The following is a 110,034-nucleotide window of genomic DNA, read 5'->3' as shown; positions in this document are numbered from 1 at the left end:
ACCTGGCCCTCGACCGGAACGACATCGGTATGGCCGGAGAGCACGACCCCGCCATTGGTGGCGGGACCGATGGTCGCGAACAGATTGGCCCTGGTGCCGTCCGGGCTCTCGACGAGATCCCAGCCGATGCCGGCGCCATCGAGCAGGCTGGTGACATAGCCGATCAGCTCGCGGTTCGATTGCCGGCTGATGGTCGCAAAACCGATCAGGCGCTCGAGAATGTCCAGGGTCGTCGGTTCGGTTGCCATGCTGTCATCGCCACATGAAGGGGCCCGGTCCTGCGGACCGAGCCCGCTGAAGCAAAGCGCGTTTTGGCTCGAACGCCCATTTGCTCCAGCTTCGTGTTTCAACGCGTCTTTGCGATTCATGGTGAGACCGTAAAATCGCAAAACGCTTTGTTGTCATAGCCGGTCAGAGATCGCCCGGTACGCCATAGCTCGGCGCCTGGCTCGGGTCGAGGGCCCGCGAGACATAGGCTTCCATCTCACCCTTCCAGCGCTGCCAGAGCTGGTCGAGGTCATCGATCGGATCGCCCTCGCTCCAGTCGACCCTGAGATCGGCGACGGGCCAGGCGACATCCCGCACCAGCAGCATGCCGATGGAATGGACGGGGCCTTCCTCGCCCCCCGCCTTCACCGCGGCCCGCATCGCGCCGACCAGGCGATCGCCGAGCGATTGTGCCGCCGCTGCCTCGAAGGCCGCGACCATGGCGACAGGCACTTCCGGCGACGACAGGAGATTGCCGGCCGCGACCACGCCGGCGCCCTCGACCACCCGATGGGTGCCGAGCGTCCGGCTGCCCGAGAAGCTGGCGGTGCGGCCCTCGCTGTCGACCAGAGCGAGCTGACGGAAATCGAGATGCGGCGCCTCGGCCTTGAGGCGTTCGAGGGCTTCCGATGCCGACAGTCCCCCGGCCATCAGATCGAGGCCCTTCGGCCCGAGCCGGGGATCGGTGATGTTCTGCGTGGCGACGACGCCGACACCGGCGCGCGCATGGGCGCAGCGGGCGGCGACGCAGGGCGAGGACGAGGATACGGCGATGCCGAACATGCCGGTCCGGGCGCAGCGCGCCGAGATCGAGAAGGTCATCGGGCTCTCCCTCAGGCCGCGTCGGGGATGACGGCCGTCACCTCGATCTCGACCACCCATTCGGGCCGGGCCAAGGCAGGCACCACCAGGCCGGTGGAGCAGGGATGGACGCCCTTGAACCACTCGCCCATCTCCAGATAGACCGCCTCGCGATAGCGGATATCGGTCAGATAGACCACAATGCGGCAGATATGGGCCATTTCACTGCCGGCTTCCTCCAGCAGCATCTTGATGTTCTCCAGGGATTTGCGGGCCTGGGCCCGGGGATCGCCGACATGCAGGCTCTCTCGGGTATCGAGGTCCTGGGAGACCTGGCCGCGCAGGAACACCATGGTGCCGCGGGCGACCACGCCCTGGCTGAGATCGGTGTTGAGCTTCTGCTCGGGATAGGTGTCCTTGGTGTTGAAGGGGCGAAGACGCTTGTGGATCATGATCGGGTACTCCGGGTGGTGGCTTGAAGCGTTTCCAGGAAAGGTTGGTCGGTCGTTGCTCAGTCCTCCACCGCCGAGGTCACGCTGCCCCTCACCCTTACCCTCTCCCCGTAAGAACGGGGCGAGGGGGCACCGGCGTCGCGAATGATCCTCGGACCTGTCGCCTCGCCCGACGGTTGGGCGAGACGAAGCGTTTTCGGCCTGAAACGCTGCGGTCGTGGTCCCCTCGCCCCATTCTTACGGGGAGAGGTCCGCACTTGCTTTGCAAGTGCGAGGGGTGAGGGGCAGCGCCCCCCGGAGCAGATCGAGCCGTCGACTTTCCGACTGAGAAATCGCGTTAGAACAAAGAGCTAGAAAGATTGCCTTCGCCTAGCGCTGGGCGGTGAGGATGCGGTCCGACAGGCCGGCGGATTTCTTGGTGAAGCGCAGGGCGTCGTTCCAGTCGAAATTGCGGTAGACGGCACCGAGATGGGCGAAGGGTGGTGACTGGGCAAAGAGCTGGAAGGTGAGCCGGTGGCCGGCATAGTCGGAGTTGAGTAGATCGCGGGCGAAGGCGAGCAGCTTGCGCCGGTCGTTGCTGTCCCAGTTCTCGTTGAGCGTGTAGTACTTCTTCAGCCAGACTCCGGCTTCCTCGTCGGCGAAACTGGCAGCGTCGGGGGTGACGCAGATCTGGCCGCCGCAGAGCTCGCGGGCAATGTGCATCATGTGGTGGAGCTGCGAGCAGGCATGCACGCGCCCGGTCATCAAGAGGGACTGGTTCGGCATCAGCAGGCCGCCCGGGCTCTTTTCGGCATTGGTGATCGCGGCGGTCAGATGCGCGTTGATGCCCTCGCGGTAGCAGGCGAGCGTCGCCAGCTTTTCCTGGACTGCCTGCTGGTTTTCCAGGCCGGTCTGGCGCACGTTCCACAGGGCCGCGCCGATCAGCATGTCGGCGAGCTTGAGGTTGCGCTGCACGAAGGCGAAGGCCGAATAGCGGTGCAGCGTGGCGCGGATGAAAGCGGCGGCCTTGGTGTGCTGGTAGAACAGCACGTTCTCCCAGGGGATCAGCACATCGTCGTAGATGACGAGGCAGTCGACCTCGTCGAAGCGGTTGGCGAGCGGATAGTCCTCGGCCGGGGCGCGGCCGGCAAAGCCGGTGCGGGCGATGAAGCGCAGATTCGGCGAGGAGAAGTCGCACACGAAGCCGACGGCATAGTCGGACAGTTCCGAATTGCCCCAATTGGCGATGGTCGGCTTGGTGAAGGCCTGGTTGGCATAGGCTGCGGCGGTCTCGTATTTGGCCCCGCGCACCACGATGCCGGCATCGGTCTCCTTGACGACATGCAGGAGCATGTCCGGATCCTGGTCCTGCGGCCGCTTGGAACGGTCGCCCTTGGGATCGGTGTTGGCCGAGACGTGGAAGGGGTCCCGGTCGACGACACGCTGGATGTGGTTGCGGATGTTGACCGAGAAGCGCGGGTCGACCTCGTTCAGGATGTCCTGGCCGTCATAGAGCGACCACATCTCGCCGGCCGTCTCGTCGCCGACGCGGGTGACGACGCCGCCGACATCCTCCAGGATGGTGTCGGTGGCCAGGCGCTTGGCGTGCCAGTCGTCCTGGCTGTGGGGCAGCTTGAGGCCGACGGAATAGCGCTCGCCATTTTCCTCATAGCTGAGGATGTCGCGGGTGGCGTCCTCATGCGCGAGGTCGTAGATGCGCGCGCGGATGTCGACCAGCGGCTTGAATTGGGGGTGGACGGTGACGTCCTTGACGCGCTCGCCATTGATCCAGATGCGCCGGCCGTCCCGGATCGAATCCCTGTATTGCTGCCCTGTTCTGAGCATCGTCTTTCCTTCGAAGTTTTCAGCGACATGAAGGCATGTCGCGAGGTGTGCGGCGGGTGAGGCCCGCTTTGCTTGTGTGCCCGGTTGAAGGCGCCAAGCGTTTGATGATGTCAGGGGCGCGTAGCCCCTCACCTCCATCCTCTCCCCGTAAACGGGGCGAGGGGGCGCAATCGTCGCGCCATGTCCTGTAGTCCGGTGTCTCGCTCAACCGGTTGGGCGAGACGGTCCGATTTCGGGTTCGAGCACTACGCCGATGTCCCCTCGCCCCGTTTACGGGGAGAGGGTAAGGGTGAGGGGCAGCGCACCCATCAAACAAAGGTTGTGGAACCTTCAGTTCGTCTTGGTGGTCCAGGCGCCGTCCTTGACGACCTTGATCTCGATCTCGACCGGGATCTGGGTCTGGCCGTGATCGTCGAACGAGGTGGTGCCGAGCACGCCGTCATGCTTGATCGAGCGGATGGCCTGGGCGAGCTTGGCCTTGTCCTCGATGCCGTTGTCGGCGATCACCTTCAGGAGGATCTGCGTCGCCTCATAGGCATATTTGGTATAGGGGCTGGGCGCCTCGGCATAGTTCTGGGCCTTGTAGTCGGCCTCCATCTTGGTCAAAGCCGGGTTGGACTGGGAAGCCGGATAGCTGACCATGGTGCCTTCGGCGGCCTTGCCCGCGACCGAGATGAATTCCGGATCGTAGAAACCGGAAATGCCGATCATCGGCATGGTCAGGCCGAGCTCGGCCATCTGCTTGCGCAGGATGCCGGCCTCGGTGATGACGCCGCCGAAATAGATCGCGTCGGGCGCCTCGCCCTTGATGCGGGTCAGGATGGTGCGAAAATCGGTGGTGCCGACCGGGAGCAGGTCGGTCGAGGAGGTCTGGCCGCCGGCCTCGCCGAAGAACTTCTTGAAGAAGTCAGCGTTGGAGACGCCATAGTCGGAGGTGTCGGCGACGATGGCGACCTTCTTGGCACCCAGCGTTTTGAAGGCCCAGCCGGCCAGAGGCTGGTTTTCGGCCACCAGAGTCGGAGTAACGCGGGTGATCTCGGGCAGGTTCTGCTCGGTGATCTTCGGGCCGATGGCGCCCCAGACGATCATCGGCATCTCGAAGCGATGGAAGACCGGAATGGTGGCGAGCGCCACCGGGCTGTTCCAATGGCCCGTCGCCGCCACCACGGCTGAATCATTGGCCAGCTTCATGGCCGCCGAGACGCCGGTCTGCGGGTCGGACGCGTCATCGAGCGCCACGCCTTCGATCGTATAGGGATAATTGCCCTCATTGGCCTGCTTGATGGCGAGCAGGAAGCCGTTGCGGGCACCCAGGCCCTGGGGGGCGTTGCCGCCGCTGAGCGGGCCGAGGAAGCCGAGCTTGATGGTGTCCTTGGCCAAGGCCAGAGTCGGCAGCGAGGCCATGGCGGTCGCCAGCAGCACACTGCCGAGGAGGCGGCGCCGGCGTGCGTTGAAGATGGTCATGTCTATTCCCTTGCTCGATGGTGCGCCGGACCACGGCAGGATGGCTGGACTTGTCTTCTTGTTTGGGAGCCTGTGGCCGGTCGGCTTGTCCGAAGACGAGAGCAAGGGTGCGAAGTTTTTGCGAAAGCGAGAAGTCGCAATTTTTGAAGCACTGCCTCAGAAATGCCTAAGCAGCGCCGGCTTTCATCACTGCCCCGCCTATGCCTAGAAAAGAAGACCGGACACTCGGCAAACGAGGCGGGAGGGGAATTCTATGGATGCGCTGCTCGCGCAATATCTGCTCAACTGGCTTGTCCTGGCCAGCATCTATGCCTTGGTGGCCTTGGGGTTCAGCCTGCTGTTCGGCGTGCTCAACGTCATCCATTTCTCGCATGGCGACGTCTCGATCACGGCGCCCTTCGTCGCCCTGGCGATGATCCAGATCCTGACCGGCGGCATGCTCGGCTTCGATACCGTGCCGGCCGCCCTGATCGCCTGCCTGATCGCGATCGCTTTTGTCGGCCTGCTCGGCGTGCTGCTCGACTGGCTGGTGATCCGTCGCTTCCGCAATGCCCCGGCCATGATGGCCCTGGTCGCCACGGTGGCGCTCGGCACCGTGGTGCGCGAGCTGATCCGCAGCTTCTATCCGCAGGGCAGCAATCCCAAGCCCTTCCCAGCCCTGGTGACGGGCGAGGTCTCCCTGTTCGGCCTGACCATCCCGGCCTTCAGCCTCACGGTCATCGTGCTCTGCATCGCCATGGTGGCGGCCCTGTTTGCCCTGATGCGGCACACGCCGCTCGGCATGCGCATCCGGGCCGTCGCCGAAGACCGCAATACGGCGCGCCTGATGGCGATCAATCCGAGCCGGATGTTCGCCGCGACCTTCCTGCTGGCCTCGGCGGTGGGGGCGATCGGCGGCCTGTTCTATGCCAGCCATGCCGGCGTGGTGCGCTTCGATTTCGGCATCCAGCTCGGCCTGATCGGCTTTTCGGCCGCCGTGATCGGCGGCCTCGGCTCGATGCAGGGCGCCATACTCGGCAGCTTGCTGATCGCCGGCATCGAGATGCTGGCGCAGGCTTTGCTGGCGGATGGCGCCTCCTATCGCCTGGTCTGCATCTTCGTGCTGGTGATCTGCGTGCTGGTCTTCAAACCCTCGGGCCTGCTCGGCAAGCCTGTCTTCGAGAAGGTGTGAGCGATGGCCGCCACCACGCATAATCTGTCGCAGGCCCGTGCCGGCGCGTCGCTCGGTGCCCTGGCCATCGTCCTCGGCGTCGAGCTCGTCGGAGCCGTCCTGCTCGGAGCCCTGCTCCTGGCCGAACAGACCTTGATCATCGTCGCTTTGCTGGCCCTGCTCGGGGCCGGTTTCGCTGCCCTGCAGCTCAGGCCGCAGATCGAAGAACAGATCGTCGCCGCCTTCCGGCGGCACCGCGGCGTCGCCACCCTCCTCGGCATCGCCATCGTCCTGGCGTTTCCCTTCTTCATGCAGGGCAGCAGCTATGCGCTGCATCTGCTCATCGTGGCCCAGCTCTATTCGGTGCTGGCGCTCGCCCTCAATTTCCAGCTCGGCAGCGCGAACATTCCGAACTTCGCGACGGGCGCCTCCTATGGCATCGGCGCCTACACCTCGGCGCTGCTGGCGATCAATTTCGGCATTTCCTTCTGGCTGACCCTGCCGATCTCTGCGGTGGTGGCGACCCTGTTCGGCTTTGCGCTCGGCTTTCCCTCCATGCGCACCAAGGAGAGCTACCTTGCCCTGGTGACCATCGCCTTCGGCATCGTCATCCAGCAATTGCTCAACAACCTGTCCTGGACGGGCGGACCCAACGGCCTGGTCGGCATTCCCGCGCCGACCTTCTTCGGGCATTCCTTCATCAAGCCGCTCTACATCTTCGGCTACAAGCTGCCGAGCCAGGCCAATTTCTATTATCTCTCGGCGGCGCTGGTGGGGCTTGCCATCCTCTCGGCCGGGCGCCTGCATCACAGCCGGGTGGGCCTGGCCTGGAATGCCTTGAGGGCCGATCCGCTCGCGGCGCGCTGCCAGGGCATCAACGTGGTCTGGTACAAGATCCTGGCCTTCGGCGTCGATGCCTTCCTCGCCGCCTTCGCCGGCACCATCTACGCCTTCTATGTCAGCTACATCTCGCCGGACAATTTCACCTTCGTGGTGTCGGTCACCATCATGACCATGGTGATCGTGGGCGGCATGGACAACACGCTCGGCGTGATCATCGGTGCCTTCCTGCTGACACTGCTGCCGGAAAAGCTGAGGGTGTTCTCCGACTACCGCCTGCTCTTCGTCAGCGTCATCGTGATCGCCTTCCTGATCCTGCGGCCCCAGGGGCTCTTCCCGCAGCGCGCGCGCAATTATGGGGGCCAGCCATGAGGGAGCCGGTCATGAGCCAGGCGCTTCTGGAGACCCGCGGCCTGACCATCCGCTTCGGCGGGCTGACGGCGGTCGATGGTGTGGACCTCAGCCTCGGGCGCTCCGAGATCCTGTGCATCATCGGGCCGAACGGGGCGGGCAAGTCCACGCTGTTCAACGTCATCACCGGCATCTACCGGCCCTCCAAGGGCACGGTGGCGCTGGAGGGGCGGGACATTACCGGCAATCCTGCCCATCGCATCGCGGCCGCCGGCATCACCCGTACCTTCCAGTCGAGCCGGCTGTTCAACGACCTTACCTTGGTCGACAATGTGGTGATCGGCATGCATTGCCGGACCCACACCGGCGTGCTCACGGCGCTGCTGCGTCCGGGCAAGGCCCGCGCCGAGCTCGATGAGGCGGCGGAGCGCGCGGGCGAATTGATCCGCTCCATCTCGCCCGACCTCTATGAGCGGCGCCATACCCTGGCAGGCACGCTGCCCCAGGCCGACCGCCGGCGCCTGGAGATTGCCCGGGCGCTTGCCTCCGACCCGAAGGTGATCCTGCTCGACGAGCCGTCCTCAGGCATGGACGACCGCGACACCGATGCCCTGATGGCCAGCATCCGCTCCGTCATGGCCCGGTGTGCCGGGCTGTCCTTCCTGATCATCGAACACGACATGCGCCTGGTCAGGGCGCTGCCCGACAGGGTTGCCGTCATCGATTACGGCCGGAAGATCGCCGACGGCGATTTCCAGGAGGTGCGGCAGCTGCCGCGCGTCCAGCAGGCTTATCTCGGACACAAGGCCGGCCATGCTTGAACTCAAATCCGTCTCGACCAGCTATGGGCCGGTGCCTATGCTCCGCAACGTCTCGCTCGAAGTGAACAGGGGCGAACTCGTCTGCCTGCTCGGGCCGAACGGGGCCGGCAAGAGCACGACCTTCAATGCCATTTGCGGCCTGATCAGGCTCGATGCCGGTTCGATCGGCATTGCCGGCAAAGACGTGGCTGCGGTGGGAACCGAGCGCCTGTCGGCGCTCGGCGTCGGCTTCGTGCCCGAAGGGCGCCGGCTCTTTCCGACCCTGAACGTGCGCGAGAATCTCAAGCTTGCCTTCGATGCCTCCAGATGCCGGGTGCCGTTCGAGGACCGGCTGGAGGCGATGGCTGGCCTGTTTCCGCGCATTCGCGAGAGGCTGACGCAGGGGGCGGGGACGATGTCGGGCGGCGAGCAGGCCATGGTGGCGCTGGCCCGCGCCCTGATCGGCAACCCGCAGCTGGTGGTGATGGACGAGCCCTCGCTCGGCCTCTCCCCCAAGTTGATCGACGAATATTTCGACATCGTCGGGCGCATCCGCGACGAGGGCAAGACCGTGCTGCTGATCGAGCAGAATGCCGAGACGGCGCTGTCGATCGCCGATCGCGGCTATCTCCTGGTGCGCGGCCAGATCGCGGCGAGCGGCACCAGCAAGGACCTGCTCGCCAACGACACGGTGCACCACCTCTATCTTTAGGCGACCCTGCGGATGTCGGGCGTGCTGCGGCTTTTCCGAACCCGTGCCGCGGAAATCCATATTTTCCAGCGCCGACGAATTCCGGAAGGATCGTCGGCCTGAACGGCCGGGGTGACACCGGCTTCAAGACGAGTGGGAGAGAACGGATGGGCGTGGGGATCGATCCGAAGGTGCGCGAGAAATTTCTCGGCGGCATGAGCCAGGCCGCCTGCACCGTGAATGTGGTCTCCACCGACGGCCCGGCCGGCCGGGCAGGGGTGACCGTCTCGGCCATGGCCTCGGTCTCGGCGGATACGGAGCTGCCGACCATGCTGGTCTGCGTCCATCATCTCAGCCCGGCGGCGGCCAAGATCGTCGAGAACGGTGTCTTGTGCGTCAACGTTCTGCGGGACGACCAGTCCTACATCTCCGATGTCTTCGCCGGGCGTTTCCGCGACGAGATCGGCGACAAGTTCGAATGCACCGAATGGGTGACGGCCTCGACCGGCGCACCGCGCATCGCCGATCCCCTGGTGGCGTTCGACTGCAAGCTGCTGTCGAGCGAGAAGGTGGGCACGCATCACATCTTCCTGTGCGAGGTGCGCGACATCCATCTCTCCCGCCACGGTTCGCCGCTGATCTATGCCAATCGGTCGTATGGCTCGTCGAACCGGATCGAGGGGGCGAGTTCGCTGCGCGCGGCGCTGGCGGGCGAGACCGCCAGGCTGGTGATCGGCTGCTTCCACACCTTCGGGCCCTATCTCATGCCCTCGCTTATCCGCGAGATGGGCGGCATCGGCGTCAAGCTGATCGAGGGCGATCATCGCCGCCTGCGCGAGAGCCTGCTGGCGGGCGAGAGCGAACTGGCGCTGCTCTATGATTTCGACCTCGGCGAGGAATTCGAGAAACTGTCCCTGGGCGAGTTGACGCCCTATGTGCTGCTCGCCGCCGACCATCCGCTCTGCCACCAGAGCGAGGTGGCGCCCGAGGACCTCGCCGCCGAGCCGATGATCCTGCTCGACGCCCCGCCCAGCCGCGACTATTTCACCGGCATTCTCGAAGACGCCGGCATCAAGCCCTTGATCGCCTATCGCTCGATCTCCTTCGAGATGGTGCGCGGCATGGTGGCCCATGGCCTGGGCTATTCGATCCTGGCGACCAAGCCGGCTTCGGACATGAGCTATGACGGGCTCAACCTGGTGACCCGCCCCCTGACCGGCAGGCACCGCGAAAACCGCATCGTGCTCGCCCATCGCGCCGAACGCGAACTCTCGCCCGCGGCCCGGCATTTCGCCGATCTATGTGCCAGGCGTTTTGCAAAGCAGTGAGCTCGTCTCGTAGTGGCTGAATTTTACTAGCGAAGTTGCATAGCCCCTCACCTTACCTCTCCCCGTAAGAACGGGGCGAGGGGACTTCGACCGAGCGCTTCGTGTCGAAGAGATACCGTCTCGCCCAACGGTTGGGCGAGACGAGAGATCTGGGGATGGGTTGCGGCGTCTGCGCCTCCTCGCCCCGTTCTTACGGGGAGAGGTAAGGTGAGGGGCAGCAGCATTCGTGCAAGAAATGGCCGAATGCCCCAAGCGCCCCCCTCTTACGGCGTGATCAGGATGGCGCCGACGGTCTGGCGGGCCTCGGCGGCCTCGTGCGCCTTGGCGATCTCGTCGAGCGAGAAGCGCTGCCCGATGTCGACGCTCACATGCCCCTTGGCGACCGCGTCGAAGAAATCGGCGGCGTTGGCGCGGAAGCTGACGCTATCGGCATTGTGGGCGAAGATCGATGGGCGGGTGATGAACAGGCCGCCCTTCTTGTTGAGAAGGTCGAGGTCGATAGCCGGCGCCGGGCCGGATGCCGCGCCATAGGACACGACCAGCCCGAAGGGCGCGGCGCAGTCGAGCGACTTGATCAGCGTATCCTTGCCGACGGCATCATAGACCACGCGGGCCTTGCGGCCGCCGGTCGCGGCCAGGAAGGCTTCGGGCCAGGCGGGATCGTTGAGATCGATCACGGCCTTGCATCCGGCGGCGAGGGCGGCCTCGCGCTTCTGCGGCGAGCCCGTGGTGCCGATGACGGTCGCCCCCAATGCCGTTGCCCAGCGGCTGAGGATCTGGCCGACACCCCCGGCGGCGGAATGGACCAGCAGCAGATCGCCCGGCTGGACCGCATGGGTCTTGCGCAGCAGATATTGCGCCGTCATGCCCTTGAAGAACAAGGTTGCGGCCGCCTCGTCGCTGACGGAGGCGGGCAGGACGGCAAGCTTGTCGGCGGGGACATTGCGCCTGTCGGCATAGGCGCCCAGGCCCGCATTGATGTAGGCTACCCTGTCGCCGACCTTCAGTTCATCGACGCCTGCACCGACCGCTTCGACCACGCCGGCGGCCTCGAAGCCGAGCCCGCTCGGCAATTGCAGCGGGTAGATGCCCTTGCGCTGGTAAATGTCGATGAAATTGAAGCCGATCGCCGTGTGCCTGACATGGACGTCGCCGGCGCCGGGCGCGGGCAGGTCCCGCGTCTCGAGCTTCATCACGGTGGGGGCGCCGTATTCACTGACGACGACTCTGCGTTGGACGGACATGAAGCGTTTCTCCCGGGTGAACCGTATTTCGGTGTCACCCTCGTTATGATCTCTCTACATTTCGTGATAAATGGGGAGGTCGTTGCAACACTTGAAACAATTCATTTCAAATTAATGGACAGATTCACCAGCATGGGCGTGTTCGCCAAGGCCGTGGAAGCGGGGTCCTTCTCGGCCGCCGGCAATGCGCTCTCGATGTCCTCGCAGATGGTGGGCAAGCATGTGCGCCTGCTAGAGGATCACCTCGGCGTCAAGCTGATCAACCGCACCACGCGGCGCCAGAGCGTCACAGAGATCGGGCGCAGCTATTACGAGCGGGTTCGCACCATCCTGGCCGAGGTCGAGGCGGCCGAAGTGCTGGCCGCCGAGACACGGGCGATCCCGCGCGGCCAGATCCGGGTCAATGCGCCGGTGACCTTCGGCGCGCATGAACTGGCCCCAATCCTGCCGGACTATCTGGCCGCGCATCGCCAGGTCGATGTTGAGCTCACTTTGTCCGATCGCGTCGTCGACCTCGTCGACGAGGGCTATGACGCCGTCTTCCGCGTCGGCCCCTTGGCCGATTCCAGCCTGATCGCCCGGCCGTTGCGGCCGATGACCTTCACCGTTTGCGCGTCGCCGGTCTATCTTGCGGCGCATGGCCATCCTGAAAAGCCGGCCGACCTCAAGAACCATGAAAGCCTCGGCTTCATGCACGGCAATACGCGCGACCAATGGCGCTTTGCCGGTCCCGACGGTCTGGAGACGGTCGAGCTCTCCTATCGCTTCCTGGCCAATAATGGCCAGGCCCTGCTTACGGCGGCCCTGGCCGGCCTCGGCATCATGCTCCAGCCGAGTTCGCTGGTGCAGAGCGAGATCGAGGCCGGACAGCTGGTCCGGCTGCTGCCGGGCTATGAAGTCCCGCCACGGGTCATGCACATCCTCTATGCGCCGGATCGCCGGATCACGCCGAAGCTGCGCTCCTTCGTCGACTTTGCCGTCGCCCGTTTCGGCTGATCATGGCTGGGACTGGTTTTCCGCTGCATGGTCATGGACCTTGCCGGAACCGCCGACGGCCACGACGTTGAAGGGCCTGCCGTCGACCTTGATCTCCCCGGCCGCGGTGAAATCGGCGGCATTGACGAGGTGGAGGGTCGAGGCGAGCGGATCGGTCACCACGATCCTGTCGCCGGCGACGGCCACGCGCGGGCGCGGATCGCTCCAATGCCCATCCATCGAATAGGGCTGCGTCAGTTTCAGCGATTTGACGATCTCGCCCTTCAGTACGTCGACCTGATGCAACTGGCCGTCCTCGGTGACGACATAGGCGAATTTCGCCCGGATGGGGTCGACGGCAAATTGGACGCGCCGTGTCGGAAGCTGGACGAGGCGGAAGCCACCGGCTTCGGAGGGGTCGACGATCAGGATGCGGTCGGCGCCGTAATTGCCGATGAAATATTGCAGGCCCCTGCCGCCGATCAGGGTCGAGGAACTGCCCTTGGGCAGGGAGGCGGCATAGGGAAGGTGCCTGATCACCGGAACGCCGGTGCCCTGCCCGATCAGCAGCAGCCCGGTGTCGCACGCCAAAGCATAGAGGCTTCCCGAGCCGGCCGAGCCATGCAGGCCGGGGCAGGGGATGTCGGGGCCGACAGGCTTGCCGTCGAAACCGACAATCCTGGCGCCGATCGGGCGCTTGGAGGCATCTTGCGGATCGGGGATGGTGATCACGGCGCCGTTGTCATAGGGCACGGCCACGCCGTGATGGGGCGCGACGACATCGACACTGCGCGGATTTGCCTTGTCGTCGAGGACATCCTGTTCGGTGAAGAGGCGCGTCCTGTCCTCGCCGTCGAACCATTGCGCCACCAGGCCCTGGTGCTCGACGAAATGGCCGGGCTTGCTGCCGGTCATGCCGAGACCGAGCAGTTTGGGATCATCGATGTCGATATCGCCATGGTCGCCGTGATCGTGAAAGGCAATGCCGGTCGAGATCGCCGACACCGTTCCGGCCGAGCCCTGCACCGCGAACACCGTGCGGCCGCTTTCGCTGCGGTAGAGCGATGCGGGACCCTTGATGCTGAAGCGGGCGAGCATGCCGCCGTTCAGAGCATCGATGACATGCACCACCGGGGCCGCGTGATCGGACACGAACAGCCGCCAGGCGGTGACGTCGTCTTCTTCGGCAAGAGCGACGTTGCCCGCGGGACCGAGGGCAAGGCCGAGGCCCAGGGCCCAGGCAAGATATGGCAATGGCTTCATGGTTTTCTCCATGGATCGAGATTTGAGGGGTTGGCGAATGAAAGGCAGGCCGGTCGCGGCCTGTCGGGAGCAGCTAGCGGCGAGTGATTGCGCCTGCGAGCGTCCGGGCGTTGTGACGCATCATCTCGACATAGGAGGCGGCGGGGCCGTCCGGTTCCGACAGCGCATCCGAATAGAGCGTGCCGCCCAGCGGCAGGCCGGCCTCGCGGGCGATCTGCTCGACCAGGCGGCTATCGGCGATGTTCTCGGCAAAGACGGCGCTGGCACGCTTGAGGCGGATCTGCCGGATGATGCCGGCGACATCGGTGGCCGACGCCTCCGCCTCGGTCGAGACGCCCTGCGGTGCCAGGAAGGCAAGGCCATAGGCCGATTCGAAATAGCGGAAGGCATTGTGCGCCACGACCACGACGCGTTTTCCGGGGGGGATGGCGGCGATCATGGCCCGGATCTCCCGGTCGAGACCGGAAAGCACCTGCAGATAGGTGTGGGCATTGGTCTTGTAGAGTTCGCAGCCCTCGGCGTCGGCGCTGCAGAAGGCCCGGGCGATGGCTTCGACATAGAGGCTGGCATTCGCCACGTCCTGCCAGGCATGCGGGTCGAACGGTGCCGGGTGAAAAACGGCCTTGCCGTCATGATGATGAAAATGCCCGCCGGCCGGATCCTCGAGGGCTTCGATGCCGCCCGAAAGCTCCACGACGGTGGCGGTGCTGCCGCTGGCTTCCAGGAGGCGCTTGAGGAAGCCCTCGAACTGCAGCCCGTTGACGAGGATGACATCCGCCTTGGCCATGGCGATCGCATCGGCCGGCTTGGGCTCATAGACATGGGCGTCGCCGTTCGAGCCGACCAGGACGCGCAGCCTCACCCGGTCGCCGCCGACCTGCCTGGCGAAATCACCGATGATCGAGAAGCTGGCGACGACATCGAGGGGTTTTGCCACCGCGGCCGTCGCGGAACCCAGCAAAGCGGCGAGAACGGCGAAGACGGGCAGGAACTTGATGGGAAGCATGCGGGCAGGTCCGTGTGGTCAGATGGCGCGGCGGCGCGGTGAGGCGTACAGCGAGAGCCGCAGCCCGCGTGGGCCGAGCAGCAGCGAGCCGAGATAGAGCGAGCCGGCCGACAGGATGATGGCGGGGCCGGAGGGCAAGGCGGCGTGATAGGAGAGCAGCAGGCCGGCGAGGGAGGCGGCCAGCCCGAAGGCGATCGCCGTGAGGCACAGGTTGGCGGCCCGATCGGCCCAGAACCGGGCGGCAGCCGCGGGCAGGATCATCAGGCCGACGCAGAGCAGCGTGCCCAGAGCCTGGAAGCCGGCGATCAGATTGAGCACCAGCAGCACCAGGAAGGCGAAATGGAGCGCCGGGCCGAGCTTGGACACCGAGCGCAGATAGAGCGGGTCGAGGCATTCGGCGACAAGGCCGCGCCAGAGCAGCAGGACCGTCGTGCTGGTCACCGCCGCGATCAGGCCGATCAGGGCGAGGGCCTGATCATCGAGGGCGAGGACGGTGCCGAACAGGATGTGGAGCAGATCGAGGCCCGAGCCGCGCGTAGAGACCATCACCACGCCGGCGGCGAGTGAAATCAGGTAGAAGGCCGCCATGGCGGCGTCCTCCCTGAGGATGGTGAACCGCGACACTGCCCCGGCGCCGAGCGCCACCACGCCGCCGGCGATGAGGCCGCCGAGTGTCATCGGCACCAGCTTCAGCCCGAACAAGGCAAAGCCTGCCGCCGCGCCCGGCAGGATGGCATGCGCCATGGCATCGCCGGCCAGGCTCATGCGGCGCAGCATCAGGAAGACACCGACCGGACAGGCGCTGACGCAGATGAGGAACGTGCCGAGCAGGGCTCGGCGCATGAAGGCGAACTCCGCGAAGGGAGCGAGGAGCACCTGTTGCACCATCTCCATCACGCCGGCCTCCCGGCCGCGAGGCGAAGTGCTTGCCTGCCCCGGTCCGCGGCCGCAGGTTCGACTTCGGCGATGCCGGCGAGGCGCAGGATTTCGGGAAAGTGGCTTTGGGCCAGGTCGAGATCGTGCAGCACCGTCATGATCGTGCGCCCCTCGGCATGCCAATGCCGGATCAGGCCGAGCAGGACGGCGACGGTCTGGCTGTCGATGGCATTGAAGGGCTCGTCGAGCAGGATCAGGTCGGCATCCTGCACCAGCACCCGCGCGAACAAGGCCCTCTGCATCTGGCCTCCCGAGAGGCGGTCGAGGGGGATGTTCGCAAAGCCTTCGAGGCCGACCGCGGCGAGCGCCGCTCGTACGGCGCGCCGGTCGCCGGCGCGATGGCGCCCGAGCAATCCGCGTCGGGGCCAGAGGCCGAGGCCGACGAGGTCGATGGTTCGGGCCGGGAAGGAGCGGTCGAGTTCGGATTGCTGCGGCAGATAAGCGAGCCGGAGATTCGGGCCGATGGCGCAGCACCCCGCAATCGGCCGCAGAATGCCGGCGATGGTGCGCATCAGCGTGGACTTGCCCGACCCGTTGGCGCCGACCACGGCGGTGAGCGAGCCCCGGCGCACGACGTGGTCGAGCCCCGTCAGCACGGCCTGGCGGCCGTAACCAAGGCTGAGATCGGCGAAAGTGACGGCTCTGTCGGGCATGACCGCTGCAGTTCTCTCAATATGATATGTTATAACATAACTATCGAGATCGAGGCGCTGATGCAAGCGCGCCGCCGCCGGTGCGACGAATGCTGCCGTGGATGACCTGTGGCGTTCGATGCTTTGGCGAAGTCACGTCACGATGCAGAGGCGTGACGTGACTTCGCCAAAGCATCGTGCCGAAAAGTGGACGCCGATTCTCGGCAATAACGATGCCGTAGGGCGAAGTGGGGTTCGGAGGAACCGTACATTGCCCCCGGGAGTAGGCAGGAGCCGGCGACCCGCTTGCCTTGTCAGGAGGCGACCGGGAAGTGGCAGGCGACCTTGCGGCCGGGGCCATAGTCCCGCATCTGCGGGCGCTCTGTACGGCAGCGATCCTGGGCGACCGGACAGCGCGGGTGGAAGCGGCAGCCCGATGGCGGCTTGAGCGGGCTTGGCACGTCACCCGTGAGGATGATGCGCTTGCGCCTGCCGCTCGGCGTGGTCTCCACGATGGGAACCGCCGAGATCAGGGCCTGGCTGTAGGGATGCGCCGGGGTGGAGAACACCTCTTCGGCCGGCCCTTCCTCGACGATGGAGCCGAGATACATCACCGCGATCCGGGTCGAGACCTGGCGCACGACCGACAGATCGTGGGCGATGAAGACATAGGTGAGGTTCAGCTTCTCCTGGAGATCGGCGAGCAGGTTGACGATCTGCGCCTGCACGGAGACGTCGAGCGCCGAGACCGGTTCATCCAGCACGACCAGGTCCGGATTGAGCGCGATGGCGCGGGCGATGCCGACGCGCTGGCGCTGGCCGCCGGAGAACTCGTGCGGATAGCGCATGACGTGATCCGGCAGCAGCCCGACGAGATCGAACAGCTCAGCCACGCGCCTGGCGATCTCGGCGGAGGAGAGCCTGGTGTGGATACGCAGCGGCTCCGCCACCAGGTCGCCGACGCGCCGGCGCGGGTTGAGCGAGGCCGACGGATCCTGGAACACCATCTGCAGCCGGCGCCTCAGCGGCCTGAGCTCGGCCAGCGACCTGCCGGTGATGTCGTCGCCCTCGAAGATGAGCTGGCCATCGGAGATGTCGTAGAGCCGGACCAGGCAACGGGCCAAGGTGGACTTGCCGCAGCCCGATTCACCGACGAGCCCGACGGTCTCGCCGCGCCGCACCGTGAGGGAGACGTTGTCGACCGCGTGAACGGTGCGCTTGCCTTCCGAAGAAAAGCGGCTGCCGATCGAGAAGCGCTTGCCGAGCGCGCGCGTTTCGAGGATCGGCTGGTTGCTGTCTGTCATTTCACCGCTCATGCTTGCGCCACCCGGAAGCAGGCGGCGGCATGCGTGCCGCGGCCGAGGTCCGGCTTGTCGGCCTGGCAGGGCTCGTAGCGTACCGGACAGCGCGGGCCGAAGGCGCAGCCCTGCGGCAATCGTAGCAGCGAGGGCGGCGAGCCGGGAATAGCCGGCAGGCGACGCGGTTTCTCGCCGGTCAGGGGAGGGATCGAACCCAGGAGCGCCTGCGTATAGGGGTGCCTGGGGTCGGAGAACAATTCCGCCCGGCTGCCGCGCTCGACCACACGGCCCGCATACATGACCATGACCCGGTCGGCGAGCTCGGAGACCACGCCCATGTCGTGGGTGATGAAGACCACGGCCGAATTGTGGGTCGCGCGCAGCTTGCGCACGAGGTCGAGGATGCCGGCCTGCACGGTGACGTCGAGCGCCGTGGTGGGTTCATCGGCCACCAGCAAAGCCGGGTCGCAGGACAGCGCCATGGCGATCACCGCCCGCTGGCGCATGCCGCCGGAAAGCTGGTGGGGATAGCGCGACATCGCCTCGCGCGGATTGGGGAAGTTCACCTCCGCCAGCAGTTCCTCCACCCGTTCCAGCGCCTTGGCTTTGCCGATCTTGCGATGGGCCTGGATCTGCTCGGCGATCTGCCAGCCGATGGTGTAGACCGGCGTCAGCGCCGTCATCGGATCCTGGAAGATCATGGCGATCTCGTTGCCGCGCAGGCGCCGGAGCTCCCGGGCGGGCAGGCCCACCAGTTCGCGGCCCTTGTAGCGGATCGAACCCTCGATCCTGGCATTGGGATCGGTGATCAGGCCCATCACGGCCAGCAGCGACACGGTCTTGCCGGAACCGGATTCGCCGACGACGCCGAGGATCTCGCCTTCGGCGAGATCGAAGGAAACGCCGTCGATGGCGCGCACCAGGCCGTCATCGGTGCGGAAGGAAACCCGAAGGTCGCGTACGGACAGCATCATGACGTCCTCACGCGCGGATCGAGGAGAATATAGACGAAGTCGACCACCGCATTGGCGAGGACCACGAACATGGAGGCATACATCACGGTTGCCATGATCATCGGCAGATCGAGGTTCTGCAGGGCGTCATAGGTGAGCTTGCCGATGCCGTGCAGGCCGAACACTACTTCGGTCAGCAAGGCGGACCCGCCGACCAGCGCCCCGAAATCGAGGCCGAACAAGGTGACGAAGGCGATCAGCGAGGTCCTGAGCGCATGGCGCAGCAGGATGCGCGTCTCCGACAGGCCCTTGGCTCGCGCCGTGCGGATGTAGTCCTCCTGCAGGGATTCGATGATCGCCGCCCGCAGCACGCGCCCGTAGATGCCGATATAGAGCACGGCGAGCGTGACCCAGGGGATGACCAGGGTGAGGAACCAGCCCTTGGGATCGTCGAGGAGGTTCTTGTAGCCGAGCGGCGGTACCCAGCCGAACAGCCAGGTGTCGTGATAGCGGCTTTGGGTGATGAGATTCATCACCTCGCCCAGCCAGTAGACCGGCATGGAAATGCCGATCAGCCCGGCCGCCATCAGGAGCCGGTCGATCCAGCTGTTGCGCGTGGCGGCGGCGACCATGCCGATGATCACGGAGACCACCACCCACAGCACCGCCGCCCCGAACACCAGCGAGAGCGTGACCGGGATGGCGTCGAGCACCGCCGGCACCACCTTCCAGCCGCGATTGACGAAGGAGGTGAGGTCACCGGTGATGAAGATCTTCTTCATCATCAGGCCGTACTGGACGTAGAGCGGCTGGTCGAAACCGAAATTGTGACGTACCGCCGCCAGCACCTCGGGCGAGGCGTTGCGGCCGGCGATGCGTGCCGCCGGATCGGCGCCCGGCGTGGCGAAGAAGATCAGGAAGACGATGACCGAGATGCCGAACATCACGAACAGCATCTGGCCGAAGCGGCGCAGGATGGCGTAGATCATCAGTCGCGCCCCAGTTGCACTTTGGAGCGCGGATCGAGCGCATCGCGCAGGCCGTCACCGAAGACGTTGAGCGCCATCACCGACAGGGCAATGATGATGCCCGGCGCCAATGCGACCGCGGGGCGCGTATAGAGCAACGCCTGCCCGTCCTGGATGATGGTACCCCAGCTCGCCGCCGGTGGCTGCACGCCGATCGACAGGAAGGAGAGCGCCGATTCCGTCAACATGTTCAGCGCCATCATCAGCGGCACGAAGACGATCAGGGTGGTGGTGATGTTGGGCAGGATATCGCGCCAGAGGATGCGTGGTCCCGGCACCCCCAGATTGATGGCGGCGAGCACGAATTCGCTCTTGCGCAGCGACAGCACCTGCCCGCGGATAGGCCGCGCCACATAGGGCACGTAGACGATGCCGATGATGATGATCGGCAGCCACAGGCTCCCGGATTCGATCACGATCGGCCCGATCGAAATGCCTTGGGCGATGGTGACGATCGAAAGCGATATCGCCAGCAGATAGATCGGGAACGCCCACAACACGTCGAGGAAGCGCGACAGCACGGTGTCGACGATGCCGCCGAAATAGCCGGCCACCAGCCCCGCGGCCGTGCCGAAGATCAGCGTGAAGATGGTGGCGGCCCCCGCGATCATCAGCGAGTTGAGGCCGCCATAGAGAAGCCTTGCCATGACGTCGCGGCCCTGGCTGTCGGCGCCGAGGAAGTAGTTGCCGAGCCGCCAGGTCGGGCCGATCGGCGTGTAGCCGAGCCCGAGCCCCTCCGTCGATTGCTCCATCACCGGGACCTCGGCGCCGTCGATCTGGATGACGGCGTCGAGTGTCGAGGCGAAGGGGTCCACGCCCGCCCAGCGCGCATAGAGCGGTGCGCTGAGGCAGGCGGCGACGATCAGGAGGAAGAGGATAAGGGAGGCCATTGCCGCCCGGTTGCGCCTGAGCTTCACGAAAGCGAGGGCCCAGGGCCCTCGCGTCTTGTACGGTATGGCAATGGCTTGGTTCGCCATGGGCGTGCCCTCGCAGTGCGTCACTGGACCCAGGCCTGGGTGACCATCCAGTTGAACTGCGGGTTGAACTTGAAGTTGCCGACGCGCTTGCTGACGAAATCGAGGCGCTTGGGCGTGAACAGCCCGACGGCGGGCGCCTTGTCGGTGATCTGCCTGTCGATCTCGGCCCACATCTTGTCGGCGGCCTTCTGGTCGGTGACGCCGAGGTCGAGTGCCTTCTGCATCTTGGCGTCGATCTCCTTGTCGCAGAAGCCGGAGATATTGATCGAGGCGTCCGAGCCCTCACGGAAGGAGGCGCAGCCGAACAGGATGTTCAGGAAGTCCGAAGCCGCCGGATAGTCCTTGTACCACTGGCTGACCGACATCTGCACCTTGTTGTTGGTGTTCTGGATGTAGGTGAACTGGATGTTGGTCGAGATCGGCTTGACGTCGGCGACATAGCCGATGCTGGTCAAGACGCTCTGCAGATAGACGCCGATGGAGCGCGAGACCGCGGTATCCTCGACGATGATGGTGACCTTCTGGCCCTTGGTGCCGGATTCCTCGACGAGCTGCTTGGCCTTGTCGAGATCGGGGGCCGACCATTTGGCGCCCGGATTCTTGGTGAAGGGGCAATAATCCTCATGGCCGGGGAAATCGGGCGGCAGCACCTGGCAGACCGGGGAGGCCAGCACCTTGCCGCCGAACAGCTTGACCAGCGTGTTGCGATCGATGGCGAAGGCCACGGCCTGGCGGGCCTTCTCGTTGTCGAAGGGGGCGAGGCGCGTGTTCAGCGGGGCATACCACCACGCCGACAGCGGCGAGATGTGGAGCTGGTCCTTGAACTTGGTGCCGAGTTCGGCGAGGCGGTCGCTCGGCAGCGGGTCGAACATCCAGTCGGCCTCGCCGTTCTGGATCGCGGTGACGGCGGCTTCCTCGGACAGGCCGAAATCATACTGGACCACGTCGGGATAGCCCTCGGGCTGGGCCTCTTCGCTCCACTGCTTGAAGTTGGGATTGCGCGAGAGCGTCATGCCCTTGTTGGGATCGAAGGCCGAGATCATGTAGGGCCCGGTGCTGGGAATGGGGCGCGAGCCCATATCCTCGGCCGGCGTGTCGGCGGGCAGGATCACCGCATGCGGCAGAGCCAGCTTGTAGAGCAGTTCGGCATCCGGCTTGGTCAGGTTGAGGGTGATGGTGCCGGCCGCCTCGTCGGCGACGACGCCGCCTTCCAGCGTGCAGCTCTTGGTGTCGGCCAGGCATTTGTCGGCGCCGACGAGGCCGGCATAGAAGGTGCCGGAGGTCGGGCCGGAAATCTTGAAGATGCGCTGGAAGGAGGCGACGACGTCCTTCACGCCGAGATCCTGTCCGTTCGAGAACTTGATGCCCTTGCGCAGCTTGAAGGTGAAGGTCTTGCCGTCATTGCTGACGGTGGGCAGCGCCTCGGCGAGGTCGGGCACCACGGAAAAGCCGTCCTTGCCTTCCGCCTTGCGGAAGATGACCAGCCCGTCATAGACCGGCTGGTACATCTGCCAGCCCTGGTCGGTGTAGTTGATGTGGGGATCGAGTGTTCCGGCCGCCGAGCGGGCCAGCAGGCGTATGGTGCCGCCGCGATGCTCCTTGAGGTATTCGGCCTGGGCGGGTGCCAGGCCGGTGCCGGCCAGCAGGGCCGTGGCTGCAGCAGCCAAAAGCAGTTTCTTCATCGTCGATCCCCTCTTCTGATTTGTTTACCGGTCGTGCTGATCCAGGAAGTCGCCGGCCACCCGCATGCATTTTTCCTGTTCTTCCACATGCGGCATGTGGCTGGAATGCTCGAAGATCTCCCAGCGCGATCCCTCAATGCCGTCCTTGTAGGGCTGCACGGTCGCAGGGGTGGCTTCGTCATGGCGTCCCGACAGGATCAGCGTGGGCACCTCGACGGCCGCCAGGCGGTCGATGATGCTCCAGCTCCTCAGCGTGCCGATGACGTGGAACTCGTTGGGGCCGTTCATCACATTGTAGACGGTGGGATTGCGCGCGACCTGGGCAAAGCTCGCCGCCACTTCCGGCGGGAAGGGCACGACGCGGCAGACATGGCGCTCATAGAACACCATGGTCGCCTCCTGATACTCGGCATCATCTGTGGTGCCGGCCTGTTCGTGACGGGTCAGCGTGTCCTGGACCTCGCGGGGCAGGTCGGCGCGCAGGCGATTGGCTTCCTCCACCCACAGCTTCATCGAGGCCGGGGAGTTGGCGATGGTCAGCGATTTCAGGCCATCAGGCCGGGTCACGGCATATTCGGCGCCCAGCATGCCGCCCCAGCTCTGGCCGAGCACATGGAAGCCGGCGCGGATGCCGAGATGGTCGACGAGGTTCTCGAGCTCTTCGATGAAGAGTTGCGGCGTCCAGAAATCGGCACCCTTCTCGGGCAGCAAGGTGGAGTTGCCGCAGCCGAGCTGGTCGTAGTGGATGACGGCCCGCCCGTCATGGGCGAGCAGCTTGTAGGCATCGACATAATTATGGGCGACGCCGGGGCCGCCATGCAGGATCACCACCGGCGCCTTGTCGCCACCGAGTTCGCCGCTGATGCGATACCAGGTCTCGTAGTTCCGGAAGGCAGCGCGGCCTTCCCGGCTGATGATCTCAAGCGACATTGTGCTTCCCATTGAGGTTATGGACCCATTCTTCCAGCATCTGCACACCGAAGGCCGTAGCGCCCTGCCGGCCCAGGGGCCGGTCGCTGTCGGCCAGTTCCTTGCCGGCGATATCGAGATGGACCCAGGGGCGACCTTGCGTGAAATGGCGCAGGAAGGCGGCGGCATAGGGCGCGTCGCCGTCTTCCATGTCCTTGGCGTGGTGCCTGAGATCGGCGAGGGGTGAATAGAGGCCTTCGTCATAGGCGCGGTCGAGCGGCAATTGCCAGAAGCGCTCGCCGACTGTTTCGCCGGCCGCGATCATCTGTGCGGCGACGGCATTGTCGGTGCTGAACAGGCCGGCGAAGACCGATCCGAGGCCCCGCATCACCGAATAGGTCAGGGTAGCCAGATCGACGATCGCCGAGGGCTCGAAGCGCGAGGCGGCGTAGTAGAGGCAGTCGGCCAGGAGCAGGCGTCCCTCGGCATCGGTGTCGAAGATCTCCACGGTCTGGCCCGAAGCCGTCGTGATGATCTCGCGCGGCTTGAGCGCGGTGCCCGAAGGCAGGTTCTCGGCGATGCCGAGCACGCCCACCGCGTGGACGGGGCTGCCCTGCCGGGCCAGGGCCAGCAGGAGGCCGACCACAGCGGCCGCACCGCCCATGTCGGCCTTCATGTCGAACATCTGGGCGCCACCCTTGATGCACAGGCCGCCTGAATCGAAGCAGACGCCCTTGCCGACGAAGGCGAGCGGCTGCTCGCCCGAGCCCTTGCCGCGATAGCGCAGCACGGCCACCCTCGGGGCGCGGGCCGAGCCGGAACCGACGGCGAGCAGAGCATTCATGCCGAGCTCTTTCAGGCGCGCCGCATCGAGGATCTCGACCTCGATGCCGGCTTCGCGCAGGGCGTCGAGGTGATCTGGGAAACTGTCGGGATGAAGATGGTTCGGCGGCAGATTGACCAGGGTGCGGGCATAGTCGACGCCGTCGGCGATGGCATTGGTGCGTGCCAGCGCCGCGGCGAGCTCGGCCTTGCCGGCACCGACCAGCGCCAGCCGCCAGGCTTGATCCGCCTCAGCCACCGGACGCTTGTTGCGCAGGTCGAAGCGGTAGCGGCGCAAGCGGATGCCGAGCGCGACGCGTGCCAGGATCTCCGCCCCGGACAGGCTGGCGCCGGCAATGGGATCAAGGACGAGCGTCGCCTCGCCGATGCCCTTGCTTTCCAGATGCGCGGCGAGCGCGCCGCCGGCACGTGCCAGCGACAAGGCATCGAGCGTCTCGGGCGCGCCCAGGGCCAGTACGATCACCCGCCGGACCGATGCCGCCGGCGGTGCGAAGATGTCGGTGCAGGTGCCGGAGGCTGCAAGGGTGACAGGGTCGGCGCAGACCCGGGACAGAAGGCCCCCCATTTCGGCGTCCAGGACGGCCGCCCGGGGGCCGAGTGCCGGCCCGGCCGGCTTCAGGACCACGATGGTGGTGGCTGTGGGGGAGACGTCGTCTGCCGGCTCGAACACGGGTACTGGAGATTGCGGCATCGGACGGCGGGCTCCTTCATTGCAGCGCGACGCGCGGGTAGCCAGCCGGCGCATAGGCTCGCTCCAGCGCCCGGCTTTGCCGTTCGATCCGAAGTTCCCGCGCATGCGCAGAGCCGCGACCGCTTCTGGCAGCGGTGCGGTGCCGATGTCCCCTGTGGTCGCTTTGTCGTGACGACTTGGTCCTTCTTCGGTATCCCCGAAGCCGGCAGGCGATCAAACGCCAATTTCGTCCACGTCGATTGACAAAAACTCATCCGACAATTCATCATCGGCGCATGGCACTCCCCTCACTCAATGGCATGCGCGCTTTCGAGGCCGCCGCGCGCCTGGGCAGCATCAAGGAAGCGGCGGAAGAGCTGCATCTGACGGCCTCCGCCGTCAGCCGCCATATCCGCACGCTCGAGACGACGCTGGGCCAGGATCTGTTCGAGCGCGGCTTTCGCCAGGTCACACTGACGACGCGGGGCTCCTATTATGCGCGTAGCCTGTCGGAGGCCTTCGAGGCGATCTGGCGTGCGACGGACGATGTCAGCTTTCACGACGGCCCACGGCAGGCCAAGGCGCACCGTGTCCGGGTGCTGTGCGTGCCCCCCGTGCTCAATCTATGGCTGGCCGACCGGCTGCCGGGCTTTCGCCGCCAGCATCCCTCCGTCGACCTGGAGGTGATGACCTCGGGCAAACGCGCCAATTTCGATTTGGCCATCGTCGACGAGTTCGACTACAAGGCCGGCCCGGCCCTGACGCTGCTGATCCCGCTGGTGCTGACACCGGTCTGCGCCCCTTCGCTGCTGGAAGGCCCCTTGCCGTTGCGTTCGCCGGCGGATCTCATTCATCATCACCTGATCCATGAATGCGAAACCACGCGATGGAAGCGCTGGCTCGAGCAGGAAGGCATTGTGGACAGCCCGTCGAAGTCGGGCACGATCATGGATGATTGCACGGCGATCATGCGGGAAACCATCAATGGCGTCGGCATCGCGCTGGCCGATACGATGATGGCGCAGGACCTGCTCGAGCAGGGGCGCTTGGTCGCCCCTTTCGGTGCCCGCCATACCTATCCCGCCGGTATCTATCTCTATCAGCGCCGCAGCATCGGCAACAAGCAGGGCGCCAGCCTGTTCCAGGACTGGCTGCTGGCCGAGGTCGCCGAGCACAAGCGGGCGATGGCGATCGGCTGAGATCATACCAACGGGTTTGATGCTCGACCGATCAAACATCGATGGCGTCGGTATTACAGGCCTTCCTCAAAGGCTATGGCCGAGCGCAGGCGCAGGACGAGGGCGCGTGCCTTTCTGCCGCCATCCGATGCGAGGAGCGCTGCCGCCTCTTGCCTCAGTACCACCGTGTCGCGCTCCGCCAGGCGAAGGGCACCCCGGGTGGTGGTGTCGAGGTTCCAGCTGCCGCTGATGGCGAAGATGACGACGAGATCGCCGGGCGGGACCGCATGGCTGTCGGAGCCGGCCAGCACCTGCTGCCCGACATGGTGCCAGTGCCGGCGGCTGGCCATGACGTTGAAGACCCGTACCGGCCCCTTGACCGGCCGGCCAACGGGGGCGAGGCCGGTATCGAAGCGGAACGGCGCGAAGGGCAGAAGGCGGTGCTTGGATTGCCCGAAATCGAGCTCCAGCTCCTCGCCCTCGATCAGGGTGATCACCCGCTCGGCGCCGGGAAAGCTGGAGAAGGCGCCGTCCTCGAGGATCGGCGCGCTGCTGATCCTCACCTCGAAATCCTCGCGCGAGCCGCCTTGCGGCGAAAGATAGATCTCGTCGGTTTCCCCGCGCCCGTTCTTCCAGGGCAATGTCGCGTAGGCGGTGCGGGCAAGATGTTCGATGGCCATGATGGTCCGGTTGTCGGTGCTGCGTGGGTCTCGGCGGCCGGGCCGATCAGGCCAGCCGGTCGAGAAAGCGAAGGAGGCCCGGAACAGGCGCTGTTCCCCGCTCCGGGGTGATCACGCCGTCGGCGCCCAGGTGGAGGTGTCGGGTGCCCTTGTCGATCCAGCACAGATAGAGACCGGCGGGCGGGCGGCAGAGCATCGGCGCAAGGGCGAGCTGGCCACGGGAAGCGACGGTTTCCGCCGTCCAGGCAGAACCGAGCATGGCGTTGGCGGCCTGGATGTCGCCGGCGCGCAGAAAGGCCCGGACCTGGCTGGAGGAGCAGCGCCGGGCGTTGGCACGGACTTCGGGGACGCGAGTCACGCCGAAGCCGAGGGAGCGGCCGAGCTGCGTGAGCAGATCAGCGTCGCCCGCCCGCGAACGGCCGAAGCGGAAATCGTCGCCGGTGACGACGTGGCCGACGCCGAGGCCTTGCTTGAGGATGTCATGGGCAAATTCCGTCGGCGTCAGCGAGGCGAAGGCGGCATCGAAGGTCGGTGAGAAGACATAATCGAGCCCCAGCGCGCCGAAGCGATGAGCCTTGGTGGCCGGCGTGGTCAGGCGGAAAGGCGAATCCGCCACACAGAAGAAGCTGCGCGGGTGAGGCTCGCAGGACATCACGGCCAAGGGCAGGTCCTCGCCCGCGATGATCCCGGCAGCATCGAGCAGGGCCTGGTGGCCGCGATGGAAGCCGTCGAAATTGCCCAGCAGCAGGACCGCGCCGCGATCGGGGTCGCCGGCCGGCAGGCCCTCGGCGACATGGCGCAGGCCGCCTTGGCCGGCAGGCTGCCATTGCTCATGCTGGATAGGCTGTGTCCATGCCATTGGGCAAATCCCCGGAAGCGGCTCTGCTGCGATGTTCGAAGCCTAGCGACACGCCGCATGGACGGGAATTCGCATTTTCCGAAACGCTGCTTTGGGAAAACCGTGGCGTGCCGGCAGCCCGGCATGATCCGCCGTTCTGGCCCGGCCTTCTTGATGATATGGGTTATCATGCTATATAGATAACCATGATCATTTCAAATTTTGGAGGGCGTGACATGACGGCGTCCCAGGCGCTCAAGACATTGTCGGGGGTCACCACCATCACCGGGACCCCGGAAGAGGTGCGCGATGGCCTCGGCCATCTCGGTGCCAAGGGCACGCAGGTCATCGCCGTGACGCTGGACCAGGTCAGCTCTCCGGCGGCGAAGGTGCTCGCCCACACGTTCGAGGCGATTGCTCCCCTGGTCGGGGCGATCGTGGCCCGGCGCGAGAAGGCTGCGCTGCAGTCGATCATCGAGGCCCTGGTGCCCCAGGTGCCCTTGCCCCAGCATATGCTCGCCGAAGCCCGGATGACGGCCGAGGCCCGCAAGGCCGTGCTGGAAGAGGGCGAGTGGCTCACCGCCGCCCAGGTCGCCGAGGTGGCTGGGTTCAGCGCGACCAATCCAAGCGCCCAGCCCAACAAGTGGAAGAAGGACGGGCAGATCTTCGCCATCCGCCACCAGGGTGTCGACTATTTCCCCGGCTACGGCCTGGATCCTTCGACCGGATATCGTCCGGCCAAGCCGCTGGGCGAGGTTCTGAAGATCTTCGGCCAGGCCAAGGATGGCTGGGGCGCGGCCTATTGGTTCGCCTCCGACAACAGCTATCTGGGCGGAGAGCGTCCCCTGGACCTGCTGCTGCGCGAACCCGATCGGGTCATCGCCGCGGCCCGCGACGAAATGGAGGGCGTGCTGCATGGTTAGGGGCGCGCTGAGGCTTGCCAAGGCACGCCCTGCGACACCCGCGCCACCATCCCAGCTCGCCGCCAAGACGGCCATGATGACCTGGCCCAAGGGCCAGGTCATCCACCGTATCCATCTCGACAGATATGGGGCCGCCCAGTTCAATCCGGGCCTTGCCGGCAATGCCCGCTTCAGCCCGATCAAGGATAGGGAGGGCGGGCCGATCCCCACCCTCTATGGCGGTACCTCCTTCGAATGCGCCGCCATGGAAACCGTCTTTCACGACGTGCCCTTCACCGCGCGCCTGAAGACTCTCGACAAGGCCAGGCTGGCCGGCCAGGTGCATTCCCGGCTCGAGCCCCGGCAGGATCTCCTGCTCGTCGATCTCAGCGCCACGGCCCTGCGCCGCCTCGGCCTGCGCCGGACCCAGCTCATCGATACGGAAAAGGACCGCTATCCCGGCACGCGCGCCTGGGCCGCAGCCTTCCATGCGGCGTTGCCGGACGTGCAGGGCCTGTGCTGGGTTTCCCGGCAGGACGATCGGGCGCTCGCCCTCGTCCTGTTCGGCGACCGCCTTCCCGGCGATGTCCTGGCTCCGGCGGGCGAGCCGCGTGCCGTTCTGGGCTCGGCTGATGCCCTCACCGAGCTGACCGTGCTCGCCGACCGCATCGGTGTGAAGCTGGTTGCGGGCAGGGCCTGATAGCCGTGCGATCGTGAGGGGTATGGAGAGTTCGGCCCGAAGCGTCTCGGTCATTCCCTTCCCACCCCCTCCGGCGGTGCCGGGAATGACGGCTTCCGAGCGACGTGTTTCACTCTTTGAAGGTTTCAAGGGGGCACCGCGTCCATCGGGGTCGGGGGAACGAAGCTCCCGATGGACGCGAGATCGGGCTACCAGATGGTGTAGCCGCAATCGACGACGACGACCGCGCCCGTCATGGCGCTCGCCGCATCGCTGGCCAGGAACAGGATGGCCGAGGCGATTTCGTCGGCGCGGGCCACGCGCTTCATCGGCGTCATCTCCATCCACACCGGAAACAGTTCCGGCTTGTCGAAGCCGCCGCGCGACATCGGCGTGTCGACATAGGTCGGCGCCACCGCATTGACGCGCACGCCGTGGGGCGCCCATTCGCCGGCCAGCGACTTGGTCATGTGGTGCACGCCGGCCTTGGCGGCGTTGTAGTGGACCTGGCGCTGGGGCTTGTTGGAAATGAGGCCGGACATCGAGCCCAGCGTGACGATCGAGCCCTTGCCACGCTGCAGCATGGCCCGGCCGAATTCGCGGCAGCTCCAGTAGCAGCCATTGAGGTCGACATCGATCACCTTGCGCCAGACCTCGTCGGTCATGTCCTCGCCGCCGGTGTCGGGCCAGGCGATGCCGGCATTGGCGATCAGGATGTCGACGCCGCCATGGCGTTCATTGGCCTCGCGCGCGGCCCGGCCGACGGCATCGGCATCGGTGACGTCGAGCGCGACGGCATCGACGGTCCAGCCCTTGGCGGCGAGGGCCTCCCGGCCGCCGGCGAGCACGGCCGGGTCGAGATCGGAGATCACCACCTCGGCGCCGGCCTCCAGCAGCGCCTCGGCGCTGGCGAGCCCGATGCCGCGGCCGCCGCCGGTGATGAAGGCCGTCTGGCCGGACAGGTCGAATTTCTTCAAATACATCGCTGCAATATCCTCCAGGTGGATTGTCGCGCCGTCACTTGACGGCGCCGAAGGTGAGACCTCGGACGAGCTGGCGCTGCGTCAGCCAGCCGAAGATCAGGATGGGGCCGATTGCCATCAGCGAGGCGGCGGAAAGCTTGGCCCAGAACAGGCCCTCGGGGCTGGAGAAACGGGCGATGAAGGCGGTGAGGGGTGTCGCCTGCGTCACCGTGAGGTTGATGCTCCAGAACGCCTCGTTCCAGGACAGGATGATGGCGAGCAGGGCGGTGGAGGCGATGCCGGGCATGGTCATCGGCAAGAGCATCCACACGAACTGCTTGAGGGGACCGGCGCCGTCCATGCGTGCGGCCTCCAGGATCTCCTTGGGCACGTCGCGGAAGAAGGTGAAGAGCATCCACACGATGATCGGCAGATTGATCAGCATGTAGAGGCAGGTCAGCCCCAGGAGCGAATCCAGCAGTCCCGCCCATTGGAACAGCAGATAGATCGGCACGAGCACGCCCACGGCCGGCATCATCTTGGTGGAGAGCATCCACATCATCAGGTCCTTGGCGCGCCGCCCGGGGAAGAAGGCGAGCGCATAGGCCGCCGGCAGGCCGACGACGATGCCGAGCACCGTCGAGCCGACCGAGACGATCACGCTGTTGGCGAAGAAGTGGAGGTAGTCGGCGCTCTCCAGGATCTCCTCGAAATTGTGCAGGCTGGGCTGGAAGAACAGGATCGGGGGCGTGGCAATCGCCTGCTGCTCGGTCTTGAAGGCCGTGATCATCATCCACAGGATGGGGAAGAACAGCACCAGCGTCATGAGCCAGCATAGCAGGCTGACGACGATGCGGCGGGTGAGCGAGACGGCCATCGGTCAGTCCTCCAGCGTGTGGGAAATCGTGCGCATGAGGAAGACGGCGACGAGATTGGCGAGAACCACGGCGAGCATGCCGCCGGCCGAGGCACCCCCGATGTCGGAATCGAGGAGGGCGGTCTTGTAGATGAGGTAGGGCAGGGTGGTGGAAGCATCGCCCGGGCCACCGGCCGTGGTGACCAGGATCTCGGCGAAGATCGAGAGCAGGAAGATCGTCTCGATCATCACCACGATGGTGATGGCCCTGTAGAGGTGCGGCAGCATGATGTGCGCGAAAAGCCGCAGGCCGTTGGCGCCGTCCATGCGGGCGGCCTCGATCTGCTCGCGGTCGAGCGATTGCAGCGAGGTCAGCAGGATCAGGAGCGCGAAGGGGATCCACTGCCAGGCCACGATGATGATCACCGATGCGAGCGGGTAGTCCGAGAACCAGTCGATGACGGGCAGCCCGAGGGAGCGCGAGATCCAGGCGAACAGCCCGTTCACCGGATGCATCAGCAGGTTCTTCCACACCAGGGCGCTGACCGTGGGCATGATGAAGAAGGGCGCAATGCACAAGAGCCGGGCGAGCCCGCGTCCGAATACCGGCTGGTCGAGCAGGATGGCACCGATGATGCCGACCACGACCGTGATCGCCAGCACGCTCACCACCAGGATGACCGTGTTGAGGATGGCGTTGGTCAGCCCGGGATCCTCGATGAGATAGCGGTAATTGTCGAAGCCGGCAAAGCCGGTCTGGTCGAGATAGTTCAGATTGTAGCGCTGGAACGACAAGTAGATCGTGAGGGCCAGCGGCACGATCATCCAGACGAACAGCAACAGAACGGACGGCGCCAGCAGGGGACGCGTGTCAACTCCGACGCCGCGATGGCGGGCGAACAAGGCGACGGCCATGGAGCTCCTTTCGGATCGATCCCAGGGCGTTCTGCGATCTGCCGGCATCGGCGGCAGCGCAAGGACGCGTCGAAACAGGGGAGAGCGGGCAAGCGTTTCGGCTCGAACAAGCCGCTTTCCGGGAGTAGGCGGCGCGATCTCGATCAGGCAGGATCGGGATCGCGCCGCCGAAGATGCGTTCCGGGAGAGAAAACGCATCTTGGCACGGAGCGGGGCGGGATCGCCCCGGCAAGCCTGTGTGTTGCGCCAATGCGGTTCACTTGGGGACCGTTCAAGAATAAGCGCACCGTCATTCCTGGCCGAGCTTCTCGCGAGCGAAGCGAGAGAGGGCGAGGTATCCTCACAAGCTTTGCTTGTGAGTGGAATCCAAGGGCCGAAGATCGTATTTACGGTCCCTGGATCCCCTTCCCGCCGCCTGCGGCGGCGCCGGGGATGACAAGCATCGTGCAACCTTGAAGATACTTAAGTGAACCGCATCAGCGTCTTGCTGTTGCCCTATTTCTTGGGGTAGCCGGCCTGGCGCATGGCGCGCTGGGTCAGCGACTGGGCGGCTGCAAGGCCCTGGTCGACCGTCTTCTTGCCGGCGATGACGGCGGCGAATTCCTGGCCGACGGCAGTGCCGATGCTCTGGAACTCGGGAATGCCGACGAAGGAGATGCCGCGATAGGGCACCTTCTCCTGGGTGGCGTCCGTCATGTTGGCGGTCTGGATCGTATCCAGCGTCAGCTTGGCGAAGGGCGCGGCCTTGATGTAGTCGGCATTGTCATAGGTCGACTGGCGGGTCCCCGGCGGCACGGTGACGATGCCCGAATAATCGGCGACCAGCTTGATGTAGTCGGGCGAGGTCGCCCAGTAGATGAACTTCTTGGCTGCGTCCGGTGCCTTGGAGGAAGCCGGCACCGCCAGGGCCCAGGACCACAGATAGTGGTTGCCCTTGTTGAACTTGCCATAGGGCGGATGGGCGTAGCCGAGCTTGCCGACGACGCTGCTCTGCTTGGGATCGTTGAGGAAGCCGGCCGAGACGGTGGCATCCACCCACATGCCGCATTTGCCGCTGGCGAACAGAGCGAGATTCTCGTTGTAGCCGTTGGAGGCGGCGCCGGGCGGGCCGTATTTCTTCAGGAGGTCGACATAGACGGTCAGGCCTTCCTTCCAGGCCGGCGTGTCGAATTGCGGCTTCCATTCCATGTCGAACCAGCGTGCGCCATAGGAATTGGCGACCGGGGTGATCTGGCCGATATTCTCGCCCCAGCCGGGCTTGCCGCGCAGGCAGATGCCATAGACCCCATGGTCGGGATCATGGATCTTGGCGGCAAAGCCGTCGATGTCCTTCCAGGTCGGCTGCTCGGGCATGGTCAGGCCGGCCTTGTCGAACAGGTCCTTGCGATAGAAGGTCATCTGGCTTTCGGCATAGAAGGGCAGGGCATAGAGTTTGCCATTATAGGAAAGTCCGTCCCGTACCGATTTGAGCACGTCGTCGAGCTTGTAGTCGGCCGGTACGTTGTCGAACGCCGTCAGCCAGTTACGCTCGCCCCACATCGGTGCCTCGAACAGGCCGATGGTCATGATGTCGTATTGGCCGCCCTTGGTGGCGATGTCGGTGGTCAGGCGCTGGCGCAGCGTATTTTCCTCCAGCACCACCCAGTTCAGCTTGATGTCGGGGTTCTTGGCCTCGAAATCCTTCGACAGCTTCTGCATCACCACCATGTCGTTGTTGTTGACGGTGGCGATGGTCAGCTTGGTTTCGGCCTGCGCCGGCAGGCCGGCGATAAACGCCGCCGCTGCGCCGAGGCACAGTGTTTTGAGAGCTCGCATGGTTTCCTCCTCCTTGTGGTGTCGTGTTCGACATCTCGATGGGCTGCAAATCGATGGCCTGGCCCGGCTGTCGCGAGGGCAAGCACCCCCCGCGCCGCAGCATTGGTGAAATGCGCAAGCTTCATCCAAATTCAGGCAAGGCGAGTGGGCTTTGGCAGCGATTGCTAGCAGATCAGGCTGTTTCCTCCGGCCGTTGGTATTTTTCTTTCATATGTTTTCATAACATTCCAAAAGCTATCATGGAGATTGTTTAAGTCAACAACGAAGCTGCCCGAGCAGGCGCGATCTGTCGGATCACGCCTGAAGTCGGGTTTCCGGGGGCATGACCCCAGCGGCCTTCCCCTTTCGGGAGGTTTCGCACAGCCTTGACGAAGAGCGGTTTGCCTCCCGGCTTCAGAGCGGCGATGCTAGAAGCGATCGTTTTGTGAAAGGACCGCGCCCGGCGCGGAAGGGGAGATGATGTCCGGTTCCGACGACGGTGCTCTCGTCATGGACTTGTTGAGGGTACTAGCCGTCTTTGCTCTCGTGGCCGCCAACGGCTTTTTCGTGGCCGCCGAGTTCTCGCTCGTTGCCGTCCGCCGCAGCAGGGTGGCCGAGCTTGCCGCGGCGGGGCGGATGAATGCCCGCCCGCTCTTGCGCGCCATCGACAATCTCGACGCCAATTTGGCGGCGACCCAGCTCGGCATCACCATCTCGTCCCTGGCGCTGGGCTGGATCGGCGAGCCGGCGCTCGCCCATCTCATCGAACCGCTGCTCGGCTGGCTGCCGGCGGGGATCGCTACCATCGGCTCGCATGCCATTGCCGTCGCCCTTGCCTTCGTGATCATCACGGCCCTTCACATCGTCCTCGGCGAGCTCGCGCCCAAGAGCCTGGCCCTGCAGCGCAGCGAGGGCACGGCGCTATGGATCGTCCGGCCGCTGGGCCTGTTCCTGTTCCTGCTGCGGCCGGCCATCCTGATGCTGAACGGTCTCGGCAATCTGGTGCTGCGGGCATTCGGCCTGCGGCCCGGCTCAGGGGAGGAATCGCTGCATTCGCCCGAGGAACTCAAATTGCTGGTCCGGGCCAGCCAGGATGCCGGCATCCTGCAGGATGCGCAGGAAGAGGTGATGGTGCGCGTGCTCAGCATCGGCGGGCGCCGCATCAGCGATATCATGACGCCGCGACGCGAGATCGACTGGGTCGATATCGATGACGATCCGAAGGAGACGCTGCGCATTATCCGCGAATGCCGGCACGACCACATCCTGGTCGGGCGCGGCAATATCGACGAGCCGCTCGGCATGATCGTCAAGCAGGATCTGCTCGACCGGGTACTGGACGGGGAGAGGCTCGATCCGCTCGCCGTCATGCGCCAGCCGCTGATCGTGCACGAGGCGATGCCGATCTTCCGGGTGCTCGACCAGTTCAAGCGGACCCCGATCCGGTTGGCCCTCATCATCGACGAATATGGCGGCCTCGAAGGCATCGTCACCCAGACGGACCTGCTCGAAGCCATGGCCGGCGACCTGCCCGAGGTCGAGGGCGAGGAGCCCGATATCGTCGAGCGCCAGGACGGTTCGCTGCTGATCGACGGCATGATGCCGGCCTATGCCGCCTTCGACCGGCTCCAGCTGCAGACAAGGCCGCAGGATCGGGATTTCCACACCATCGCCGGCTTCGCGCTCTCGCAGCTCGGCCACCTGCCCGAGGTCGGCGAGCAGTTCGACTATGGCGGCTGGGTGTTCGAGATCATCGACATGGACGATCGACGCATCGACAAGCTCCTGGCACGCAGGGTGGATGGCGCCGAGGCGTGAGGCTCTTTCCGGGATCGCAGACATCCTTGCCTATAGGCGTTAACTCAGGGTGAGAGGCGCGACGCCAGCCGCCCCTTCGCCCCGTTCTTACGGGGAGAAGGTAAGGATGAGGGGCGGCGCGGACCTCGAAAACCAAGTATTCCGTAGCCCCTCACCTCAATCCTCTTCCCGTAAGAACGGGGCGAGGGGGCTCATATGTGGAGCCATACCTTCAGCTCGATCATCTCGCCCGACCCTTAGGTTAGCACCTATGGGCATCCTTACCTGCAATCTCAGAAAACACTGGCAGATTTCAGCCTCGATCGACCGCGATCACGGCCTTGGTGCCGAGCGATTTCAGCTCGTCGATCGAGGCCACGCCCATCAGCGCCAGCGTGATCGAGACCTCGCGGGTGAGGATGTCGATCACGTCGGCGACCCCGGCCTCGCCCGCGGCGGCCAGGCCATAGATATAGGCCCGGCCCAGCATGACGCCGTCGGCGCCGAGTCCGATGGCCTTGATGATATCGGCTCCGCGGCGAATGCCGCCGTCGAGCATCAGGCAGAAGTCGGGCCCGACTGCCTGACGGATGGCGGGCAGGGCCGCGATGGTGCTCGAGGCGCTGTCGAGCTGCCGCCCGCCATGGTTTGAGATCACCACGCCGTCCATGCCGATCGACTTCGCCTTCAGCGCATCCTCGGGGGCGAGGACGCCCTTGACCACCAGCCGGCCCTGCCAGCGCTCGCGCAGCCAGGCCATGTCCTTCCACGACACGGTCTTGTCGATATGGCGCGACAGATTGGCGGCCTGTTCGAGCGCGCCGCGCCCGAAATCGCGCCGGTGCTCGATCGCTCGCACGCTGGGCATGCCGCGCGCCGCCACGTCGAGGAGCCAGCCCGGCTTGCGGGCGAGGCCGAGGAAGAGGCCCGGCGTCACCCGCGTCAGCGAGCGGAAGCCATTGCGGACGTCCCGCTCGCGGATACCGGTGATCGCAGTGTCGACGGTCACGAACAGCGTATCCGCGCCAGCCAGCCGGGCGCCTTCCAGGAACTCGTCGCAAAGGGAGCGATCGTCGAGCACATAGAGCTGGAAATGCAGCGGCCCCTTGGTCGCCTGCCGCACATCCGCCAACGAGGCGATGGAGAAGTTGGAAAGGCAGAGCGCGATCCCCGCCTCATGCGCGGCCCTGGCGGCCTTTTGCTCGCCTTTGCCGGCATAGAGCCCGAGAAAGCCGACCGGCCCCAGCATGAAGGGCAGGGGATGGCGCGTGCCGAGATAGTGCGTGCCAAGGTCCTGCTCGCGCGGCTCCACCAGCACGTTCTGGCGCAGGGTCAGCCGGGCGTAGTCGCTTCGATTGGCCCGGAGGGTTTCCTCCTCGAAGGATCCGCCATCGATATAGTCGAAGAAGATCTTGGGCAGGCGACGGCGGGCCGCCTCGCGATAGTCGTGCACGTTCACAAATTGCATGGAAGTATGCCGGCTTTCGAAAATTTTAGCCTGTCATTCCCGCCGCCTTCGGCGGCGCCGGGAATGACAGGTCGATGTTGTTGGGTGCGGAGCAGGCGGGCGTTCGGTCATCAACGCGCCGTATGAAGATAGCGGCTGCCCAGTGAATAGCGGCTGCCGACATAGGTGAAGGTGTTCACCGTCGCGACAACAGGTCCGGTGAAGGTCTTGCGGTGCAGGACGAGGCAGCTGTCGCCGGGGCGGATGTGGAGCAGGCGTGCGGTTTCCACTCCCGCCGGCAAGGCGCTGATCAGCTGTTCGACCTCGGTCAGGGGCGTGGATTGCTGCAGATATTCATAGGTCGCCGCATTGGTGTAGTCCTGGTCGAGATAGCCGCTGACCAGGTCGGTGTTGACGTAGCGCTCCTCGAGCTGCACCGGCACGTCGTTTTCGAAATGGATGACGATGGAATGGTCGACCGGCTTGATCGCCTCGAATTCGAAGGCGATCATCAGTTCCGGCGTGGGCTGGGCTATGCGTTCGAGCATGACCACCTCGGCGCGATGGCGGCTGCCGCGGGCCTTGATCTCGGTGGCGATGTTGCTGATCTCGATGAGCGTCGATTGCGGCTTTGGTGGCGCCACGAAGGTGCCGACGCCCGGGATGCGGCGCAGATGCCCCTGTGCCGTCAGTTCGCGCAGGGCCCGATGCACGGTCATGCGCGAGACGCCGAGCGTGGCGACGAGATCGTGCTCGGAAGGAAGGCGCGCATGGCGCCCCCATTTGCCGCTGGCGATGTTGCCGAGGACGAAGTCCTTGACCTTCTCGTAGAGGGGAGAGGCGGAGTCGGAAAGAACGTCCATGGTCCTGTCTCCTGCGTGGGGGGTCGAGAAAGTCAGGCCCCGGAAAGCCTGGTTCAATCGGATGGAATACGGCTATTCCGTGAGCTGGACGATGGTTTTCAGCTTCTCACCCTGACCGGCCAGCAGGCGTTCATAGGCAGCGGGAATCTCGTCCAGGGCGGGCAGGATTTCGCAGAACTGTTCGAGGGCGCCTTGCAGTTCCACCAGCAGCGCGGTGGCCTGCACGAGTTCGTCATCGGTGAAGGCATGGCAGCCGATCAAGGCGATCTCGCGTTCGACCAGCTCAGTGGGGTCGAGGTCGAGCTTGCCATGGCCGATGCCGACCAGGCAGAGCGCACCCGCGCCGGCAAGGAGGCCGAGCGTCGCGGCGATGGCCCCGACATGGCCCGTCGCATCGATGGCATGGCGCAGGCGCCGCCCTGCAAGGGTAGCGGCAATGTCCTCGGCCACGAGGCCAACCCGACTGCCACCGCTCACCGCAGACACCAATCCGGCGCGCGCGGCATTGGGGTCGCTGAGCAGGATGGGGCCGTCGTGGAGATGGGCGAGCAGCAGGGCGCATAGGCCTCCGATCGTGCCGCAACCGACCACGAGCACCGGCTCTCCGCGCGGCGCGGCGAGTCGCCGTACTACGTGCAGCGCCACCGCCAGCGGCTCGGCCATGGCGGCGATGCGAGGCGGCAGCGAAGGCGCATGTGGCACCAGCAGCCGGGCCGGCAATTGCACGGCATCGGCGAAACCGCCGTCGCAAGCCTCGCCGACAAAGCCGAGATTCTCGCAGACATTGTGCCGTCCTCCGGCACAGGCGGGGCAATTGCCGCACCAGAATCTGGAATCGGCGACGACGACATCACCGACCGCAAACCCGCTCACTCCCTCGCCGATCGCCGTCACGCGGCCGCAGAACTCGTGGCCCGCCACCGAGGGACGGCGCGTGATCCACTGGCCGGTCCGGTAGTTGTGCAGGTCCGAGCCGCAGATGCCGGCGGCCCTGACCGCGAGGTTCACGTGACCAGGCGGCGGGGCTGAGGGGGCCTCGACCGCTTCCACGCGCAGATCCCTGACATCATGCAGCCGGACGGCCTTCATCACTCAGTTGCCCTTCTTCAGATAGGCCTCGCGGATCGGCGAGACGGCATTGGCGTGGGATGAGAAGCCCTCATAGAGCGCCAGCTTGTGGGAATGGCGGGCAAATTCGGCGTAGGCCGGGGCGGTGACATAGCCGATCGAGGAACGCTTGACGAAATCGGTGACCGAAAGCGGACCGTAGGTCCGGGCCCAGCGGCTGGTCGGCAGCACGGCATTCGGGCCCAGCGAGAAATTGGCGATGCTGACGGGCGTGTGGGGCCCCATCAGGATCTCCGAGGCCTCGGTGATGTGGCCGAGATGGATGAAAGGCTCCTCGGACAGGATCTCCAGATGCTCGGGCGCATAGGCGTTGACGAACGCGTAGCTCTCCTCGATCGAGGAGGTCAGCACCACGCCGCCGGTGCTGCCCGTCAGCACGGCCTTGGAGAAGGCGACGCGCTGCTCGGTCATGCGGGCCCAATGCTCGGGCAAAGCGGCGAGCGCCTCTTCGGCGACCCGGCGGCTATGGGTGACCAGATAGGCCGAGGAATCCGGCCCGTGCTCGGCCTCGATCAACAGGTCCAGCGCGGCGAGGCCGCCATGCACGCTGTCGTCGGCCAGGATCATCACCTCGGAGGGGCCTGCCGGCAGGCCGGTATCGATGACGCCGGAGAGCAGGCGCTTGGCGGCGACCACCCAGGGACTGCCGGGGCCGACGATCTTGAGGGCGGGCTTGACGGTCTGCGTGCCATAGGCGACGGCCGCGACCGCCTGCGCGCCGCCGACCTTGTAGACGGTCTCCACGCCCGCCAGCCTGGCGGCGACCAGCGTGGCTGCGTCGACGCCGCCGTCGGGCGCCGGCGGGGTGACGATGGCAAGATTGGGCACGCCGGCGACCACGGCCGGAACCGAGGTCATCATGGTCACGGACGGGAAGGAGCCCTTGCCGCGCGGCACGTAGAGGGCGACCGACTGGATCGGGGTGAAGCGGTCGCCGGCATAGGCGCCCGGCCGGATCTCCTTCAGCCACATCGCCTCGGGTTTCTGCTCCTCGTGGAAGCGGCGGATATTGTCGATGCCGAAGGTGATCGCCTCGATGACGTCGCCATCGACCTCGCGGAAGGCGGCGTCGAACTCGGCCGGCGTGACCTTGAGGTTGGCCTCGGTCACTTCGGCCTTGTCGAGCTCCCGGCCGAAGCGGGCCAGCGCGGTATCGCCCTCGGTCCTGACCGCCTCCAGGATCGGCGCGACCTTCTCGATGAATTTGGAAATGTCCGTTTCCGAACGGCGCAGCAGGGCGGCCTTCTCCTCCGCGCTGAGGCTGGCATAGTCGTAGAAGCGGGCTGAGGTCATGGTTCTGTCCTGGATGCGCGGCCTCGCGGGGCCGGGGAGGTCATTTGGATTTGAGGAAGATGTCGAGGCCGACGAGCCGGTCGAGCAGGGCGATGGCGAGGCCGGCGCAGGCGATGAAGACGACGGAAATGGCAGCGAGGTCCGGCGTGATGATGGAGCGGATGGAATTGTAGATCTGCACCGGCAGCGTGACGGAGCGGGCATCCACCAGCAGCAGGCTGACCAGGAACTCGTTGAGGGCGAGGATGAACATCAGGAGCGAGCCGGTGATCACCCCCGGCAGCACCGCGGGCAGGGTGATGTAGAGGAAGCGCTGCAGGGGCGGCGCGCCGCAATTGGCCGCGGCCAGCTCCAGGTCCGGGCTGAGATTGCTGGCACTCGCCGTGACGGCCCAGATCATGAAGGGCAGGTTGATCACGCAGCAGGCGATGCCCACCGGCCAGAGCCGGCCGAGCACGCCGAGATTGCCGAAGACCAGCATCATGCCGATGCCCGAGCCGATCAGCGGGATGGTGAAGGGCAGCAGCAGGTAGACCTGGATCGAGCGCTCGAAGCGCACCTTGTATTTGGCGAGCGCAATGCCAGCCAGCGTGCCGACCGGCACCGCGATGAGCGTGCAGATCGTCGCCACGATCAGCGAGCGCAGGAAGGCCTGGCGCAGGTCGCTGGCCTGGGCGATGGCGCCGTACCAGCGCAGGGAAAAGCCTTCGGGCGGGAAGGTGATGATGTTGCCTGCCGTGAAGGAGGCGCCGAGCACCACGATGGTCGGCGCCGACAGCATCACCAGTGCCGCGACCACGAAGCCCCAGATTACGATGGACTTGCTGGTGCTGCCGGTCATTTGCGTTCTCCGCTCAGTTCTTCTTGCCGTTCATGGCCAACGTGCCGGCGCCGAACAGCATGAACACCACGCCGACGAGAAGGGAGCCGACCGCCACCAGCATCAGGCAGAGCGTGGCACCGAGCCCCTGGTCGGAGGTGCGGAAGAACTGGTCGTAGATGGCGTTGGCGATGAAATCCTGCGTGCCGCCGCCCAGGATGGCGGGCACTGCGAAATCGGTCAGCGAGAGGGTGACGACGACGAGGCCGGCGCCCACCAGGCCCGGCCGGGCGAGAGGCAGCACGATGTGGCGAAAGGTCCGCACCCAACCAGCGCCGAGCGAGGCGGCGGCGGCTTCCAGTTCCGCCGGTATCGCCGTCAGGGCCGGCGCCAGCATCAGCACGGCGAAGGGCAGCATGTACTGGACGAGGCCGAACAGCACGGCGGGATAATTGTAGAGCAGGCGCATCGGCGCGACGCCAACCAGGCCGAGGGCCTCGTTGACCATGCCCTGGTTGCCCAGGATGATTAGCCAGCCATAGGCGCGCACCACCTGGCCGATGAAGAAGGGCAGGAACAGCGCGACCAGCAGGAATTTGCGCAGGCCTGAAGATGGCGTGCGCACCATCAGATAGGCATAGGGGAAGGCCAGGATCAGGGTGGCAAGCGTCACGATGACGGCGCCCATCAAGCTGCGCCCGGCCACGGCGGTGAAGAAGCTTTCGCTCACCACGCGCTGATAGTTGGCGAGGGTATAGGTCTCCGACGTCAGGAAGGTGGTGGTATCGAGGACGCGCAGGCTGGCATCACCCATCTGGATCAGGCCGAGCACGAGCAGGCCGACCAATACGAGCGCGGGCAGCAGCATCAGATAGGGCAGCCCGGCCCGGAAGCTCGAGGGCCACAGGAAAGCGGCCAGGCGCTCAAGCGCATCCATGAGGCGCCAGGTCAGGGGATAGGCGGCACGCGAAGAGCGCATCCTGTCGGTCCTTAGTGGGATTTGCCTTCTCCCCTTGCGGGAGAAGGTGTCCCGAAGGGGCGGATGAGGGGTGAAACACGACCTTGCAAGGTATTTGCCAACACCCCTCATCCCCCTGCCGGGACCTAAGGCACTTCCATGGGAAGTGCCTTAGGTCCCGCAAAGGGAGAAGCCTCCTTGGCCTCAGCCCTGCATGATTTCCTTGAACTTGGCGAACCACTTGCTCTCGTTCTCCACCTGTGTGCGTGACGAGATGCGGATGAGGTGCTTGAAGTCCTCCTCCTTGGTCGGATAGGCGGGATTGTTGACGAGATCGGCCGGCGGAGTGAGGCCGGGCACCACGCCCGGCAGGCCGAGGCCGTCGAGCCAGACCTGCTGGGCTTCCTTGGTCAGGGCATGGTCGATGTACTGCTTGGCCCAGTAGAGCTCGTTCTCCGGCAGGCCCTTGGGGATCCACAGCCCGTCCGTGTCGAACTTGGCGCCTTCCTCCGGCACCACCCAGGCGAGGTCGATGCCGTTCTTCTTGGCCTCGCGTGCATTGGTGGAAATGGTGCAGGCCGCGTCGATCTCGCCCTTCTGGAACCAGGTGGTGAAATCGGGATCCTCGCCCAGCAAGGGCTGCTGCTCCTTCACCTTGGCGATGAAGTCCCAGGCGGCCTGCATGTTGGCCGGAATGTCCTCCAGCTTGCCGCCGCCGGCGACCTGGGCGGGGAAATGGAAGCCGATACCGTCATTGTAGAGCGCGATGCGGCGCTTCAGCTTGGGATCGAGCAGGTCCTTCCAGGATTTGGGCGCCCCGTTCGGGAAAGCCGACGGCCTGTAGGCCAGCACATAGACATAGCCATAGGTGTTGACGATCGGATAGCCGTCGAGGCCGACGGGCTTGGCGAGCTCGGTGGTGTTCTTGAGGTTGGGCAGATCGGACAGATCCTCGGTCACGCCGCGCAGCGCCGATTTGGTGGCGTTGGTGGTGGTGTCCCAGTTCACATGGATCGGCGGGGTGCGCTTCTGCGCCACGGCCGCCCAGAGCTTGGGCTGGATCTCGTTGTCCTCGGTCAGATCGTGGCGCACGGCGATGCCGGTCTTCTTGGTGAAGCTGTCCGAGACACCCGCCTTCAGGGCGTCGACCCAGCTGCCGCCCCAGGCGCGCACGATGAGTTCGGAGGGCTTTTCGGGCTCGTCGGCCATGGCCCGGCCCATGCCAAAAGTGGCCGAGGCGCCGGCTGCCAGCATCGAAGCGAGCAGGGTACGCCGGCGGATTTGCGCTGACAGGAACTGATCGTGTGACATCACTGGTTCTCCTCTGGATGGACCTTCTCGGGTCACTTTTTCACTTTTTGAAGATTCACTTCTTGAAGATTTGCATATCCTTGGCATTCCATCCCAGGCTGACGGTCTCGCCCGGGGCGAATTGCTGGTGGGCGACGGGATCGTGATCGAAGACCCGCAGCAGCGCGTCGCCGAGGGGCGAAACCCGTATTTCGTAGACGATGCGCTCGCCCTCGAAGATGGAATCCTCGACCACGCCGTCCACGATGGTTTCGAGGCCCTGGAGCCTCTCCGCGTTCGAAGCGATCCGGATCTGCTCGGCTCTGACGGCACCCTGGCAGGCCTCGCCGGGTACCGGCGGGACTGCGGGATTGGCTGATGTGCCGACCAGGCTGCGTCCCGCGCTGGTGAAGGTCAGGGTGGAGCCGCTCGCGGCACCGGCCACGCCTTCGATGAAATTGGTGACGCCGATGAAATTGGCGACGAAGGGGTTGGCCGGCGTCCGGTAGGTGTCGAGCGGACGGGCCTTCTGCTGGATCTGGCCGCCATCCATCACGATGATCTCGTCGGAGACCACGAGGGCCTCGCGCTGGTCGTGGGTGACGTTGATGGTGGTGACCCCGAGCTCCTTCTGGATGCGGCGGAATTCGAGCTGCATCTCCTCACGCAGCTTGCGGTCGAGCGCCGCCAGGGGCTCATCGAGCAGCAAGAGGTCGGGCTCGAACACCAAGGCGCGGGCGATCGCCACACGCTGTTGCTGGCCGCCCGACAATTCGTTGATGCGGCGCCCGCCATAGCCGCCCAGGCGCACCAGGTCGAGGTAACGCTCCACCTTGGCGGCGATGCCGCGGGCGTCATGGCGGCGCATCTTGAGGGGGAAGCCGACATTCTCGGCCGCCGTCATGTGCGGGAACAGCGCCAGTTTCTGGAACACCATGCCGATGGCCCGCTTGTGCGCCGGCACGGCGCTGACGGGCTGGCCGTTGATGAAGATCTCGCCCCTGCTCGGCGCATCGAAGCCGGCCACCATGCGCAGCAGCGTGGTCTTGCCCGAGCCGGAGGGGCCGAGAATGGTGAGGAACTTGCCCTTGGGCAGATCGAAGGAGGCGCTTTTGACCGCATGGACGTCGCCGAAGATCATGGCGACATCCTTGACGGACACGGCAAAGGGGCTCGTTCCGCCGGACGGGCTGATACCGAGGGGCGCAGATTCCATTTCGTTCCCCGTCTTCCCAAGCCGCCGCGCCCAGTCCCGCAGATCGATCTCACGGCAGCATGAACCTGTCTATACAGCTACATACAAATACGGTCAACGCAACATGCGTAATTCTTGCCCGGCTTGACATTCTGGCTAATTATTGTGCAGTGCACGAAGGTCGGGGTTGAGATGGCGATTGCGCCGAGCAGAAGTCAGGCAACAAGTGCGCCCGTCATCCCCGGCGGGGGCGAAGACCCCTTCCCCTCACCCTCTCTCGCTGCGCTCGCGAGCGGTTCGGCCGGGGATGACAGCTTCAGAGCAGCTTACTTATTCTCCCGAGCTTCCCTAGATCGAGGCGAGATAGCCGCCGTCGACCGGGATGCAATGGCCGGTGACATAGGCCGAGGCGTCCGAGCACAGGAACACCGCGACGCCTGCGACATCAGCCTGCTCGCCGAAACGGCGCTGCGGGATCTTCGCCAGCATCTGCCCCTGCCAAGCTTCGTCTTGGTAGAACACCTCGGTCATGGCCGTGCGGAAATAGCCGGGCGCGATGGCGTTCACCCGGATGCCATGACCGGCCCATTCGGCGGCGAGGGCATGGGTGACGCCGAGCAGGCCGGATTTGGAAGCGCCATAGGGAACCGCGGTGGGAATGCCGACGAAGGAGGTGAGGGAGCACAGATTGACGATAGCGCCCCCTTGCGCCCCGGCCATGATCCGGCCGGCGGCCTGCGCGCAGAAGAAGGCGCCCTTGAGATTGGTGGAGACGATGCCGTCCCACAGGGCCTCGTCCACCTCGAGGGAGGGGCGGACACTCTCGACGCCGGCATTGTTGACCAGGATGTCGAGGCCGCCGAGGGCTTCGGCGGCTTGGCCGATGACGGCCCTGCAGTTCTCGACGTCGGCGACGTCCTGCGCGAGGGCGATGCAGCGCTGTCCGGACGCTTCGACGAGGCTGCGGGTCTCGTCGAGATTGCCGAGCGCCCGCGCCGTCACGGCGACATCGGCGCCCGCTTCGGCCAGGGCGAGGGCGATGGTCTGGCCGATGCCGCGGCTGGCGCCCGTGACGACGGCGCGGCGGCCGGAGAGGTCGAAAATCGGGCGCGACATGGTGCTCCTCTCGCCATCGGGAAATGCCAATGCCGGCTGCTCTGCAATCGGGGCGGTGAAGGCTATCTTAATTTGATCAGACAGAATCGCGCAGATCGCAAGGTGCCGAGGCTTCTGGGCTAGGGCAATCGTTCAGCTTGAGCATTGTTGAAAGTAACCGATACGCCATCTTTGTCATGCCCGGGCTTGACCCGGGCATCCAGAAGCCCGCGATTTCGACGCATGGAGGAGAGGTTGGATTGCCGGGTCAAGCCCGGCAATGACAAACGTTGAGCCGATTCGCTGTTGTTAGGGAAGCGTTTGCCAGGTTCTGCCGGCGGCCTATAGTTCGGGCCAATGACACCGTGATGATCCGGGAGGAACAGATGGATTCGACGGAACTGCGCGCCATGCAGGCGCCGATCAAGGAGCGCTATCGCGCCGACCCGAAGACGGCCTTGATCACCTTGAAGGCCAAGGGCTCGATCGATGGCGAGGGCATTGCCTGCAAGGTCGAAACCGGGCGGGCGCTGGCGACCGCCGGCCTGCATCCGGCGACCGGCGGATCCGGGCTGGAACTGTGCTCCGGCGACATGCTGCTGGAAGCCCTGGTGGCCTGTGCCGGCGTGACGCTGAAATCGGTGGCGACGGCGATCGACCTGCCCCTGAAGGCCGGCCAGGTCAGCGCCGAGGGGGACCTCGATTTTCGCGGTACGCTCGGGGTCGACAGGGAGGCGCCGGTCGGCTTTGCCGAGATCCGGCTTCGCTTCGATGTCGACAGCGAGGCACCGCAGGAGCGGCTCGACCAATTGTTGAAGCTGACCGAACGCTACTGCGTGGTGTTCCAGACCATCAAGAACGGCCCGAAGACGAGCGTGTCGCTGCACCGGATGGCCTGAGGCGTCGGGCTGCTCGGGGGAGGCGTTCCCATGACCCAGTGACGGTTCCGGCGGTTGGCGGTCAATTAATTATATTAAGTCTATAAATTTAGTTGACATTATGTCGGCGACCATGTGTGCTTCGGTCAGGCCTCGACAGACGGGCCAAATCAAAGCTGGACCGACACGATGACGACGATATCCTCCACCCCGCTCGGGCGCCGCTCGCTACTCAAGATGGGCTCGGCCCTGGCTGCCGCCGCAGCCTTCGGCAGCGCCGCCCGGGCCGATGATACTGCCAAGCCTGAAGCGGGATTGCCCTCCCTCAAGGGCAAGACCATTGCGATCAGCGTCGCGGGCACCGACCATTTCTTCGACCTGAAAGCCTACCAGGCCCAGGTCGAGACCGTGAAGGAACTTGGCGGCACGCCGATCGGGCTCGATGCCGGACGCAACGACAAGACACTGGTCAGCCAGCTGCAGACCCTGGTGACGCAAAAGCCCGATGCGGTGATCCAGACGCTCGGCACCCTGTCGGTGGTCGATCCCTGGCTGAAGAAATTGCGCCAGGCCGGCATCCCGGTCTTCTCCGTCGACCTGCCCTCGACCAACGTCATCAACACCGCGACCTCGGACAATTTCTCCCTGGGTGCCCAGCTCGCGCTGCAGCTGGTCTCCGATATCGGCGGCAAGGGCAATGTCGTGGTATTCAACGGCTTTTCGGGCGTTCCGGTCTGCGAGATCCGCTACACCCAGTTGCGCAACGTGCTGAAATATTATCCCGAGGTGAAGATCATCCAGCCCGAACTGAGGGACGTCATCCCCAACACGGTGCAGGACGCCTATGCCCAGATCACCGCTTTGCTGAGCAAATATCCCGACAAGGGCTCGATCTCGGCCATCTGGTCGGCCTGGGACATTCCCCAGCTTGGCGCCACCCAGGCCCTGATCGCCGCGGGGCGCAGCGAGATCCTCACCTATGGCGTCGACGGCACGCCCGAGGTGCTGGCGCTGGTCAAGGATCCCAAGGCGCCGGCCGGCGCGGTGGCGGCCCAGCAGCCCTCGGTCATCGGCCGCCAGGCGGTCCTGAACCTCGCCCGCTATCTCAACGGCGATACCACGCTGCCCTCGCAGACCTTCTTGCCGGCCGTGATCGCCAACAAGAAGAACGCCGCCGAGGTGCAGAAGCAGCTCGGCCAGGCTTGATCGACGAGTATGCCGGTCGCCCCGTATCTGACCGACCCCGCAGGGTGCCCTCGTTGACACCATCCTGCCCAGCCACCCCATCCGAATGACGGATGGGGTGGCTCTTCCTCGTGGCCCGTGCCGCATTTCCTTGAGCAAGGGCTGAGCCGGCCGGTGTGCCGGCGAGGCTGACCAGTGATCGACGCCATGACCTCACCCCCTCCCGTTCTGGCCATGCGCGGCCTCGTCAAGACCTTCGGGCCGACTCGGGCCCTCGACGACGCCTCGCTCGTGGTCGCGCCCGGCACCGTCCACGGCCTGGTCGGGCAGAACGGCGCCGGCAAGTCGACCCTGATCAAGGCCTTGGCCGGTCTCGTCAGCCCGGAAGCCGGCAGCATCGAATTCGAGGGCCGGCCGCTCGATCATCTCTCGCCCAAGAAGGCCGAGCAGCTCGGCATCGCCTTCATTCACCAGGACCGGCTGCTGGTGCCGACCGCAACCGTTGGCGAAGCGTTGTTCCTGGGGCGCGAAGCCATGGCATCGCGCCTCGGCGTCTGGCAGGCGAGCCTGCAGCGCCGGGCCGACGAGGCCCTCAAGCATTTCTTCGGCATCACTTTGCCGCGCGGCGCGCTCATCCGCGACCTGTCGACCGCGCAGCAGCAGATCGTCCAGATCACGCGGGCGCTGCTGGCCAAGCCTCGCCTCATCATCTTCGACGAGCCGACGGCGGCGCTCGCCAAGCGCGAGGTCGAGAGCCTGTTCGCCGCCATCGCGCAATTGAAGGCGCGCGGCCTCACCAGCATCTACATCTCGCATTATCTCGCCGAGATCGAGCGCATCTGCGATGTCGTGACCATCATGCGCAATGGCCGGGACGTCGCCCATCTCGAGCCCTCGCGCACGACGATCGGCGAGATCACCCGCCTGATGGTCGATCGCGACGTCAAGGACCTCTTCCCCAAGCATCGCGCCGAGCGCGGCAGGCCCGTGCTGTCCCTTGCCGGCCTTGGCGCGCCGCCGGCCTTTGCCGATGTTTCGCTGACCGTGCATCGCGGCGAGGTGGTCGGGCTGACCGGGCTGCTCGGCTCCGGAGCCAAGGAGCTCGTCCAGGCCCTATTCGGGCTGCGGCCCACGCGGGCAGGCACGATCGAGGTCGACGGTCGCGTGCGGCGGCTCTCCAGCCCGGTGGCGGCGGCGCAGGCGGGTCTCGCTCTGGTGCCGGAGGATCGTCGCGCCCAGGGCGTGGCGCTCGGCCTCTCCATCCGCGAGAACGCCACCCTCGCCAGCCTCGGCCAGATCACGCGTCTGGGCTGGCTCGACCGCGCCGGCGAACGTTCGACGGTGTCCAGGCTGATCGAGGCGCTCAAGATCAAAGCCAGCAGCCAGGATGCAGCCGTGCGCACCCTCAGCGGCGGCAACCAGCAGAAGGTGGTGATCGCCAAATGGCTGGCCCGCCGCTCCGACGTCTATGTTCTCGACGAGCCAACGGTCGGGGTCGACGTCGCGGCCAAGGCCGAGATCTATCGCCTCATCGCTGAGCTTGCGGAGAAGGGCGCGGGCATCCTGCTGCTTTCGGCCGATCTCGACGAGCTCCTGGGCGTGTGCGACCGGGTCCTGGTGATGCATCGCGGCGGCGTGGTCGGCACCTATGAGACCTCGGCAACATCGTCCGACCAGCTGCTGGCCGCGGCCCTGACGGGCGCCGATCCCGGGGAAGGAGCCAGCCATGCCGCATGAAACCCTGGAGGCGATCGCCGCGGCGACATCGGCCTCGATCCACCCCGAGCCCCATGAAGCCAGGGCCCGCACGGGCTGGCGCGATCTCGCGGGCGGCGCCGGGACGCGCCTGGTCCGGGCCGGAGGTCTGCTGTTCTTTCTGGCCGTGATGGCCTTCTTTGCCGTCAACGTGCCCTCCTTCGTCTCGCCCGCCAATATCGGCCTCATCCTGTCGCAATCGGCGGTGCTGGGCATCTTGGGGTTCGGCCTGACGCTGGTGCTGATCACCGGCGGTTCGGATGTGATCGCCGGCGGCATCGACCTCTCTTTGGCCGGCACGCTCGGGCTTTCGGCCGCCGTTTTCGCCGTGCTCAACCAGGCCGGCTTCCCGGACCTTGCCTGCGTGGCGGCCGCGCTCGGCGTCGGCCTCCTCGTCGGCCTGGTCAATGCGCTTGCCGTGGTCTGGCTCAGGATCCTGCCTCTGCTGGCGACGCTGGCCGCCATGAATGTCTGCGCCGGGCTCGAACTGGTGGTGACCGAGAACACCACCATTCCCGCGGCGTCACCGCTGATCGACTGGCTCGGCCTGCCCGGACCGCTCGACATTCCCGTGCTTGGCTGGCTGCTCCTTGCACTGTGCGCGGTCCTGGCCGTGCTGCTGCATCTCACGCCCTTCGGTCTGCGTGCCTATGCGGTGGGCGGACATCGCGAGGCGGCCAAGGCCGCCGGCATCGCCGTCAACAGCTATGTCGCACTGTCCTATCTGGCCAGCGGGCTGCTGGGCGGGCTGGCCGGCGTCGTGTCTGCAGCCTTCCTCAACGGCGCGACCGGCGGTTCGGGCGACATGCTGCTGCCGGTGGTGGCAACCGCCTTTCTCGGCTTCATGTTTTCGCGCCGGCTGCTGCCGACCGTGGCCGGCACGTTGCTCGCCGCCGTTTTCCTGGGCGCGCTCACCAACGGCTTCCAGCTCCTCCATGTCTCGACCTACTGGGTCAACGGCATCGAGGGCGTGCTGATCCTGGCCGTCGTCGCCGCCACCGCCAATCTCGCACGCAGGAGGGCGACATGAGCGCCGTTGGGGCCGAAGGGCCGCGCATCCGGCCGGCATTCGACCTGCTGCGCTTCGGCATTCCGCTGGCGCTCGTGCTGGTGGTGGCCGTCTTCTCCGTGCTGGCCCCGGGCTTCCTGACGCTCGGCAACATCACCGGCGTGCTGGTCAACAATGTCGCGCTGACGGCCATCGTCGCCATCGCCATGACCCTGACGGTGGCCTCGGGCGGCACGGATCTGTCGGTGGGCACGGCGGTGGATCTCGGCAGCCTCGCCTTCGTCTCGGCGGTGTCCTCGGGCCAGCCGGTGGCGCTCGCCTGCCTCTATGGCGTCGGCGCGGGCATCGGCACCGGGCTCTTCAACGCCGTCCTGATCGCGCGGCTGTCGATCACGCCGTTCCTGGCGACCCTCGGCACGCTGTTCATCGGGCACAGCCTGCAGCAGCTCACCACCGATGGCGGCAATCCCGTCTATGTGCCGGCCGGCAGCATACCGCCCGCGCTCGCCTTCATCGGCCATGGCACGATCCTCGGCGTGCCGGTCTCGCTGCTTCTCGTCGCGGTGCTGGCGCTCGGCGCCTGGCTCCTCCTGGAGAAATCGAGCTTCGGCCGCACCGTCCTCGCCGTCGGCACCCAGGAGGAGGTCGCGCGCTATTCCGGCCTGCCGGTGCGGCGGATCCTGGCGATCGTCTACATCCTCTCCGGGGCCGTCGCCGCCGTGACGGGCATCCTGCTCTCCTCCAACGTCAACGCCTATGTGCCCTATTCGGGCAATGCCTATCTGCTCAACGCCATCGGCGCTGCCTTCATCGGCACCTCGCTCAGCCGCAACCGGCGCGCCAGCATTGCCGGCACCATCCTCGGCGTGCTGCTGTTCGGCTTCGTCTCCAACGGCCTGCTCCTGATCGGCTGGAACTTCTACTGGCAGCAGGTCGGCGCCGGTGTCCTGATCTTCCTCGCTTTGCTGCTGGCCTTCGCCGGCCGGCGCGAGAATTGAGGGCCTCGATCGAGCCGGTCTCTCTCCTGCTTAGATCATTCAATCATATCCGGCTTCCCGACCATGTCGGATGGCGAGAATCACGACTTTGTCTCCATCGTATCGGTAGAGGGCCACATAACCATCGCGGCCGAAATTGATGACGAGCTCTCGCTCTTCGGCATCCTGGATCGGTCGCCCTATTTCAGGGTGAGCCGTAAGCGTCTGAATGGTCTGGATGATTGCCGTTGCGGCCCGTTTGCCCGCCATTTGGTTTTGGGAGTGCAGGAAAGCCCGTAGCCTTTCGAGATCGCGAAGGGCAGCGGGCGAGAAGATTACCTGTGGCATACAGGCGAGGCTTTCTCGTCATCCGTGCCCCATGTTTCCAGCCAAGCCGCGACCTCTTCCCCGGTTACATGCAAGCCGGTTGCCTGGTACTCGTCCCAAGCCTTGCGAGCGTCGTCGTAGAACGCCTGGCGTTTTTCTTCACGCTCGACATATTGATGGATTGCTTCCTTCATCAGCCAATGCGGCTTGCGATGCCGAGCATCGGCCAGCCGTTGGAGGCGATCCTTGACCTTGGAATCCAGCTTGATGCTGGTCGTGGCGGAAGCGGGTGGCATTGAGGCACCTCATATGGGTGTTACATGGTGTTACCATATCGGAATTTGGTGCTCCGCGCCATAGTGACCGATCAGTTGCTGCCAAACTTGGATGCGCGATCCTAGCCCCCGCCAAGCGCCGTCGCGAGGGCCAGCACATGGTCGCGCGTCAGGGCGGCGAGGGGCAGCGGGCCGGGTGCCTTGGGATCGACCCAGGCGATCTCCTCGATCTCGGCGGTGGCGGCGACAGGCTCGGCGATGTCGAGGCGGAAGATCTCGGCCTCGACCATCCTGTTGTCCTCATGCGCCGCCGGGGCTTCGAACCGGCCGAGATAGACGGGGTGTGCTGGATCAACCGTGAGGCCGATCTCCTCGGCGAGCTCGCGGCACAGGGCCTGGCGGGGCTGCTCGTCGGGCTCGATCTTGCCGCCGGGCTGCATGAAGGCCGATGTCCCTCGTTTTCTAACCAGGAGTGTCATACCGTCGGGACGGATGATGACGGCGGCTGCAATACGAATCGCATCGGAGGAGGGCATGGCGCCATCCTAGGCGATATCCCGGCAGCCATCCATATTTTGGGAGATCCGAGGTGGAGGAAGAAGGCCAGGCCGGTGTCATGACGGGGCGCGGCGATGCGTAACCTGCCGCTCGGCGTGCTGCGCACCTTCGTGGCGGCGGCGCGCCATGAAAGCCTGACCCGGGCCGCCGGCGAGCTCGCTTTGACCGACAGCGCCGTCAGCCACCAGCTGCGCCGGCTCGAGGAAGTGCTGGGCTATCCGCTCTTCCACAAGGCCGGGCGCGGCGTGGTGCTCACCGATGCCGGCCGGGTCTTCGCCAAGACGGTCTCGGCCGCGCTGCAGGACATCACCAACACGGCGCTGCGCCTGTCGGAGGCGGACCAGGACGGCGGGCGCATCGGCATTGCCTGCCCGCCGATGTTCGCCAGCGGTTGGCTCGCCAAGAACCTCGCCGATTTCTGCCAGGACCACCTTGCCGTCGAATGCCATATCAAGCTCACCGAGAACCACCGCATCCATGAGCTGGTGGATGCCGATATCGGCATCGTCTTCGGCGCTGGCGGCTGGGACGACAAATGGTCGGCGCAGCTCGCCCATGTCAGCATCATGCCGGTCTGCAGCCCGACCTTGTTCCAGCGCATCGGCCGGCGCATCACCAGCCCGCTGGAACTGCGCAGCGCCATCCTGCTGCATTGGGACGACGGTGCCGAATGGCGGCGCTGGCTCTCGGAGGCCGGCGAGCGCGATTTCGGCCCCTATAGCCGCCATCTCTATTGCAGCGATCTCGGCATGGCGATCGACCTCGCCATCAACGGCACCGGCGTCGCCCTGGCCAGCGACACGCTTTCGGGCGCGGATGTCCGGAACGGCACGTTGCTGCGGCCCTTCTCCACCGCCATCGACGCCTTCGGCGGCTGGTATGTCGTCTCCACCCATGCCGGCCTGCAGCGCTCGGGTGTGCGGCTCTTCCTGCGCTGGCTGCTGGCGCGCTTCGGCAAGGATGCCGCCGCCTGGCAGATCGGTTGACTGGATGGTGTACAGTTGAGATCCCTTCAGGAATGGGACGGATACGCCACTGGTCCGTGCCTCCTTAGCAGGCAATATGCCCCGGGAATGCACAATAGATGAAATGACGTCATCTATTTGATGATCAAATATCAATTGCCCCAGGCTGGCCTTCTGATTTTATGAGCACCGTCGCGATTGGACGGACAAGTCCGGCGCAGGAGCAATGCAGTTCACTTAAGCTTTTCGAGGCTGCTCGACCTTTGTCATTGCCGGGCGTGACCCGGCAATCCAGCTCCTCGATGGTTTGTGCGTGCGGCTTCTGGGTAGCCGGGTCAAGCCCGGCTATGACAAATCGGAGCGGTTCCTGCTTGCGTGAACCGCATTGGGCGCAGGAGAGGGGTCTTGGTGGCGGACGAACGCGGCCGGATTGGGAAGAAGCATGCACAAGCTGGCCGTGGACGGTATCCGCAAATCCTATGGCAAGGTCGAGGTCCTCAAGGGCGTGTCGCTCCAGGCCGCGGCCGGTGACGTCATCAGCATCATCGGGGCCAGCGGCTCGGGCAAGAGCACCTTCCTGCGCTGCATCAATTTCCTCGAGCGTCCGACCGCCGGCAGCATCGTCATCGACGGCGAGGCGCTGAAGACGGTCAGGGACGGCGACGGTTTCCTCAGGGCCACCGACAAGAGGCAGCTCCAGCGCATGCGCAGCCGCCTCGCCATGGTGTTCCAGAATTTCTGCCTGTGGTCGCATATGAGCGTCATCGACAATGTCATCGAGGCGCCGATCAGCGTGCTGGGCGTCTCCAGGGCGGAAGCCACCGAGCGGGCCAGGGCCAATCTCGCCAAGGTCGGCCTCGGCCAGGAGGTGCTGCAGCGCTATCCCGCCCATCTCTCCGGCGGCCAGCAGCAGCGCGTGGCGATCGCCCGGGCGCTCAGCATGAACCCCGACGTCATGCTGTTCGACGAGCCGACCTCGGCGCTCGATCCGGAATTGGTGAGCGAGGTGCTCAAGGTCATGCAGGCCCTCGCCGAGGAGGGCCGCACCATGATCGTGGTGACGCATGAGATGGGCTTTGCCCGCCATGCCTCCAGCCGCGTCGTCTTCCTGCACAACGGCGCCATCGAGGAAGAGGGCCCGCCCGAAGCCGTTTTCACCGATGCCCGCAGCGACAGGCTGCGGCAATTCCTTGCCGGGCGTTTGCAGCATTAGCCGCAGCGGCCTGGCCAAGGCCGGTGGAAACCGGCTCCCATAACCACAAACCCCATCCCGAGAGACCCATCATGAGCATTCGCTTCAGAAACGCCGTCGCCGCCCTCCTGCTCGGCCTTGCCGCCTCCGGCGCCCAGGCCCTCACGGCCCAGGCCGCCGACAAGATCAAGATCGCCACCGACGCCACCTTCCCGCCCTTCGAATCGATCGACGCCAACGGCAAGCTGGTCGGCTACGACGTCGAGCTGATGCAGGCGATCTGCGAGGCCGCCAAGCTCGACTGCGACATCTTCAACGCCGCCTGGGACGGCATGATCCCCGGCCTGATCGACGGCAAATATGATGCGCTGATCTCCCAGCTCACCGTCACCGAGAAGCGCCGCAAGGTGATCGCCTTCTCCGACATCTACAACCACCCGATCTTCCGCTTCGTGGCCAAGAAGGGCGCCTCCTACGAGTTCACGCCCGAGGGCATGGCCGGCAAGACCATCGCGGTGCAGACCGGCACGCCGATGGATGCCTATGTCACCAGCCATTTCCCCAAGGCCACCATCAAGCGCTACGACACCGGTAGCGCGCCCTATCTGGAGCTGACCGCCGGCCGCGCCGAACTCCACATCAGCTACCAGGCCCAGATCACCGCCAGCTTCCTGAAGTCGGATGCCGGCAAGGATTACGAACTGGTCGGCCCGCAACTCACCGGCAAGGACGCCAAGGAGTTCGGCGAGGGCGTCGCCATCGCCATCGGCAAGAAGAACACCGCTTTGGTGGCCGAGATCAACAAGGGCCTCGCCATCCTCAGGGACAACGGCACGCTCAAGGCGCTGGACGCCAAATATTTCGGCGAATGACCGGAGATGATCCTCGATTTCGTCCGCACGATCCTGGCGGCAGGGGCGATCACCCTGCTGCTGGCCTTCGCCTCGCTGGTGGTGGCCGTCCTGCTCGGCCTCGGCGCGGCCCTGTGCAAGGTCTCGCGCCATAGGACGCTGGCGGCGCTCGCGGGGATCTACACCTTCGTGGTGCGCGGCATCCCCGATCTCGTGATGATGCTGCTGGTCTTCTACAGCCTGCCCTCCTTCATCGGCCAGGTCGGCGAATGGCTCGGCTTCGACATCCAGGTCGAATTCTCCCCGCTCGGGGCCGGCATCGCCACGCTCGGCCTGATCTTCGGCGCCTACATGACCGAGACCTTCAAGAGCGCGCTCCTCAACATCCCCCGCGGCCAGATCGAGGCGGCGGAGGCCTATGGGCTCGGGCGCACCCGCATCTTCACCCGCATCGTGCTGCCGCAGATGATCCGCCTGGCGCTGCCCGGCTTCACCAACAACTGGCTGGTGCTGGTCAAGGCGACCGCTTTGGTCTCCCTCATCGGCCTGCAGGACGTGATGTTCCGCGCCAAGGGGGCCGCCGAGGCCACCGGCAAGCCCTTCACCTTCTACCTGGTCGCCGGCGGCTTCTATCTCGCCATCACCATCCTCTCCATGCTGGTGCTGGCCTGGCTGGCGCGGCGCTACGAGCTCGGCACAAGGAAGCTGGCGCCATGAACTGGGACGTCATTGCCGAAAATCTCGGCCTCTATGCCGAGGGGGCGCAGCTGACGCTGGTCCTCACCGTCTCCTCCCTGGCGATCTCCTTCTGCCTCGCCATCCCGCTTTCCTTCGCGCGCAACAGCGCCAACCGGCTGATCCGCAGCCTGGTCTTCGCCTATACGCTGGTGTTCCGCGGCACGCCGCTTTTGGTGCAGCTCTTCCTGATCTATTTTGGCCTGGCCCAGTTCGAGCTGGTGCGCGCCAGCCTGCTCTGGCCCTGGCTCTCCAGCCCGCTCGTCTGCGTGCTGATCGCCTTCGTGCTCAACACCACCGCCTACACCACCGAGATCTTCGCCGGCGCGCTGCGCCACATCCCGCCCGGCGAGGTGGAGGCCGCCACCGCCTACGGCATGTCCGGCTGGACGCGGGCGCGGCGCATCCTGGTGCCGGCGATGCTGACCAGGGCGCTGCCGCTCTACGGCAACGAGACCATCATGATGCTGCACGCCACCTCGCTCGCCAGCACCGTCACTCTGCTGGAGACCACCGGCGTCGCCCGCATGATCACGCTGAACTACTACATCCAGTTCGAGCCCTATGTCGCGGCCGCGATCGTCTACCTCGTCCTGACCTTCGTCCTGGTCGGCGCTTTCCGCCTCGTCGAGCGCCGCTGGGCCGGCTATCTCGACGTCCGCCCGTCCTGAGGCTCGCCGCCTGCCATCCCCGCTTTTCCAACCCGATGCCGCCCGCGGGCGGCCCGCATAGAGGATCTCCATCATGAACCAGAAAGCCGATCTCGGCGCGCTGTTCGGCGCGGCGGCCGATACGCTCACCTTCCTCGGCCTGGAGGAATGCCGCGACCTTGCCACGCTCGCCGCCCCGATCGCCCTGATCGGCGCGCCTTGCGCCACGCCCTACCGCTCCGTCGGCGCCTATTGCCGCAACGCGCCGGACGCCCTGCGCCGCGCCACCGCCGCCTTCACCGCCAATGTCGACCGCCACGATTTCGACAATGGCGGCAAGGTCTTCCCGGAGCCGCGCCTGCGCGCCGTCGATTGCGGCAACCTGCCCTATGACGAGAATGACGGCGCCGCCAACCGCGCCGCCATCGCCGCCGCCGTCAAGACGATCCGCGCCCGCGGGGCGGTGCCGATCGTGCTGGGCGGGGATGATTCCATCCCTATCCCCATGCTCGAGGCCCTGGGGGCGGAGGCGGGCGCCCGCTACACCATCCTGCAGATCGATGCCCATATCGACTGGCGCGAGGTGCATATGGACGAGCGCCTCGGCCTCTCCTCCACCATGCGCCGGGCGTCGGAAATGCCCCATATCGAGCGCATCATCCAGGTCGGCGCCCGCGGCATCGGCTCGGCCGCCACCGGCGACTATGAGGATGCGCTGGCCTGGGGCGTCAAATTCGTGCCGGCCCATGACCTGCACCGCCAGGGCGTCGAGGCCGCTCTCGACCTCATCCCCGAAGGCAGCCGCATCGTCATCTGCATCGACGCCGACGCCCTCGATCCGGCTTTGGTGCCCGGCGTCATCGGCCGCGCCCCGGGGGGCCTCACCTATTATCAGCTCGTCGACCTCATCAAGGGCGCCGCCCGCCGCGGCCGCATCGAGGCGATGGACTTCGTGGAATTCATGCCCGAGCGCGACGTCGACGGCATCGGCGCGCTGACCTTCGCCCGGGCGATCACCACGGCGCTGGGCGTGATCGCGCGGCAGCGGGCGTAAGGGAAGAAGGCGGCCGCCGGCGGGGAGCCGGCGGCAACCGTCTAGCCCCCGGCGTTGCGCATGAACGCACCCGCGGCGACAAGCGCGCTCCGGCCGTCTTCCAGGCCGGCGTTCCAGACCGGCCAGGCGTGGATCATATGCGGCCAGATCTCGAGCCGCACCGGCACATCCGCGCTGCCGGCGGCCTCGGCCAGCCGCGTGGCGTCCGACAGCAGTGTCTCGGCCGAGCCGACCTGGATCAGCAGCGGCGGAAAGCCGCGCAGGTCGGCGAACAAAGGCGAGATGAGCGGGTCGCCACGGTCCGTCCCCGCCGGGACATAGGCGCCGGCAAGCTCCTCCAGATAGGCCTTGTGGATGATCGGATCGATCGTGTCCTTGCTGGCGAGCGTCGCGCCCGACATTGTGAGATCGGTCCAGGGCGAAATCAGCCAGGCACAGCGGGGCAGGGGCTCGCCGGCGGCGCGCAGGCGGCCGATCAGGGCCAGAGTGAGATTGCCGCCCGCACTGTCACCACCCACCGCGATGTCTTCGGCGGCGATGCCCTGCCGCCGCAGGAAGCGCCATGCCGCGAGGGCGTCCTCGTGCTGGGCCGGAAAAGGCTGTTCGGGCGCGCGGCGATAGTCGATCGCCAGGGTCCGCATGCGCGCCGCGCGGCCGGCTTCCGTCACCAGCCGGCGATGGCTTTCGACGGAGCCCGAGCAGTAGCCGCCGCCGTGGAAGTAGAGCAGCACCTTGCCGGCGTCGCTGCCCGGCGCCATCGACCATTCGCCGGGGACGCCGTCGCACGCGACTTCAGTGCAGACGACGTCGTCGGCAACAGGCCAGTGGGTGCCGACCTCGTCGAGCCGTGCGCGCCGCTCGCCCCATCCGACCGGCCGGGGCTTGGCGGCCAGCAGGTCGCGGATGGCGGCGATTTCCTCCAGGCTGCGCTCTTGCTCGGTCACGGCATGCTCCTTGATAAAGACTGGCGCATCGTGACACTATGCTTGGCAACCGGCGTTCGCAATCAGTCGTAATTTCCGTTACGGAAACAAAACTGGGGTAAAAGCGAGGTTGTTGTTCGCAGCGTACACGCCGATCTTCTGAAACGGGTAAGGCGAAAGCCTCGTTATCTTACAAGAAACGGTCCCCCTCCGAATAAAGGGGCGGTTGGTCGCCAGGCCGGCAGATCGAAGAGCGCCGATGGGGCTCCAGGGCCGGAGCGTAGTGCCCGGCGAGGCGGGGCTGCCATCGCTCCCGGTCCATCGGCGAGGGGAGGAGGCTGGGAACCACATGCTGCCGATGGCACATCCCGACGAGGTGAAGGCCGCCCCCGGCGAGTCCCTTTCGATCGCCTACGCGACCGCGATCCTGGGCTGGCTGCTTTCGGCCGGCGTCTACATCGCGGCCAAATGGGCGGCGCCGGAAATGGGGCCCTGGGCGCTCTGCTTCTGGCGGCTGTTGCTGGCTTGCGCCATCCTGCTGCCGATCGTGCATCGCCACTATGGCGCGATCATCGCCTTGCTCCGCTCGCGGCCGCTGGAGGTCCTCATCGTCGGCGCTGTTGGCCTGACCCTGTGCCAGGGCATGATCTATACCGGCCTCCATTTCACCAACGCGACCACCGCCGGCATCATCATGGCGCTGTCACCGGTGATGACCATGGTGATTGCCCGCATCGTGCTCGGCGAGCCGCTCGGCCTGTGGAAGGCCATTGGCGCGCTGCTCGCTTTGGCCGGCATGCTGGTCATCGTGGCCCATGGCGATCTCGGCGCGCTGATGGGGCTGCAGTTCAGCGCCGGCGAATTGTGGATCGTCGGCAGCGCCTTCTGCTGGGGCCTCTACACCGTGCTCCTGCGTCGCTCCAAATTCGGCATCCCCCTGCTGCCCACTGTGGTCGTCCTGCTCGGCGCCGGCGCCCTTGCCGCCTTGCCTTTCTATCTGTGGGAGCTGACCGCCGGCGGCGGCTCCGCCCTGAACGCCAACGGCCTGCTGGCGCTCGCCTATCTGGCAGGGCCGGGCGGCGCGCTGATGTATTATCTCTACAATCGCAGCGTCGAGGCGCTCGGCGCCGGCCGTGCCAGCATGCTGCTCTACCTGCAGACTGTCTTCGTGGCCCTGCTCGCCTATCTCCTGCTCGGGGAAAGCCTGCATGGCTATGACATCTGGGGCGCGGTCTTCATTGTTGCCGGCCTGGTGTTGCCGGCGTTGATCAAGCAAAGGCCCGACGTTGTTTGAGGAAGATAGGATGGATGCTGGAAAGCTGTCGGCGCTCCAGGCACCTCGCATCAAAATGGCCGCTCAGCACCCCAAGCCGGACGTTCAGGCAAACTTTGCCCTCATCCAGAAGCGGACGTTTCGGCTGATACGAGCGAGCGGAGACTATGAGCCCACAACCCGACATTTTTGAAGCCATTTCACGGACCTGTTAGCCAACACACGTAGCTCGTTCTCGCGTGTACATTTGGAAACACTTCCGCGACCTCTGCCGAATCACGCACCTTGGCGACGTCGTTTTCCGGGTTGGGAACCTACAGGAAACCTGCGGGTATTCGATTCGATCTTCCTCATCGCTTCCATGGCCGGATCTAGCCCCAGCTTGTCGAACAACATCAAGAGATAGATTAAAACGTCAGCTAGCTCGCCAGCCACTGCCTCCCGCTCGATATCTAACAGATCCTCATCGCCGATATCCCATTGAAAATGCTCAAGCAATTCGGCAGCTTCGATACTTACCGAGGTCGCCAAATTCCTGGCGGTGTGAAACTTTGACCAGTCCCTATCGTCTCGGAACGCTCTGAGAGCTGCTATGATTTTGTCCATGACGGCACACGCCCTCCGTAGCAGGTAGCTGCTCTGCAGGTAGCAAGCTGGAAAAACGCCTCTATAATGCCAATCTACGCAATTGCGAACCCGGATGAGCACTGTGGCGGACGCCTATCTCAATCTAGCCGAGGATGTCTTGGCGGCATCGGGTACTCCGATGCGACCGCGAGACATTCTACAGGTCGCTTATTTGAACCGCCTTGTACCTTCTCATCTGCATGGTGCCACACAACACAAAACCTTACATGCGCGACTGAGTGAAGATGTTTCGACATATCGTGAGGCCAGTCGCTTTTACCGGACCAGACCAGGCGTGTTCTTCCTCAGACGACTTAGGAATGATACGATCCCAGTTGTCGGAAGCGAAGAGTTCTTCGCCCCCCCCCGCAAGAAAGAACTTAGACGCGATCGGGTAATGGCTCTACGAATGAGACTTGAACACGTCGGCGATGCAAAGGCAATCTCACTGAAGACGATTAAGGAGGATCTTGACGATGGGCGATTTGGCTACTTTCCGTATTCGGTCGTGCGTCGAGACGGTAATCTAGCCGTCGTCCATAGCTTTGTTGTCGTGTTCAACGGCGATGATGTGCTCTCATATCGAACGGGAAGGTTTTATCCGTCGACGGATCCACTGCGGGGTAGACGAAGTGTCGGCTTAGGGGGAGCTGTGTTGAATGGTGAGGCGGATCTTCTCTACGATAGCATGCATGGCATCGTTGCGAACGGGATCGCTGAACTTGGGTATGCAATCGGGCTACCTCGGCGGCTGGCTGAGGTTGCGAGATACGAGAACCAAGTCCGCCCAGTTCTCGCGGTCGCAGTTCCAGGCTCAGACAGCCACCCAAACGTTCTGCACGTCGTAATGGCATATCGCTGCCCACCAGATTTCTTTCCATCAAAGGCCGCAATGTCGATAAACGATTTGCGTTGGTTGAAAATCTTTAATCCGACCAACAACGCAGGAGATTTTGATGCTACGTCACGCTTGCTCATTGAGCAGAGGATGCTGGTAGGCCTCTCGTCGATGGTGGGGCCTGCGTGACTCGAGATATCCTGCGTCCGATCCATAGCGACGAAGAAAAGCGCATCACGCTCGAACTAAGCATCAGCAACACCCCACGAGGGGTTAAAAGAGCCTTGCAAGACGTCTGTAGTCACTACGAGAAACGACGCTTTTTCACAGACGCAACAAACGTTAGGCAACTCATACACAGCCATCTGAACGCACAGGATGTTCTCGTTAGGCGTTGGGCACTCAAGGCTGTCGCTCTAATTGGTAATCCGGACGATCTCTACCGGATCGCCGAGAGGATTAAGATCGAGACTGACTATGAGGCTGTTACCTGGGCCACTGCTGCACTCTTCAAGAATGCGGGCGACCTTACGTTGCAAGACATCCAGACGCGGACGGGGCTGGATAATGATAAGCCACTACTTCTAGCAGCGCGGCTATATGCTCGCCCTCAATGGGTCAGGGACAACTTAAGACCAGTGACCGTCTCTGTCGATGACGATCACTTGACGCTCAAATGGGCGATCTTCCTCGCGGGATATGGACTTGCGTCTGATGACCTTTTCGATCCCAGGTATTCGAATGATGTCTTTCTGGGACGACTCTTCCAGCACGACGTTCCCGAGATTTCGGAGTATTCCGTCTGGGCTCTCTGGGAACGCCCGGAGTTCACAGACCGCCACCTGCCGCTTAAGTTTGATGAGGTGCAAAAAGCTCCTGAAAATGTGCGCAAGTGGCTTTATCGCCTCTTTGCGCAGTCCCATACGTCTAATGGTCTGGATTACGATGTTGTCCAGCAAATGTGGAGATCTGACCGTTCACCTGCGAGAGAAGGTCTTGCGCGTGGCATAGTTGATGCAAACCATCAAAAATTCGACGATGTGATAGTAGAGTGGTCAGGGATAGAGAACGATCATACCGTTCGCCAAATCCTCCTTGAAGGTATGGCTCGCCGATCCGACAGCAACGAAATTATGTTCGAGCTAGCCAACAAAGCTTATGATACTTCAACCTCGATGCAGCTTCGCAGCAGCATATTGGCCGCATCAGCGGGGACAGGGCTTTACGCGGAGATAAAGCGACGAGAAATTGCAGCCGGAAACGAGGCGCAAAGCACATTCAACTTCGGGCCTGGCTCGCAACCGCAATTCATGATCGGAGATAACGCGAAGATGAGCAATCTTAACGTAGGCGGAAACTTAAACGCCCAGAACGTGGCAGTTGGCGACATGCTGAACAGCGCAAACGATGCGGTTCAACGTATGTCCATCGAGCAGAATTCCGATAAGGAAGTGCTGTCTAAAGTGGTAGAATTTTTGCAGACAAACTTCAAGGCTTCGGAGTCATCCAAGCCCGTATTAGCTGCTGTTGAGGCCGCTGCAAAAGAGCCCACTCCGGAGAACAAGAGAAGCCTTCTGAGCTCGATCAAAGCCTTGGCCACTGGCGGAGCGACCGCCGCATCAGCAGGTGGCGGAATCGCATCGATAATCCAGCTCGTATCAACCTGGATCGGTTAAAGGAGACGATAAAGCGCGACCCCGTTCTCGCGCTTACCTTTCACGCGCTGGGCTGCAAAAAAGCTGCCAACCGTCTCGACCTTGTCGGCGGACGCGATGTTTGTGACGTCGATATGACGTGCGCACAGGTCGAACAGCCCAACGGCCGTGGAGGTGCTAAATTGCTCGCTGAAGTCAAGTTCGCCGGAAGTGATGGCTTTATCAATTTGAACGAAACCGTACTCTGTCAGATTTTCGCACAGCTGCTGATGGGTAGTTTCGGAGGGAGGAACATCGACCAAGTGCGCGATGCGTTTATGTAGTTGAAATAGCACGCAGTTCTCGGTCCATACGGTCATCGCTGCTATTCCGCCGGGCTTCAGCATGCTAGCGAGTTTGAGCGCGCTTCGATATCTGTCCCAGAAATAGTAAGCGCTCTGTCTGCAATTTATCAGATCGTAGTTGTGGTCTGGCTTGAAGTCCTCGAACCCTATGGGAATGAACCTATAATCGTAATCCAATAGCAGGTCTGATTCAGTCGTCTGGGGGTCAATCAAGTCCACGCCAAATCTCCGACCATTCGTGAGGTGCTGCAAAAGGAAGGATGCATTCGCACCATCGCCAACTCCCACTTCAAGCCAGTCCACGTATCCAGCTTTTAATTCCGTCAGAAGCTGCCCAGCCAAAGCATCACGGTCGGCCGTTCCTCGGGCAATGGCTTTTACGGGAGCGAGCGCGTCAACTATCCTGCCAAACATCAATTTAGAGAATCCTCTTCGTAATCTCTACGACGGCAGCGTCTATTGCGGTAGGTTGTGAAGCGTCCAATACGATTGATTGCAAGCCGAGTTCCGTGATAATCGCTGGAATTTTCAGCGCTACCTCAGCTCGCATCTCGGGCGTTTCGTGGTTTGCAGTGGTTCTGGCAAACGCAGCTGAAATCTGCAGCTCGATGACAAAGTCAAGTCGTGTAGCAGCAAGTAACGCGACCTCTTCCAGGGCGAGCAATTGTTCAACGGTTGTAGTATTAAGCACGCGGGTGTACGCTAGTGCATCAACGATGCAACGGTCCAGTAAAACGAGCGGAGCATCGGCCACACGCTCTCTCCTCAGATGCTCATGAAAGATTGCGAAGATCGTCTCCGATGTTGAGGCTGCTCCCACCGGCACGCCTTTAGCACGGACAACGTCTCCAAGCCCCGACTGCAAACTCAAATTGATGAGGTGCTTGTCGCGAAGCTCACCCAGCAACTGACGACAAAAGGTGGATTTGCCTACCCCTTGTGCGCCAGTTACCGCGACAAACACAGGCTTTCTGGTCTTTGACATCATGTGACCATCCTCCACGCCAGCGAATGGATGCCTTATGTCAAGGTCTATAGCAAGCTAAAGAGAGCTTCCATCACATGATCTTCTACTGAGATCGATCCACAAAGCTTAGGTCATAGTTCTGGAGGAAGTTATCAATAGTAGTATGAGACGCTCCGCTTATCACCGCATTAGACCCCGATCAAGTCAGGGGCCCCGTCTGGGAACAACAAGATGGCTACCTGTGTAATGAATGTCTGCTAGCTTCTCGCGGGCGCCAGAAACCGACAGTCCGTTCCCCGCCCCATTTAGGATATTTGCTTAACCCTGTATCCGTAACAGCTCCTGGAGCCAACAGGCCATCGGAAGCTCTGAAAAGCCTCTCACCCCCTCGGCGTCAGATGCACCCCCGCCAGCGTACACCGCACCGAGCCCCCCGCGCGTTCGATGGTGGGGATGTCGAGCGCGACGCAAATGGCGCTTTGCTCGATGATCTCGCGCTGCTCGGGCGTCAGGGCTGCCAGCGCCGTGGTCGAGAGGGCGAGGAGGCGGTCGTCCTTGCCCTGCAATTCGATTGCGTTGCCGGCAAAGTTCTCGATCTGGCGGTTGCTCAGGGCCAGCACGTCGCGGCCGGAGCGTTCGAGGCGGGCGACGATCTCGGCCTTGCGGGCGGCGTCGACGATCATGTCGAGGCCGATCAGCACGAAATCGGTGGCGATGCACATCAGGACATTGGTGTGGTAGATGGCGGCGCCCCCGCCGTCGCGGGCGTCGAAGGCCATCGGCTCGAAGTTGAAATGGGTGCAGAAGCGCTCGAGGGCGATCGGGTCGGTGCGGTCGGAGCGCACGGCATAGGCGACGCGGTCGATATGGTCGAGCACCATGGCGCCGGTGCCTTCCAGGAACAGGCCGTCGGGCTCCAGGCCCGAATAGTCGATGACCTCCTGCACGCGGTAATCGGTCTTCAGCATCTCGATGACGTCGGCCCGGCGCTCGCGCCGCCGGCTCGGCGCCTTCATCGGATAGAGCGCGACATGGCCGCCGGCATGGGTGGAGAACCAGTTGTTGGGAAACACCGAATCCGGGGTTGTCCGGCCTTCGTCCTCGAAGAGGTGCACGGTGACGCCGTGGGCCGCCAGGGTCTCGGCCGCCCTGGTGATCTCGGCATGGGCGAGCGGGGCGAGATCTTCGCCGCCTGTGCCGGCGACCTGGAAATGATTGTCGGCGGCCGTCTCGGTGTTGACGGTGAAGTGGTGCGGGCGAACCATCACCACGGCGGAGGGGGCCTGGACGGAGAAGGCGGGGCGCTTGGACATGGGGGCTCCGGGGGCTATCGCGTTGGTTCGGGTGGTGCGGTGGGATAGGGGGGCAGGTTGGGTTTTGGGGCGATTGCGCATGGGCTGTGCTGCCCCTCACCCTTACCCTCTCCCCGCAAGGGCGGGGCGAGGGGACTTCGACGGCATGCTCATCAGGAACGGTCTCATCTCGCCCAACCGTCGGGCGAGATGGGAGGCCTGAGAATGAAGTCGCGACGCCTGCGCCTCCTCGCCCCGTTCTCACGGGGAGAGGGTAAGGGTGAGGGGCAGCGCGACCTTCGTTGGACAAACGCCAAGCCGTGACGGCCCGCAGCAAAGCAGCCGACCGTCTATCTCTGGCCCCTCAGCGGGCGCGCTGCAGCATGCCGTAGAGGTCGCGCGGATCGTCGGGATCGGCGATCATGTCGAGTTCCTGGTAGAAATCGGTGCCGACGATCTGGGCGCGCAGATAGCGCAGGGCCGAGAAGTCCTCGATGGCGAAGCCGACGCTGTCGAACAGGGTGATCTGGCGCTCGTCGCGCCGGCCCGGCACCTGGCCGGTGACGACCTGCCAGAGCTCGGTGATCGGGTAGGAGCGGTCCATCTGCTGGATCTCGCCCTCGATCCAGGTCTGCGGCGGATATTCCACGAAGCAGTCGGCGCGCAGGAGGATGTCCTTGTGCAGCTCGGTCTTGCCGGGGCAGTCGCCGCCGATGGCATTGATGTGGATGCCGGGGCCGACCATGTTGTCGGTGAGGATGGTGGCGAACTGCTTGTCGGCGGTGCAGGTGGTGACGATGGCGGCGCCCTCGATCGCCTGCTGCGAGGAGGTGCAGGGGATGACGGTGAGGCCGCTGCCCTGAAGGTTGCGGGCGGTCTTCTCGGTGGCCCGGGGATCGATGTCATAGAGCCTGACGGTGTCGATGCCGCACACCGCCTTCATGGCGAGGGCCTGGAACTCGGCCTGGGCGCCATTGCCGATCATCGCCATCACCTTCCCACCCTTGGGCGCGAGGTGACGGGCGGCCATGGCCGAGGTCGCCGCGGTGCGCAGCGCCGTCAGCAGCGTCATCTCGGTCAGGAGCACCGGATAGCCGGTGGCGACATCGGCGAGCAGGCCGAAGGCGGTGACGGTCTGCAGGCCCTCGGCGGTGTTCTTGGGGTGTCCGTTGACATATTTGAAGCCGTAGATGGTGCCGTCCGAAGTCGGCATCAGCTCGATCACGCCGTCGCGCGAATGGCTGGCGACGCGGGGGGTCTTGTCGAAGCTCTCCCAGCGGCCGAAATCCTCCTCGATCAGGTCGGTGAGTTCGGCCAGCACCCGCTCGATGCCGAGATGGTGGACGAGGCGCATCATGTTCTCGACGCTGACGAAAGGCACCATCGCCTTCTGCGAGGGCAGGGGAGCGGTCATCGAAAAATCCCTGAACGGTCACTGTTGGCCTTAGCCTAGGCCGTCCGGATGTTCACCGAAATCGCAATCCTGTGCTAGAATTGTCAGTTCATTGAACAGATTGCCAGGTCGGGTTGTAAAAAATGTCAGTGACGGGGCGGGATGCCGAAACGGTCAAATATATTCCCGATGCGCTGGATCGCGGCATCATCGCGCATCTGCGCAGCGATGGCCGGGCCTCGCTCTCCAAGCTCGCCGATGCGCTGGGCGTGGCGCGCGGCACGGTGCAGAACCGGCTCGACCGCCTGATCGAGACGGGCACGCTGCTCGGCTTCACCGCCCGCGTCCGCGAGGATTACGACATGAACGCCGTGCATGCGGTGATGATGATCGAGGTGGTCGGCAAGTCGACCACGCAGGTCATCCGCAAGCTGCGCGGCCTGCCGGAGGTGCACACGCTGCACACCACCAACGGCAATTGGGACCTGGTCGCCAACATCCGCGCTGCGAGTCTGGCCGAATTCGACCGCGTGCTGCGCGAGGTCCGGCTGATCGACGGGGTGTCGAACAGCGAGACGAGTCTGCTGCTGAGCAGTGTGTGAGGGATGGCTGCGGGCTGTCGTGGTTGCCGCGGTACCCCGACAGAACAAGGCGCACCCAGCCTTCCCCACTTCGTGGAGAAGGCAGGTCGCATGATACTCGGCGAGGTTGCGCTCCCTGACGGCGGGAGATGACAGGGCCGATCCACCCGCCATGCGGGTGCCGCGAGGTTCACACCGGCTTGTGATTGATTGAGCTCTTGCTCCCGCCGTCCTAGGCTGATTGTCTGGAACGACTCCAAGGAGGGGATATGCCCTTCCGACTCGCGGGAGACTGCCATGGCCTATACCATCAAGATCAACGGGACCGCCCACACCATCGATGCCGATGGCGACACGCCGCTTTTATGGGTGCTGCGTGACATTCTAGGCATGACCGGCACCAAGTTCGGCTGCGGCGCCGCCCTCTGCGGCGCTTGCACCGTGCATGTCGAAGGCACGGCGACGCGTTCCTGCATCACGCCGCTGGAAAGCGTCGGCGAGAGCGCCGTCACCACCATCGAGGCGATCGGCGAGACGGCGCAGGGCAAGGCCCTGCAGCAGGCCTGGCTCGATCTCGAAGTGGTGCAGTGCGGCTATTGCCAGTCCGGCCAGCTGATGTCGGCCGCGGCCCTGCTCGCCGCTACGCCCAAGCCCAGCGACGAGGACATCGATGCCGCCATGTCCGGCAATGTCTGCCGCTGCGGCACCTATCAGCGTATCCGCGCCGCCATCCATCACGCTGCCGCTTGAGGGAGGAAGGGATCATGCCCGACGGTACCGATACACGTTCACACCTCGATCGCCGCGCCTTCCTGAAGGCGGGAGCCGCCATCGGCGGCGGCTTCGTTCTCACCCTCGCTCTGCCGCCGCTGGCCGGATCGCCGGTCGCCGCGGCCGAGGCCAAGGATTTCGCGCCCAACGCCTTCATCCGCATCGACAGGCAGGGCCTGGTGACGCTGGTGATGCCGATGGTCGAGATGGGGCAGGGCGTCTACACCGCCCAGGCCATGCTGCTGGCCGAGGAGCTGGAAGTCGGCCTCCACCAGGTCAAGCTCGAACATGCCCCGCCCGACGACAAGCTCTATGGCAATGCCCTGCTCGGCAGCCAGGCCACCGGCGGCTCCACCACCATACGCGCCTTCTGGCAGCCCCTGCGGCAGGCCGGCGCGGCCGCCCGCACCATGCTGGTCGCCGCCGCCGCCAAGCGTTGGAACGTCGATGCCGCCAAGCTGACGGCCCGCGACGGCGCCGTGCTCAATCCGGCCAGCAATGCCACGCTCGGCTATGGCGAACTGGCCGACGAGGCCGCGACCATGCCGGTGCCCGCCCCCGAGAGCCTCAAGCTCAAGGACCCCAAGGACTTCAAGCTCCTGGGCACCCCGGCCAAGCGGCTGGATACGCCGGACAAGGTGGTCGGCAAGGCCGAGTTCGGTATCGACGTCAAGCTGCCGGGCATGAAGGTCGCCGCCATCGCCATCTCGCCGGTGTTCGGCGGCAAGCCCAAATCCGTGGACGACAAGGCGGTGCTGGCCGTCAAGGGCGTCAGGCAGGTGGTCAAGACCGACGATGCCGTCGCCGTGGTCGCCGACCATATGGGCGCGGCCAAGAAGGGCCTCGCCGCCGCCAACATCACCTGGGACGACGGGCCGAACGCCAAGGTCGACAGCGCTGAGATCATCAGCCAGCTCACCGAGGCCTCCAAGCAGCCGGGGGCGGTGGCGCGCAACGAGGGCGACACCGCCAAGGCGCTCGCCGGCGCGGCCACGAAGCTCGAAGCCATCTACCAGGTGCCCTTCCTCGCCCATGCCGCCATGGAGCCGATGAACTGCACCGTGCATGTGCGCAAGGATGGCTGCGAGGTCTGGGTCGGCACGCAGGTGCCCACCATGGCCCAGGCGATCGCCGCCGAGATCACCGGCCTGCCCAAGGACAAGGTCAAGGTCTACAACCACCTGATCGGCGGCGGCTTCGGGCGCCGGCTGGAGGCGGACGGCGTGGCGCGCGCCGTCAAGGTGGCCCAGCAGGTGGACGGGCCGGTGAAGGTCATCTGGAGCCGCGAGGAGGACATCCAGCACGACATGTACCGGCCCTATTATTTCGACCGGATGTCGGCCGGGCTCGACGCCGCGGGCAAGCCGGTGGCCTGGACCCATCGCATTTCCGGCTCCTCCATCCTGGCCCGCTATTTCCCGCCGGCCTTCAAGGACGGCATCGATTCCGATGCGGTGGAAGCGGCGGCCGAGCCGCCCTATGCCCTGCCCAACATCCATGTCGACTATGTCCGGGTCGAGCCGCCGGGCATCCCGACCTCCTGGTGGCGCGGCGTCGGGCCGACGCACAATGTCTTCGTGGTCGAGAGCTTCATGGACGAGCTGGCCGCCGCCGCCAAGGCGGACCCGGTCGCCTATCGCAAGGACCTGCTCGCCCATAATCCGCGGGCGCTCGGCGTGCTGACGCTGGCGGCGGAGAAGGCGGGCTGGGGCCAGCCTCTGCCCAAGGGGCGCGGGCGCGGCATCAGCGTGCAGTTCGCCTTCGGCAGCTTCATGTCGATGGTGGCCGAGGTGGAGACGGCGGCCGACGGCACGCTCAAGGTGCATCGCCTCGTCTGCGCCGTCGATTGCGGCCTGCAGGTCAATCCGGACACCATCGCCGCGCAGGTCGAGGGCGGCGCAATCTTCGGCCTCACGGCGGCGCTGCACGGGGCCATCACCCTGAAGGACGGCCGGGTGGAGCAGGGCAATTTCGACACCTATCTGCCCATGCGCATCGACGAGGTGCCGGTGGTGGAAACGCACCTGGTCAAGAGCGCCGAGGCCCCCGGCGGCATCGGGGAGACGGCGACGGTCGCGGTCGGCCCGGCCGTCGCCAACGCCGTCTTCGCCGCCACCGGCAAGCGCGTGCGCACTTTGCCGATCGACACGGATGCGCTGAAGACCGGGTGAGGACCCACAGGCGTTCGCGCCAGGGGAAGGGCGCGACGCTGGCCGCCCCTTCTCCCCGTCCTCACGGGGAGAAGGTAAGGATGAGGGGCAGCGCGACCTCTTATATTGAACACTTTGCGTAGCCCCTCACCCCTACCCTCTCCCCGTAAACGGGGCGAGGGGGCGCGTACGTGGCGTTAGTTCGGCAGGTCCGTCATCTCGCCCGGCCCTTGAGTCGATACCTACAGGGTTACCCCACCGCCGATCCCCAGCGTCGCCGTCAGCTCACGGGCGGCCGCGGCGCCGGCGCGGTTGGCGCCGATGGTCGAGGCCGAGGGGCCGTAGCCGACGAGATGGATGCGCGGATCGCGGGCGACCTGCGTCGCCAGGCGGCCGGCCATCACGATGCCGCCATCGTCCTCGCGGATCTGCAGCGGCGCCAGGTGGTCGAGCGAGGAGCGAAAGCCGGTGCACCACAGGATGACGTCGACCTTTTCTTCGCTGCCGTCGGCCCAGCGCACGCCCTCGGGCGTGATCGTGCTGAACATCGGCCGGCGCGCCAGCACGCCCCGCTCGCGCGCGGCCCGCAGGGCCGGGGTGAGGGGCAGGCCGGTGACCGAGACGATCGAGCCGGGCACGAGGCCGCGCCGCACTCGGTCCTCGACGAGGGCGACGGCAGCCCGCCCGTCCTCGGGCGTGAACGGCCTGTCGCGGAACTCAGGCTCGCGGCGGGTCACCCAGATCGTCTGCGTCACGCGCGAGATCTCGTCGAGGATCTGCACGGCCGAGATGCCGCCGCCGACCACGAGGACGCGCTGGCCGGCGAACGCCTCGGCGGTCCGGTAGTCGCGGGTGTGGAGTTGCCGCCCCCCGAAACTCTCCCGGCCGGGATAGTCGGGAATATAGGGCGTCTCCCAGGTGCCGGTCGCGTTGATCAGGCCGCGGGCCGAAAAGGTCTCCCTATCAGTCTCAACCCGGAAGCGGCCGGCGCGCGCGCACACCACCTTGACCGTCACCGGCCGATAGATCGGCAGCTCGAATTTGCGCTCATAGGCCTGGTAATAGCGCGGCACCGCCTCCGCCGCCGGCACCTCGGTGAGGCCGGGATCGATGACGTCGGCAAAGGCCATGCCGGGCAAATCGTGCACGCGGTTGACGGTGCTCAGCGTCAAGGACGGCCAGCGATATTGCCAGGCACCGCCGGGCGCGGGCGCCTTGTCGAGCACCAGGAAACCGCGCCCCGCCGGCAGGCCGAGCTCGTGCAAATGATAGGCGCTCGACAGCCCGGCCTGGCCGGCGCCGATCACGACGATGTCCACCTTGTAGGCGAGGTGGAGGTCCCGCGCGGTTGCCGGATCTGCGGGGGGCGGAGCGGTCTTCGCTCCCTCTTCATCATGCTGAGCCATGCTGCGAGAGTGGCGGCCGGGTTGCTGGAATTCAAGAGGGCGGCGACGGGGCCATCGCGCGATTGCATCCCGCCGTCCGCAACCGTATAAAGCAAGTACATGCTTTGAATATAGACTGCAGAGGGTCATGTCGACGCCGGAGCTGGAAAATTCGAGCCTGCAGGGACGGTCCGGGCCCGATCGCCTGCTGTTCCTCCTGAAGACGAAGGGGCAGCAGACGGCGGCCGAGCTCGGCAAGGCGATCGGCACGACCGGCGAGAACGCCCGGCAGCAATTGATCAAGCTCGCCGCCGAAGGCCTGGTCGAGACCGAATCGGTGGCTCGGGGCGTCGGCCGGCCCTCGCAGTTCTGGCGGCTGACGGCGCAGGGGCATGGCCGCTTTCCCGACGCCCATGCCGAGCTGACCGTCGGCCTGCTGCGCAACATCCGTGACCTGCTCGGGCCCGAAGCGCTCGAGCGCCTGATCGCGGCGCGCGAGGAGGAGATGCGCGCGGCCTACCGCGCCGAGCTCGGCCGGGTGGAGGGAACCGAGGCCCGCATCGCCGCGCTTGCCGGGATTCGCACCCGCGAAGGCTATATGGCCGAGCAGCGCCCCGCCGAGGATGGCGAGGGCTGGCTCCTCATCGAGAACCACTGCCCGATCTGTGCGGCGGCCACGGCCTGCCAGGGCTTCTGCCGTTCGGAACTGGCGATTTTCCGCGAAATGCTCGGGCCACGTTGCTCGGTTGAGCGAACCGAGCATATTGTCCACGGCGCCCGGCGCTGCGCCTACCGCATCCGGGAAGAAGCGCCGTAGCGGGCGGGCGCCGGCGCATTTTGTGATTTGACGGAATCAGCGGGAACCGCAAGGTCGCGTCAGAACAAGGCGTTGGGGTGAGAGCGTTCCGTCGTGAACGCGCTTGCCGCCGGCGTCGGAAAGGCGGTGTGCCGGCTCGGCGAACGAGGCCGGTCGCAAGCATCCGCCAGCAAAGGGGAGGATTGCCCGATGAGCGCCATGGCGGAGCGGGACGGGCAGGCGATCGAGGCGTCGACGGTGCGTGCCGTATCCTGGCGCCTGCTGCCGTTCCTGATGCTGGCCTATCTCCTGGCCTATCTCGACCGCGTCAATCTCGGCTTTGCCGCCCTGACCATGAACGACGAGCTGAAATTCTCGCCCCTGGTGTTCAGCTGGGGCGCCGGCATCTTCTTCATCGGCTATTTTCTGTTCGAAGTGCCGAGCAACGTCATCCTGCACAAGGTCGGTGCCAGCCGCTGGATCGCCCGCATCATGGTGACCTGGGGCATCGTCTCGGCGCTGATGGCACTGGTCGCCGGTCCCGTCAGCTTCTATGTGCTGCGCTTCCTGCTCGGCGTGGCCGAGGCCGGCTTCTTTCCCGGCATCATCCTCTATCTGACCTACTGGTATCCGGCCAAATACCGCGCCCGCATCCTCGCCGCCTTTGCCGTGGCGGTGCCGGTATCGACCGTAATCGGCGCCCCGATTTCAGGCTATCTGCTTGGCCTGGACGGCGTCGGCGGTCTCAAGGGCTGGCAATGGCTGTTCATTCTGGAGGGCCTGCCGGCAGCCCTGCTCGGCATCGTGACCTGGTTCTATCTCACCGACCGTCCGGCGTCGGCGGCCTGGCTGAGCCCCGAGCAGAAGCGCTGGCTTTCCGATCGCCTGGCGCGCGAGGAGGGCGCGAGGAAGGCCGCACACCATATGAGCCTGCGTCAGGCGCTGGCCTCGCCCAGGGTCCTGGTGCTGAGCCTGGTCTATTTCGGCTTCGTCGGGGCGCTCTATGGCATGCAGTTCTGGCTGCCGCAGATCGTGAAGGCCTTCGGCCTCAGCAACATCCAGACCGGCTTCGTCACCGCGATACCCTATGTGTTCGGCTCGGTCGCCATGGTGCTGTGGGCGCAGCATTCGGACCGCACCCGCGAAAGGGTCTGGCATGTCGCGCTGCCGTTGTTCCTGATCGCGCTATCCCTGGCCGCGGCCAGCGCGTTGAGCGATCCCGTGCTGACGATGATCGCCCTGACGGTGGCGGCCATCGGCGTGTTCTGCACCTTCTCGCTGTTCTGGACCCTGCCGACCGCCTTCCTGAGCGGCGCATCGGCGGCGGGCGGCATCGCCCTGATCAATTCGATCGGCAATCTCGCCGGCTTCGGCGGACCCTATCTGATCGGCTGGTTCAAGGACCAGACGGGAGGCACCGCCATGGGGCTTCTGGCCCTGTCGCTGCTGCCGCTGGTCTCGGCCCTGCTGGTCCTGGGCCTGGGGCATGATTCCAAGACGGAATTCGCTGCTGCCGAATGACGGCTGCGCGACCGGCGGGCGGGGCTGGACCCCATCCGCCTGTCGCGTTTTCAGTCTAGGTGTGCAGTGGTTGCCGCTCCCCTCAAGGTGCCTTCTTGCCGCTGGCGTCGAACTGCTTGAGATAGGCGATGACATTGGCGATGTCGTCGGGCTTCGACAGGCCGACAAAGGCCATCTTGTTGCCGGGCACCTTCTGTTTTGGGCTCTTAAGATATTCTGAGAGAGTGTCCTCTGCCCAGGTCAGGCCGGCACTCTTCATTGCTGGTGAATAGGTATAAGTTTCTACCGATCCGGATTTACGGCCGATTATTCCATTCAACTCAGGGCCTACGGCATTCTTGGCTGTCTCTCCAACCTGGTGGCAAACTTTACACTTGATGAATACTTTTTCGCCGAGCGCTGCATCTTGTGCGAGTGCAGCGCTCGATATCAGGATAGAGGCAAGAATTCCGACGGCGACCTGTCGCATTTTCTCTCCCTTTCGGCCATTCATCCGAAGTCATCGAAGATTAAGCTTAATTTCTGCTTATTTTGTTCTTCACATGTCGTGTTGTGTTGTGAATCAGTCTAGGCGCAACGTAAAGTGACTGGACAGCATGAAGAATGATGATCACACTCCTTGTCAAGAATAGATATTATCTGCACAAGGAGGATGCGTGCTTGATGTCCGGCGATTTCGGCTCGCTCCCGGTTCGGCAGCGGCAGCCTTTTCAGAAACAATTTGATGGGGTTGGTCGCGTCGTGGCGGGTTTCGACGGCGGTTTGCCGCAATGATGAAACGGCGACAATTTCTCGCGCTTGCGGGCGCCGGTCTGGGGGGAGGACTTCTTGGCTCTGCCGGAACGGCCTGGGCGCAACTGCCGCCGTTGCGCGTGGGTGTTCTATCCTTCGGTACGGTCGAGTGGGAGCTCGCTGCCATCCGGGCACTCGGCCTGGACGAGGCGGCGGGCTTGAGGATCGATCCCTTGAAGCTCGCCTCCAACGATGCGGCGCGCATCGCCTTTCTCGGGGATGCCGTCGACAGCATCGTCTCGGATCTGCTCTGGGCGGCGCGCATGCGCGGCGAGGGACGTGACATCGTGTTCCTGCCCTTCTCGGCCTCGGAGGGGGCGGTGATGCGGGCGCCGGGATCGACGATCGCCACGGTCGCCGACCTTGCCGGCAAGCGCATCGGCGTGGCCGGCGGGGCGCTCGACAAGAGCTGGATCCTGCTGCAGGCCTATGCCCGGCACCAGGCCGGCATCGACCTGGCCAAGGTGGCCGAGCCGGTGTTCGGGGCGCCTCCCTTGCTGAGCATGAAGCTGGAACAGGGCGAACTCGATGCGGCACTGCTCTATTGGAATTTCTGCGCGCGTCTCGAAGCCAAGGGCTTCAAGCGCCTGATCGGCGCCGACGAGGTCGCGCGCTCCTTCGGCGTCGAGGGGCCGATCTCCTTCATCGGCTATGTCTTCAAACGGGGCGACGAGCAACATGACAAGCGCATCGCCGCCTTTGCCGCCGCCTCCAGGCAGGCCAAGCAGGCCCTGGCGAGCCAGGAGGCGATCTGGGCGCAGCTCCGACCCCTGATGCAGGCCGATGACGAGGCGACCTATAACGTGCTCAGGCGTACCTTCCTTGCCGGCATTCCCAACCGGGCGATCGCCGATGAACGGGCCGATGCTGCCAAGCTCTACGCCAAGCTGGCCGAACTCGGCGGCGAGAAGCTGGTCGGCAAGACCGCCACCCTTCCGGAGGGGCTCTATTGGGCCGGACACTGACAGATTGGAGCAGTGGACGCCTAGCCGGCCTCACGGCCCGGTTGGTCTCGCTGCTTGCCCTGCTGGCGATCTGGGAGGTCGCGGCCAGGCTGGCCAACGGCCCGCTGCTGCCCTCGCCCGCGGCGGTGCTCGCCTTCATCGTCGCGGAGACCCGGCGCGGCGACATGGTCGCCAATATCGGCATCACGCTGTGGCGGGTTGCCGGCGCCTTCGGCGTGGCGATGCTGATCGGCAGCGTCATCGGCATCGTCCTCGGCCGCTGGCACCGGGCCAACGCAGCCTTCGATGTCTGGCTCCTGGTGCTGCTCAACATGCCGGCCCTGGTGATCGCCGTGCTGTGCTACATCTGGCTCGGCCTGACGGAAGCTGCGGCAGTGACGGCGGTCGCCCTCAACAAGGTCCCCAATGTCATCGTGGTGCTGCGTGAGGGCACGCGGGCCCTCGATCGCGATCTCGAGGAGATGGCCCATGTCTATCGCTTTCCGGCCGGAACCTGGCTGCGCCATGTCCTGATGCCGCAGCTGGCGCCCTACATCGCTGCGGCCGCGCGTTCGGGCCTGGCCCTGGTCTGGAAGATCGTGCTGGTGGTCGAATTGCTCGGCCGCTCGTCGGGGGTCGGCTACGCGATTTCACTTTATTTCCAGCTTTCGGATGTCACGGCGGTGCTGGGTTATGCTCTCGCTTTCACCTGCGTCATGCTCGCTATCGAATTCCTCCTGCTGCAGCCCCTTGAGAAGCATGCCCGACGCTGGCGCCCCGCTCTTGCTTGACCTCAGCATCGCCAGCAAGATCTATCGCGATGATCGCGGCAGGGCCGTGGAAGCCGTCAGGGGGCTCGACCTTTCGCTGGCCGTGGGCGAATTCACCTGCCTGATCGGGCCTTCAGGCTGCGGCAAGACCACGGCCCTGAAGATCCTGCTCGGGCTCGATCGTGATTTCGAGGGCAGGGTGGAGCCCGACATCACGGCGCTGACGGTCGGGGTGACCTTCCAGGAGCCGCGCTTGCTGCCTTGGCGGACGGTGGAACAGAATGTCCGCATCGCCTTGCCGCCGTCGCAGCGCCGGCGTGACCTCGACGCTCTGTTCGGGCGGCTCGGCCTCTCCGAGTGGCGCGCACATTATCCGCATGCGCTGTCGCTCGGCCTGCAGCGGCGCGTCGCGCTGGCTCGCGCCCTGGCGCTGGAGCCGCAATTGCTGGTGCTGGACGAGCCCTTCGTATCGCTCGACGACAAGGCCGCGCTGGAATTGCGCGCCTGCCTGCTGGCAGAAGTCGCCGACCATCGCATCACGGTTCTGATGGTAACCCACAATGTGCGCGAGGCGATCGGCCTGGCCGATCGGCTGCTGTTTCTGAGCCCCCGTCCCACCCGCATCCTCCATGAGGTCGCGATCGTGGAAGCGCGCCAGGACCGGCATTCGACCTGGATCGAAACGCGGCACCGGGAATTTGCCGAGCGCTTCGGCTTGTAAGGCCGGTGGCCGAGGAAGGAGCTTGCAGGATGCAACGGCTCGTGATGCTGGCCCGGCTTTGGATGACGGCCTGCCTTGTCCTGCTTCCCGGCTTCGCTTCGGCTGAGACGCTACCGACGCCCTTGCCGATGACGGAAATAGCCGAGGGCGTCTTCGTTTTTGCCGCCCCGCATGAACTGGCCGCGCCGGGCAATGCCGATGCTATCGGCAATGCCGGCTTCGTCATTGGCAATGAGGCGGTCGCGGTCATCGATACGGGTGGTTCGCGGCAGGCCGGTCTTGCCCTGTTGGCGGCCATCCGCGCCCGTACCGACAAGCCGATTCGCTATGTCATCGACACCCATGTCCATCCCGACCATCTGCTCGGCAATGCCGCCTTCCGCCTGCCGGGCGTGACGATCGTCGGCCATGCCAACCTGCCCGAGGCCCTGTCCGCGCGTGCCGGGACCTATCTGTCGGCGACGCGCCGGCTGATCGGGGAGGCTGCCTTCGCCGGCACCGAGGCGATCGCTCCCACCTTGCTCGTCAAGGACCGGCTCGATCTCGATCTCGGCGGCCGCCGCCTCCTGCTGGAGGCCTGGCCGACGGCCCATACCAACACCGATCTCACCGTGCTGGACGAGAAGACGAACACCTGGTTCCTGGGAGACCTGCTCTTTGCCGGCCACGTCCCGGCGCTTGACGGCAGCCTCATGGGCTGGATTGCCGTGATCGACACCCTGCGCTCGCGTCCGGCCGCCCGTGTCGTGCCGGGCCATGGTCCGGCCGCGATGCCCTGGCCGGCGGCGGCCGATCCGATGCGGCGCTATCTCACGCGCCTGCGCGACGACGTGCGCGCGATGATCGCCGAAGGACGGACATTGCGTGAGGCGGCGGAACGGGCCGGGCAATCCGAGCGCGACAACTGGCAGCTGTTTGACGAGTTCAATCCACGCAATGCCACAAGTGCCTTTCACGAACTCGAATGGGAATAGCCAGTACCCAGCCGAAGAACCGTATAGTACCGCCGTGGTTTTGCGGTGCACTCAATAAATGATGCGACGCACCATAATAAGGTAAAAATAAATCTAGTGTCATGTCAGTCAAATCTTGCATGAACTGAACACGTTGCATAAGGTAACGCATCTTCGACTTCCAACGGCACCGTGATGGGGATCGCAGTGTCGATTCGAAAGCCAGCGGCTTATGCCTATGGCTACGAGGCGGATCCGCCGGCTGTGACACGCTGTCGAAGAGACGAGGTATCCCCAAGGCTAGAAGAACGACATCAAGTTCGGCATGTGGTCCGGCGGGACGGCATGCGTGTGGCCACTCGGAGGAAGCCCAATGAAAATATTGATAGCGTGGCTGGGCGTGGTCTGCTCGCTGTTATTCGGCGCGCAGGCCTACGCCAATGACGAAGTACAAAAGCTGACGCAGGACCCCAATCAGTGGGTGCTGCAGACCGGCGATTATGCGAATACTCGATATTCGAAACTTGACCAGATTACTGCGGAAAACGTCAAGAAGCTCCAGGTTTCCTGGACATTCTCGACAGGCGTCCTGCGCGGCCATGAAGGCTCCCCGCTGGTCGTCGGCGACATCATGTATGTCCATACGCCGTTTCCCAACACGGTCTATGCCCTCGATCTCAACAATGAAGGCAAGATCATCTGGCGTTACGATCCCAAGCAGGATCCGAACGTCATTCCCGTGATGTGCTGCGACACGGTCAATCGCGGCCTGGCCTATGCAGACGGCAAGGTGTTCCTGCACCAGGCCGACACCACCGTCGTGGCGCTCGACGCCAAGACCGGCAAGGTGGTCTGGTCCGTCGTTAACGGCGACCCGAAAAAGGGCGAGACCAACACCGCGACCGTCATGCCCGTCAAGGACAAGGTCCTTGTCGGCATTTCCGGTGGTGAATTCGGCGTGCGCTGCCATGTCACCGCCTATGACCTGAAGACCGGCAAGCAAGCCTGGCGCGCCTATTCCATGGGCCCGGACGAGGAAATGCTGGTCGATCCGGAAAAGACCACCGAACTCGGCAAGCCGATCGGCAAGGATTCCAGCATCAAGACCTGGCAAGGCGACCAATGGAAGACCGGCGGTGGCTGCACCTGGGGCTGGTATTCCTATGATCCCAAGCTGAACCTGGTCTATTACGGTTCCGGCAACCCCTCGACCTGGAACCCCAAGCAGCGCCCGGGCGACAACAAGTGGTCGATGACCATCTTCGCCCGCGATGCCGACACCGGTATGGCCAAGTGGGTCTATCAGATGACCCCCCATGACGAATGGGACTATGACGGCGTCAACGAAGTCCCGCTGGTCGATCTCAAGATCGACGGCAAGGAGCACAAGGCCCTGGTCCATCTGGACCGCAACGGCTTCGGCTACACCCTCGACCGCGAGACGGGCGAGCTCCTGGTTGCCGAGAAGTATGACCCGGTCGTGAACTGGGCCACCAAGGTCGACATGGACAAGAACAGCAAGACCTATGGTCGTCCGCTGGTCGTGGCCAAATATTCGACCGAGCAGAATGGCGAAGACGTCAACACCAAGGGCGTATGCCCCGCGGCTCTCGGCTCCAAGGACCAGCAGCCGATGGCCTATTCGCCCAAGACCGGCCTGTTCTACGTGCCGACCAACCATGTCTGCATGGACTACGAGCCGTTCAAGGTGAGCTACACCCCGGGCCAGCCCTATGTCGGCGCTACCTTGTCGATGTATCCGGCCCCCAACAGCCATGGCGGCATGGGCAACTTCATTGCCTGGGATGCTGCCAAGGGCAAGATCGTCTGGTCGCTGCCCGAGCAGTTCTCGGTGTGGTCCGGACCGCTCGCGACCGCCGGTGGCGTCGTGTTCTACGGCACGCTGGAAGGCTATCTGAAGGCGATCGACGCCAAGACGGGTAAGGAACTCTACAAGTTCAAGACCCCCTCCGGCATCATCGGCAACGTGATGACCTACACCCACAAGGGCAAGCAATATATCGCCGTGCTCTCGGGTGTCGGTGGCTGGGCCGGCATCGGCCTGGCGGCAGGCCTGACCGATCCGAATGCGGGTCTGGGTGCCGTTGGCGGCTATGCAGCCCTCAACAACTACACGGCGCTCGGCGGACAGCTGACGGTGTTCGCGCTGCCATGAGCACGTGATGCAGCAGCCAGGGCAAGGCGCGTTCCGCCGTGAATGCGCGTTTGCCCTGGCATGCTGTCTCAGGTGTCTTTGCGCCCCTTGTCGATATCGGCAAATTGCAAACACTTTGGCCGATCATCCCGTCGGGGCTGGGGAGACGTCGTCTTTCCCAGCCCCCTCGCCAGACAAAAACGAAGACTTCCGGCTTTCGGTGCCCTTCGGCCCGCGAAATGGTGGTCTGTGCCCTGAGTGGGAGACAAACGATTGCTTGTTCAAGCCAATCCAACGAAATCACGAGCCGGGAACCGCCCCGCCCCCCTGCATCGCAACGCGCTCTTCGGCCTGACGGCGTTGGCGCTGGGCCTCTTCGCAGCGACCTCGGCCTTCGCCGACCCGGCCAAGCCGGCCAGCAGTGAAGACGGCAAGTATAGCGATGCCGAGGGTGCACCGACCTATAACATCACTGCAGATGGCAATGTGGATTGGTATACCTTCTCCGGCTATCGGCGCTACCATTCCGAATGCACGGTCTGCCACGGCCCCGACGGGGCAGGCTCGACCTATGCGCCGGCGCTCACCGATTCCCTGAAGAAGATGAATTATGAGCAGTTCACCACTGTCGTGGTCCAGGGTCGCAAGGATGTGAGCACGTCGAGCCAGAAGGTGATGCCGACTTTTGGCACGAACCGGAACGTGATGTGCTATCTTGATGACATCTATGTTTATCTGCGGGCGCGCAGCGATGGTGCCCTCGCACGTGTCCGTCCCGAAAAACACGACCCCAAGCCGCAGAGTGCCAAGGATGCCGAAACGGCCTGCATGGCAAACTGAGTCCAGCCTGCTTCTTGTTCCCGGCCTTGTCCTGGCCGGGATGGTGCTCGGTTTGAATCCCGCCAATGCCCAGCAGGTGCCGGAACTCGTCGACAAGGCCAATCTGCGCGTCTGCTCGGACCCTGCCAACATGCCGTTCTCGAACCGCCGCCAGGAAGGGTTCGAGAACCGCATCGCCGAGATCGTCGCCAAGGAGTTGCAGCGGCCGGTGCGCTATTACTGGCTGCAGCAAGGCATGGGCTTCGTGCGCAACACGCTGGGCACCGGCCTGTGCGACGTGATCATCGGGGCCGCCTCGGGCTCCGATCTCACCCAGCACACCAATCCCTACTATGCGTCGACCTATGTCCTCGTGGTCAAGGCGGACGGGCCGCTGGCCGGCGTCACCAAGCTGGAGGATCCCGCCCTCAAGGGCCGTCGATTCGGCATCATCGCCGGCACCCCGCCGGGCGACCACCTGCAGCGTCTTGGCTTGATCGCCAACGCCAGGAGCTATGGGCTGACGCTGGATCAGCAGGACAATGCGGCGGGCAAGGAAGCCATCGACGATCTCGTCGCCGGAAACACCGACGGTGCGCTGCTTTGGGGGCCGATCGCCGGCTATTACGCCGGCAAGGCGGCCAAGCCTCTCAAGGTCATTCCGCTCGTACAGGAAAGCGAGCGCCCGCTCCTGGCCTATCGCATCACCTTCGGCATCCGGGCCAACGAGACGCAATGGAAGCACACGCTCAACGCTGCCATCCGCAAGCATAGCAAGGAGATCGCGCAGGTGCTGTCCGACTATGGGGTGCCGCAGGTTTCCGTCGACAGTCTGCCGGCCGAGCGGCCCAATCTCGCCGCGGGCCAGGTGCAGGAATAAGGCGATGATCAGGCCGATCGCGCGCAGTGCTGTCTTTCTGGTCCTGGCCCTTGCGACACTGCCCGCCCATGCCGGTTCCCCGCCCGAGCCGAGCGGCTATCGTCTCGACGACTACAGGGCACCGACACCGGCGACGCTCGCCGGAGCCACGGTCCTGGATACGGCGCGGGCCGAGGCACTCTGGAAGCAGCGAGGGGCCATCTTCGTCGATGTCCTGCCGCATCCCCCGAAGCCTGCCGAGCTTCCTGCCGGTACGCTATGGCGCGATCCGCCGCATGAAACCATTGTCGGCGCGGTATGGCTGCCGGAAGTCGGGCGCGGTGCGCTGGCGGCGGCGACGGAGGATTATTTCAAGCGTAGCCTCGCCGAGTTGACCCATGGCCGCCGTGAGGAGGCGCTGGTGTTCTTCTGCAAGAAGGACTGCTGGATGTCGTGGAACGCCGCCAAGCGGGCGCTCGGCTATGGCTATGGCCGGGTCTATTGGTATGCCGACGGCGTCGATGGCTGGAAGGGCGCAGGCCTGGCCCTGGAGACGGTCAAGCCGCGGCCGTGAACGGCTGTCTTCGTGCCGCCGGCATCAGAAAGGGAGATGGACGATGACCTTTCTTGAAAAACGGGCAGGATCGTGCCCTTCGCGCCGCCGCTTCCTGGGTGGGACGGGGCTGGTCGCGCTCATGCTCCTCGCCATCCCGGGCTGGGCCGAGGCCGGTGACACACCGAGCGAGGCGAGCTGGGAGTCGATCCGCCCGGATCTCTTCGGCGAAAAGACCATCGATGCCGAGCCGGTCTTGCGATTGAGTGCGCCGGTCAGGGCCGAGGATGCGGCGCTGGTGCCGATCGAAGTGCATGTCGACCTGCCGGCGGATGACAGCCGCACGATCAGGGCGATCACCCTGGTGGTGGACGAGAATCCCTCGCCGCTGGTCGCTGCCTTCAAACTCGGCGAGGGGCGCAGGCAGTTCAGCCTGTCGACGCGCATCCGCGTCAACTCCTATTCCTATGTCCGGGCGGTCGGTGAGACCAGCGACGGCAGGCTGCACATGACCAAGGCTTTCGTGAAAGCGGCCGGCGGCTGCTCGGCTCCGGCCGGCAAGGATCCTGTGGAGGCCAAGGCCAATCTGGGCAAGATGCGCTTTCGCGACTTCTCCGGGACGGGCAGCAAGGAAGCCCAGATTCAGATCCGCCACCCCAATTATTCCGGCATGCAGATGGATCAGGTGACGCGGCTCTACACGCCGGCCTGGTTCGTGCAGACCCTGGCGGTCACCCAGGGGCAGAGACCGATCTTCTCCATGGAGGGCGGCATCTCGCTCAGCGAGGATCCGACCTTCCGCTTCAGCTATGACAAGGACGGCCAGCCGATCTCCGTCGATGCCAAGGACACGGAAGGGAACGAGTTCAAGCGCGCCTTTCCCGCGGATGGAGGCAGTTGAGGAACTCTTTGACGTGCCTCCTCGGATCGATCACATAGCGTGTCGTGCGCAACATTGCCGCTGAAACACCGCGATGTGATCAGGCCATGACCGAAAGCCCGGAAACGCAGGATACCGTCGAAATCGGTCTCGATGCCAACGAGGCCGTCGTCCTGTTCGAACTGCTGTCGCGCTGGTGCGATCCAAAAACAGATGCCACGCCGGCAGGCACCTGTTTCCAGAGTACAGCCGAATGTGCCGTCCTTCTCGGGCTTCTCGGCCATCTCGAAAAGCAATTGGCTACGCCCTTCAAGCCCGATTACAGGGAGATCGTCGCGCAGGCCCGGCAGCGTCTGGAACCGCTGTGGGATGGCGCGACCCTGAACGGCTGAGTGCCTGGAAATCCTATTTGAAGCAGCGGATCTCGGCTTCGGCCTGGGTGCGCCGGAGATTGGCGACGACATCGTCGAACTGCTTGGTGCTGCGGAAGATGGCGGACTGCTGGCCGACACCCTGGCGCATGGACAGGATGGTTTCGGCCCTCTCATAGCCGTCATAGGGCAGGATGGAGGCAATCACGTCGATCGAGCAGGCGCACCGTTCCATGGCTTCCCGCGTCTCGCCATTGGCGGCCATGCAACCGATCACATAGTCGACTCGCGCCTTGGTCGGATAGTCGTTCTCGACCTCAGCGGCGAACGCGGGAGCGGCCGTGGCTGCCAGCATCAGCAATGCCAGAAGCGTGTCAGTCAGGCTTGGCCTCATAGGAAATTCCTTCGTCGAGCAGCGGGCTGTTCTTTCCTGGCGCCGAGACTTCGATGCGGGCGATCTCGCCGGGCAGGTCCCTGGCCACCAGGAATTCGTAGCGCAGCGTGTCCAACCCGTTGAGCCGGGCCTTGTTCGGGTCGTCGCTGAAGGGCTGGATCGAGACGCGCCAGCCGGGAAGGGAGCGGCCCTCGAAGGGGATTTCAGCCGGCTTCACCTCGGCCTTGTCGCGCAGGGCCGTACGGATGGCCGTTTTGAAATAGCGCGGATTGGCCTGGTAGGCCTCGGCGAGCACGCCGATATGATGCTCGAGGAAGAGGCTCAGCACCGGATTGCCGCTCATGTTCTCGAACGGCCCGGCGGCGCGTCGGTGCGCACCGCTGAAGAGCTGGACCTGCACCGTGCGGGTCTGCTCCGTCTCGCCCTTGTCGAGGGTGAGGCGGATGGTGTCGTCGAAGGAGGCACCGTAGAGTTTGTCGTCGGCGCTCTTGCGGTGGTAGGCGTAGGTGAGCACCTGGTTGACGGCGGTCTTGTCGAGCTGGGGTTCTTCGAACAGTAGGGTGGCGGCGTCCGGCGTCGCCGCGGCCGCATGGGCAGCACCGGCGAGGACCAGGAGGGCCGGGGCGGACAGCCATGCTCTTCCCGGCTTGCGACGTGCACGATCATTCATGCCGGCTGTCCTTCCATCGGTCGGGGAGCGGCCGTCATGACGCGGTAGTCATAGGCCGGCGGTGAGGAAACGGCCGATTCGCTGGCGGCCAGGGCCTGCATGCGGTCGTGCCAGGGCGATTTGTGGCAGGCTGGATCGGTCACGCCGGCATCGCCGGTCAGGGCCAGGGCCTGGCAGCGGCAGCCGCCCCAGTCGCGTTCCCGGCGCTCGCAGCTGCGGCAGGGATCCGGCATCCAGTCGGTGCCACGATAGGCATTGAAGGCCGGCGAGTTCAGCCACGCCTCTGCCAGCGTATGCTCACGCACCGACCAGAATTCGAGGTGGGGGATGGTTTCGGCAGCATGGCAGGGCAGGATCTTGCCCGATGGCGTGACGTTGAAGGTCCGCCGCGCCCAGCCGCCGTTGCAGGGCTTGGGATAGGCTGAATAATAGTCGGGCACGACGAGGTCGATGACGATGCGGCCTTTCAGCCTTTCGCGTGCCTCCTCCACCAAAGCGATCGAGGCATCGGCCTCGGCGCGCGTCGGCATCAAGGCGGCGCGGTTGCGCTGCGCCCAGCCGTAATACTGGGTGTGGGCGATTTCGACGCGCTTGGCCTGCATCTCGACGGCAAGATCGATGATGTCGCCAACCTCGCCGATATTGGCGCGATGGATCACGGCATTCACCGTCAGCGGCAGGCCGAGCGCCACCACATGTCGGGCGAAGTCGCGCTTCCTGGCATGGGCTCCGGCCAGGCCGCCGATATGTTCCGCCGTTTGCGCGGTTGCAGCCTGGATCGACAGCTGCACATGGTCGAGACCGGCCTCGGCGAGGGCCTCGAGCCGGGCATCGGCCGCGCCGACACCGGCCGTGATCAAATTGGTGTAGAGGCCGAGTTCGGCACAATGGGCGGTCAGCTCGACGATGTCGGGCCGGGCCGTCGGCTCGCCGCCGGACAGATGCACATGCAGGACGCCGAGGGCGGCGGCCTCCGAGAACACGCGCTTCCAGGTCGCTGTGTCCATTTCCTGCGCGCGGTGGTCGAGTTCGAGCGGGTTGGAGCAATAGGGGCAGCGCAACGGGCAGCGATGGGTGAGCTCGGCCAGCAGGCCGATCGGATTGGGGATGCGGGCGTGGTTCGTCATCGCTCGATCACCCGCTTGGTGAGGAGATCGTCGAGCATGGCGATGACATCGCCCTCGATCACCTCGCGCTTTTCGCCATAGCGTTCGGCGAGCAGATCGCAGATCGCGCCGACGCTGCGTTGGCCGTCGACCAGTTCCACCACGCTGGCGGCCACCGCATCGAGGCCGAAGGCACGCTCGGGCGCCAGCAGCATGTGCTTGTTGCGGACGCTGTCGAAGCGGAGCCTGACCCCGCGCGGCAGGCTGGGGACGTCCTCGGCGGAGAGCGTGCTCATGATGCCAGCTCCATGCCTGGAATCCAGGCGCCGGGCGGCGGCAGGCCGGGTGTCACATAGGCGTGATGCAGGCCGTCGAGCTGCGCCCACAGCACGTCACATTTGAAGGCGAGGGCGGCGAGGACGGATTGCTGCAGGGCGATGCTGGTGGCGTGGCGCTTGACATAATCGAGCGCGAAATCGGCATCGCGGGGGGCCTGCGACAGGCGCTTGTCGAAATAGGCGAGGGCCTGAGGGGAGATGAAATCATAGCTCGCCAGCATGCCGGCAAGGCGTTCGGAAATGATGGTGGGCGCGAACAGCTCGGTGAGGGAGGAGGCGATCGCCTCCAGGAGCGAGCGGTCGCGCACGAAATCGACATAGGCTTGCACGGCATAGCGGGTCACCGGCAGCAGGCCGCGGGTGGAGACGACGTAATCGCGCGGGAAATCCAGGCTGTCGGTCAGCTTGAGCCAACGCTCCAGCCCGCCATCGCCATCACCGGTGCCGTCATGATCGACGATGCGCTGGCGCCAGATCCGCCGCAGCCCCGGGTCCTGCATGCGGGCGAGGATAGTGGCGTCCTTCACCGGGATCATGGCCTGGTAGAAATAACGGTTGAGGGCCCAGGCCCTGACCTGGTCGCGGCTCAGCCGGCCGCCATGCAAGGCGGCATGGAAGGGATGGAGATTGTGGTAGCGCCGATGGCCGATATCGCGCAAGGCAGCTTCCAGCGCGGCGGGGGAAAGGAGCGTTGTCATAGCGAAAATACCATGCCGTCATGGGCGACCTGCCAACCCGCCGTCTCGACCGCCTGCCTTTGAGGCGAATCCTCCACCAGGACCGGATTGGTATTGTTGAGATGGATGAAGACCCGCTGTTCCACGGGCAGGCCGGCGAGGGCGGCCATCGATCCGTCGGGGCCGGCAATCGGCATATGACCCATGCGCCGCCCCGTCTTGGTGCCCAAGCCGTGCCGGATCATCTCGTCGTCCTCCCACAGCGTACCGTCGAACAACAACAGATCGGCACCGGCAATGGTTTCGCGCAGCCAGGGCGGCACGTCGGCGCAGCCCGGAATATAGGCGATCCGCCTGCCGCCGCCGGCCAGGATCACGCCCACCGTCGCTTCGCTCTCCTCGCCCAGACGCATCGGTTCGTTCTCGCGCCAGAGCGGCAGTTTTCCCGGAACCGGTACCAGGGTCACGGTCAGGCCCGGCAGGGCCTCAAAGCTCTGGCCCGGCCTTACCGCCTTTCGGTCGACGAGGTCGCGCGCCAGCACGTCGAAGATCCGGTTGCCGGCGAGGCTATCCAGCGTCTCGGCCGTGCCATAGAGCGTGAAAGCCTGGCGCTCGCGCAGGCCCAGCAGGCCGGCAACATGGTCGACATCACCGTTGGTCAAAAGCACCGCAGCAATCGGCGAGTGGCGCGCGGACCCCTTGTGATGCGATGGATCCCCGGGCTGGAGCGCAGGCACAGCCTGGAGTTGCTGGCGGATGTCAGGCGAGGCATTGAGCAAGAGCCAATCCTCCCCGTTTACCGAAACCGCGATACTCGACTGGGTGCGCGGCCGGACCCTAGGATCCCCGGCCCACGCCAGACGGCAGACCGGGCAAGCACAGTTCCATTGCGGAACCCCACCCCCGGCCGCCGCCCCGAGAACGATGGTATGCAAGCTTGCCTGCACGACCCCGATTCCGTTGCTGTCGCCGGTTCAACTTAGAATTCCGGCGGCAGGTCCTCATCGGACATATAGCCCGTCACTTCCATTCCAACGCAGAACTCGATGATTTCAGGTTTGGTCCAGCGCATTTCAATTCCTCCGTTGCTTGGTTTGTGAGCTTTTTCATAAGGAATTTATAAGTATTAATCTTGGATGATACCAAGATCATTACCAACAACACTATCCACGTCTTCCATCAATACCGCAAGTGAAAAACCGCTGGAAAGGAGCGGTTGGATTTTTCAGGCTGTGGGCTATTGCCGTCGCGAAGCGATTTGGTACGGTCTGGCCAACCCCGCAGACTCGCTTTTTTGCTCGTCCTTGTCATTGGGAGCGGTGCGTGAAGCTCATCCAGGCCGGCGACCTCGACATCGCCTATCTCGAAATCGGTCAGAGCGCCGCCGCCTTCGACAATCCGGATTTCGTCGACATCGTCATCCACTCCTATCGCCATCGCTATGGCGTGGTGCCCGGCGATTCCGCGCTCGGGGCAATCGAGGCGAGGCTGGCCGGCCAGCCCCGTATCGGCGTGCCGACAATCGTGATGCAGGGCGGTGCCGATGGCGTCGACCCGCCCAGGCCGGACGATCACGACGCTCCGCATTTTAGGGGTGCCTATCGGCGCGCCATCCTGCCGGGCATCGGCCACAACTTCCCGCAGGAGGCGCCCGCCGCCTTCGCCGAGGCGCTGCTCTCGCTCGCCTGATGACGGACCGCCAGTCGGGCCGTCGATTCCAAGAGCGTGCTGCCAGCGGCGAGGCGCTCTGGTTAGCCTCTAATGCTATCCGCCGCTTTTCTCACCGTCCCGAGCGGTTGCCCGCCATGTCGAGCATGAAGCCGCGGCCGCGAACCGTGCCGATCAGCGGGCCACCGACGCGGGTGATGTCGGCGAATTTGGTTCTGAGATAGCCGACATAGACATCGACGACATTGAGCGAGACGCCCCCCTGCGTGGCCCAGAGGCGGTCGAAGATCTCGCCGCGCGAGACGGGATGGTTGGCGCTCTGCATCAGCAGGGCGAGCAATTCAGCCTCCCGCTGCGTCAGGCGCACATGCACGGTGCCGTAATGGGCCTGGCGCGTCTCGTGATCGAGCACGAGGCGCCCGACGATCAGGCGCTCATGTTCATCCGAGGTGCCGGACCGATGCAGGAGGTGGGTGCGAAGCCGCGCCACCAATTCATCGAACTGAAAAGGCTTGACGATGTAGTCGTCCGCGCCGGCGGTGAGGCCGTCGACCCGATCCTGCACTTCGTCCTTGGCGCTGACGAACAGGATCGGTCCCGTATAGCCGGTCTCGCGCAAGGCCCGGCAGACATCGAGCCCCGAACCGTCGGGCAGGATCATGTCCAGCACCACCGCGCAGGGGTTGATGTCCCGGGCAGTGTCGAGGGCCTGGTCCGCCCGTTCCACCGTGGTGACGTCGAATCCCTCGACCTTGAGGCCCCTGCTGAGCATCGAGCCAATGTCGGCATCATCTTCGACGAGCAATACATTCATGATGCAAATCCTGTGTGCGTATTCCCTTCGGCAGCTCGAGGCAGCGTGATCGCCACCCGCGTACCGCGCTCGGTGTTTGGATCCGATGCTATAACGATGCTGCCGTGATGTCGCGCGATAACCCACTGGGCCAAGGCCAGGCCGATGCCGAAGCCTGAAGAGGCAGCGCCGTTGCGGCTGACGAAACGCTCGAACACCTGCTCCCGTGCCTCGGCGGGAATGCCGCAGCCATTGTCGCTGACGAAGATGCCGGCGGCGTCCGGGCTATCTTCCAGGCGCACCTCGATGCGTGTGGCGCCCTTGGCATGGCGGATGGCATTGTCGATCAGCCCCTCGATCACCTGGCGGATCCAATCGCCGTCGGCGACGATGTCGCCGGGCGATTCGGGCAGGACGAGCGCAATTTCGAGCTGGTGGCGCCTGGCCACAGGCGCGTAGCTCTCCACGGTGTCCGCCAGCAGGCGCGCCAGGTCGATGCGGCGGAAATCGAGGGTGATCTCGCCGCTTTCCGAGCGCGCGACGCGCAGCATGTCCTCGACGCGCCGATGCAGGCGGAAGGCGCGCTGACGGATGGTGGTGAAAGTGGTGCGGGTTTCCTCGGGGCTGATCGAGGGCGCTCGCAGGGCGATGTCGCATTCGCCCAGCACCACGGTGAGCGGGGTGCGCAGCTCATGGCTGACATCGGCAAAGAAGCGCCGGCGCGAACGGTCGATGCCGGCCAGCCTCTCATTGGCGGTGGTGAGATCGGCCGTGCGCTCGGCCACGATGCGTTCGAGTGCCGCCCTGTCCAGCGACAATTTATGTTCGCGTCTGGCCAGCGAGGCCGCCATGCGGTTGAAGCGCGCCACCAGCAGGCCGAGTTCGTCGCGCGCCCCGACGGCGAGCCTGGTATCGAGCTTGCCGCGACCGATGGCGATGGCGGCGTCGTCGATGGCGCTGATTCGGCGCAGCAGCGGCCGGATGATGCGCTGGTGCAGCAGGATCGCGATCAGAATGGCCAGGATCGCCGCGGCGATGGCCGCGATGGTCAGGCGCTGGGAAGTGCGGGCGATGTCCTCGCGCGCCAGCTTGACGGCCTGCCGCTCGGCCTCGACCAAGGCGGACAAGCGCGGACCAGCGCTGAGGCCGAAGCCGTTGAGGGCACCGCGGATGGTATCGCCGCGGGCCGCACTATCCGATTGCTCGAGCCCGGCGGTGATGGACGCGTCCAGGCCGGCGATATCCGCGCGCAGCAGTGCCAGCATGCGCTCCGGCGTCTCGACGCGGCCGGGGATGGTTTCGCCCTGCCAGGGGTCGGCGCCGGCCGCCGTCAGCACGGTGTCGATCTGGTTCTTCAGGGCAGTCAGGCGCAGGCGGCTGGAGGCTGCGGTCTGGGCGCTGTCGATGGCGGCAAAGGCGTAGTCGGTCAGACGTCCGGAGGCTTCGGCCAGCAGGTCGAGCCGGCGCTGCGACACGGTGAGACGCTCGACCGCGAAATCGGAAGTCCGCACCGCGAACAGCAGGCCGGCCGCCGCCAGCAGGGTCAGCATGGCGGCGCCGGCGATCAGAAAGGAGAGAGAGCCTCGAATCGATCCCATGCCGCCACGAACCACAATTGTTCCGACCATTGTAGTCGGTAGACGATGCACACTTGCCCAGCTGAGGCGCCGACGCAAGGCTGCGGCACCTTGGGCAAAGCGCGTTTTGGACGGAAACGCTTATTTGCTCCGGCTTCCTGCCAGCGCGTCCCCGTTGTTCCTGCCGGATGTCGCAAATCGCAAAACGCTGTTGGGAGTGCCGTTTTCAGATGTCGGTGGGCAGGTCCCGCTTGGTGACGCAGCGCCAGTTGCGTATTTTCCATTGCCGGTGCGTGGATTGCCACTGGGCGATGGTTTCCTGTGCATGCAGCAAGCAGGCCATGCTGTCCCGCGTATCCATAGACCAGCTGATACGCTCCTCGCGGCAGGAGTCGGGCGCGCTCATCAGGCAGACGGTCAGGAGAATCCACATGGGGTGCCTCTTGCTGCAGCAAGCGATATTAGCCTGTTCCGGTTTGCAGCTCCAATCAAGCTGCACTTGTGAGCTACCTCCCAGGCGGTAGCCGCGCACCCTCGGAATGCTGCCTGCCCGTTCATGCCGCGGGCATCAGGATCTCGCCCTTGCCGAGCGTGGCTAGGTCGCCGGCCAGGCGCTCGGCCTGCTGGGGGATGAGCTCGGCCGATTGGGGGCGGATGCGTGCTACGGCGCGGCGCAGCAATTCGCCAACCACGAGGCGATGCGGGCCGGTTGCTACGAAGCTCGGCAGCAGGGCGCCATGCGAGGTAGCGATGATGGTGCCTCGTCGCATGCCATAGCCGGGATTGTCACCGACTTCCGGGGCTATGATGGTGCCGGCTATCAGGCCCGAGCCCGCATAGTCGCCCGCTCGCCCGCCGACGAGGATCAGCCCTCGCCGCATGCGTTCGCCCAACCTGTCGCCCGCATCGCCCTCGATGACGAGGGTCGCGCCGTCGAGGCCATGCATTGCGCCGTGGATGGCGCCGCCCGCCCGTTCGTCCGCGTGGCCGGCGATACGGACGAGCCCACCCCTTGCCGCACTGGCCGCAAACGGACCGGCATTCCCGGTGACCTCGATCGTGCCGCCGCGCATCGCCTGGCCCAGCCGCTGGCCGACGTCGCCGTCCACCACGAGGCGGCCGGATTCCAGCCCAGCGCCCGCGAGGTCGAACCGAGGCGAGCCGCCCTCGAAGCGGATCTCCTCGCGTTTGCCGTCCTCGACCGTGAAGATATCGGCCACGACGACACCGAAGCGCGAAGTGCCGATCGGGAGTCTTTCGATGTCCGAAAGCGACAAAGCACCGATGCGATGCGGCACCAGGCCCGAAAGGTCGAGGCGTTCGGGCGGGGCTTCGCGCAGGCGAAAAGTGAGGGCGCTCATGCCAGCAACTCGCGCAGATGAAAGTGATATTTGCCGAGCTTGCCGCCGTAATTGCCGGCGGTGACACGCAGGAGACCGTGCCGCGGTCCCGCTTCGACGGCCGCGTGGAGACCCTGTCTCATCGAGGCGCGCACGGCCTCGGCCGAAAATCCGTCGATGACGATCTCGAGCACCGCTCCGACCTCGGGCGCCAGGGCCGACCGGGCCCGGCCCTTCAATGTCGGGCAGTAGGAATCGTTGGTCGAGGCGATCATGCCCTTGGTGCGCCCGCCGACCTTGGAACCGGAGCGCACGATACCGCCCGGAAAAGGCAGGATCGCATCGGGCACGGCTGCTGCGGCGCGGGCCGCGGCTTCGGCCACCGCCAGGGTGCCGGCCTGGTCGCGGCCTAGAAACAGGAGATTGCCGCCACCGACGGCACCCTCGACCAGGCCGGTATCGTGCTCGCAGACGAACTCGCCATCCATCACCGGCACGCGCCAATAGCGATGGCCCCCGATTCGCTTGGCCGTTTCATAGCCGTCGCCGAAATAGCGGATATTGGCGCCTAGCTTGAGGCGCCGCTTGCCGTCGGAACCGGCATAGCAGGCCGAGCCGGGACTGGTCAGCACACACTGGCCGACACGACGCGCCAGCTGCTTGCCGAGTCCGTCGGCATCGAAGCCGAACAGGAGGACGCGCAGGCCCGGCCTGCCGTCCGGCGTCTCCTCCGGCGAGAGGCTGCGGTCGATGCCGGCCTCGACGCCGCAGCCGATCACCGACGTGGCAAAGCCCGTCAGGCTCGCGGCCGCGATCTCGGCCCAGTGCGGGGTATCGGCCGTCAGCACGATCGCGGTCGCGGCCATGCCGAAGGCCTCGGCGAAAGTATCGTCGATGGCGATGCCGTTGAGCATCAGGTCGGAGCTGGGCGTCAGATCAGAGTTGGGCGTCAGATCAGACATGGCTCGACCTCGAAAACATCTCTTTCGCCAAAGGCCTCCTGGGGCACGGCAAAGCTCTCCAGGCCGGCACCGAAGCGGTCCTCGAGATACCGGTCGGCATGGCGCGTCATGGCCGGATCGAAGCCCGGCGCCAGGGTCAGGGTGCGGCCGGCTCGCCATCCCAGCGGCTCGCCCTGGCGCAGCACGACCGCTCCGTCCTTCAGGACCAGCTCGGCCGAGGCGAACATGGCGGTGCGGTCGGCATCCTCGCGGTAGATGGCCACGTCTGCGCGGGCGCCCGGCTTGAGATGGCCGCGATCGGCCAGTCCCAGCAGGCGTGCCGGCGCGGCGCGGGTCATGATCGCGATTTCTGCCAGGGTATATTCACGCTCGATCGCGGCAAGACCGCTGCGCTCGCGCACGATGTCCGGCAGGCTCGCCAAAGTGCGATCCCGTTCCGCCTTGTCCATGAGCAGATGGATCAGGCGGGGATAGGCGGTGAACGGACCGCCATTGGGATGGTCGGTCGTCAGCAGCACCCGCCAGGGGTCCGGCGAAAGCAGGAAGAGTTCGAGGCCGATGGCAAATTGCAGCGCGTTGATGCCGGAGTTGCGTCTGTAGCGATAGGGCACGATGCCGCCACCCTCGGCATCGCCGTCGACCAGGATCCACTTGCGTGGCCGGCCGGCCTTGCGGCTGGAGAATTGCCGGAGAATGTCGAGGGAGATCGTGCAGGTCTGGCCGAACACCACCTGGCCGACATCGATGGTTGCGTTGGGGTTCGCCGCCAGGGCCGCGCAGACCTCGGCGGCGGCCGAGACGATCCCGCCGCTCTCGTGCCGGCCATAGCTGTAGAACTGGGCATGGGCGAAATGGACGGGGCGTCCCTCCGCTGCCTTGATGGTCGCGATCAGCGTATCGACGGCACCGGGCAGGCCGAGATTGTTGCAATGGACATGGAGGGGATGCGGCACGCCGATGGCCGTGGTCGCATCGAGCAGGGCCGTGAGGATCTGGCGCGAGGTCAGGCCATAGCTCGGCACCTCGTCGTCGAGCCCGAAGGTGCGGACATTCTGCTTGAACGCCGCTGCCCCGCCGGCATTGATGACCTTCACCCCGAGCCCGCGCGAGGTCGCCAGCGTCAAGGCCGTGAGGTCGCGCACCGCCTGGGCGCCTTCCTTGCGCCGGAGCAGGGAGAGCAGCTGGTCGTCATTGCCGAGCACGCTGAGCGCGCCGCGATCGATCAGGGGAATGTCGTCGAGCTCGAGATGGGTCGCCAGGGCGGCGCTCGGCGCCAGCGCCGGCTCGATCACCGTGGTATAGCCCATGCGCGTGTAGAGGCGACCGGTCTCGAAACCCGACCAGCGCGCGGTCGAGAAGGGCAGGGCCGGGTCGCCGGCGGTTTCGCTGACATGGAGTTCGGGCAGCAGCAGGCGCGCCAGGGTCACGTTGCCGCCGGCGATATGGGAATGGACGTCGATACCGCCGGCCATCACCACGCAGCCGCGCGCGTCGATCACCGTGTCTGCGACGGCCTGCACCGGCTTTTCGACGATGCGCTCGTCCTGGATCCACAGATCCGCCTTGCCGTCCCGACCGGAGACGGGATCGATGATGCGGCCGCCCGCGATGCGCGTCAGCATGATCCCGGTCCCTTCTCGCCGATTGCGGTGTGAATGGCGTCGAGGATCTCGGCGGCATCGGTGTTTCGAGGAGAAGGGCCGCTCCCGATGGTTGCGAGCGTGCCGCGACGTTCGTCGAAGCAGACGGCCGTACCGGACTCGCCCGGAACGGCGACCTCGATCACGATGCCGGCCTGCGCCTCGTCGGGGCGCCCGGCGAGCACGATGGCGGGAATGCCGGCCGGCGGCGTCTCGCCATGGGCCTGGGCACAGAGCCACAGCGCCGCATCGGCTTCCCCGCTGGCCACCAGGCGGCGAGCGTCGAAGCGCCAGGGATCGTGCTCGGGATAGCCGCGTCCCAGCCCGACACGCGGCGCATCGCCGGTCGTCCAGCTGCCGATCGCCAGGGCCAACCGCGCCGCGGCGGGCACGCCGAGCGGCAGGCTGGAGAAGCGGGTCTCGTCATTGAGGTCCTTGACCAGACCCTGCAGCATGCCGACGGCCGGTTCGCCCAATTCCTGGGGATCGTAGACCGCGACCCCGAAATGGGCGGCCTTGATCTTGCCGGCAAGGCCGTTGAGTTCTGCCGTTTCCGGGCTTGGCGCCAGTCGGCCGGCCGCGAGGGCGCGCAGCAGCGCAAGCTGCCCGGCGAGGGCGTCAGGGGCCGCTTCCAGCCGGAGGACGTCGCGTTCGGCTACGCCGGCCAGGGGAGCGGGGGCCGCCACGAGCTCGGCAAGCAAGGGGTTGGTGGCGACCCGGCGCCCGACCACCAGCAGCCGGTCGGCGCGGGCACGCGCCTCGGCCCAGGTGGTGGTCATCGCGCCACGGGCGGCAAGGGCGCCGAGATCGGCATAGAGCGCATCCGAGCCCTCGCAGTCGATCGCAGCGCCGATATGGAAGGCAAGCCGGTAGGCTGCGCGCACCGCCGCCACATCGCCGGACAGCCCGCCGACGATGGGCAGGCGCGCCCCGCCCAGCATGCGCGCCGCAGCGGCGATGGCCTCGTGCTGATCAACCGGTTGGCCTTCGATCCAGGCGCGCATCCGTGTGCCGTCTCCTGCCTTTCATTTTCGCTATAGCTAACAACCACCTCAGCGTTCGGCCAAGTACCTCGATGCTCTCTGGCAAATTTATAAGAATAATATGGATTATTTCTAAGAAATCGCTGCGTTGCCAACGATGTTTATTTGTTATGATATTTTCCTATTGGGGAGGCCGCGCCGATGTACCAGCAGAAGGGAACGACCTTACCCGGATTCGAGTCCGCCTCCCTGGCAAGTCCCGCTTCGATCCGGGTAAGGGCGAGTGCGCGCCTGCATCTCGGTTTTCTCGATCTCCATGGCGGTCTCGGTCGCCGTTTCGGCAGCTTGGGGCTGGCCGTGAGCAGCCCTGCCGTGGATCTCGTCGTATCGGATGCCGAACGCCTGATAGCCGAGGGGGAGGAAGCCGAACGCGTACTGCGCTATGCGGAAGCGGCGGCACACCATCTCCAGGTCGAGCCGCGCGGCCATTTTCGGCTGCGGCGCAGCATCATGCCCCATGCCGGCCTCGGCTCTGGGACGCAGATCGCCCTGGCGGTCGCGGCGGGCCTTGCCAGACTGCGGGGGCGACCCTTTCAGGCGCGCGACGCCGCAGAGGCGCTCGACAGGGGCAATCGTTCTTCCGCCGGCCTGGCCGCGTTCGAAAAAGGCGGCCTGGTTCTCGATGGCGGACGCGGCGAGGATGATCGCGCGCCTCCGATTCTGGCCCGCCTGCCCTTTCCCGAGGATTGGCGGGTGCTGCTGGTCTTCGACACCTCATCCCACGGCCTGCATGGCGAGGCCGAGGTCAGCGCCTTCCGGCAGTTGCCGCCCTTTCCCGAGGCGGCCGCAGCACATCTGTGCCGTCTTGCCCTGATGCGCATCCTGCCGGCCGCGGCCGGCAGGGATGTCGAGGCTTTCGGTGCCGGCGTGGCCGAGCTGCAGCGCGTGGTGGGTGATCACTTTGCGTCGGCGCAGGGCGGTCGCTTCACCAGTCCGATCGTCACCAAGGTGCTGGCCGCCTGCGAGCAGCGGGGCTTTGGCGGCATCGGGCAAAGTTCCTGGGGCCCCACCGGTTTCGTGATTATCGGTTCCGACAGCGAGGCACGCCGGCTGGTCGCCGAACTGAAGGCCGACGGGTTGCCGCCAGGCATTCGCCTGGAGGTCGTCCGCGGACGCAACCAGGGTGCTCAGGTGCGGATCAACCGTGACCATGCGCTCAAGAGGAGGCTCGCGTTCTGATGGCCCGATCGATCCTGCATATGCTCTCGCCGCTCAAGCATATGAGTCCCTTCGACGTCAACATGGCGGTCGATGCCGGTTTCGATGTCGTCATTCCTTATACGGGTGTGACGTTGGAGGAAATCCGGCCGCTGGTGCAGGACGCCATCTTCTCGCGGGCGCCGGGCGATGGCGCCCGCACCTCGATCTTCATCGGAGGCAAGAACGGCGGCCTTGCGCTCGACATGCTCGATGCCGCACAGAAGGCCTTCGTGCCGCCTTTCGCCCTCAATCTGTTCACCGATCCGGCCGGCTCCTTCACCACGGGCGCGGCCATGGTCGCCAAGGTCAGGGCCGTGCTGAGGGACAAGCATGGCGGCGAACTGGCCGGCCGCAAGGTCGTGATCTTCGGCGGCACCGGTGTCGTCGCCTATTGCGCCGGCGTACTGGTTGCGCTCGAGGGCAGCCACGCCGTGCTGGCGGGCCATGACGGCACCAAGCGAGTGAGCGACATTGCCGCCGGCATCAAGCAGCGCTTCGGCGTCGATATCGGGTATGCCGATGGCAGCACGCCCGAGGCACGCCGGGCGGCGGTCGCCGGTGCCGAAATCGTCCTGTCCAGCGGGCCCGCCGGTGTGAACATCCTTTCCGCGGCCGATCTCGAGTCCGTGCCGGGCCTGCTGGTCGCCGCCGATGTCAACGCCGTCCCGCCGGCAGGGGTGGAGGGCGTCGGCGTGATGGCCAATGGCGAGCCTTTTGGACATGGCAAGGCGCTGGCGGTCGGTGCGCTTGCGATCGGAAACGTCAAATACAAGACCGAACTCGGCCTGTTCCGTCGCCTTCTGGCAACCGAGAAGCCGATCAGCCTGGATTTTCGCGATGCGTACAAGCTTGCCCTCGAGATCGCAGGGTGAGGGCGCCAGCGTCCTGATCGCCGCCCAGTCGGGCCGCGGCCTTGCCGCTGCAGCCAGGCGCGCGGGGTACAGGCCGCTGGTCGTCGACCTCTTCGGTGACAGCGATACCAGAGCCCTGGCCGCGGGCTATCGCCAGGTCAAGGGTCGGTTCGGCGTGGGTGTCGCCGGCCTTGCCGTCCTCGACGCGTTGGACCAATTGGCGCTTGCCAGTGCCGGGCCGCCTCTCGGCGTCGTTCTCGGCAGCGGCTTTGAAGCCAGCCCCGCCTTGATCCAGGCCATCGATGAGCGCTTCGGCCTGATCGGAGCCAGTGCCGACACGGTGGCCAGCCTGAAGAATCCGATAGGCTTTGCGCGCCTGCTGGCGGAACTCGGCATCGGCCACCCACAGGTCCGGCTGGAGCCGGTCGCCTCGTCCTCGGGCTGGCTGTCCAAGCGTCGCGGCGGTTCGGGCGGAAGTCATATCCGCAAGGCCCGCCCCAACGGGGTGGTGCGCGGGAGCTATCTGCAGCGGGCGGTCGAGGGGGAGCCGGTTTCCGTCGCCTTCCTTGCCGATGGCCACCGGGCTCAGATGATCGCCCGCACGCGTCAATGGGTTTCGCCCGGCCGGGGGGCGGCATGGCGCTATGGCGGCGCCATCGAGCCGGGCGGGCCGCTTGCGATCGATCCTGAGATTGAGATGGCGATCGGCCGGATCGTGGCGGCCACCCGGTTGCGAGGCCTCGCCAGCGCCGACCTGATGGTGACGCCAGATCGCTGGTGGCTGCTGGAGATCAATCCGCGGCCGGGCGCTACGCTCGATTGCCTCGACCGGCGGAAGACGCCGCTGTTCGAGCGCCATTGCCGTGCAAGCCGAGGCGAATTGGGCGCGTTCGAGGCCCCCCCAAAGGCGGCCGCCGGCACGATGATCGTCTATGCCGACAGGCCTGTCGCCAGGGTGCCCGACATCGCATGGCCGGCTTTCGTGGCGGACCGGCCGGAGCGCGCCAGCGCGATCAAGGCCGGGGCGCCGATCTGCACCGTCGCCGCCACAGGCGGGGAAGCTGTTGAGGTTCGACGTCTGCTCGACCAGCGTGGTGCGGACATCATCCGTCTCGTTCAAGAGGAGAGAATTCCCGCGTGACGATTTTTCTGCAGCCCCCAAGCGTCAATGCCCTGGCCAGACCGTTGGTCGACAGCCTCGTCGCCGATGCGGCGGGCCTGCGGCTGACCGTCAGCGCGGGCCCGGGCGGATGTCGCTTCATCGATGCCGGTGCCGGCGTTCCCGGCTCCATCGAAGCGGGCCGCCGGGTTGCTGAGATCTGCCTGGCGGGGCTCGGCCGTGTATCGATCGCGCCCACGGGGCCGGTGGAGCGCTGGCCCTTCTCCGTCAATGTGCAGACGACCAATCCCGTCCTGGCGTGTCTCGGCTGCCAATATGCCGGCTGGAGCCTGCGCGCCGGAAGCGGCAAGGAGGCCTATTTCGCGCTTGGCTCGGGGCCGGGACGCGCTGCCGCGCGGGTGGAGCCTCTCTTCGTGGAACTGGGCTACAGCGACGAGGCCGACAGTGCCGTCCTGATCCTGGAAACCGCCTCGCCGCCACCGGAGACCGTGGTGCGCAACGTTGCGGAAGCGACGCGGCTGGCGCCCGAAGCCCTCACCTTCATCTATGCGCCGACCCAGAGCCTGGCCGGGGCGACCCAGGTCGTCAGCCGCGTGCTCGAGGTCGCGCTGCACAAGGCGCACAGCCTTGGTTTTCCGCTTGCCGACATCGTCGATGGCTTGGGCACGGCGCCCTTGGCGCCGCCGACGCCGGATTTCGTACGCGCCATGGGCCGCACCAACGATGCGATCATCTATGGCGGGCGTGTCCACCTGTTCGTGGCCGGCACCGCCCAGGCCGCCAAATCGCTGGCTGAAGCCCTGCCGAGTCCCACCTCCCGCGACCACGGCAAGCCCTTCGCCGAGATTTTCAGCCGTTTCAAGGGAGACTTCTATGCCATCGATCCGCATCTGTTCAGCCCGGCGGAGGTCATCGTCACCGCACTCGAGAACGGCGAGACCTTCCGCGGCGGCCATCTGATGCCGGACCTGGTGGATGCCTCCTTCTCGTAGCATCGAACGCCGAGCTCACAGGACCCCAACCTCGCAGGAACCCTTGGTAGGACATCTCGAATTGAACCCGGTCGAACACCCTGTGGGACGCGGATTGCGCATCGGTCTCGCAGCCGACAATGGCGAATGGCATCGCGGGCGCCTGCTTGGCGCCCTGCGCGCCTGCGGCATCGAGCCGGTGCTGTTTTCCCTGGCTGATGTGGCCATGGTCACCGGCGGGGGCGAGCCGTTGCGCATTCCCGGCTTCGAGGGAGAATTGCCGGATGGGGTGCTGCTGCGCACCATATCGGGCGGCACCTTCGAGGCGACCACCCTGCGGCTCGGCGTGCTGCATGCCCTGGTCGCCGCGGGCGTGGTGGTGTGGAACGACCCCCGCGCCATCGAGCGCTGCGTCGACAAATCGATGACCAGCCTGCTGATCGCCAGGGCCGGCCTGCCGACGCCGGATACCTTCGTGGTGTCGAGCCGGGAGGCGGCGGTGGACATCGTGCGGCGCGAGGCCAGGCCGGGCGTGCCGTTGGTTCTCAAGCCCCTGTTCGGCTCCCAGGGCGAGGGCCTGCGCCTGATCGGCATACCGGACGATCTTCCCCAACTCGAGGAGGTGGCGCGGGTTTATTATCTGCAGCGTTTCGTGCGCCGGAACGTCGAGGGCTGGCGGGACTATCGCGTCTTCGTCTGCGACGGTCGCGTGGTGGCAGCCATGGCGCGCGAGGGCGATGGCTGGATCACCAATGTCCACCAGGGAGGGCGCCCATCGCCCTGGCGGATGCCGGAGGAGGCTGCGGACCTTGCCCTGAGGGCGGCGCAGGCAGTCGATGTATCCTATTGCGGGGTCGACCTCATCGAGGATGATCGCGGCCGCTTCCTGCTCCTCGAGGTCAACAGCATGCCGTCCTGGTCCGGCCTGCAGAGCATCGTCGACGTCGATATCAGCGAGGCCGTCGTCCGTGCCTTCCTGAAGGCCGTCTACGCCGCCCACCGTCCGGCAATGGTGGCCGTGTCATGAACTATCACCGCCCCAGCCTCGATCTTGCCGGTGCCTACCGGGACGCCTGCCTCGCCGAACTCCGGGCCCTGAAGCCCGGCAATGTGCATGTCTTCGCCGATATCGGCGAGACCAAGGTCGCCGATTTCGAGGCGAGCGCGGTGGCCTCCGCACCCTGGATCGGCCAACCGGGCGCCAGCGTCGGGGCTCGTATCCTCGCTGCCATCCGGGCGACGCGCGAGACCATAGGCTGGAACACCAATCTGGGTATCGTGCTGCTTTGTGCGCCGCTTGCTGCGGCCGCCGAGGCGGGGGGAGACTTGCGTGCGGCGCTTGCCTCGATCTTGTCGGGACTCGACAGGATCGATGCGCGCGATGCTTTCGAGGCGATCCGCCTGGCTTCGCCCGGCGGGCTGGGAAGCGCCGATCGCCACGATGTCCACGAAGCGCCGACCGTGACCTTGCGCGAAGCGATGGCTGAGGCGGCGGCGCGCGACCGCATTGCCCGGGCCTATCTCACCGATTTCGAGGATGTCTTCGAGACGGGCCTGCCGGCGCTCCGGCAGGCACAAGCGGCGGGCCTCGATGAGCCTTGGTGTACCACGTCGGTGCACATGGCGTTCCTGTCGCGTTTTGCCGATACGCATATCGAGCGCCGCCGCGGCCGCGAGCAGGCCGAAGCCGTGCGGGCGCGCGCCGCCGAAATCATCGAGGCGGGTCCACCAGGCCCGGCCTCGCTCGCAACCTTGCTGGCATTCGATGCCGAACTGAAGAAAGGAGATCTCAACCCCGGAACTTCCGCCGACTTCACCGTGGCGACATTGTTTGCCGCCGCGATCATGCGCCTTCCGGCCGCGGGCACCTGAACGGATGCTTGCTGGTGACGGAATGCGCGATTACGCTCATAAAGCTATCTGGCCAACCGGTTCGGCGCCGTGTCGAACGCTGCAAACAAGGATAGATGGCTCGGCCGCCGCTCCAAGGGATCGGGGCCTTTGTTCTCGCAGGGAGGACTATCGAATATGGCAAAGATCAACAAGGTTCTGATCGGCGAATCCCTTGTCGGCGACGGCAATGAAGTCGCTCATATCGACCTGATCATGGGTCCTCGCGGCTCGGCCGCGGAGACGGCGTTCTGCAACGCCCTCACCAACAACAAGGACGGCTTCACCTCGCTTCTGGCGGTGATCGCCCCAAACCTGCAATGCAAGCCCAACACCTTGCTGTTCAACAAGGTGACGATCAAGGGCGCCAAGCAGGCGGTGCAGATGTTCGGTCCGGCCCAGCACGCCGTGGCGCGTGCGGTGCAGGACAGCGTCGCCGACGGTACCATTCCCGCCGACGAGGCCGACGACATCTTCATCAGCGTGGGCGTCTTCATCCACTGGCTGGCGGACGACGACGCCAAGATCCAGAAATACAACTACGAAGCGACCAAGCAGGCGATCGAACGCGCCGTCAATGGCTGGCCGAGCGCGGCCGAAGCCACCAGCAAGCGCGAGCAGGTCAAGCACCCCTTCGCCGCATAGATCGGGGACAGCCCTGGGCAGGAGCCGCCTGCTGCGCCCATGCCTGCAGGCCTGCTTCAGCGGCTGGCTGCCATCTTTCTCGGACGCTGAAACTTCGCCGGAGGAACCCAGTTTCTCCGGCGAAACCTAGATCGTCGTTGTTTCGCTGCGCGTAACCGCTCACCTCTGGCGGCAAGGTCGAGCCGCCCCTCACCGTACCTCTCCCCGTAAGAACGGGGCGAGGGGGCACAAGTGTTGCGATTTGTCCCAAAACCTCTCATCTCGCCCAACGGGTTGCGCGAGATGAGGCGCTTTCAGTCAAAAGTGCTCGGTCGAAGTCTCCTCGCCCCGTTCTTACGGGGAGAGGTACGGTGAGGGGCCGCACCACGGTGAGCGATATCGCTGTGCTCGCAATGACGGGTCACCTATGATGCCGGTTGGTTTTTTACAGGCGCCCGTCATGCAGGGCAGAAGCGACGAGAATGCCGGACACGCCGATTTCGGCGAGGGCGGCAAGATCGCCCTTGTCCCGCAGGCCACCGGCGGCATACAGCCTGCAACGGGCAGGAGCCTGCCGACGAAGCGTGGACAGCCTTTCGAGATCAGGGCCGCTGCCCATGCCCACGCGCCCCAGCGTCATGACGATCACCCGTTCCGGCCAGATCGAGGGCGTGGCGAGGATCGCGTCCGGGCCGACATAGTCGTCGCCGCGAAAATCCAGCGACAGTACGGCTTGACCGGCCAGGTCCCGCACGAGCCTGTCGTCGCTCTGGCTCTCCGAGCCTAGCACCGGAAGGCCGAGCCCTTCCTCCAGGAAGGCTTCCGCTTGCGAGCGGGTGGCAATGCCGGCATCGACCCACAGGCGTACCGCCGGAAAGGCGGCGGCGAGACGCCGGAGACTTGTGGTATCGCGCCCGCGTCCCTCGATACCATCGAGATCGGCGACGTAGAGTTGGGGGGACGGGGCGACCTTGAGCAGGCCGGTGGCGACGTCGACCGGATCAGCCGTGGGGCTGAGCGGCGTGACGATCGGCTGGTAATGAGCCCGGTCTCCGGCCTTGGCCCGCACCACCGATCCGTGGCGGAGATCGATGACCGGCACGATCTCGACGCCGCGGCTTGCGCCCGGAGCGGCATGGGCTTTGTCCTGTCGATCCGGTGCGGGCATGATGACGACTCGAAAGCGGCGTTGCCCCTTTGTGGCACGGCGCCTTGAATGGTGGAAGCAACAGGCCGTGAAAGTGATCGGTATGGATTCGACTGCGTATGATGATCCGGGGCTCGCCACGAACGACCTGGTGCTGGGCTGGGATCTCGGGGGCGTGCATGTCAAGGTTGCCGCCGTGGCACAGGGCCGGCTCAAGGCGGTGAGGCAGGAGCCCTACCAGATCAGGCAGGGGCTTGCAGTGCTCGACGGAGCCTTCGCCGCCCTGCCGGCCTGGGCGCGCGAGGCGCGCCACCATGCGGTGACCATGACCGGTGAGCTCAGCGCTCTGTTCGACGATCGCGCCGCCGGCGTCGCGGCGCTGACCGACTGGGCCACCCGGCATTGCCAGGGCGAGATCGCCATCTATGGCGGACGGGCGGGTTTCCTGCCTCCCCATCGCGCGGCTGCCCATGCAGTGGATGTCGCCTCGGCCAACTGGCATGCGACCGCGGCCTTCGTTGCTTCCCGCCTGCCGAATGCCCTGCTGGTCGACATCGGCTCAACCACCTCCGATCTCATCCCGATCGAGGAAGGCAGGATCACGGGCGTCGGCTACACGGATGCTGAAAGACTGGCATCGGGCGAACTCGTCTATGCCGGCGTCGTGCGCACGCCTTTGATGTCGCTCGCCGAAAGACTGCCCTTCCAGGGGCAGGACGTCACGCTGGTCGCCGAGCATTTCGCCACCATTGCCGATGTCCATCGCCTGCTCGGCACCTTGCCCGAGGAGGCCGACCAGCACGACACGGCCGATGGCCGCGACAAGAGCCTCGCCTCCACGCGGACAAGGCTCGCACGCGTCGTCGGCCAGGACGCGGGCGACGCGCCCGATCATGTCTGGAACGAGCTGGCGGCTCATTTCGCCGAACTGCAACTGCGCCGCCTGCACGATGCCGCCGCACGCATCCTGTCGCGCCGCAAAGGCACGGCGCGCCCGCCGGTGGTGGGCTGCGGCGTCGGCCGCTTCGTGGTGCAGGCGTTGGCGGCCCGCATAGGCCTCACCTATCACGATCTTGCCGATCTGGTGCCGAGCGCCGAGGGGGCGGAGAGCTACTGGGCCTCCTCCTGCGCGCCGGCAGTGTCGCTCGCACTGCTCGCGGCCGATCGGGTTTCGGATGCAGCTCGGGGCTGAAGCACGTTGTCATCCCCGGCGAGCCACATCGTGGCGAGGGAAGGGGATCCCGGGGCCATAATTGGAGTTTTTCAGCCCCTGGATTCTCTTCCCCTCGCTATGCTCGGCCGGGAATGACAGAACTGTTTTGGGTCCGGAGGACGCGTCTCAGCCGGATGAGCCAGCCGGTGTCGGCCCGGCCAGGATCTTTTCCTCGATCCACTGCCAGGCTTCCAGCTCCGCCTCGCCGGCCGTCTTGCCGATGGCGATGCGAAGGTAGTCCATCTCGGTGCGGATCTTGTCGGAGCTGAGCATGTGCAACCTCGTCGACAGGATGGCCGCTTCCAGCACGGCCGCCTGGGCGCGATTATAGCCGAGGAAGGGCTGATGCAGACCCCGATGTACGACGCGGCAGCGAAAACGGGGCCTGACCTCGTCGGGAATCACGGCTTCGACCGCAAGCTCCATATGGGCGAAGGCCTCGGCCAGCCTGACGCCCTCGATCCGCTCGCACGGGAGGGTCGCCCAGCCGCGCCGCCCGGTGACACAGCCGGCGATCACCCTGACGTCGACCGGGGCCGCGGCGGCAAGGAAGGGATGGCGTTCCAGATTGGCGATGGTCGGCGAGGGGCGGAAGGGTGCGACCACATAGTGCTCGCCTTCCTCGATCAGGCCGAAGGGCACCAGATGGGCGCTGCCGTCGGCATTGAGCGTGGTGACGATGGTTTCGAGAATGCGCGGCATCATTCGTTCCTCTACGCGACAACCCACCTTCGTGGCGCGCCAATTCTTTACCCTCCCCCTCCAGGGGAGGGTGGAGAATCGGCTCTCCTCATTTTTTTGTTTCCTTGCGGCCGGCCAGCGTATGGCCGGGCGCCTTGAAGCCGGTGGCGTCTTCGCTTGGCCTGTCCGCGGCGCAGCCGAAATCGAGCGGCTCATCCTGGGCATAGCGCTTGCCGAGCCGCCAGGCGGTCTCCGCCTTGGCCAGTTCCGTGCCGAGATAGAAGGCATGGGCGGCATCGCCGGCGACATCGAGCTCGGGATAGAAGGCCAGGGCATCCGTGCCGCGGGCATGGATGGCGCGATTATAGGCGTGGATGCCGTCATCGCTGACCTCGATGCGGAAATTGGCATCGCGCACTGCCTGCGCATTCTGCTCCACCTGTTCCGGCGAACTCACCACCGGCCGCTTGTCATGGAGAGCGAGCAGGGCCGAGCCATAGCCTTTGGGCAGGGAGCCATCGGCCTTGGCTGCGAACATCAGCCGGCGCGCGGCGTCGTGCTCCTGCAGCGTGCGGCGGGTGTGGGCGCTGACCTGCACCACCAGCACCTGGCGGATGGCGAGTTCCGAACAGATCCCCATCAAGAGGGTGGTGAGGCCCAGGCTGTCGGCTTCGGTCAGCTCCGTAAGATTGCCGGTTCCCATCAATATTTCGGCCTGCGGTTTCAGGTGCCGGAACTCGACATAGCGTGCGAGCGAGGCGGCAAAGCCGAAATGGATGGGATCGAGCACGGGATCGGCGATATAGGGTCGGCCCTCCTGCTCCATGCGCTCGACCGCCCGTAGCAGCGAGGCGAGATCGCTGGGCTCGACCGGCACCAGCACCGGGACCGCCTGCGTCCCCAGGGCGAGATCGAGCGTATGTTCGTTGAGGCTCAGCAGGAAATCGGCGCCGGCCTCTGCGCCTCGCCTGAGTTCGGCGGGCGCGGCGCTGTCGACGCTGACCTTGAAGCCGTGATGCTTGAGCAGCCTGATGCTGTCTTCGAGATGCGGGAAGGGCGTGTCGGGCAGTGCGCCGAGGTCGATGACATCAGCGCCCTTGGCAGCCATGGCGCGGGCGCGTTCCAGCACTTGCTCGGGCGAAAGCTGGGAGGCGTCGACGATCTCGGAAAAGATGGTGACGTCGTGGCGCGAGAGATCGGGCGGATGGCCGCCCCGGCCGAGAAAGGCGGGCAGGTCTGCGATCTCGTCGGGGCCGCGCTGCACGGGAATGCCGAAATGGCCGGAAAGGGCTTCGAGGTCGGCCCGGCAACGGCCGGGCAACAAGACGCGCGTGATGCCCTCGGGCAGGGTGACGCGCCGGCGGATGATCTCCTCCGTCATCAGGGCAGCGACCTTGACGCCGGCATCGAGGATCAGCCAGTCGAAGGAAACCGGGCCCAGAGCCGTCATCGTGCGTTCGAGCCTCACGCGGCTGAGATGGCCGGTGATCAGGGCGAGATGGTCACGCATTTCAGCCTTTCCAGCACCGCCTGGCGCAGGCTCTCATAGGTCTCGACCACCGTCGTCGCCTCGAATTCCTTGAGCTTTTCGACATTGTCGAGGTCGATGCGCCTTGGATAGACCTTGACCATGCCGGAGGGGGCCTGCGTCTCCATCTCCGGTGCCGTGTCGCAGGCAAACACGATCGAGGGGATGCGGCATTTGCCGGCCTGCGCATAGACATTGGTGGCGAGCGTGTCGGAGATGCCGAACACGCATTTGGCCACGGTGTTCGAGGTCGCCGGCGCCACCACCAGCGTATGGTAGTCGCCGTGATAGAAGGCACCGACCGGGGCGGCGCTGGCCGTGGTGTCCTTGATCAGCCGCGTGCCCTTGGGCAACGCCTCGAACTGCTTGCGATACATGCGGATCACCTCGGCTGCGGCGCGGGTGACGAAGAGGTCGCAATCCCCCACTTCACGAATCAGCTCCAGGCATTCGGTGAAGTAATGCCCGGAGCCGGTGAGGGCCCAGGCCAGGCGTGGTTGTGCAGGACGCCGGCTCATGAAGCCTCGCAGGGAACGGGAAACAGCGCGGCAAGCCTGTCGTCGCTGGAAGGACCCGCTACCACGATGGAACCGGCGAACCGGGCCGCGTAGCGGGGAAAATGGGTGTCGACGATATCGGCCGCCGCCAAGGCGGCGGGGGTCGATTCGGCGGGGACGTCGACAGACTTGACCAGAATGAGCCTGTCGGCCCTCAGTTCGGCGGCCAGCCAGGCCGCCAGGCTGTCCGACGTCACCGCCCAGCTCTCGGCAATATCGGGATGTCCGGCACGCAGTTCGGCGGGATGCCAGATCGGGAGCCTGCCCTCCCCCAGAGCTGTCGTGACGTCAGCCCTGCTTCCCACCGCTGTCAGGCGCGGATGGCGGGTGGCCAGCACTTCGGCCAGGTGCGTCATGGCGTCGAGGGCGAGGCGATGGGCGAGGATGTCGTCGAAGGGCATGGCCGCCTGGACCTGGCGCACCGCATCGGCAAAGGGGCCACCGCCGGCGACCAGTACCAGCGGTGTCTCGATTTCGCTGGCGAGTTGTCCGAGCAGCCGCTCGAGGCGGGCCGAGCCGCACAGGCTGCCGCCGATCTTGACCACGGTCAGGCTCATGCAGCCTGCTCGCCGTGCCGGACTGCCTGAAGGCGGCGAGCCGCGCGGCCGATGGCCTGCGGGTCGAGCTGGCCGCGGCGATTGCCGGCCAGGCAGAGCCCGCCGCGGAAACCGAGATAGTCGGGGCCGAGGGCGGCGAGCGGGGCGATGTCCTCGATGCGCAGGGAGCCGGCAAGCCCTGACATCAGGCCGAGCTGGCGACAGCCCGCGACAAAGGAGCCGAGCTGGTCCATCGTCAGCAGGTCGGGCAGGCGGATCCCCCTTTTTTGGCTCGTATCCAGCATGGCACCGACAAAACCGGCTTCATGCAGCGCGGCCGTGAGGGACAGCGGCGGGTTCTCGTCGGCGAACAGGACCGCGATGAAGCGGCCATGCCCGGCAAGCCGCCGGCCGAGCGCAGCGACGCTGGCAGGCTGGGCCATCGTCCGGCCGAGGCCGAGCTTGACGAAGGTGACGCCGGTGGTGGCGATCGCCAGGGCACTGTCGGCAAGGCGCTCGACATCGTCGTCGTCGCCGGCAACGGCACTGGTGATGGTGTCCTCGGGCAGGCCGGCCTGAATGCTGTGGATAGTGGCAAGCGGCAGGGCGCCCAGGGCGCCGGCCTCCGGATCCTTGGCATCGATGAGATCGGCCCCCTGCGCAAGGGCGAGCCCAGCTTCGGCGCTGTCGACGACACTGACAAGCAAACGGGTCACGATGCGCTCTTCCTCTTTATGTCCCACAATGCCCTCATGGGCGTTCGGCGGCAACCATGCGATTTTTCACCGCGCCTGCCGCGCCTCTTCCTGCAACTGGCCCAGAACGAAGTCCGTGGCGTGCTGCCAGGCCTCATTCGTGTCGCCGCGGAAGCTGATCTGCCGGAAGAAGATGCGCTTGCCGTCCTTGGCGTCGAAAACGCCAACCCAGATCGCCGAGATCAGGGTGCTGGTCTTGTGCACGGCTCCGGTCAGGATGAAATCCGCACCGGCCTTGCGTGCTTCTCCCAGCAGGCAGTCCTGGTCGTTGCCGGCACAGGCGATGATTCCCGGCGTGGCCGGAACGATTCGGTAGAAGCCGCCCGCCTGCAGCCGGTCGGTCAGGCGGGTCGACATCGCCTTCAGCCGGTCGGCATGGGCTTCCTTCTGGTCGGATGCCTCGCCGGACGTGTCGAGATAGCCGAAGGGCAGGGCGAGCAGGGCCTTACCGGCCTCGCTGGCGCGGGCCGGCACGGGGTGCACAAGGGCCGCTGCCAGCAGGACAAGCATTGCCACGCCCGTCTGCCGCAGCTGGCCGCGATGTCTTCCGATCCAATACTTCAGGCTGCGCCGGTGCGTTCCTGCAATCAGGGACATCCATTCAAGCACAGTGGTCCCTTCGTAACTAAGAATATTCTATGAAAGCATGTCAGTTCACGTTCTAGTAAAAATTGCCATGAACATGAAGGCCAGTACAGACTGTATTCGGCTTATAAATTCCTTAGGTATATTAAGTTGACGTTCTTCAATTGCAATGCGTAAGCTTGCTGATGTTCAGGCACGCAGAGGCCTGCGCGTTCGGGAGCGAAATGTGTTACCGGCTGCGAGTTCAAAAAGCCTGTCCAGCCTGATGGCAGCCTTGCTGTGCGCCTTTGTGGCCATGCTGTCCTGCGGCACGGCAAGGGCGGCCGAACCGCTTGAGGTCCGCATCGGGG

Annotated in this window: 113 protein-coding genes and 1 pseudogene (2 of these 114 running past the window's edge); 50 read left to right on the top strand and 64 right to left on the bottom strand. The window is 65.3% G+C overall.

Annotation, left to right across the window (positions count from 1 at the left end; genetic code table 11):
* The 5 genes from argE to ACIGJE_RS34670 all read right to left on the bottom strand — a co-directional run.
* Positions 1–248, bottom strand: partial view of an acetylornithine deacetylase gene (gene argE, locus ACIGJE_RS34690; protein ID WP_415083054.1) — the 5' end (the start) only. It extends 922 nt beyond the left edge of the window; 248 of the gene's 1,170 nt are visible here — the first part of the coding sequence; it begins with the start codon at positions 246–248; its stop codon lies off the left edge, out of view.
* Positions 249–411: 163 nt separating this feature from the next.
* A complete protein-coding gene (locus ACIGJE_RS34685; protein WP_311944854.1) occupies positions 412–1,089 on the bottom strand; it encodes a DUF1028 domain-containing protein in 678 nt (225 codons plus the stop codon).
* An 11-nt stretch (positions 1,090–1,100) separates the two neighbouring features.
* On the bottom strand, positions 1,101–1,520 hold the full coding sequence (locus ACIGJE_RS34680) for a RidA family protein (protein ID WP_311944855.1): 420 nt from the start codon (positions 1,518–1,520) through the stop codon (positions 1,101–1,103).
* Between the two features lie 369 nt (positions 1,521–1,889).
* The gene (locus tag ACIGJE_RS34675; protein ID WP_415083051.1) at positions 1,890–3,344 is read right to left on the bottom strand and encodes a 4-hydroxyphenylacetate 3-hydroxylase family protein; all 1,455 of its coding nucleotides are present in this window, start codon (positions 3,342–3,344) and stop codon (positions 1,890–1,892) included.
* Between the two features lie 330 nt (positions 3,345–3,674).
* Positions 3,675–4,808, bottom strand: a complete 1,134-nt coding sequence (locus tag ACIGJE_RS34670) for a branched-chain amino acid ABC transporter substrate-binding protein (protein WP_068289175.1) — start codon at positions 4,806–4,808, stop codon at positions 3,675–3,677.
* Positions 4,809–5,061: 253 nt separating this feature from the next.
* Between ACIGJE_RS34670 and ACIGJE_RS34665 the strand changes: the two genes are divergently transcribed.
* From ACIGJE_RS34665 to ACIGJE_RS34645, 5 genes are all read left to right on the top strand, one after another.
* Entirely contained in the window at positions 5,062–5,979 is a 918-nt protein-coding gene (locus ACIGJE_RS34665; RefSeq protein WP_149250520.1) for a branched-chain amino acid ABC transporter permease, read from the top strand.
* Between the two features lie 3 nt (positions 5,980–5,982).
* On the top strand, positions 5,983–7,170 hold the full coding sequence (locus ACIGJE_RS34660; protein WP_415083048.1) for a branched-chain amino acid ABC transporter permease: 1,188 nt from the start codon (positions 5,983–5,985) through the stop codon (positions 7,168–7,170).
* Positions 7,171–7,181: 11 nt separating this feature from the next.
* Complete coding sequence (locus ACIGJE_RS34655) at positions 7,182–7,970, top strand: ABC transporter ATP-binding protein (protein WP_415083047.1); 789 nt, start codon at positions 7,182–7,184, stop codon at positions 7,968–7,970.
* Positions 7,963–8,661 (top strand): ABC transporter ATP-binding protein, encoded by a 699-nt coding sequence (locus ACIGJE_RS34650; protein WP_311944864.1) that lies wholly within the window; start codon positions 7,963–7,965, stop codon positions 8,659–8,661. Before ACIGJE_RS34655 ends, ACIGJE_RS34650 begins: the two co-directional genes overlap by 8 nt.
* Positions 8,662–8,807: 146 nt before the next feature.
* Entirely contained in the window at positions 8,808–9,968 is a 1,161-nt protein-coding gene (locus ACIGJE_RS34645; protein ID WP_311944866.1) for a LysR substrate-binding domain-containing protein, read from the top strand.
* 263 nt (positions 9,969–10,231) lie between these two features.
* On the opposite strand, the gene ACIGJE_RS34640 is transcribed toward ACIGJE_RS34645, so the two are convergent.
* Entirely contained in the window at positions 10,232–11,212 is a 981-nt protein-coding gene (locus ACIGJE_RS34640; protein ID WP_415083046.1) for a quinone oxidoreductase family protein, read from the bottom strand.
* A 114-nt stretch (positions 11,213–11,326) separates the two neighbouring features.
* Between ACIGJE_RS34640 and ACIGJE_RS34635 the strand changes: the two genes are divergently transcribed.
* On the top strand, positions 11,327–12,208 hold the full coding sequence (locus ACIGJE_RS34635) for a LysR family transcriptional regulator (RefSeq protein WP_311944872.1): 882 nt from the start codon (positions 11,327–11,329) through the stop codon (positions 12,206–12,208).
* Here ACIGJE_RS34635 and aztD read toward each other — a convergent pair whose 3' ends face one another.
* The 11 genes from aztD to ACIGJE_RS34580 all read right to left on the bottom strand — a co-directional run bounded on the left by aztD (position 12,209) and on the right by ACIGJE_RS34580 (position 24,405).
* Positions 12,209–13,450: a zinc metallochaperone AztD gene (gene aztD, locus ACIGJE_RS34630; RefSeq protein ID WP_311944873.1), complete on the bottom strand. Its 1,242-nt coding sequence runs from the start codon at positions 13,448–13,450 to the stop codon at positions 12,209–12,211. It lies immediately after the preceding gene.
* A gap of 73 nt (positions 13,451–13,523) precedes the next feature.
* Positions 13,524–14,456 carry a zinc ABC transporter substrate-binding protein AztC gene (gene aztC, locus ACIGJE_RS34625; protein WP_415083044.1) on the bottom strand — a complete coding sequence of 311 codons (933 nt, stop codon included), beginning with the start codon at positions 14,454–14,456 and terminating at the stop codon, positions 13,524–13,526.
* Between the two features lie 18 nt (positions 14,457–14,474).
* A complete protein-coding gene (gene aztB / locus ACIGJE_RS34620) occupies positions 14,475–15,350 on the bottom strand; it encodes a zinc ABC transporter permease AztB (RefSeq protein WP_415083043.1) in 876 nt (291 codons plus the stop codon).
* On the bottom strand, positions 15,350–16,045 hold the full coding sequence (aztA, locus tag ACIGJE_RS34615; RefSeq protein ID WP_415083042.1) for a zinc ABC transporter ATP-binding protein AztA: 696 nt from the start codon (positions 16,043–16,045) through the stop codon (positions 15,350–15,352). The genes aztB and aztA overlap by 1 nt, the downstream gene beginning before the upstream one ends.
* Positions 16,046–16,338: 293 nt before the next feature.
* Positions 16,339–17,328, bottom strand: a complete 990-nt coding sequence (locus ACIGJE_RS34610; RefSeq protein ID WP_415083041.1) for an ABC transporter ATP-binding protein — start codon at positions 17,326–17,328, stop codon at positions 16,339–16,341.
* Between the two features lie 8 nt (positions 17,329–17,336).
* Positions 17,337–18,296, bottom strand: coding sequence for an ABC transporter ATP-binding protein (locus tag ACIGJE_RS34605; RefSeq protein ID WP_367624986.1), 960 nt, complete (start codon positions 18,294–18,296; stop codon positions 17,337–17,339).
* On the bottom strand, positions 18,293–19,264 hold the full coding sequence (locus ACIGJE_RS34600) for an ABC transporter permease (protein ID WP_311942048.1): 972 nt from the start codon (positions 19,262–19,264) through the stop codon (positions 18,293–18,295). Before ACIGJE_RS34600 ends, ACIGJE_RS34605 begins: the two co-directional genes overlap by 4 nt.
* Positions 19,264–20,280, bottom strand: coding sequence for an ABC transporter permease (locus ACIGJE_RS34595; protein ID WP_311942052.1), 1,017 nt, complete (start codon positions 20,278–20,280; stop codon positions 19,264–19,266). Before ACIGJE_RS34595 ends, ACIGJE_RS34600 begins: the two co-directional genes overlap by 1 nt.
* Positions 20,281–20,300: 20 nt before the next feature.
* Positions 20,301–21,962, bottom strand: a complete 1,662-nt coding sequence (locus ACIGJE_RS34590) for an ABC transporter substrate-binding protein (RefSeq protein ID WP_311942055.1) — start codon at positions 21,960–21,962, stop codon at positions 20,301–20,303.
* A gap of 24 nt (positions 21,963–21,986) precedes the next feature.
* Positions 21,987–22,892 carry a proline iminopeptidase-family hydrolase gene (locus ACIGJE_RS34585; protein ID WP_311942058.1) on the bottom strand — a complete coding sequence of 302 codons (906 nt, stop codon included), beginning with the start codon at positions 22,890–22,892 and terminating at the stop codon, positions 21,987–21,989.
* The gene (locus ACIGJE_RS34580) at positions 22,882–24,405 is read right to left on the bottom strand and encodes a leucyl aminopeptidase (RefSeq protein WP_415083040.1); all 1,524 of its coding nucleotides are present in this window, start codon (positions 24,403–24,405) and stop codon (positions 22,882–22,884) included. The genes ACIGJE_RS34585 and ACIGJE_RS34580 overlap by 11 nt, the downstream gene beginning before the upstream one ends.
* Positions 24,406–24,680: 275 nt before the next feature.
* On the opposite strand from ACIGJE_RS34580, the gene ACIGJE_RS34575 reads away from it, so the two are divergent.
* Positions 24,681–25,583: a LysR substrate-binding domain-containing protein gene (locus tag ACIGJE_RS34575; RefSeq protein ID WP_367624983.1), complete on the top strand. Its 903-nt coding sequence runs from the start codon at positions 24,681–24,683 to the stop codon at positions 25,581–25,583.
* A 53-nt stretch (positions 25,584–25,636) separates the two neighbouring features.
* Here the strand turns inward: ACIGJE_RS34575 and ACIGJE_RS34570 are convergent, their stop codons facing one another.
* Positions 25,637–26,242 (bottom strand): HutD/Ves family protein, encoded by a 606-nt coding sequence (locus ACIGJE_RS34570; protein WP_415083039.1) that lies wholly within the window; start codon positions 26,240–26,242, stop codon positions 25,637–25,639.
* A gap of 46 nt (positions 26,243–26,288) precedes the next feature.
* Positions 26,289–27,101, bottom strand: coding sequence for a hypothetical protein (locus tag ACIGJE_RS34565; protein WP_415083037.1), 813 nt, complete (start codon positions 27,099–27,101; stop codon positions 26,289–26,291).
* A gap of 215 nt (positions 27,102–27,316) precedes the next feature.
* Between ACIGJE_RS34565 and ACIGJE_RS34560 the strand changes: the two genes are divergently transcribed.
* Both ACIGJE_RS34560 and ACIGJE_RS34555 read left to right on the top strand, forming a co-directional pair.
* On the top strand, positions 27,317–28,003 hold the full coding sequence (locus ACIGJE_RS34560) for a hypothetical protein (protein ID WP_311942074.1): 687 nt from the start codon (positions 27,317–27,319) through the stop codon (positions 28,001–28,003).
* Positions 27,996–28,682, top strand: a complete 687-nt coding sequence (locus tag ACIGJE_RS34555) for an RES family NAD+ phosphorylase (RefSeq protein ID WP_311942077.1) — start codon at positions 27,996–27,998, stop codon at positions 28,680–28,682. Before ACIGJE_RS34560 ends, ACIGJE_RS34555 begins: the two co-directional genes overlap by 8 nt.
* A 188-nt stretch (positions 28,683–28,870) precedes the next feature.
* Here the strand turns inward: ACIGJE_RS34555 and ACIGJE_RS34550 are convergent, their stop codons facing one another.
* The 4 genes from ACIGJE_RS34550 to ACIGJE_RS34535 all read right to left on the bottom strand — a co-directional run bounded on the left by ACIGJE_RS34550 (position 28,871) and on the right by ACIGJE_RS34535 (position 33,209).
* Entirely contained in the window at positions 28,871–29,644 is a 774-nt protein-coding gene (locus ACIGJE_RS34550; protein WP_311942080.1) for an SDR family NAD(P)-dependent oxidoreductase, read from the bottom strand.
* A gap of 34 nt (positions 29,645–29,678) precedes the next feature.
* Positions 29,679–30,500 (bottom strand): carbohydrate ABC transporter permease, encoded by an 822-nt coding sequence (locus tag ACIGJE_RS34545; protein WP_311942083.1) that lies wholly within the window; start codon positions 30,498–30,500, stop codon positions 29,679–29,681.
* A 3-nt stretch (positions 30,501–30,503) separates the two neighbouring features.
* Positions 30,504–31,394: a carbohydrate ABC transporter permease gene (locus tag ACIGJE_RS34540; RefSeq protein WP_311942086.1), complete on the bottom strand. Its 891-nt coding sequence runs from the start codon at positions 31,392–31,394 to the stop codon at positions 30,504–30,506.
* A gap of 495 nt (positions 31,395–31,889) precedes the next feature.
* Positions 31,890–33,209: an ABC transporter substrate-binding protein gene (locus ACIGJE_RS34535; RefSeq protein WP_068289116.1), complete on the bottom strand. Its 1,320-nt coding sequence runs from the start codon at positions 33,207–33,209 to the stop codon at positions 31,890–31,892.
* A 459-nt stretch (positions 33,210–33,668) separates the two neighbouring features.
* On the opposite strand from ACIGJE_RS34535, the gene ACIGJE_RS34530 reads away from it, so the two are divergent.
* On the top strand, positions 33,669–35,006 hold the full coding sequence (locus ACIGJE_RS34530) for a hemolysin family protein (protein ID WP_311940625.1): 1,338 nt from the start codon (positions 33,669–33,671) through the stop codon (positions 35,004–35,006).
* Positions 35,007–35,298: 292 nt separating this feature from the next.
* On the opposite strand, the gene ACIGJE_RS34525 is transcribed toward ACIGJE_RS34530, so the two are convergent.
* The 9 genes from ACIGJE_RS34525 to ACIGJE_RS34485 form a co-directional block, all read right to left on the bottom strand.
* On the bottom strand, positions 35,299–36,453 hold the full coding sequence (locus tag ACIGJE_RS34525; protein WP_483681269.1) for an alpha-hydroxy acid oxidase: 1,155 nt from the start codon (positions 36,451–36,453) through the stop codon (positions 35,299–35,301).
* A gap of 110 nt (positions 36,454–36,563) precedes the next feature.
* Complete coding sequence (gene hutC, locus ACIGJE_RS34520; RefSeq protein WP_311940425.1) at positions 36,564–37,295, bottom strand: histidine utilization repressor; 732 nt, start codon at positions 37,293–37,295, stop codon at positions 36,564–36,566.
* A 72-nt stretch (positions 37,296–37,367) separates the two neighbouring features.
* Positions 37,368–38,384: a zinc-dependent alcohol dehydrogenase gene (locus tag ACIGJE_RS34515; RefSeq protein WP_415083158.1), complete on the bottom strand. Its 1,017-nt coding sequence runs from the start codon at positions 38,382–38,384 to the stop codon at positions 37,368–37,370.
* A 3-nt stretch (positions 38,385–38,387) separates the two neighbouring features.
* A complete protein-coding gene (gene hisD / locus ACIGJE_RS34510) occupies positions 38,388–39,716 on the bottom strand; it encodes a histidinol dehydrogenase (RefSeq protein ID WP_415083031.1) in 1,329 nt (442 codons plus the stop codon).
* Between the two features lie 40 nt (positions 39,717–39,756).
* Positions 39,757–40,557, bottom strand: a complete 801-nt coding sequence (locus tag ACIGJE_RS34505; RefSeq protein WP_415083029.1) for an ABC transporter permease — start codon at positions 40,555–40,557, stop codon at positions 39,757–39,759.
* Positions 40,558–40,570: 13 nt separating this feature from the next.
* Positions 40,571–41,515 carry an ABC transporter permease gene (locus tag ACIGJE_RS34500; protein WP_311940430.1) on the bottom strand — a complete coding sequence of 315 codons (945 nt, stop codon included), beginning with the start codon at positions 41,513–41,515 and terminating at the stop codon, positions 40,571–40,573.
* Positions 41,516–41,698: 183 nt separating this feature from the next.
* Positions 41,699–42,805 carry an ABC transporter substrate-binding protein gene (locus ACIGJE_RS34495; protein ID WP_311940432.1) on the bottom strand — a complete coding sequence of 369 codons (1,107 nt, stop codon included), beginning with the start codon at positions 42,803–42,805 and terminating at the stop codon, positions 41,699–41,701.
* A gap of 55 nt (positions 42,806–42,860) precedes the next feature.
* Positions 42,861–44,000, bottom strand: coding sequence for an ABC transporter ATP-binding protein (locus ACIGJE_RS34490; protein WP_415084082.1), 1,140 nt, complete (start codon positions 43,998–44,000; stop codon positions 42,861–42,863).
* 327 nt (positions 44,001–44,327) lie between these two features.
* Positions 44,328–45,095: an SDR family NAD(P)-dependent oxidoreductase gene (locus tag ACIGJE_RS34485; RefSeq protein WP_415084084.1), complete on the bottom strand. Its 768-nt coding sequence runs from the start codon at positions 45,093–45,095 to the stop codon at positions 44,328–44,330.
* 365 nt (positions 45,096–45,460) lie between these two features.
* On the opposite strand from ACIGJE_RS34485, the gene ACIGJE_RS34480 reads away from it, so the two are divergent.
* The 5 genes from ACIGJE_RS34480 (at position 45,461) to ACIGJE_RS34460 (ending at position 50,899) form a co-directional block, all read left to right on the top strand.
* On the top strand, positions 45,461–45,973 hold the full coding sequence (locus ACIGJE_RS34480; protein WP_394313284.1) for an OsmC family protein: 513 nt from the start codon (positions 45,461–45,463) through the stop codon (positions 45,971–45,973).
* A gap of 168 nt (positions 45,974–46,141) precedes the next feature.
* Positions 46,142–47,158 carry a sugar ABC transporter substrate-binding protein gene (locus ACIGJE_RS34475; RefSeq protein WP_311940440.1) on the top strand — a complete coding sequence of 339 codons (1,017 nt, stop codon included), beginning with the start codon at positions 46,142–46,144 and terminating at the stop codon, positions 47,156–47,158.
* Positions 47,159–47,344: 186 nt separating this feature from the next.
* Positions 47,345–48,874 carry a sugar ABC transporter ATP-binding protein gene (locus ACIGJE_RS34470; protein ID WP_415084087.1) on the top strand — a complete coding sequence of 510 codons (1,530 nt, stop codon included), beginning with the start codon at positions 47,345–47,347 and terminating at the stop codon, positions 48,872–48,874.
* Positions 48,864–49,922, top strand: coding sequence for an ABC transporter permease (locus ACIGJE_RS34465; RefSeq protein ID WP_415084089.1), 1,059 nt, complete (start codon positions 48,864–48,866; stop codon positions 49,920–49,922). Before ACIGJE_RS34470 ends, ACIGJE_RS34465 begins: the two co-directional genes overlap by 11 nt.
* The gene (locus ACIGJE_RS34460) at positions 49,919–50,899 is read left to right on the top strand and encodes an ABC transporter permease (RefSeq protein WP_367624971.1); all 981 of its coding nucleotides are present in this window, start codon (positions 49,919–49,921) and stop codon (positions 50,897–50,899) included. The genes ACIGJE_RS34465 and ACIGJE_RS34460 overlap by 4 nt, the downstream gene beginning before the upstream one ends.
* Positions 50,900–50,938: 39 nt before the next feature.
* On the opposite strand, the gene ACIGJE_RS34455 is transcribed toward ACIGJE_RS34460, so the two are convergent.
* The 3 genes from ACIGJE_RS34455 to ACIGJE_RS34445 all read right to left on the bottom strand — a co-directional run bounded on the left by ACIGJE_RS34455 (position 50,939) and on the right by ACIGJE_RS34445 (position 52,016).
* Positions 50,939–51,226, bottom strand: a complete 288-nt coding sequence (locus ACIGJE_RS34455) for a type II toxin-antitoxin system RelE/ParE family toxin (protein WP_483681264.1) — start codon at positions 51,224–51,226, stop codon at positions 50,939–50,941.
* Positions 51,214–51,501, bottom strand: a complete 288-nt coding sequence (locus tag ACIGJE_RS34450) for a CopG family ribbon-helix-helix protein (RefSeq protein WP_311940448.1) — start codon at positions 51,499–51,501, stop codon at positions 51,214–51,216. The genes ACIGJE_RS34455 and ACIGJE_RS34450 overlap by 13 nt, the downstream gene beginning before the upstream one ends.
* Before the next feature lie 101 nt (positions 51,502–51,602).
* Positions 51,603–52,016: an NUDIX hydrolase gene (locus ACIGJE_RS34445; RefSeq protein ID WP_483681262.1), complete on the bottom strand. Its 414-nt coding sequence runs from the start codon at positions 52,014–52,016 to the stop codon at positions 51,603–51,605.
* 96 nt (positions 52,017–52,112) lie between these two features.
* Between ACIGJE_RS34445 and ACIGJE_RS34440 the strand changes: the two genes are divergently transcribed.
* From ACIGJE_RS34440 to ACIGJE_RS34415, 6 genes are all read left to right on the top strand, one after another.
* Positions 52,113–53,024 carry a LysR substrate-binding domain-containing protein gene (locus tag ACIGJE_RS34440; RefSeq protein WP_483681260.1) on the top strand — a complete coding sequence of 304 codons (912 nt, stop codon included), beginning with the start codon at positions 52,113–52,115 and terminating at the stop codon, positions 53,022–53,024.
* A gap of 421 nt (positions 53,025–53,445) precedes the next feature.
* Positions 53,446–54,216, top strand: coding sequence for an ABC transporter ATP-binding protein (locus tag ACIGJE_RS34435; protein WP_367624967.1), 771 nt, complete (start codon positions 53,446–53,448; stop codon positions 54,214–54,216).
* Between the two features lie 71 nt (positions 54,217–54,287).
* Positions 54,288–55,067: a transporter substrate-binding domain-containing protein gene (locus ACIGJE_RS34430; protein WP_483681258.1), complete on the top strand. Its 780-nt coding sequence runs from the start codon at positions 54,288–54,290 to the stop codon at positions 55,065–55,067.
* 6 nt (positions 55,068–55,073) lie between these two features.
* On the top strand, positions 55,074–55,763 hold the full coding sequence (locus ACIGJE_RS34425) for an ABC transporter permease (RefSeq protein ID WP_311940458.1): 690 nt from the start codon (positions 55,074–55,076) through the stop codon (positions 55,761–55,763).
* Positions 55,760–56,452, top strand: coding sequence for an ABC transporter permease (locus ACIGJE_RS34420; protein WP_483681256.1), 693 nt, complete (start codon positions 55,760–55,762; stop codon positions 56,450–56,452). The genes ACIGJE_RS34425 and ACIGJE_RS34420 overlap by 4 nt, the downstream gene beginning before the upstream one ends.
* A 73-nt stretch (positions 56,453–56,525) precedes the next feature.
* Entirely contained in the window at positions 56,526–57,485 is a 960-nt protein-coding gene (locus ACIGJE_RS34415) for an arginase family protein (RefSeq protein WP_483681254.1), read from the top strand.
* A 41-nt stretch (positions 57,486–57,526) separates the two neighbouring features.
* On the opposite strand, the gene ACIGJE_RS34410 is transcribed toward ACIGJE_RS34415, so the two are convergent.
* Complete coding sequence (locus ACIGJE_RS34410; protein WP_483681252.1) at positions 57,527–58,429, bottom strand: alpha/beta hydrolase; 903 nt, start codon at positions 58,427–58,429, stop codon at positions 57,527–57,529.
* A gap of 337 nt (positions 58,430–58,766) precedes the next feature.
* On the opposite strand from ACIGJE_RS34410, the gene ACIGJE_RS34405 reads away from it, so the two are divergent.
* Positions 58,767–59,702, top strand: a complete 936-nt coding sequence (locus tag ACIGJE_RS34405; protein ID WP_483681772.1) for a DMT family transporter — start codon at positions 58,767–58,769, stop codon at positions 59,700–59,702.
* A 255-nt stretch (positions 59,703–59,957) separates the two neighbouring features.
* Here ACIGJE_RS34405 and ACIGJE_RS34400 read toward each other — a convergent pair whose 3' ends face one another.
* A complete protein-coding gene (locus ACIGJE_RS34400) occupies positions 59,958–60,287 on the bottom strand; it encodes a nucleotide pyrophosphohydrolase (protein WP_483681250.1) in 330 nt (109 codons plus the stop codon).
* 94 nt (positions 60,288–60,381) lie between these two features.
* Here ACIGJE_RS34400 and ACIGJE_RS34395 point away from each other — a divergent pair, with 94 nt between their 5' ends.
* Both ACIGJE_RS34395 and ACIGJE_RS34390 read left to right on the top strand, forming a co-directional pair.
* Entirely contained in the window at positions 60,382–61,335 is a 954-nt protein-coding gene (locus ACIGJE_RS34395; protein ID WP_483681248.1) for a hypothetical protein, read from the top strand.
* On the top strand, positions 61,332–62,822 hold the full coding sequence (locus tag ACIGJE_RS34390) for a hypothetical protein (protein ID WP_483681245.1): 1,491 nt from the start codon (positions 61,332–61,334) through the stop codon (positions 62,820–62,822). Before ACIGJE_RS34395 ends, ACIGJE_RS34390 begins: the two co-directional genes overlap by 4 nt.
* Here the strand turns inward: ACIGJE_RS34390 and ACIGJE_RS34385 are convergent.
* The 4 genes from ACIGJE_RS34385 to ACIGJE_RS34370 all read right to left on the bottom strand — a co-directional run bounded on the left by ACIGJE_RS34385 (position 62,819) and on the right by ACIGJE_RS34370 (position 66,818).
* A complete protein-coding gene (locus ACIGJE_RS34385; protein WP_483681243.1) occupies positions 62,819–63,559 on the bottom strand; it encodes a class I SAM-dependent methyltransferase in 741 nt (246 codons plus the stop codon). The two genes, ACIGJE_RS34390 and ACIGJE_RS34385, sit on opposite strands and share 4 nt — an antisense overlap.
* A gap of 4 nt (positions 63,560–63,563) precedes the next feature.
* Positions 63,564–64,133: an AAA family ATPase gene (locus tag ACIGJE_RS34380; protein WP_483681241.1), complete on the bottom strand. Its 570-nt coding sequence runs from the start codon at positions 64,131–64,133 to the stop codon at positions 63,564–63,566.
* 359 nt (positions 64,134–64,492) lie between these two features.
* Positions 64,493–65,425, bottom strand: a complete 933-nt coding sequence (ctlX, locus tag ACIGJE_RS34375) for a citrulline utilization hydrolase CtlX (protein WP_483681239.1) — start codon at positions 65,423–65,425, stop codon at positions 64,493–64,495.
* A gap of 343 nt (positions 65,426–65,768) precedes the next feature.
* The gene (locus tag ACIGJE_RS34370; protein WP_483681237.1) at positions 65,769–66,818 is read right to left on the bottom strand and encodes an ornithine cyclodeaminase; all 1,050 of its coding nucleotides are present in this window, start codon (positions 66,816–66,818) and stop codon (positions 65,769–65,771) included.
* Positions 66,819–66,940: 122 nt separating this feature from the next.
* On the opposite strand from ACIGJE_RS34370, the gene ACIGJE_RS34365 reads away from it, so the two are divergent.
* From ACIGJE_RS34365 to ACIGJE_RS34355, 3 genes are all read left to right on the top strand, one after another.
* The gene (locus tag ACIGJE_RS34365) at positions 66,941–67,399 is read left to right on the top strand and encodes an Lrp/AsnC family transcriptional regulator (RefSeq protein ID WP_311940477.1); all 459 of its coding nucleotides are present in this window, start codon (positions 66,941–66,943) and stop codon (positions 67,397–67,399) included.
* 276 nt (positions 67,400–67,675) lie between these two features.
* On the top strand, positions 67,676–68,128 hold the full coding sequence (locus ACIGJE_RS34360) for a (2Fe-2S)-binding protein (protein ID WP_483681234.1): 453 nt from the start codon (positions 67,676–67,678) through the stop codon (positions 68,126–68,128).
* Between the two features lie 14 nt (positions 68,129–68,142).
* Entirely contained in the window at positions 68,143–70,320 is a 2,178-nt protein-coding gene (locus ACIGJE_RS34355) for a xanthine dehydrogenase family protein molybdopterin-binding subunit (protein WP_483681233.1), read from the top strand.
* A gap of 221 nt (positions 70,321–70,541) precedes the next feature.
* On the opposite strand, the gene ACIGJE_RS34350 is transcribed toward ACIGJE_RS34355, so the two are convergent.
* Positions 70,542–71,705 carry an NAD(P)-binding domain-containing protein gene (locus ACIGJE_RS34350; RefSeq protein ID WP_483681231.1) on the bottom strand — a complete coding sequence of 388 codons (1,164 nt, stop codon included), beginning with the start codon at positions 71,703–71,705 and terminating at the stop codon, positions 70,542–70,544.
* Between the two features lie 127 nt (positions 71,706–71,832).
* On the opposite strand from ACIGJE_RS34350, the gene ACIGJE_RS34345 reads away from it, so the two are divergent.
* Together ACIGJE_RS34345 and ACIGJE_RS34340 are read left to right on the top strand one after the other, a co-directional pair.
* Complete coding sequence (locus tag ACIGJE_RS34345) at positions 71,833–72,501, top strand: helix-turn-helix transcriptional regulator (protein ID WP_415084125.1); 669 nt, start codon at positions 71,833–71,835, stop codon at positions 72,499–72,501.
* Positions 72,502–72,690: 189 nt separating this feature from the next.
* Positions 72,691–74,001: an MFS transporter gene (locus tag ACIGJE_RS34340; protein ID WP_415084127.1), complete on the top strand. Its 1,311-nt coding sequence runs from the start codon at positions 72,691–72,693 to the stop codon at positions 73,999–74,001.
* A gap of 82 nt (positions 74,002–74,083) precedes the next feature.
* On the opposite strand, the gene ACIGJE_RS34335 is transcribed toward ACIGJE_RS34340, so the two are convergent.
* A complete protein-coding gene (locus ACIGJE_RS34335) occupies positions 74,084–74,470 on the bottom strand; it encodes a c-type cytochrome (RefSeq protein ID WP_068289025.1) in 387 nt (128 codons plus the stop codon).
* A 134-nt stretch (positions 74,471–74,604) separates the two neighbouring features.
* On the opposite strand from ACIGJE_RS34335, the gene ACIGJE_RS34330 reads away from it, so the two are divergent.
* From ACIGJE_RS34330 to ACIGJE_RS34280, 11 genes are all read left to right on the top strand, one after another.
* The gene (locus tag ACIGJE_RS34330; protein ID WP_415084129.1) at positions 74,605–74,775 is read left to right on the top strand and encodes a hypothetical protein; all 171 of its coding nucleotides are present in this window, start codon (positions 74,605–74,607) and stop codon (positions 74,773–74,775) included.
* Positions 74,772–75,758, top strand: coding sequence for an ABC transporter substrate-binding protein (locus tag ACIGJE_RS34325; RefSeq protein ID WP_311940492.1), 987 nt, complete (start codon positions 74,772–74,774; stop codon positions 75,756–75,758). Before ACIGJE_RS34330 ends, ACIGJE_RS34325 begins: the two co-directional genes overlap by 4 nt.
* Entirely contained in the window at positions 75,743–76,528 is a 786-nt protein-coding gene (locus ACIGJE_RS34320; RefSeq protein ID WP_415084131.1) for an ABC transporter permease, read from the top strand. Before ACIGJE_RS34325 ends, ACIGJE_RS34320 begins: the two co-directional genes overlap by 16 nt.
* Positions 76,497–77,228, top strand: a complete 732-nt coding sequence (locus tag ACIGJE_RS34315) for an ABC transporter ATP-binding protein (protein ID WP_311940496.1) — start codon at positions 76,497–76,499, stop codon at positions 77,226–77,228. Before ACIGJE_RS34320 ends, ACIGJE_RS34315 begins: the two co-directional genes overlap by 32 nt.
* A gap of 29 nt (positions 77,229–77,257) precedes the next feature.
* Complete coding sequence (locus ACIGJE_RS34310; RefSeq protein WP_415084134.1) at positions 77,258–78,202, top strand: quinoprotein relay system zinc metallohydrolase 2; 945 nt, start codon at positions 77,258–77,260, stop codon at positions 78,200–78,202.
* Positions 78,203–78,554: 352 nt separating this feature from the next.
* Complete coding sequence (xoxF5, locus tag ACIGJE_RS34305) at positions 78,555–80,357, top strand: lanthanide-dependent methanol dehydrogenase XoxF5 (RefSeq protein ID WP_311940499.1); 1,803 nt, start codon at positions 78,555–78,557, stop codon at positions 80,355–80,357.
* A gap of 339 nt (positions 80,358–80,696) precedes the next feature.
* Positions 80,697–81,176, top strand: a complete 480-nt coding sequence (locus ACIGJE_RS34300) for a c-type cytochrome, methanol metabolism-related (RefSeq protein WP_376717733.1) — start codon at positions 80,697–80,699, stop codon at positions 81,174–81,176.
* A gap of 43 nt (positions 81,177–81,219) precedes the next feature.
* The gene (locus tag ACIGJE_RS34295; RefSeq protein ID WP_415084226.1) at positions 81,220–82,035 is read left to right on the top strand and encodes a substrate-binding domain-containing protein; all 816 of its coding nucleotides are present in this window, start codon (positions 81,220–81,222) and stop codon (positions 82,033–82,035) included.
* Positions 82,036–82,039: 4 nt separating this feature from the next.
* Positions 82,040–82,588, top strand: a complete 549-nt coding sequence (locus ACIGJE_RS34290) for a PQQ-dependent catabolism-associated CXXCW motif protein (protein WP_394313240.1) — start codon at positions 82,040–82,042, stop codon at positions 82,586–82,588.
* Between the two features lie 43 nt (positions 82,589–82,631).
* Entirely contained in the window at positions 82,632–83,468 is an 837-nt protein-coding gene (locus ACIGJE_RS34285; protein ID WP_311940503.1) for a quinoprotein dehydrogenase-associated SoxYZ-like carrier, read from the top strand.
* An 86-nt stretch (positions 83,469–83,554) separates the two neighbouring features.
* Positions 83,555–83,839, top strand: a complete 285-nt coding sequence (locus tag ACIGJE_RS34280) for a hypothetical protein (RefSeq protein ID WP_311940504.1) — start codon at positions 83,555–83,557, stop codon at positions 83,837–83,839.
* 13 nt (positions 83,840–83,852) lie between these two features.
* Here ACIGJE_RS34280 and ACIGJE_RS34275 read toward each other — a convergent pair whose 3' ends face one another.
* From ACIGJE_RS34275 to pqqA, 7 genes are read right to left on the bottom strand one after another with little or no spacing between them, the layout of a single operon-like run.
* On the bottom strand, positions 83,853–84,212 hold the full coding sequence (locus ACIGJE_RS34275) for a hypothetical protein (protein WP_394313236.1): 360 nt from the start codon (positions 84,210–84,212) through the stop codon (positions 83,853–83,855).
* Positions 84,193–84,882, bottom strand: a complete 690-nt coding sequence (locus ACIGJE_RS34270; protein WP_311940506.1) for a hypothetical protein — start codon at positions 84,880–84,882, stop codon at positions 84,193–84,195. Before ACIGJE_RS34270 ends, ACIGJE_RS34275 begins: the two co-directional genes overlap by 20 nt.
* A complete protein-coding gene (pqqE, locus tag ACIGJE_RS34265) occupies positions 84,879–86,009 on the bottom strand; it encodes a pyrroloquinoline quinone biosynthesis protein PqqE (protein ID WP_415084138.1) in 1,131 nt (376 codons plus the stop codon). The genes ACIGJE_RS34270 and pqqE overlap by 4 nt, the downstream gene beginning before the upstream one ends.
* The gene (pqqD, locus tag ACIGJE_RS34260) at positions 86,006–86,284 is read right to left on the bottom strand and encodes a pyrroloquinoline quinone biosynthesis peptide chaperone PqqD (RefSeq protein WP_068289002.1); all 279 of its coding nucleotides are present in this window, start codon (positions 86,282–86,284) and stop codon (positions 86,006–86,008) included. The genes pqqE and pqqD overlap by 4 nt, the downstream gene beginning before the upstream one ends.
* On the bottom strand, positions 86,281–87,024 hold the full coding sequence (gene pqqC / locus ACIGJE_RS34255; RefSeq protein WP_483681759.1) for a pyrroloquinoline-quinone synthase PqqC: 744 nt from the start codon (positions 87,022–87,024) through the stop codon (positions 86,281–86,283). Before pqqC ends, pqqD begins: the two co-directional genes overlap by 4 nt.
* Positions 87,021–87,938, bottom strand: coding sequence for a pyrroloquinoline quinone biosynthesis protein PqqB (gene pqqB, locus ACIGJE_RS34250; RefSeq protein ID WP_311940509.1), 918 nt, complete (start codon positions 87,936–87,938; stop codon positions 87,021–87,023). Before pqqB ends, pqqC begins: the two co-directional genes overlap by 4 nt.
* Positions 87,939–87,982: 44 nt before the next feature.
* The gene (gene pqqA, locus ACIGJE_RS34245; protein ID WP_068288997.1) at positions 87,983–88,075 is read right to left on the bottom strand and encodes a pyrroloquinoline quinone precursor peptide PqqA; all 93 of its coding nucleotides are present in this window, start codon (positions 88,073–88,075) and stop codon (positions 87,983–87,985) included.
* A 302-nt stretch (positions 88,076–88,377) separates the two neighbouring features.
* On the opposite strand from pqqA, the pseudogene ACIGJE_RS34240 reads away from it, so the two are divergent.
* Positions 88,378–88,692 (top strand): annotated as a pseudogene (locus tag ACIGJE_RS34240) (alpha/beta fold hydrolase); the annotation flags it as partial.
* Between the two features lie 91 nt (positions 88,693–88,783).
* Here the strand turns inward: ACIGJE_RS34240 and ACIGJE_RS34235 are convergent.
* From ACIGJE_RS34235 to ACIGJE_RS34205, 7 genes are all read right to left on the bottom strand, one after another.
* Positions 88,784–89,485, bottom strand: a complete 702-nt coding sequence (locus ACIGJE_RS34235) for a response regulator transcription factor (protein ID WP_367624942.1) — start codon at positions 89,483–89,485, stop codon at positions 88,784–88,786.
* Positions 89,482–91,062 carry a sensor histidine kinase gene (locus ACIGJE_RS34230; protein ID WP_311940515.1) on the bottom strand — a complete coding sequence of 527 codons (1,581 nt, stop codon included), beginning with the start codon at positions 91,060–91,062 and terminating at the stop codon, positions 89,482–89,484. The genes ACIGJE_RS34235 and ACIGJE_RS34230 overlap by 4 nt, the downstream gene beginning before the upstream one ends.
* A 205-nt stretch (positions 91,063–91,267) precedes the next feature.
* Positions 91,268–91,474, bottom strand: coding sequence for a hypothetical protein (locus ACIGJE_RS34225; protein ID WP_311940517.1), 207 nt, complete (start codon positions 91,472–91,474; stop codon positions 91,268–91,270).
* A 121-nt stretch (positions 91,475–91,595) separates the two neighbouring features.
* Positions 91,596–92,402, bottom strand: a complete 807-nt coding sequence (locus ACIGJE_RS34220; RefSeq protein WP_415084142.1) for a formylmethanofuran dehydrogenase subunit C — start codon at positions 92,400–92,402, stop codon at positions 91,596–91,598.
* Positions 92,399–93,343 carry a formylmethanofuran--tetrahydromethanopterin N-formyltransferase gene (fhcD, locus tag ACIGJE_RS34215; protein ID WP_311940520.1) on the bottom strand — a complete coding sequence of 315 codons (945 nt, stop codon included), beginning with the start codon at positions 93,341–93,343 and terminating at the stop codon, positions 92,399–92,401. The genes ACIGJE_RS34220 and fhcD overlap by 4 nt, the downstream gene beginning before the upstream one ends.
* Entirely contained in the window at positions 93,331–94,965 is a 1,635-nt protein-coding gene (locus ACIGJE_RS34210; RefSeq protein WP_415084144.1) for a formylmethanofuran dehydrogenase subunit A, read from the bottom strand. Before ACIGJE_RS34210 ends, fhcD begins: the two co-directional genes overlap by 13 nt.
* Positions 94,959–95,987: a formyltransferase gene (locus ACIGJE_RS34205; RefSeq protein WP_483681755.1), complete on the bottom strand. Its 1,029-nt coding sequence runs from the start codon at positions 95,985–95,987 to the stop codon at positions 94,959–94,961. Before ACIGJE_RS34205 ends, ACIGJE_RS34210 begins: the two co-directional genes overlap by 7 nt.
* A gap of 180 nt (positions 95,988–96,167) precedes the next feature.
* Here ACIGJE_RS34205 and ACIGJE_RS34200 point away from each other — a divergent pair, with 180 nt between their 5' ends.
* From ACIGJE_RS34200 to fae, 7 genes are all read left to right on the top strand, one after another.
* Positions 96,168–97,205 (top strand): beta-ribofuranosylaminobenzene 5'-phosphate synthase family protein, encoded by a 1,038-nt coding sequence (locus ACIGJE_RS34200; protein WP_367624938.1) that lies wholly within the window; start codon positions 96,168–96,170, stop codon positions 97,203–97,205.
* Positions 97,205–98,098: an NAD(P)-dependent methylenetetrahydromethanopterin dehydrogenase gene (locus ACIGJE_RS34195; protein ID WP_483681753.1), complete on the top strand. Its 894-nt coding sequence runs from the start codon at positions 97,205–97,207 to the stop codon at positions 98,096–98,098. The genes ACIGJE_RS34200 and ACIGJE_RS34195 overlap by 1 nt, the downstream gene beginning before the upstream one ends.
* Entirely contained in the window at positions 98,064–99,218 is a 1,155-nt protein-coding gene (locus ACIGJE_RS34190) for an ATP-grasp domain-containing protein (protein WP_483681751.1), read from the top strand. Before ACIGJE_RS34195 ends, ACIGJE_RS34190 begins: the two co-directional genes overlap by 35 nt.
* A complete protein-coding gene (mch, locus tag ACIGJE_RS34185; RefSeq protein ID WP_311940530.1) occupies positions 99,215–100,189 on the top strand; it encodes a methenyltetrahydromethanopterin cyclohydrolase in 975 nt (324 codons plus the stop codon). The genes ACIGJE_RS34190 and mch overlap by 4 nt, the downstream gene beginning before the upstream one ends.
* A gap of 94 nt (positions 100,190–100,283) precedes the next feature.
* A complete protein-coding gene (locus ACIGJE_RS34180; RefSeq protein WP_483681769.1) occupies positions 100,284–101,195 on the top strand; it encodes an ATP-grasp domain-containing protein in 912 nt (303 codons plus the stop codon).
* Positions 101,192–102,040: a triphosphoribosyl-dephospho-CoA synthase gene (locus tag ACIGJE_RS34175; protein ID WP_415084152.1), complete on the top strand. Its 849-nt coding sequence runs from the start codon at positions 101,192–101,194 to the stop codon at positions 102,038–102,040. The genes ACIGJE_RS34180 and ACIGJE_RS34175 overlap by 4 nt, the downstream gene beginning before the upstream one ends.
* Before the next feature lie 156 nt (positions 102,041–102,196).
* Positions 102,197–102,703 carry a formaldehyde-activating enzyme gene (fae, locus tag ACIGJE_RS34170; protein WP_311940534.1) on the top strand — a complete coding sequence of 169 codons (507 nt, stop codon included), beginning with the start codon at positions 102,197–102,199 and terminating at the stop codon, positions 102,701–102,703.
* A gap of 424 nt (positions 102,704–103,127) precedes the next feature.
* On the opposite strand, the gene ACIGJE_RS34165 is transcribed toward fae, so the two are convergent.
* A complete protein-coding gene (locus ACIGJE_RS34165) occupies positions 103,128–103,850 on the bottom strand; it encodes a HisA/HisF-related TIM barrel protein (RefSeq protein ID WP_311940536.1) in 723 nt (240 codons plus the stop codon).
* Between the two features lie 82 nt (positions 103,851–103,932).
* Here ACIGJE_RS34165 and ACIGJE_RS34160 point away from each other — a divergent pair, with 82 nt between their 5' ends.
* Positions 103,933–105,021 (top strand): hydantoinase/oxoprolinase family protein, encoded by a 1,089-nt coding sequence (locus ACIGJE_RS34160; RefSeq protein ID WP_415084155.1) that lies wholly within the window; start codon positions 103,933–103,935, stop codon positions 105,019–105,021.
* 147 nt (positions 105,022–105,168) lie between these two features.
* Here the strand turns inward: ACIGJE_RS34160 and ACIGJE_RS34155 are convergent, their stop codons facing one another.
* The 6 genes from ACIGJE_RS34155 to ACIGJE_RS34130 form a co-directional block, all read right to left on the bottom strand.
* On the bottom strand, positions 105,169–105,744 hold the full coding sequence (locus ACIGJE_RS34155; protein ID WP_415084229.1) for a DUF447 domain-containing protein: 576 nt from the start codon (positions 105,742–105,744) through the stop codon (positions 105,169–105,171).
* Positions 105,745–105,832: 88 nt separating this feature from the next.
* Positions 105,833–107,233 carry a DUF6513 domain-containing protein gene (locus tag ACIGJE_RS34150; RefSeq protein WP_415084157.1) on the bottom strand — a complete coding sequence of 467 codons (1,401 nt, stop codon included), beginning with the start codon at positions 107,231–107,233 and terminating at the stop codon, positions 105,833–105,835.
* On the bottom strand, positions 107,212–107,769 hold the full coding sequence (locus tag ACIGJE_RS34145; protein ID WP_367624930.1) for a flavoprotein: 558 nt from the start codon (positions 107,767–107,769) through the stop codon (positions 107,212–107,214). Before ACIGJE_RS34145 ends, ACIGJE_RS34150 begins: the two co-directional genes overlap by 22 nt.
* The gene (locus tag ACIGJE_RS34140; protein ID WP_415084159.1) at positions 107,766–108,365 is read right to left on the bottom strand and encodes an amino acid kinase family protein; all 600 of its coding nucleotides are present in this window, start codon (positions 108,363–108,365) and stop codon (positions 107,766–107,768) included. The genes ACIGJE_RS34145 and ACIGJE_RS34140 overlap by 4 nt, the downstream gene beginning before the upstream one ends.
* Entirely contained in the window at positions 108,362–109,060 is a 699-nt protein-coding gene (locus ACIGJE_RS34135) for a (5-formylfuran-3-yl)methyl phosphate synthase (protein WP_483681746.1), read from the bottom strand. The genes ACIGJE_RS34140 and ACIGJE_RS34135 overlap by 4 nt, the downstream gene beginning before the upstream one ends.
* Positions 109,061–109,126: 66 nt before the next feature.
* Positions 109,127–109,609: a DUF2380 domain-containing protein gene (locus tag ACIGJE_RS34130; RefSeq protein ID WP_367625118.1), complete on the bottom strand. Its 483-nt coding sequence runs from the start codon at positions 109,607–109,609 to the stop codon at positions 109,127–109,129.
* Positions 109,610–109,910: 301 nt separating this feature from the next.
* Here ACIGJE_RS34130 and ACIGJE_RS34125 point away from each other — a divergent pair, with 301 nt between their 5' ends.
* On the top strand, positions 109,911–110,034 hold the 5' end (the start) of the coding sequence (locus ACIGJE_RS34125; RefSeq protein WP_311940549.1) for an ABC transporter substrate-binding protein. 1,088 nt of this gene lie beyond the right edge of the window; 124 of the gene's 1,212 nt are visible here — the first part of the coding sequence; its start codon is at positions 109,911–109,913; the stop codon falls past the right edge of the window.

The sequence above is a fragment of the Labrys sp. E2SS-1L genome (assembly GCF_057073705.1).
This window is presented reverse-complemented; position numbering and strand designations above follow the sequence as displayed.

Excerpts from the sequence above, each read along its gene's own strand:
- ACIGJE_RS34685 (WP_311944854.1), bottom strand. The coding sequence starts at position 1,089 with ATGACCTTCTCGATCTCGGCGCGCTGCGCCCGGACCGGCATGTTCGGC.
- ACIGJE_RS34680 (WP_311944855.1), bottom strand. The coding sequence starts at position 1,520 with ATGATCCACAAGCGTCTTCGCCCCTTCAACACCAAGGACACCTATCCC.
- ACIGJE_RS34675 (WP_415083051.1), bottom strand. The coding sequence starts at position 3,344 with ATGCTCAGAACAGGGCAGCAATACAGGGATTCGATCCGGGACGGCCGG.
- ACIGJE_RS34670 (WP_068289175.1), bottom strand. The coding sequence starts at position 4,808 with ATGACCATCTTCAACGCACGCCGGCGCCGCCTCCTCGGCAGTGTGCTG.
- ACIGJE_RS34665 (WP_149250520.1), top strand. The coding sequence starts at position 5,062 with ATGGATGCGCTGCTCGCGCAATATCTGCTCAACTGGCTTGTCCTGGCC.
- ACIGJE_RS34660 (WP_415083048.1), top strand. The coding sequence starts at position 5,983 with ATGGCCGCCACCACGCATAATCTGTCGCAGGCCCGTGCCGGCGCGTCG.
- ACIGJE_RS34655 (WP_415083047.1), top strand. The coding sequence starts at position 7,182 with ATGAGCCAGGCGCTTCTGGAGACCCGCGGCCTGACCATCCGCTTCGGC.
- ACIGJE_RS34650 (WP_311944864.1), top strand. The coding sequence starts at position 7,963 with ATGCTTGAACTCAAATCCGTCTCGACCAGCTATGGGCCGGTGCCTATG.
- ACIGJE_RS34645 (WP_311944866.1), top strand. The coding sequence starts at position 8,808 with ATGGGCGTGGGGATCGATCCGAAGGTGCGCGAGAAATTTCTCGGCGGC.
- ACIGJE_RS34640 (WP_415083046.1), bottom strand. The coding sequence starts at position 11,212 with ATGTCCGTCCAACGCAGAGTCGTCGTCAGTGAATACGGCGCCCCCACC.
- ACIGJE_RS34635 (WP_311944872.1), top strand. The coding sequence starts at position 11,327 with ATGGACAGATTCACCAGCATGGGCGTGTTCGCCAAGGCCGTGGAAGCG.
- aztD (WP_311944873.1), bottom strand. The coding sequence starts at position 13,450 with ATGAAGCCATTGCCATATCTTGCCTGGGCCCTGGGCCTCGGCCTTGCC.
- aztC (WP_415083044.1), bottom strand. The coding sequence starts at position 14,456 with ATGCTTCCCATCAAGTTCCTGCCCGTCTTCGCCGTTCTCGCCGCTTTG.
- aztB (WP_415083043.1), bottom strand. The coding sequence starts at position 15,350 with ATGGAGATGGTGCAACAGGTGCTCCTCGCTCCCTTCGCGGAGTTCGCC.
- aztA (WP_415083042.1), bottom strand. The coding sequence starts at position 16,045 with ATGCCCGACAGAGCCGTCACTTTCGCCGATCTCAGCCTTGGTTACGGC.
- ACIGJE_RS34610 (WP_415083041.1), bottom strand. The coding sequence starts at position 17,328 with ATGACAGACAGCAACCAGCCGATCCTCGAAACGCGCGCGCTCGGCAAG.
- ACIGJE_RS34605 (WP_367624986.1), bottom strand. The coding sequence starts at position 18,296 with ATGATGCTGTCCGTACGCGACCTTCGGGTTTCCTTCCGCACCGATGAC.
- ACIGJE_RS34600 (WP_311942048.1), bottom strand. The coding sequence starts at position 19,264 with ATGATCTACGCCATCCTGCGCCGCTTCGGCCAGATGCTGTTCGTGATG.
- ACIGJE_RS34595 (WP_311942052.1), bottom strand. The coding sequence starts at position 20,280 with ATGGCGAACCAAGCCATTGCCATACCGTACAAGACGCGAGGGCCCTGG.
- ACIGJE_RS34590 (WP_311942055.1), bottom strand. The coding sequence starts at position 21,962 with ATGAAGAAACTGCTTTTGGCTGCTGCAGCCACGGCCCTGCTGGCCGGC.
- ACIGJE_RS34585 (WP_311942058.1), bottom strand. The coding sequence starts at position 22,892 with ATGTCGCTTGAGATCATCAGCCGGGAAGGCCGCGCTGCCTTCCGGAAC.
- ACIGJE_RS34580 (WP_415083040.1), bottom strand. The coding sequence starts at position 24,405 with ATGCCGCAATCTCCAGTACCCGTGTTCGAGCCGGCAGACGACGTCTCC.
- ACIGJE_RS34575 (WP_367624983.1), top strand. The coding sequence starts at position 24,681 with ATGGCACTCCCCTCACTCAATGGCATGCGCGCTTTCGAGGCCGCCGCG.
- ACIGJE_RS34570 (WP_415083039.1), bottom strand. The coding sequence starts at position 26,242 with ATGGCCATCGAACATCTTGCCCGCACCGCCTACGCGACATTGCCCTGG.
- ACIGJE_RS34565 (WP_415083037.1), bottom strand. The coding sequence starts at position 27,101 with ATGGCATGGACACAGCCTATCCAGCATGAGCAATGGCAGCCTGCCGGC.
- ACIGJE_RS34560 (WP_311942074.1), top strand. The coding sequence starts at position 27,317 with ATGACGGCGTCCCAGGCGCTCAAGACATTGTCGGGGGTCACCACCATC.
- ACIGJE_RS34555 (WP_311942077.1), top strand. The coding sequence starts at position 27,996 with ATGGTTAGGGGCGCGCTGAGGCTTGCCAAGGCACGCCCTGCGACACCC.
- ACIGJE_RS34550 (WP_311942080.1), bottom strand. The coding sequence starts at position 29,644 with ATGTATTTGAAGAAATTCGACCTGTCCGGCCAGACGGCCTTCATCACC.
- ACIGJE_RS34545 (WP_311942083.1), bottom strand. The coding sequence starts at position 30,500 with ATGGCCGTCTCGCTCACCCGCCGCATCGTCGTCAGCCTGCTATGCTGG.
- ACIGJE_RS34540 (WP_311942086.1), bottom strand. The coding sequence starts at position 31,394 with ATGGCCGTCGCCTTGTTCGCCCGCCATCGCGGCGTCGGAGTTGACACG.
- ACIGJE_RS34535 (WP_068289116.1), bottom strand. The coding sequence starts at position 33,209 with ATGCGAGCTCTCAAAACACTGTGCCTCGGCGCAGCGGCGGCGTTTATC.
- ACIGJE_RS34530 (WP_311940625.1), top strand. The coding sequence starts at position 33,669 with ATGTCCGGTTCCGACGACGGTGCTCTCGTCATGGACTTGTTGAGGGTA.
- ACIGJE_RS34525 (WP_483681269.1), bottom strand. The coding sequence starts at position 36,453 with ATGCAATTTGTGAACGTGCACGACTATCGCGAGGCGGCCCGCCGTCGC.
- hutC (WP_311940425.1), bottom strand. The coding sequence starts at position 37,295 with ATGGACGTTCTTTCCGACTCCGCCTCTCCCCTCTACGAGAAGGTCAAG.
- ACIGJE_RS34515 (WP_415083158.1), bottom strand. The coding sequence starts at position 38,384 with ATGAAGGCCGTCCGGCTGCATGATGTCAGGGATCTGCGCGTGGAAGCG.
- hisD (WP_415083031.1), bottom strand. The coding sequence starts at position 39,716 with ATGACCTCAGCCCGCTTCTACGACTATGCCAGCCTCAGCGCGGAGGAG.
- ACIGJE_RS34505 (WP_415083029.1), bottom strand. The coding sequence starts at position 40,557 with ATGACCGGCAGCACCAGCAAGTCCATCGTAATCTGGGGCTTCGTGGTC.
- ACIGJE_RS34500 (WP_311940430.1), bottom strand. The coding sequence starts at position 41,515 with ATGCGCTCTTCGCGTGCCGCCTATCCCCTGACCTGGCGCCTCATGGAT.
- ACIGJE_RS34495 (WP_311940432.1), bottom strand. The coding sequence starts at position 42,805 with ATGTCACACGATCAGTTCCTGTCAGCGCAAATCCGCCGGCGTACCCTG.
- ACIGJE_RS34490 (WP_415084082.1), bottom strand. The coding sequence starts at position 44,000 with ATGGAATCTGCGCCCCTCGGTATCAGCCCGTCCGGCGGAACGAGCCCC.
- ACIGJE_RS34485 (WP_415084084.1), bottom strand. The coding sequence starts at position 45,095 with ATGTCGCGCCCGATTTTCGACCTCTCCGGCCGCCGCGCCGTCGTCACG.
- ACIGJE_RS34480 (WP_394313284.1), top strand. The coding sequence starts at position 45,461 with ATGGATTCGACGGAACTGCGCGCCATGCAGGCGCCGATCAAGGAGCGC.
- ACIGJE_RS34475 (WP_311940440.1), top strand. The coding sequence starts at position 46,142 with ATGACGACGATATCCTCCACCCCGCTCGGGCGCCGCTCGCTACTCAAG.
- ACIGJE_RS34470 (WP_415084087.1), top strand. The coding sequence starts at position 47,345 with ATGACCTCACCCCCTCCCGTTCTGGCCATGCGCGGCCTCGTCAAGACC.
- ACIGJE_RS34465 (WP_415084089.1), top strand. The coding sequence starts at position 48,864 with ATGCCGCATGAAACCCTGGAGGCGATCGCCGCGGCGACATCGGCCTCG.
- ACIGJE_RS34460 (WP_367624971.1), top strand. The coding sequence starts at position 49,919 with ATGAGCGCCGTTGGGGCCGAAGGGCCGCGCATCCGGCCGGCATTCGAC.
- ACIGJE_RS34455 (WP_483681264.1), bottom strand. The coding sequence starts at position 51,226 with ATGCCACAGGTAATCTTCTCGCCCGCTGCCCTTCGCGATCTCGAAAGG.
- ACIGJE_RS34450 (WP_311940448.1), bottom strand. The coding sequence starts at position 51,501 with ATGCCACCCGCTTCCGCCACGACCAGCATCAAGCTGGATTCCAAGGTC.
- ACIGJE_RS34445 (WP_483681262.1), bottom strand. The coding sequence starts at position 52,016 with ATGCCCTCCTCCGATGCGATTCGTATTGCAGCCGCCGTCATCATCCGT.
- ACIGJE_RS34440 (WP_483681260.1), top strand. The coding sequence starts at position 52,113 with ATGCGTAACCTGCCGCTCGGCGTGCTGCGCACCTTCGTGGCGGCGGCG.
- ACIGJE_RS34435 (WP_367624967.1), top strand. The coding sequence starts at position 53,446 with ATGCACAAGCTGGCCGTGGACGGTATCCGCAAATCCTATGGCAAGGTC.
- ACIGJE_RS34430 (WP_483681258.1), top strand. The coding sequence starts at position 54,288 with ATGAGCATTCGCTTCAGAAACGCCGTCGCCGCCCTCCTGCTCGGCCTT.
- ACIGJE_RS34425 (WP_311940458.1), top strand. The coding sequence starts at position 55,074 with ATGATCCTCGATTTCGTCCGCACGATCCTGGCGGCAGGGGCGATCACC.
- ACIGJE_RS34420 (WP_483681256.1), top strand. The coding sequence starts at position 55,760 with ATGAACTGGGACGTCATTGCCGAAAATCTCGGCCTCTATGCCGAGGGG.
- ACIGJE_RS34415 (WP_483681254.1), top strand. The coding sequence starts at position 56,526 with ATGAACCAGAAAGCCGATCTCGGCGCGCTGTTCGGCGCGGCGGCCGAT.
- ACIGJE_RS34405 (WP_483681772.1), top strand. The coding sequence starts at position 58,767 with ATGGCACATCCCGACGAGGTGAAGGCCGCCCCCGGCGAGTCCCTTTCG.
- ACIGJE_RS34400 (WP_483681250.1), bottom strand. The coding sequence starts at position 60,287 with ATGGACAAAATCATAGCAGCTCTCAGAGCGTTCCGAGACGATAGGGAC.
- ACIGJE_RS34395 (WP_483681248.1), top strand. The coding sequence starts at position 60,382 with ATGAGCACTGTGGCGGACGCCTATCTCAATCTAGCCGAGGATGTCTTG.
- ACIGJE_RS34385 (WP_483681243.1), bottom strand. The coding sequence starts at position 63,559 with ATGTTTGGCAGGATAGTTGACGCGCTCGCTCCCGTAAAAGCCATTGCC.
- ACIGJE_RS34380 (WP_483681241.1), bottom strand. The coding sequence starts at position 64,133 with ATGATGTCAAAGACCAGAAAGCCTGTGTTTGTCGCGGTAACTGGCGCA.
- ctlX (WP_483681239.1), bottom strand. The coding sequence starts at position 65,425 with ATGTCCAAGCGCCCCGCCTTCTCCGTCCAGGCCCCCTCCGCCGTGGTG.
- ACIGJE_RS34370 (WP_483681237.1), bottom strand. The coding sequence starts at position 66,818 with ATGACCGCTCCCCTGCCCTCGCAGAAGGCGATGGTGCCTTTCGTCAGC.
- ACIGJE_RS34365 (WP_311940477.1), top strand. The coding sequence starts at position 66,941 with ATGTCAGTGACGGGGCGGGATGCCGAAACGGTCAAATATATTCCCGAT.
- ACIGJE_RS34360 (WP_483681234.1), top strand. The coding sequence starts at position 67,676 with ATGGCCTATACCATCAAGATCAACGGGACCGCCCACACCATCGATGCC.
- ACIGJE_RS34355 (WP_483681233.1), top strand. The coding sequence starts at position 68,143 with ATGCCCGACGGTACCGATACACGTTCACACCTCGATCGCCGCGCCTTC.
- ACIGJE_RS34350 (WP_483681231.1), bottom strand. The coding sequence starts at position 71,705 with ATGGCTCAGCATGATGAAGAGGGAGCGAAGACCGCTCCGCCCCCCGCA.
- ACIGJE_RS34345 (WP_415084125.1), top strand. The coding sequence starts at position 71,833 with ATGTCGACGCCGGAGCTGGAAAATTCGAGCCTGCAGGGACGGTCCGGG.
- ACIGJE_RS34340 (WP_415084127.1), top strand. The coding sequence starts at position 72,691 with ATGAGCGCCATGGCGGAGCGGGACGGGCAGGCGATCGAGGCGTCGACG.
- ACIGJE_RS34335 (WP_068289025.1), bottom strand. The coding sequence starts at position 74,470 with ATGCGACAGGTCGCCGTCGGAATTCTTGCCTCTATCCTGATATCGAGC.
- ACIGJE_RS34330 (WP_415084129.1), top strand. The coding sequence starts at position 74,605 with ATGATGATCACACTCCTTGTCAAGAATAGATATTATCTGCACAAGGAG.
- ACIGJE_RS34325 (WP_311940492.1), top strand. The coding sequence starts at position 74,772 with ATGATGAAACGGCGACAATTTCTCGCGCTTGCGGGCGCCGGTCTGGGG.
- ACIGJE_RS34315 (WP_311940496.1), top strand. The coding sequence starts at position 76,497 with ATGCCCGACGCTGGCGCCCCGCTCTTGCTTGACCTCAGCATCGCCAGC.
- ACIGJE_RS34310 (WP_415084134.1), top strand. The coding sequence starts at position 77,258 with ATGCAACGGCTCGTGATGCTGGCCCGGCTTTGGATGACGGCCTGCCTT.
- xoxF5 (WP_311940499.1), top strand. The coding sequence starts at position 78,555 with ATGAAAATATTGATAGCGTGGCTGGGCGTGGTCTGCTCGCTGTTATTC.
- ACIGJE_RS34290 (WP_394313240.1), top strand. The coding sequence starts at position 82,040 with ATGATCAGGCCGATCGCGCGCAGTGCTGTCTTTCTGGTCCTGGCCCTT.
- ACIGJE_RS34285 (WP_311940503.1), top strand. The coding sequence starts at position 82,632 with ATGACCTTTCTTGAAAAACGGGCAGGATCGTGCCCTTCGCGCCGCCGC.
- ACIGJE_RS34280 (WP_311940504.1), top strand. The coding sequence starts at position 83,555 with ATGACCGAAAGCCCGGAAACGCAGGATACCGTCGAAATCGGTCTCGAT.
- ACIGJE_RS34275 (WP_394313236.1), bottom strand. The coding sequence starts at position 84,212 with ATGAGGCCAAGCCTGACTGACACGCTTCTGGCATTGCTGATGCTGGCA.
- ACIGJE_RS34270 (WP_311940506.1), bottom strand. The coding sequence starts at position 84,882 with ATGAATGATCGTGCACGTCGCAAGCCGGGAAGAGCATGGCTGTCCGCC.
- pqqE (WP_415084138.1), bottom strand. The coding sequence starts at position 86,009 with ATGACGAACCACGCCCGCATCCCCAATCCGATCGGCCTGCTGGCCGAG.
- pqqD (WP_068289002.1), bottom strand. The coding sequence starts at position 86,284 with ATGAGCACGCTCTCCGCCGAGGACGTCCCCAGCCTGCCGCGCGGGGTC.
- pqqC (WP_483681759.1), bottom strand. The coding sequence starts at position 87,024 with ATGACAACGCTCCTTTCCCCCGCCGCGCTGGAAGCTGCCTTGCGCGAT.
- pqqA (WP_068288997.1), bottom strand. The coding sequence starts at position 88,075 with ATGCGCTGGACCAAACCTGAAATCATCGAGTTCTGCGTTGGAATGGAA.
- ACIGJE_RS34235 (WP_367624942.1), bottom strand. The coding sequence starts at position 89,485 with ATGAATGTATTGCTCGTCGAAGATGATGCCGACATTGGCTCGATGCTC.
- ACIGJE_RS34230 (WP_311940515.1), bottom strand. The coding sequence starts at position 91,062 with ATGGGATCGATTCGAGGCTCTCTCTCCTTTCTGATCGCCGGCGCCGCC.
- ACIGJE_RS34225 (WP_311940517.1), bottom strand. The coding sequence starts at position 91,474 with ATGTGGATTCTCCTGACCGTCTGCCTGATGAGCGCGCCCGACTCCTGC.
- ACIGJE_RS34220 (WP_415084142.1), bottom strand. The coding sequence starts at position 92,402 with ATGAGCGCCCTCACTTTTCGCCTGCGCGAAGCCCCGCCCGAACGCCTC.
- fhcD (WP_311940520.1), bottom strand. The coding sequence starts at position 93,343 with ATGTCTGATCTGACGCCCAACTCTGATCTGACGCCCAGCTCCGACCTG.
- ACIGJE_RS34210 (WP_415084144.1), bottom strand. The coding sequence starts at position 94,965 with ATGCTGACGCGCATCGCGGGCGGCCGCATCATCGATCCCGTCTCCGGT.
- ACIGJE_RS34205 (WP_483681755.1), bottom strand. The coding sequence starts at position 95,987 with ATGCGCGCCTGGATCGAAGGCCAACCGGTTGATCAGCACGAGGCCATC.
- ACIGJE_RS34200 (WP_367624938.1), top strand. The coding sequence starts at position 96,168 with ATGTACCAGCAGAAGGGAACGACCTTACCCGGATTCGAGTCCGCCTCC.
- ACIGJE_RS34195 (WP_483681753.1), top strand. The coding sequence starts at position 97,205 with ATGGCCCGATCGATCCTGCATATGCTCTCGCCGCTCAAGCATATGAGT.
- ACIGJE_RS34190 (WP_483681751.1), top strand. The coding sequence starts at position 98,064 with ATGCGTACAAGCTTGCCCTCGAGATCGCAGGGTGAGGGCGCCAGCGTC.
- ACIGJE_RS34175 (WP_415084152.1), top strand. The coding sequence starts at position 101,192 with ATGAACTATCACCGCCCCAGCCTCGATCTTGCCGGTGCCTACCGGGAC.
- fae (WP_311940534.1), top strand. The coding sequence starts at position 102,197 with ATGGCAAAGATCAACAAGGTTCTGATCGGCGAATCCCTTGTCGGCGAC.
- ACIGJE_RS34165 (WP_311940536.1), bottom strand. The coding sequence starts at position 103,850 with ATGCCCGCACCGGATCGACAGGACAAAGCCCATGCCGCTCCGGGCGCA.
- ACIGJE_RS34160 (WP_415084155.1), top strand. The coding sequence starts at position 103,933 with ATGGATTCGACTGCGTATGATGATCCGGGGCTCGCCACGAACGACCTG.
- ACIGJE_RS34155 (WP_415084229.1), bottom strand. The coding sequence starts at position 105,744 with ATGCCGCGCATTCTCGAAACCATCGTCACCACGCTCAATGCCGACGGC.
- ACIGJE_RS34150 (WP_415084157.1), bottom strand. The coding sequence starts at position 107,233 with ATGCGTGACCATCTCGCCCTGATCACCGGCCATCTCAGCCGCGTGAGG.
- ACIGJE_RS34145 (WP_367624930.1), bottom strand. The coding sequence starts at position 107,769 with ATGAGCCGGCGTCCTGCACAACCACGCCTGGCCTGGGCCCTCACCGGC.
- ACIGJE_RS34140 (WP_415084159.1), bottom strand. The coding sequence starts at position 108,365 with ATGAGCCTGACCGTGGTCAAGATCGGCGGCAGCCTGTGCGGCTCGGCC.
- ACIGJE_RS34130 (WP_367625118.1), bottom strand. The coding sequence starts at position 109,609 with ATGCTTGTCCTGCTGGCAGCGGCCCTTGTGCACCCCGTGCCGGCCCGC.